Raw genomic sequence first — 114,026 nt, forward strand, 5'->3', positions numbered from 1 at the left:
CGATACGTTGGTGAAACGTGTTGATAAAACAGAATTTGCCTGGCGGCACTAGCGCGGTGGTCCCACCTGACCCCATGCCGAACTCAGAAGTGAAACGCCGTAGCGCCGATGGTAGTGTGGGGTCTCCCCATGTGAGAGTAGGGAACTGCCAGGCATCAAATTTAGCGTGCTGATATGGCTCAGTTGGTAGAGCGCACCCTTGGTAAGGGTGAGGTCCCCAGTTCGACTCTGGGTATCAGCACCACTTTTTAGGTTAAAGTTCGGCACGTTGTAAAGAATTTGCCTGGCGACAATAGCGCGGCGGTCCCACCTGACCCCATGCCGAACTCAGAAGTGAAACGTCGTAGCGCCGATGGTAGTGTGGGGTCTCCCCATGTGAGAGTAGGGAATCGCCAGGCATCAAATAAAGCAAAAGGCCCAGTCGAAAGACTGGGCCTTTTGCTTTTGTGTTATCTGTTGTTTGCCGATGAGCTTCTTTGCTGCCCAGGGAGAATCTAACTGGCATCGATATGAATGTTGCGCAGCAACGGTCCGGAGAGAGGGAAAGGACGTTCGCCATCATTGCTCACCATCAGAGTAAAGGCCCGCTCTTCGACCGGGCCTTTGGTGTTTGTTGGTTCTGAACCCTGAATCTGAAAAGTTTGCCGATAGCGATGGACGGCTCATTGCCAGCGGTCTCTGGCAACAACAACGGCTAAGAAAGCTGGCGAACTATCGTCAGGAAGAGCCTGAATGATCGCTTACTTTGGGGAATGGAGTGGAGCAGATACAGGGGATATACCTGTATCTGCGGTTGGGGAAGCGATCTAGCGGGTCAGAGCAACGATCCCTAACGTGAGGCCGGCTACCGCGGCCGCACCCCCGGCGATTGCGCCTGCGGTTTCCCAGTTGTCTTCTGTTGTGCCTTTCATACAGGTATTGGTATGGACTAAGCGGCCTTGCGAGTCATAAACCGGTACGCAGGAAGAGTTATGGGCACAGCCTGCCAGCAGAGAGGCCAGCAGCGCCACGATTAAATACTTTTTCATGATATTACCTCTGGATAATCCGCTGGGTTGTACTGAAAGCCAGTGCAGAACGGAATGGCTTATTTTATCACCGCGAATTGTCCGGGCCGGAGGCCGAAATCATCTCAATATATGAGCCGCGTAAATATCGTGAAGATAAGCCCGGGAATATGCAGAAAAGATGGAGAGAAAGATTGTGATTCAGCGATGCTGCGTGCGATGGCGGTTGCCAGACTGTGGCGCGTTTAGCTGGCTGCCAATATTGCATGCGAAAAAAAGCGCCCGCAAGGGGCGCCTTCAAGACATAGCCGAGTTATTCAGCGTGCCGGGTAAAGCGTCGTCTAACGACCACGAAGAACACCGGAACAAAGAAGATCGCCAGCAGCGTCGCGGTCAGCATCCCGCCCATCACGCCGGTGCCAACCGCATTCTGCGCCCCGCTGCCGGCACCATGGCTAATCACCAGCGGCATGACCCCGAGAATAAAGGCCAGAGAGGTCATCAGAATAGGCCGCAGGCGCATCCGCGATGCCTCCAGCGTGGCCTCAATGATCCCTTTCCCTTCTTTCTCCATCAGATCCTTGGCGAACTCGACGATCAGGATCGCATTCTTGGCCGACAAACCGATCGTGGTCAAGAGTCCGACCTGGAAGTAAACGTCATTATTCAGCCCACGCAGCGTGGCGGCTAACAGCGCGCCAATGACCCCCAGCGGAACCACTAACATGACTGAGAAGGGGATCGACCAGCTCTCATACAGCGCCGCCAGACACAGGAAGACGACGATCAGCGAGATGGCATAGAGCGCAGGCGCCTGGTTGCCGGAGAGCCGTTCCTGGTAAGACATCCCGGTCCAGTCATAACCGATGCCGCTCGGCAGTTTACTGGCCAGCGTTTCCATCAGCGCCATGGCTTCCCCGGTACTTTTGCCTGGCGAAGCTTCACCGAGGATCTCCATAGATGGCAACCCATTGTAGCGCTCCAGGCGCGGCGAGCCATATATCCAGCGTGAAGTGACAAAGGCGGAGAACGGCACCATTTCGCCGTTGGCGCTACGAACATACATGTTGTTAATGTCGCTCGGCAGCATACGGAAGTGGGCATCAGCCTGAACGTACACTTTTTTCACGCGGCCGCGGTCAATAAAGTCATTGACGTAGTATCCGCCCAGCGCGGCTGATATCGTTTCATTGATATCGGAGAGCGATACGCCCAGCGCCTGCGCTTTTTCCTGATCGACATCCAGTTTGAACTGAGGGGTATCTTCCAGCCCATTAGGGCGTACCCGAACCAGCTGATCCGGATGCTGTTTCACCATGCCAAGCAGTTGATTGCGCGCCTGGGTCAGAGCGGTATGACCGAGTCCGCCCTGGTCGATCAGTTCAAAGTCGAAGCCGGTGGCGGTACCCAGCTCAATAATGGCTGGCATGTTGAACGGGAAAACCATGGCGTCTTTGATCTGGCTAAAGGCTACGGTGGCCCGCTTGATGATGGACTCCACGTTGTTTTCATCACCGCTACGCGCTTCCCAGGGTTTCAGGCTGACAAACGCCATGCCGGAGTTTTGCCCCTGGCCGCTGAAGCTGAAGCCGTTAACGGTAAAGACGCTTTCAACATTGGCCTTCTCGTTATGCAGATAGTAGTCGGTTACGGTATCCAGCACCTTCTGCGTGCGCTCCTGGGTCGCGCCGGAAGGCAGCTGGATCATGGTCAGGAAGACGCCTTGATCCTCGTCGGGCAGAAAGGACGTGGGCAAACGCATGAACAACACGGCCATCCCCACGACTATCACCAGGTAGATCACCAGATAACGGCCTGTTCCACGCAGAATGCCGCTAACGCTGTTGGTATAGTGATTGACGCTCTGGTCAAAGCGGGCGTTAAACCAGCCGAAAAATCCTTTTTTCTCATGGTGTTCGGCTGAGGCTGGCTTCAACAACGTGGCGCAGAGCGCCGGCGTCAGTACCAGCGCAACCAGCACGGAGAGCGCCATGGCGGAGACGATGGTGATTGAAAACTGACGATAAATCGCGCCGGTTGAGCCGCCGAAAAAGGCCATCGGGACAAATACTGCGGAGAGCACCATGGCGATACCCACCAGCGCTCCCTGGATCTGCGACATAGATTTTTCCGTCGCTTCTTTTGGCGAGAGCTTCTCCTCAACCATCACACGTTCGACGTTTTCCACTACTACGATAGCGTCATCGACCAGCAGACCTATCGCCAACACCATGCCAAACATTGTCAGCGTGTTGATGGAGTAGCCAAACATCGACAATACCGCGAAGGTTCCCAACAGCACCACGGGTACGGCAATGGTTGGAATGAGCGTTGCGCGCATGTTCTGCAGGAACAGATACATGACAAGAAAGACGAGAATAATTGCTTCAAAAAGCGTTTTGACCACTTCGTGAATGGAGATTTTGACGAAAGGGGTCGTATCATACGGATAGACCACCTTCATCCCCTGAGGGAAGTAGGGCTGCAGCTCGGCCAGCTTCGCTTTAATCGCGGTGGCGGTATCCAGGGCGTTGGCGCCGGTCGCAAGCTTAATACCCAGACCAGAGGCAGGTTTACCGTTAATTCTGGCGACAACGTTATAGTTCTCTCCCCCCAGCTCAATGCGGGCGACGTCTTTCAGATGGACGACAGAGCCATCGGCGTTGACCCGCAGCGTGACCTTGCCAAACTCCTGCGGATCTTTGAGCCGCGTCTGAGCGATGATTGACGCGTTCAACTGCTGGCCTTTCAGCGCTGGCGTACCGCCGAGCTGACCCGCGGCGATCTGATCGTTCTGGACCTGCAGCGCATTGATGACGTCCACCGGCGTCAGGTTGTATTTATTCAGCAGGTTGCCATCCAGCCAGACGCGCATAGCGTACTGCGCGCCGAACAGCTGCACATCGCCCACGCCGTTGAGGCGGCTAATAGGATCTTTGACATTGGAGGCAACATAGTCAGAAATATCGTCCTGGGTGGTGGTCGGGTTATCAGAGATAAAGCCGGCGACCAACAGGAAGCTGCTACTGGATTTCTCGACGCTAATCCCTTGCTGCTGTACTTCCTGGGGCAGCAGCGGCGTGGCCAGCTGCAGTTTGTTTTGCACCTGTACCTGGGCAATATCGGGATCGGTACCCGATTTAAAGGTGAGCGTAATGGTTACCGAACCGGCAGAGTCGCTGGTCGACGACATATACATCAGATTGTCGATGCCGTTCATATTCTGCTCGATAACCTGAGTGACCGTATCCTGTACGGTCTGGGCATCTGCACCGGGGTAGGTGGCGGAGATCGCTACCGCAGGAGGGGCGATTGTCGGGTACTGAGCTATCGGCAGCTGCAGGATGGCCAGGCCGCCGGCAATCATCATAATGATGGCCAGCACCCAGGCGAAGACCGGTCGATGAATAAAAAACTTAGACATGGCAGGGTATCCTTATTGCACGGCCGGCGCCGCACGCTCCACTTCCGCTTTGACAGTGACGCCTGGACGGACTTTCTGTAAGCCGCTGACAATCACTTTATCGCCCGGCTTCAGCCCGCTGGTGATGAGCCATTTATCGCCAACGGCCTGAGTCGCGACCACTTCCCGGGTTTCAACCTGGTTTTTGTCATTCACCAACATCACGGAGGCATCGCCCCGTGGCGTGCGGGTCACCCCTTGCTGCGGTACCAGGATAGCCTGCGGATCGACGCCTTCGTCTATGCGAGCGCGGACGAACATCCCTGGCAGCAGGACATGCTGCGGGTTAGGGAAGATAGCGCGCAGAGTAATTGAGCCCGTACTTTCATCAACAGTGACGTCAGAAAACTGCAGTGAACCTTTGAGCGGATAGGCCTGGCCGTTCTCCATGACCAGCTCAACGCTTTTGGTATCACCGCCGCGCTGCAGGCTTTCCTGCTTAAGGCGCATGAAGTCATTACTGGACTCCGTCACGTCAACATAGATGGGATCGAGCTGCTGGACGGTAGCCAGGGCATCCGACTGGCCGTTGGTGACCAGCGCCCCTTCGGTGACGCTCGATTTACCGATGCGCCCGCTAATGGGGGAGGTTACTTTGGTGTAGGCCAGGTTGATACGGGCCGTTTCTACGGCAGCTTTGGTGGCGATGACATCGGCATCGGCCTGGCGGGCGGCGGCCACTGCCTGATCGTATTCCTGCTGGCTGATATATTTAGTACCCAGCAGTGGAACGTAGCGTTTCACCGTCAAATGGGCGATAGCGGCCGCGGCTTCGGCTTTGGCCTCATCGCCTTTGGCGCTGTTCCACGCCGCCTGGTAGGTCGCCGGATCGATCTGATAGAGCGACTGGCCTGCTTCGACATCACTTCCTTCAACAAAGTTACGCTTCAGGATGATACCGCTCACCTGGGGGCGGACTTCCGCTACGCGAAAAGCAGAGGTTCGGCCCGGCAGTTCGGTGGTGACTGATAGCGGCGCGCTGTTCACGACATGGACCGTCACCTGCGGCGCCTGCGCATGGGGTTGCTGGTTGTCAGAATTATCGCAACCGGTTAGCAATAAGGCCGAGATAATTAAACCGGATAAAAGTGTCACTCTGGCGTGAGTCGTCATGGCGGTTCCTTATAGATTACGTACCCAATCAGGCGGCGAATCTGTGAAAGAAAGAGGGAATCAAAAAGCAGTTTGCCATCCTACAAATAAACGCCGTTGGATGTAAGAGATACTTATTTTTAAGCAATCAGCAAGGCACGCAAAAACAAAAAAATGGTCACTGTAGTATTGCGATTTATCGCAATTGTAAAAGTTGATAAATAGACATTATTTCAGTGAATGTATTTTTCGGTGATATTCACTTGAATAATTAATTCTCTTTTCTCATCAGGATTAACTTGTCTGCATTTTTGCTAAATAATACTTCATGGCAAATGCTAGATTAATTCTAATTAAGAATATCCTATATTATCTGCTTATCGGGAAGTGGGGCCTTGTATGGCAAGAAAAACAAAAGAAGAGGCGCAGCGCACGCGGCAGCTCCTGATTGAGTCCGCAATCCAGCAGTTCGCCCTGCGCGGAGTAACCAACACCACCCTGACGGATATCGCCGATGCGGCGGGAGTGACTCGCGGCGCGGTGTACTGGCATTTTGCCAGTAAGACGGAGCTGTTTAATGAAATGTGGCAGCAGCAGCCGCCGCTTAGAGATTTGATTCAGCCCAGTCAGGCCATAGAGTACGAACATGAGCCGCTAAATGCTTTACGCGAGCGGTTTATTGCAGGCCTGCGCTATATTGCTGCGAATCCTCGACAGCGCGCTCTGATGCAAATTCTTTATCAGCGCTGTGAGTTTTCCAGTGATATGCTTTCGGAATACGAAATTCGCCAACGTATTGGTTTTAATTATTCACTCATTGGCGGCATCCTGCAGTGCTGCGTGCGTAACAATATATTGCCAGCCGAAACAAACATTGAGATGATATTAATTGTTTTACACAGTGCTTTTTCCGGGCTGATTAAAAACTGGCTGCTCGATCCGCAACGCTTCGATCTTTATCAGCAGGCGCCTGCGCTGGTGGATAATATAATGGCGGTGGTCTGTGCTGCGCGTTTATCGGGAGGGTCTGCGCTACGGCTGGTGAATCAGTAATGAGTTCTGTTGGTGCAGATAATAAAAAGGCGCTTCCCCATGCCGAAGAGCGCCTTTTATATCAAGCAAGCAACTGACTAGTATCAGTTCATGCCGTACTGTCATATTAGCTGTTTTCATGCTTTTAGATGATTTTAATATTCATATAATAATCAATGTGTTGTATAAATTCATGCCTGTATATTGTTCCAGTGTTTTTCTTTGTTTATGCTATTATGCAAGCAATTCTGTATAAACATTTGTATAAACACTTTGGGCTGGGTGGTCTATGGCTGGCGAACTTAACAAACTGAGCGACAGGAAGTTAAAGGGATTACATGGTATCCCGGCCAGTAAGATTGAGTTCTATGCTGATGGTGCCGGGCTGAGCGCCAAGGTAACTAAAGCTGGTGGTATTAGCTGGGTGTTTACTTACCGACTCGACGGGCAGAAGCTGCATCGTCTTACTCTGGGACGATACCCGGATATGAGCCTCAAAGAGGCCCGTTCTTCGCGTGATAAATGCCGCCAATGGCTGGCCTCAGGTAAAGATCCAAAGCACCAGTTGGCGCTGACCACTCAGGAAACGCTTAAACCGGTCACTGTTAAGGAAGCTATAGAATACTGGATACGCGAATATGCAGAAGAGAACCGCGCGAATGTTGAACGGCACAAAGCGGAGCTGCGAAAACACATTTATCCTTATATAGGGAAAATGGCGCTCGCTGACTGTGAAACACGATACTGGCTTGACTGCTTTGACAGGATGAAAAAGAAAACTCCAGTCGCCGCAGGTTATGTGTTCCAGATGTGCAAACAAGCCCTGAAATTCTGCCGGGTTCGTCGCTATGCTGTGAGTACCGCGCTTGAAGATTTAACAATTCCAGATGTCGGTAAAAAACAGGCAAAAAAAGACCGGGTATTAAACGATAAAGAGGCTGGCGATTTATGGGCTGCCATTTCCTCTGGCACTTGCTTCATGCCTTACTACACCAGGCTACTGACAATCTTAATGGTGTTTGGGTGCCGAACGCAGGAGGCCAGGCTATCAGAGTGGAGTGAATGGGATATGGATGCCTGGGTCTGGACAGTTCCCAAAGAGCACAGCAAGGGCGGCGAGAAGATTGTAAGACCTGTGCCGGATGCCATGCGCAAATTCATTGAAATACTGCATGATGAAACGAAACGATCCGGCCTTTTGCTTGGGTCGGTTAAAGGCAGTGAAGCGGTAAGTCAGTGGGGCCGCGGTGTTTATAAAAAGCTGGGGCATTCTGAACCATGGACACTGCACGATCTAAGACGAACTTTAGCAACGCATATGAATAATATGGGTATAGCACCACACGTTGTCGAACAGTTGTTGGGGCACTCAATGCCGGGAGTTATGGCGATTTATAACCGTAGTCTGTACTTGCCTGAGAAACTGGATGCGTTGAATAAATGGTATGACAGACTTGATATTTTATCAGGTGGATTCACTAACATTGTTTTGTTGAATAGGGCTGAATAATGACTAGTTTTCTAAAATTGGGTATTTTCGAGCGAGAAGCCAAAGCCCCGGAACTCAATATTAAACAACTTGCACTACTTATGTGTGGGGTAGATCCGACAGTTAAAACTGCTGATATCCCTGAGGCGAAAGTTGAAGCTTACAATATATACTATCGACAACTGAGTAGATGGTTATCAGCATCTAAATTATTTCGAGGTGGAAACTCAACAGCCTATCCCGCAGACTATATGTTTGCTCTGGCATATCCTCTTATTGATGAAGATATTACACCACAACCCATAAAGGACAGATGCCTTGCAGCGGTGGCTATAATTGCTAATCAAAACAAAGGAAAAGAGCATCTTTATGCTATGGGAGGGGATGAGCTTTTACAGGTCGGAATTGCATTGAAAAGCAGCAAACGCGGCTTGCATCGTAAAGAAGATGAAAAGGAATATAATGATAAATTAATGGGGATGCTGGTCAAGCTTATAGCACATAAGATAGGCCATTCGTTTGGCACCTCTAAAAAACCAAGCATCTCGGCTATTTTAAACGAACTATATAAATTAGCTGATGAGGAAGGTATATCTAAAACTGGATTATCCAAATCAGCAATATATGATAAAATTCGCAAGGCATTAAATTCGATTTATTATACGGAATGAATATTATTTTGCAGTGTTAGTGGGTGTTATTTATATTTCATGTGAAAATACTAATTAATTATATTTGTTGGAGCTTTTGGCGATTCTATGATCGCCAAGGAGATTCAATTGTTATATTTGATGTTTATTACAGTTACATTCAACAGCATTCAACAGCATTCAACAGCATTCAACGACACGTAACGACACGTAATGACACGTAACGGCACCCGACAGCACCTAACAATACCTAGCTCCATCCACGGTCTCTACTAGGTCATTACTTGCTAACTTTTTCCATCTTTGTTCATGGTTATTCATCACTGTTCATCAGCGTTCATCATTGTTCATCTTTGTTATGAACAATCCAAGGCGAATCAAATCGTTAAAGAACGGTGATCTTCGGCGAGTTATTGAAATTCATGATTTTTTCTCTCGCGACAGCCGTTGAAATTACTGTGGAAATTGTTTTCAACAGGGGAGCGTTATCTTGATGGAATTTCTATCTTTCAATGGAATTGCGTGTTCTTTTAAAGGATTCCAGAATCAATGGAAATGCTGGTCGTTTATCCACTAATCTCTTCGCATAACATTGAAACAGTGGAGGCAGCATGCAAAATATAACCTTTACCCCGCCAAATCCTGAACAACGCCGCACCCTTTTAGAAGAGTACGGCTTTAAGTTTGATCGCCGAATCCGTGAAGATGAATGCAGCGAGATCACCAGTCTTTCCCGTTCCAGCCGCTGGAAGATGGAACAGCAGGGGCGCTTCCCTCCGCGCTGTCACTTTGGCCGCAATAGCTGTGCTTGGCTTCTTTCGGATGTGCTCTGGTGGGTTCGTAATCCGCCAGCAGTAGAGAACGTCAATAACCCATACAGCCGTAAATCTGCTTAATTAACCACAGGTAATCTGAGATGAAAAAGATTAATGCCCTCCACGGGCAGGGATTCGCTCACCCTGTAGCCAGCCAGCACGATATTTCAGCGAACCGTAAACAGGTTATTGCCGGTGACTGGTCGCCCATTAATCGCGGTGAATTTACGCTTGCCGATCTGGGGTTGCGCCACAACGGTAACGGGCTGGTGTGGCTGCGTTCCGGCGTGTCCGTGCATGAGGCAGACCATGATGCAGGGATAAGCGGCAAGGACAAGACCAAAGGAAGGGTTAACGGCCTTCCTTTTGAATTTGTCGGCCAGTGGCAGGAATACCCGACTAAACGCAGCTTTGCCGTTTCAGTATCTACGGAACTACGGCGCCAGTATTACCCGGACGATGCCGCATTCAGTAAGGCAATGCGTGAGGCTGGTTATGTTCCGGTGCGCACTCGCAAACTGACCGGAAAGGATGCTCGTTTTTGGCTGTACCGTGTAACGGGCAATGATAAGGGGGTTGTCGCAGCAGAATCCGCGCCACACAAGGCTTGCGCGCCAGTTGTCCAGACCATATCTAAGCCTCATCCGTGGTTTAAGCGTGTGGCACTCGATGGTAAATGGCAGTACGTCTACGCAGATCACATCCGCTTTCTGACTAAAAAGCGTCATCGCGTCGATGGTGTTCGGGTTCAGGGGTATACCGCTGGCGGGCTGAAAGTGGAGGCTATTGTATGACAGGCAAAACAAAGGCGGCCATGCCGGGCCGCCTGAGTCTCAACGCTTTACTGAAACATCGCCAGATTACCAGGCTTGCCGCTGGTGGTCAAACCTTGAGCCAACGAAATCCGTACGCACAAATTAACCGCGTACGTTTAACGTACGGACATCGCAATCCATTGAAGGAACTTGATTATAACGAATCGTTAGAATCGGCTGGCAACAAACACGAACAGTATTCGGGTTCGCCTGAACATCAACACTGCTTAGGTTCAGAGGTTCCGACGAATAACGTAGAGAGCTGCGAAGATAACCAACCCTCTTTAAGAGGTGAGCCTCTGCACAACGCATTAAGAGTTGCGCAAAACAACCCCTCTTTAAGAGGGGCAGTTCACAGCATTACGGAGAGTAACCCTGTTCAGCTTTCAGGTTCCGATCTGGCTTTCTTGCGCTGCTCAGATTTGAGTTTGCGCCCGCAGGCATCCAGAACCCACGCAGAGAAATTAGCACCGGCGTTATCTGCTTTCTCTCGCTCTACGCTGGCGTCAATCTCTTCAATAAGTTCGTGCGGAAATCGTATCTTTTTCTGCGCTGATTTAGCGTTTACTGCCTTAGTAGCCATTTACCCTCCTGCGTATAGTGAGGGTACACCATATCAGAAAAATAGCTTGACGTGTACCCCCACCGAAAATATAGTGGGGGTGCACCTTGAGGTTGAAGATACTCAAGATACAGCGAAGCCCGGCAGTGTTACCAGCACTAACCGGGCCTCTGACCACAACGTAACTGAGGCTTACATCATGGCTTGTATACAGCATACCCAAACTCGCCCCAAATATCAGTATCGTTTTCTTGCGCTGAGCGCCATCGGGCGCAACGTCATTCACATCACCGCTACCACTGAGCGCGAAGCCCGTGAGCAATCACCGGATGGATGCGTGATGGTATTCGCTGGTCGTCTGCCAGTTCGGGAGGGGCACCATGCGTGAGCCAATCAGCTTAGACCAGGCAGAATACAAATCAGCGCTGGCCGCTTCACTCTTCGAAACCATCCTGGAAAAAGCCTCTGCTGAATGTTCAGAAACGCTGCTGAATCTGATTTCTATTGCGTGTGATTTTAATCAGGAAATTCACCGGGCATTAATCGCTGAGCTGGGTATGGGAGAAACGAAATGAGACAGGTTCCTTTTGAAGTCCTGATGCACGCTGAAAATGCCCTTTCTGAAAGCGAAGGAGCCTATGAGGTTCTCAGCATGTGGCTAGACAGTATTCCTGAAAGCGAGGAGTTCCACGGTGAAGCGTGCAAGGTAAGCGCAATCATGTCGCTGCTGCATAAATCTATCGGCGAGCTGGTGAAAGCGCGGGAGGCTTACAGTGAAAAACGCGCCTAATGTGAAAACCCTCCCGCGCGACAAAATGGAGGAGGCCATCATCTTTGCTGGAACGGGAGCATGGAAAGCCGCTCAGGATTACCAGAAAGGGAAGGGCGAGCATGGAGACGATGTTCCGCCTGTGGTTCTGGATCACACCCAACTGGCGGAATTACCACACCTGCGCATTGTTGATAAAGGCCGTCGATTTGCCCGTGTCTGTCAGGCCGGGCTTATCGAGCAAAACCAAATCAGCATGATTGCAAATAAGTTGTGTGAGGCTGGCGTTACCAATGCTGAGTTTATCAACGAACAAGGCGAGAAAGAGGACTGGACGCCATTGATGAAACGTCTGGAAGACGAGCCCCTTATGGTGACTACGAGGGGAAGTGCTACGCCAGCGCTTAACCAGATGGGAGCCAGCCAGCGCGGGGAAGTTCTGCTTGCTCATTACAATGGCAATCTGGCGATCCATGCTGATTCCGACACGGTTCATCATTACAACGGCGTGGTGTGGGTTCCGCTTTCGGATAAAGAGCTGCAGCGAGAAATGGCGCAGATTTTTATTGATTCCGAAGTCGCCTATTCGCAGAACGCGATTAAATCCGCTGTCGATACAATGAAGCTGGGCCTCCCGGTAATGGGTAACACAGCCCGTAACCTGATTGGTTTCAGCAACGGGGTTTTTGATACCCGGTTAGGCCAATTTCGACCGCATGATAAAAAGGACTGGCTTATCGTTGCGAGCGAATTGCCATTCAGCGAACCAGCAGAAGGTGAAACTCTGGCAACCCATGCGCCTAACTTCTGGAAATGGCTCCGCCGCTCTGTGGCGGATAATGACCGAAAAGCAGACCGCGTACTGTCTGCGCTGTTTATGGTGCTGGCGAACCGGTACGACTGGCAGCTGTTTCTTGAGGTAACGGGGCCGGGCGGAAGTGGTAAAAGTGTCATGGCTGAGATCTGCACGATGCTGGCGGGCAAGGCCAATACGGTATCGGCGAGCATGGCGGCGCTGGAGAACCCAAGGGAAAGGGCGCTGGTAGTTGGCTATTCGCTGATTATCATGCCGGATATGACCCGGTACGCTGGCGACGGCGCAGGGATTAAAGCTATCACTGGCGGGGATAAGGTGGCTATCGACCCAAAACACAAAGCGCCATATTCAACCCGTATCCCGGCGGTGGTGCTGGCCGTCAATAACAATGCTATGACGTTCAGTGACCGCAGCGGCGGTATTTCAAGGCGACGGGTGATTTTCAACTTCACCGAAGTAGTGCCGGAAAACGAACGCGATCCGATGCTGGCCGAGAAGATTGAAGGAGAGCTTGCGGTAATCATCCGGCATCTGCTTGTGCGCTTTTCCAGCCAGAACGAAGCCAAACAGCTTTTGCATGAGCAGCAGAAATCAGAAGAAGCGCTGGCCATCAAACGTGAAGGGGATTCACTGGTGGACTTTTGCGGATACCTGATGGCTTCGGTGGTTTGTGATGGAATGCTGATTGGTAATGCCGAGATCGTGCCATTCAGCCCGCGCCGTTATCTGTATCACGCTTATCTGGCTTACATGCGGGCCAATGGTCTTAGCAAGCCTGTATCGTTAATGCGGTTCGGTACGGATATGCCAGGCGCAATGGCTGAATATGGCAAGGAGTACCAGAAGCGCAAAACTAAAAATGGCATAAGATCGAACGTCACCCTGCATGATGATTCAGAAGACTGGATGCCAATGTGTACCGATACAACAAAAGAATAAAGGCGGGGAAAATTAAAAGTAATGGGATAAGTGTTCACCACTGTTCACCATGTATAAAAATCATTAAATAACAATATGTTAATGGGTGAACACTTTTTTATGAAGTGTTCACCAAGTATTCACCTGTTCACCCTGTTTTATCTTTTCCTCAGTTTGAGGTGAAGGGTTGGGTGAACACTAGTGAACACCTGAAAGAATAGTATTCACCCTGTAACTATATGAATTTAATTAATAAATTATCAAAGGTGAACAGGTGAACACTTAAACGTATATTTTTTAATTTTATTGAGCAACGCAGGATCACTTCCAGCCTGGAATACCTGGGATCAATCATGGAACACGCACCGTGGAATATTAAAAGCTAATATTTTTGTAAATTATTTGTATTCATGTTTACTCATTCTTACCCCCGTCTTTTGCGGGGGTTTTCTTTATATTTTTCATGTATATCTTGAAGAGTGGCACTCAGACGTGAGCCGCCACTGGCCGTTAAGTCAAGCTGTAGCGAGTACAGCCTGCGAGAGGCAGAAAAAGATTTAACGGCCTCCCCTCCAAGCGCTGGTTTCACGTCTCTACATTAATTGATACGGAAACCACTCCATGAAGAAACTACTCGAATTACGCCAGCAGAAAGCCGCACTCAAAACACAGATGCGTTCCATGCTGGACAAAGCCGACACCGAAAAGCGCAGCCTGAACGAAGAAGAGGGCAAAAAGTTCGACGAACTCCGCGCACAGGCTGATGCGCTTGAAGTTGAAATCAACCGCCTTGAAGCCGTCGCCGAAGATCAGCGCAATCTGCCTGGTACTTCCGTTGAAGGTGATCCAGTAAGCAACGACGAGCTGCGCCACTACATCATGACCGGTGATACCCGTTCTCTCTCCACGCTGGTGCAGGCTGACGGCGGTTATACCGTTATCCCTGAGCTGGACAAAGAGATTATGCGCCAGTTGCAGGATGATAGCGTGATGCGCTCCATCGCAACGGTGAAGACCACCAAAACCAACGAATACCAGAAGCTGGTATCTGTGGGCGGCACTACCGTTAATCGTGGTACCGAAGGTGAGGCACGTACCGAAACCAGTACGCCGAAGATGGAGCGCGTTGATATCAAACTCAACCCGATCTACGCCTACCCGAAAACCACTCAGGAGATTCTCGACTTCTCCGAGGTGGATATTTTGGGCTGGCTGTCTTCTGAAATTGCCGACACCTTCACCGCGACCGAAGAAAGCGACTTTGTGAACGGCGACGGTGATAAAAAATCCAAAGGCTTCCTGTCTTACCCTCGCGCGGCCACTGCCGACAAAACCCGTCCGTTCGGTACGCTGGAGAAGATGGAAGCGGCTGACGTTTCCTCTGATGGCCTGATCGACCTGCTGTATAAGCTGAAAGCCAAATACCGCAAAAACGCCGTATGGGTGATGAACTCCAACACCGCAGCCAAACTGCAAAAGCTGAAAAACGGCAACGGGGATTACATCTGGCGCGATCGTCTGGTTGCCGGTTCTCCCGATACCCTGCTGGGCCGTCCGGTTCAGTACCTTGAAACCATGCCTGATGCTGATGCCGGAGAAGCGTTCCTCGCGGTTGGCGACTTCAAGCGCGGTTACTTCATCGTGGATCACACTACTGGTGTGCGTACCCGCCCTGACAACATCACCGAGCCGGGCTTCTATAAGGTTCACACCGATAAATATCTGGGCGGCGGCGTGGTGGACTCCAACGCGATCAAGATTCTGGAGCTTGCTGGTTCCTGATTCGACGTGTGAGGGGCTTCGGCCCCTTTCTGCCCTCTGTGGAGTCCAATAATGAAAACAATAGATTTTGAAATCCGCACCTCTGAACTGACCGCTACTGATAAGAAGCTGGTGGGCTATGCCGTGCGCTGGAACAGTCTGTCAGAAATCATCTGGGATGAATTCAGGGAACAGTTCGCGCCGGGAGCGTTTAAAGACAGCCTGGCATCCGGTAGCGATGTGCGGGCGTTGTATGAGCATAACTATACCCAACTGCTGGGACGTACCAAATCTGGCACGCTGGTGCTGTCAGAAGATGATACCGGGCTGCGCTTTGAGCTGACGCCGCCGAATACTCAGCTTGGTAATGATGTGCTGGCGCTGGTGGAACGTGGCGATCTTTCAGGTATGAGCTTTGGTTTCCGTGCGCTGAAAGAGTCCTGGGATATTGCGCAATCCCCGTACCTGCGAACAGTGACCGCTGCCGAACTACGGGAAATCACCGTTACTTCCATGCCTGCTTACCCTGAATCCGGCGTGGAAATCGCGCACCGTTCGCTTTTCTCCCAACATCCTGAACTGCGCCGCGCTGGCGATAACCGTCGCCGCTGGGCTGAATTAGCGGGGCTCTGATATGTGGAATATCTGGCCGTTTGGCCGTAAGTCTGAACCCTCTGAGCAGCGCAGCATGACCATTGATGAATTTCTGGCGATGGCAGGGATTCCAAATACCGGATCAGGCGAGTATGTGTCTGCGGGTACTGCGGAATCTCTGCCGGCGGTAATGAACGCCGTATCAGTTATCAGTGAGGCGGTGGCAACAATGCCCTGCTACCTCTACCGCGTGCGCAACGATAACGGGCGTGAGGCGCGGGAATGGCTGAGCAATCACCCGGTGGATTTTCTGCTGAATGAGCAGCCGAATATTTGCCAGACGCCTTACCAGTTCAAGCGCACGATGATGCGCCACTGTCTGCTGAACGGTAACGCCTATGCGGTGATCCAGTGGGGCCGCGACGGCCAGCCACAATCCCTGCATCCGTATGCGCCGGGGGCGGTTGTTCCTGAGCGTATCGGCGAGCATAAGTACAAATACACCATCACTGAGCCGTTTACCGGGGCTGTACGTACCTATTTGCAGGAAGAGATTCTGCACCTGCGTTATTCCACCGATGACGGTTTTCTGGGGCGCTCGCCGATCACCATTTGCCGGGAGGCGCTGGGGTTAGGTCTGGCCCAACAGCGCCACGGTGCCAGCATTATGAAAGATGGCATGATGGCGGCGGGCGTCATTACGGCTAAAGAATGGCTGGATAGCGTTAAAGGGAAAAGTGCACTTGAGGCGCTGGAGCGCTACAAAGGTGCAAGGAATGCCGGGAAAACGCCGATCCTTGAAGGGGGGATGGACTACAAACAGCTTGGCATGAGCAATCAGGATGCCGAGTGGCTGGCCTCCCGCCGTTTCACCATTGAAGATATTGCCCGCATGTTCAACGTGTCGCCCATCTTCCTGCAGGAATACAGCAACAGCACCTACAGCAACTTCAGCGAGGCAAGCCGCGCTTTTCTCACCATGACTATGCGCCCGTGGCTGGCGAACTTCGAGCAGCAGATTAAATCCGCGCTGCTGGTGGCTTCTCCTGTGCCGGGTATTCGTTATCAGGTGGAATTTGATTCCGCTGACCTTCTCCGCGCTACTCCTACCGAACGCTACGCAACCTATGAGCGCGGCATCAAGAACGGGATCATGAATCCTAACGAGGCTCGCGAGCGTGAGGGCATGGCACCGCGTGAAGGCGGTGACGAGTTCAGCCAGGCATGGAAGCAGGAAGTCACTGTGAGCAAGGGCAATAAGGATGGTGACGAATGAAAGCCGGAAAGATGAAACGCCGCGTCACTATTCAGCAGTTCGTCAGTCACCAGGACCCGAACACGGGGTCAGTCACTAAAGAATGGCGCGATGTTGCCACCGTTTGGGGGGAGATAGACAGCGTAAGCGGGCGGGAGCTTGTAGCCGCCCAGGCTGAACAGTCAGAGATGACAGTCAGAATCTGGATTCGCTATCGCAAAGGCGTTACCACCAAAAACAGACTGACCTGCACAGAAAAAGGAATGCCTGTAACCATCTACGACATCAAAGCTGTTCTGCCTGATGCAGATCGTACCCGCCTTGAAATTATGTGCACCGGAGGGCTGACCAGTGGCTGAAACTATTGAACTTGCTGAAGCAAAACTTCACTGCCGTATTGATGGCGATGATGAAGATTTGCTCATTCAGGCTTACATCGATGCGGCTCTGGAGGTTTGCCAGAAACATATCGGCAAGCGGTTTGATAGTGGGCTGGAGCTTACCCCGGCTATCAAAATCGGTTGCCTGATGTACGTCTCTCAGTTGTACGAGTACCGCACGATGATTAGCGATGTGGAGGCGAAAGAGGTTCCTCTTGCTGTCTCAGCGCTGTGGTCTGTCTATCGTGACGTGGGGGTGTACTGATGCCGTGGCAACCCTTACGCCGTTGCACTGAGCCGGGATGCAACAAGCGCGTGAAGTCTGGTAAATGCGATGAGCATAAACGGGAGGTGTGGCGGGCACAGGATGCCAGACGCGGCCACCGTCGCGCCCGTGGTTACTCAGCAGCATGGGAGAAGTATCGCGCCCAGTATCTAAAACGCTATCCCCTGTGCGCTGAGTGCCAGAAGCAGGGCCTCTTCGTTCCTGCAAAGATTGTCGATCACATCATCCCTATCGACGGCGGTGATGATGTTCTGTTCTGGCCTGAGTGGAATCACCAGCCGTTATGCCAGACGCATCATAACCAGAAGACCACACAGCAAGACCCTATCACCAAAGCCAATCGCAAAGCGGGGATGTACCACGAGCAGGAAGAGCGGGCAGCACAGCGCAATAACTGGATGTATGAGGTTGATCATGAATGAGAAAGACGTGGTGAATCTGTATCAGTCGCTGGCCCGATGCCGTGATGGCTTCATGCAGACCCGCACCAGACGCGATGAGCGCCAGCCTGTGCAGCGCATGAGTGAGCGTGACCGGGAGTTGCGGGAATGCTTCCGCAACCGCTGACAGGCCGCACCGATGGGGTGGGGGAGGTTTTCAGGACGAACACGAGGGCGCCAGGCACCACCCGCCCCCTCAAATTTTTTCGCACGGTGATTTTTTTGAAAATAAAACGAAAAGGAAAACAGTAAGTTATGGCAAGACCACCCAAACCGCCCGCTTACCTTGATGAAATCGCGGCGCAGCAGTGGAAAGCAAAGGCGAAGCAACTGGCGGAACGCGGTGATCTGACGCCTGCCGACTGGAACAACCTTGAGCTTTATTGCGTCAACTACTCGATGTACCGCAAAGCCGTGAAGGACCTTGCCGCGCGGGGATTCAGCATTGTGAACAGCCAGGGTGGTGAGAGTCGCAACCCGGCCCTGAGCGCAAAGGCTGATGCCGAAAAAATTCTCATAAAAATGTCGTCTCTGCTGGGCTTTGATCCGGTAAGCCGTCGCCGCAACCCGCCTGAAACTGAAGAGGAAGACGAACTTGACCGCATGGAATGATTACGCCATCGCCATAAAATCGGGCGAAATTCCGGCCTGTAAGCGGGTAAAACAGGCCGTCGAAAGGTACTTTTCAGACCTGAATGACCCCCGTTACGTGTTCGATACAGCGACCGTAGAGCGGTTTATTGCGTTCTCCCGGCTTTGTCCTCACGTCAAAGGGCCGTTGCGCGGTCAGCCTATCATGCTGGAGCCGTGGCAGCAGTTCGCCTTTGCTAACCTGCTGGGCTTTAAGGTCAGTGCTACGGGGCGCAGGAAGTACAGCAGCGCCTTTATCGAGGTGCCGCGTAAGAATGCCAAATCCACCGTAGCTGCAATGCTGGCTAACTGGTTTCTGGTGATGGAGCAGGGCCAGCAAGACATTTACACGGCGGCGGTGAGCCGGGATCAGGCTCGTATCGTGTTCGACGATGCCCGTCAGATGTGCCTGCTGTCAAAACCGCTGAAAAAGCGCGTGAATATTCAGGCTCATAAAATGATTTTCCCGAAGAATAACAGCCTGTTAAAGCCGCTGGCGGCGAAAGCGGCCACCATCGAGGGGACGAATCCCAGCCTGGCTATTGTCGATGAGTACCACCTTCACCCGGATAACGGCGTTTACTCCGCACTTGAGCTGGGTATGGGGGCACGTCCTGAAGCGGTTTTATTCGCCATCACCACCGCCGGGAGTAACGTTGTTTCTGCCTGCAAGCAGCATTACGACTACTGCTGTCAGATTCTGGCCGGGGAAGAGAGCAACGATTCGCTGTTTGTTCTGATTTACGAACTGGACGACGAAAGCGAGGTTGATCAGCCTGAAATGTGGATCAAGGCTAACCCGAATCTGGATATCTCCGTTGATGCGGCAAAACTGGAGGCCACTATCCAGAAAGCACGGGGCATCCCGTCGCAATGGGTGGAGATGCTGACCAAACGTTTCAATATCTGGTGTCAGGGTTCCACACCGTGGATGGGCGCGGGGGCCTGGGACGCCTGCAAACTCGACTATGAAGAAAGCGAGCTGGCCGGAATGGAATGTTATGCAGGTCTGGACTTGTCCTCAACCAGCGATATCACCAGTGTAAATTACGCTTTTCCGTTCGACAGGGAGATTAGGTTACTGACAAGGCACTATCTGCCGGAAGCGACACTTAATAATGTTTCCAATAAAAACCGCGCCATTTACCGCCAGTGGGTGAAAGCAGGCTGGATTCGTACCACTCCCGGCGACTGCATCGATTATGACCGCATCCGCGACGATATTCTGCGCGATGCCGAAACATTCAATATCCGTCTGGTGGGCTTCGATACGTGGAACGCCACGCATCTGCGTACCCAACTACAGGGGGCGGGCCTTGAGGTAGAGCCGTTCCAGCAAACCTATCTTAAATTCAGCCCGGTAGCGAAATCGTTTGAAGTGTTCGTTAACCGCAAGGTGGTGCGCCATCGCGGCGATCCGGTACTGGCCTGGGCGATTGGTAACGTGGTGATGGAGTCCGACGCCAACGCCAATATCAAGCCCAACAAGAAGAAATCCTCCAACAAGATTGATCCGGCAGTGGCTGCGTTAATGGCGTTCGGCACATTCCAGGCTGAGCATGAGGATTTTGCATTTGATATGAGCGAAAGCCACAAAGATCGCCTCAGTCATTTTGACGGGGTGTAAGGAGAAAGATTATGGCAGGTAAATCATTAGGCACTCTCACCATTGACCTGATCGCCAGAACCGGCGGTTTTGTCCAGGGTATGGATAAAGCCGAACGTTCATCACAAAAATGGCGGGATAACGTTAAAAAAGATGCCGCAGCCGTGGGTTCAGCCCTTGCTGCTGTTGGCACAGCCGCAGCAGCGGCGGCTATCGGTGTTAGTGCCGCTGGTATTGCACTGGTAAAAAATACCTCAGAGCAGATCACTGAAACTGATCGCTGGGCTAAATCGCTAAAAATGTCTACTCAGGATTTGCTTTCATGGCAGTTTGCTGCTGAGAAAGCAGGGTTGACCGGGGATAATATTGCTGACATCTTCAAGGATATTAACGATAAAGTCGGCGATGCTGTCCTGAACAAGTCAGGTGAGGCTGCTCAGGCTCTGGATACTCTCGGGCTTTCAGCTGAGAAACTGGCCCAGCAATCCCCTGATAAGCAGTTACTGGCTATCAGCTCGGCATTGCAAAAAATCCCCTCTCAGGCCGGGAAAACTAATATCCTCGAAAGCCTGGGGAATGACCTGTCAAAAATGCTGCCGTTGTTCGACAACAATAACGAGAAGCTGAAGCAGTTTATCCAGCTGTCAAAAGATTTTGGTGTCGCTCCGCCCCAGGAGGATATTGATAACCTGGTTAAGGTTAATCAGTTTTTCCAGGATATTGAGAGCAGTGCACAGGGGTTAAAGATCGAGATTGCCAGTGGCCTGGCTAAAGTAGACCTCTCACCGATTCAGGATGGACTTGATGATATCCGGGATGTGTTTACCGATCCTGCTGTTCTGTCAGGTCTGGCAAAGCTGGTCGGAGGGATGGCGGAACTTGTTGGCTGGATGGGTAAGCTAAGTTCTGAATCTGCTAATTTTCTCAGCCATATATTTGAAGTGCCTGACAGGTTTAAGGCGGGTGGCTGGTACGAGTTTGAAAAAAATCAGAGATTAGGAGCAATAGCAGATACGCTTCAATCAGATTTAGGGGGAATAACTAAACCATCTTCAAACTCTGAGTTGCCAATAAATAATAACCTGCTCCCCGGGCAGAGCAATCAGAAACAAACTCAAAAGCCTGATGCTGAGGCAAAAAAACTTGAAAGTGCCTATAAAGCCGTAGAACAGTCATATTTAAAGCAAATTGCGCTGGTGGATCAGCTAACCGGGAAAACCAAAGACGCCACTGAAGTAGAAAAACTACATTTCGATTTAGTATCTGGTCGTCTGGTTGGGATAAATAAAGAACAGCAAATCAGGCTTGAGGGCTTGGCCTCAGAAGTTGATAAATATAACGCGTTGTCAAAATTTCGAGATTTGCAGGATGAGTTATTAACTCCAGAAGAAAAATTACTTAAAACGACGAGAGAACGTTTTGAAATATTAAAAGATATTCAGGGAATGAAGGGGATCAGCCCTGATGAATATAAAAAAGCAGCAGAAGCCATATCGAAAGATTCATTTACAGATATGCCTAAATTTAGTGGTCTTGATCCGATGTTTGGCGGTCAATCTGGAGAGTTAAGAAAAGTTGATGACGCACAGAAAGAACAGGAAAAATGGTATCAGAATCAGCTCGATTTGCTGGAACAGAACCGTCAGGCACGTTCTGACCTTAATGATGAGTGGGATGCCAGAGAGCTTGAACTGAAGAAAAAACACCAGGATGAAATGAATAAGCTCGATGAAGCCCGTAATCAGCTGATGTTGAGCAGTGTTGTCGATGGGCTTGGTTCTATGGTGGATTTGACCCGTACAGCTTTTGGTGAGCAATCAGGAGTATACAAAGCCGCGTTTGCAGTTCAGAAAGCCGCGGCTATTGCTCAGTCTGTTATCGCTATCCAGCAGGGGATCGCGATGGCGGCTGCAAACCCTTTCCCGTACAACCTTGCAGCGATGGCCAGCGTAGCCGCTTCTACAGCCGGTATTGTGTCGAACATTGCGGCCGTGGGTATGGCTCACGATGGTATTGATGCTGTTCCAGAAACCGGAACATGGCTTCTCCAGAAGGGCGAACGCGTAGTCACGGCGAATACCAGCGCGAAACTGGATGCGACCCTTAACCGTGTCGCCCAGCAATCCACTTCTGGTAATCAGATTTCCCAGGAATTTAATTTTAACGTTAATGGCGATCCTTCTGATGCTCAGATAGCCATGATGAAGAAAGCGGCCGCTGACGGTGCCAAGATGGGGTATCAAAAGGCGGTCAATTCAGTAATTACTGGTCAGGGTGATTTGCACAAGGCTCTGATGACGAAAACTAATTCAGGCAGAAAAATAGGGTGATGAAGATGACAGAACTTGAAAGTTTATTTTACGAGATGATGCCGGGTCATATTGCCCACGCGATGAAAATTGAAGGGGCAAAAATTCTGGCAGAAAGTACGCAGAAAGAGGCCGAACGTCAGTCAACGTTAACCGGCCTGTCTTCTGAGCTTATCATTCAAACTGCGATTCAGGCGATCTCTATGCAGATGAAAAACTGGCAAGTAGTCCACTGACAAGGTTATGGCCCTCAATCGGGGGCCACACTACCAACTGAGGTGCTGCATGTTAAAAAGAGAAGCTTTAGAGTCTGCCATTATCAGTGCAGCAAAATTGCAGGGGCATGATCTTAACGGGCGAGATCGTCTTATGGTGCGTAATCGCGTTGCCACTTGCTTGGCTGCGAAAGAACGCCACCGGCAAAGGATGGATGCCGAACCGTATCAATGGAGAAAGCCGGAAAGGCCAAGGTGATGAACCCAACCAATCAAAGCACTGGACTATGTTCTGGTGCTTTTTTATTTGTGCGAGCCAACGTGTATAAACATATGTATAAACACTAATAAAAAAGGCGCTTCCCCATGCCGAAGAGCGCCTTTTTAAACAAGCATTTAACTGATTGGTATCAGTTCATGCCGTATTTTTTCAGTTTTTTACGCAGCGTACCGCGGTTGATGCCCATCATCAGAGCAGCGCGGGTCTGGTTACCACGGGTGTATTGCATCACCATGTCCAACAGGGGCTGTTCAACTTCAGCCAGTACCAGCTCATACAGGTCATTCACATCCTGACCGTTCAGTTGAGCAAAATAGTTCTTCAGTGCCTGTTTAACCGAGTCACGCAGGGGCTTTTGAGTTACCTGATCCTGAGAGTTAACGGTAGAAACGGTCAGTACGTCAGAATTTACGCGTTGTTCGAACATAGTTCTGTCAGCTCTTTATTTCTATTACGCAAAATTTTCGAAGTATGCCTCCAACGCCTCCAGCTGTTCGCTGGCATCCTCAATGGCGTTGAATGTGCGCCGAAACTGGTCATCTGGAGCATGTTCCTGAAGATACCAGGAGACGTGTTTACGCGCGATTCGGTACCCTTTTGCCTGACCATAAAAGTCATGCAACTCCCGAACGTGCGCACAAAGCAAGCGCTTCACCTCTGCCAGCGGCAGCGGGGGCAGCAGCTCTCCAGTGTCCAGATAATGCTGGATTTCCCGAAAGATCCAGGGTCTTCCCTGAGCTGCACGGCCTATCATCAGGGCATCAGCCCCTGTATAGTCGAGCACAGCTCTGGCTTTAAGCGGGTCAGTAATGTCGCCATTCGCGATAATCGGAATGGAAACTTTCTGCTTAACTGCCCGAATACTGTCGTACTCAGCGTCTCCGTTAAACAAACAGGCGCGGGTGCGTCCGTGAATAGTCAGAGCCTGAATGCCACACTCTTCGGCCAGTTGGGCAATCTCTACGCAGTTACGGTGTTCCGGTTCCCAACCGGTGCGAATCTTGAGAGTCACAGGAACGTCCACCGCGTTAACGACCGCCGTCAGGATCGACTTCACCTGGTCGGGGTACTGCAAGAGGGCTGAACCTGCAAGCTTGCGATTCACCTTTTTCGCCGGGCATCCCATATTGATATCAATAATCTGGGCGCCGCTTTCCACGTTAATCCGCGCGGCGGCAGCCATCTCTTCCGGCACGCTACCGGCGATTTGCACGGTACGAATACCGGGCTCATCGATATGCACCATCCGTAAACGGGACTTGTCGCTCTCCCACACCTGTGGGTTAGAAGACATCATCTCGGAAACGGTTAAACCCGCTCCCATCTCGTAGCACAGCGTCCGGAATGGTCTGTCAGTAATGCCAGCCATGGGCGCTGCGATCAGGCGATTTCTGAGCTGGTGGTGTCCGATGCGCATGAGTTAAGAAATGACCATACTGTGACTGCAAGGCGGCGTATATTACGCATTTTTTGCACGAGATGAAAGGCCAAACTTTGAGCAATCCTCTGTTGCAGATCAATGAATCCGGGACTAGCGTAAAAGGGATGAATAAATACTTATATTAATCATTGATTTAATGGATGATGGATAATTTGTGTCCATTTATAAAATCATAAAACTTCTCGATTTTTCTTGGATAAACTGGCCGCATGGCGATATAAAACGCTGTTTTTGTAGCCAAAAAAGTCCTCTGTAGTGCGATCTGCCTCTCATTTCCTGGCATTATTTGGTGGCTACTGGAAACAAAAATGCGGCCCGTAGGCCGCATCGCGCTTAGTTTTTCCGGCCGGTAATCCGGCACCACTCTTCCTTCTCGACCACCGGGTCAAGGGCGAAGAGATCGGCATAGGCTTCACAGACGCTCTCCGCCTGGCTGGCAAGGATGCCGGAAAGCCCCAGCAAACCGCCTGAAACGGGCAGGACGCTGATTAATGGCGCCAGCTCACGCAGCGGGCCTGCCAGGATATTCGCGACCACCACGTCGGCTTTCATCGACTCCGGTTGGTCCTGAGGAAGATAAAGCTCCAGGCGTTCAGAAACGCCGTTACGCTGCGCGTTATCACGACTGGCCTGAATAGCCTGCGGGTCGATATCAATCCCGATTGCTTTTGCCGCCCCCAGCTTCAGTGCGGCAATCGCCAGGATGCCGGAGCCGCAGCCGAAATCAATCACCGTTTTTCCGTTGAGGTCGAGCCCATCCAGCCACTGCAGGCACAGGGATGTCGTCGGATGCGTACCGGTGCCAAAGGCCAGACCCGGATCGAGCATCACGTTGACGGCATTTTCATCCGGAACATCGCGCCAGCTTGGGCAGATCCATAGCCGCTCCCCGAAGCGCATGGGGTGGAAGTTATCCATCCATTCCCGTTCCCAGTCTTTATCTTCCAGCTGCTCGATCTTATGCGCGAACCCGGCGCCCAGCAGCGGATGCTGCTCCAGTTGGGCAACGACCGCTTTCATATCGGTTTCAGCATCGAACAGGCCGATTACGTCGGTATCCCCCCACAGGCGGGTTTCCCCGGGCAATGGCTCAAATACCGGCGTATCGTGCGTATCCTGGAAGGTGATCGAGACCGATCCGGCCTCCATCAGCGCATCGCTAAGATCTTCAGCGTTCGCGCCGGTGGTATTTAGTTTCAGTTGGATCCATGGCATAGCAAAACTCTTTATTTATCAGTAGTCAAAATGGGGGACTGTGGGGCGGGACGACCGAAACGGTTCCCCGCCACAAACGCCAGCAAACTCAGCAGCAGCGCGGGAACGATCGGGTGAAAGCCCAGAAACTGCACTTTCAGCGTGGCCAGTACGGCATACAGGACGCCGCCTACGATCATCGCGCTCAGCGCGCCAGCCGCGTTGGCGCGTTCCCAGTAAAGGCCCAGCACCAGCGGCCACAGGAAGACGGCTTCCAGGCCGCCGAAAGCCAGCAGGTTCAGCCAGATTATCATCTCCGGCGGCCGCCAGGCCGCGAGCAGCAACAAGACCCCCAGCAGGAGCGTGATGCCGGCGGACATGCGTTTAAGCCGCTTTTCGTTAGTCGCCTGATCCGGCCGCCAGTTCAGGTACAGATCTTTGATGATCGTAGCGGAACTTTGCAGAAGTTGGGCATTGATCGTCGACATAATCGCCGCCATCGGCGCGGCAAGGAAGATCCCGGCGGCAAAGGGCGGAAGCACTTTAACCATCAGCGTCGGGATCACCAGATCCGGCACGGTTAAATCGGGGATCACCGCCCGGCCTAATGCCCCAGCCAGATGCATGCCAAACATCAGGATCGCCACCACGATGGTGCCGATAATGATGCCGCGATGCACGGCTTTGCTGTCTTTGTAGGAGATACAGCGCACTGCGGTATGTGGCAGACCAATAACGCCGAAGCAGACCAGCACCCAAAACGAGGCCATAAAGGTTGGCGAGAGGATATCTTCCGCGCCCTGCGGGGACACCAGCTTGACGTCGATCGACTGCAGCGTCTCTACCGCATGGCCAACCCCCCCGGCGGCGTGGATCACGCCTACCAGCAGCACGATCGTGCCGATCAGCATTACCATGCCCTGCATCGTGTCGTTGAGCACGCTGGCGCGAAAGCCGCCATAGGCGGTATACAGCGCGATGCTGACCCCGAAGATCAGCAGGCCGGTATCGTAAGGAATACCGGCAGCCGTCTCCAGCAGGCGGGCGCCGCCGATAAACTGGACGGTCATGGCGCCGACAAAGGCCACCAGCAGACTCAGGCTGGCCAGCCAGACCAGCAGGCGGCTCTGATAGCGCGCAAACAGCATGTCATTGAGGGTGACAGCATTATAGCGACGCGCAAGGATGGCGAATTTTTTCCCCAGCACGCCCAGCGACAGCCAGATGGCGGGGAGCTGGATCATCGCCAGCAGCACCCAGCCCAGGCCGTATTTATAGGCGGCGCCGGGTCCGCCGATAAATGAGCTGGCGCTGATATAGGTGGCGGTTAGCGTCATGGCCAGCACGAAGCCGCCCATCGAGCGGCTGCCGAGAAAGTACTCATTAAGAAAGCTACCTGAGGCGCGTTTTCTCATGGCGTAGAGGGATAAACCGAACACCACCACCAGGTAGGCGATCAGGGGAATAATGACCTCAAACTGCATCATCGTCCTCCAGAGAAATATCGCGGAAAATCAGTTTGACCATCGCCCAGCACAGCAGAATGAACAGCAGCGGTACCAGCAGGCAGGCCATTTCAAACCAGTGTGGCAGGCCGGTAAAGCCAATAGCCACCCCCGGCAGATAGGCGGCGGCCAGCCAGGCGGCAAGGTAGAGAAGGGTCAGCCACAGCGCCCAGCGCGCTTCTTTGTGGGCCTGAACAAAGCGTTTGTCCATTTTTTGTCCCTTGAGGATGAAGAAAGCGGGGATTGTACCGCATGGTATAGATGAGGAGAGAGAAAAAGAAAAAAGGCCGGTTTACCCGGCCTTTTGCTGAGAGAGCAGAATTATTTTTCCTGCAAGCCGAGTTTTTTCTCCAGATAGTGGATATTGGTGCCACCATGCTGGAAATTCTCGTCGCTCATAATGCGCATCTGCAGATCGACGTTGGTTTTGATGCCATCGATGATCAGCTCCTGCAGCGCATTCTTCATGCGGGCAATCGCCACGTCACGGCTTTCGCCGTAGCAGATCAGTTTACCGATCATGGAGTCATAGTACGGCGGTACGGTGTAACCGGCGTAAATATGTGACTCCCAGCGCACGCCAAAGCCACCCGGCGCGTGGAAACGGGTGATTTTGCCCGGGCTCGGCAGGAAGGTGTTCGGGTCTTCGGCGTTGATACGGCATTCCACCGCATGGCCGCGAACTACCACTTCATCCTGCTTGATGGACAGCGGCTGGCCGGCTGCGATACGCAGCTGCTCTTTGATCAGGTCAACGCCGGTGATCATTTCAGTTACCGGATGCTCTACCTGGATACGGGTGTTCATTTCAATGAAGTAGAACTCGCCGTTTTCGAACAGGAACTCAAAGGTACCCGCCCCGCGGTAGCCGATATCCACACAGGCTTTCGCGCAACGCTCGCCGATGTAGCGACGCAGTTCCGGGGTGATGCCCGGCGCCGGCGCTTCTTCGACCACTTTCTGATGACGGCGCTGCATGGAGCAGTCGCGTTCAGCCAGATAGATCGCGTTACCCTGACCATCCGCCAGCACCTGAATTTCAATGTGGCGTGGGTTTTCCAGGTATTTCTCCATGTAGACCATGTCGTTGTTGAAAGCCGCTTTGGCTTCCGCTTTGGTCATGGAGATGGATTGCGCCAGTTCAGCGTCGCTACGTACAACGCGCATACCGCGACCGCCGCCGCCGCCGGAGGCTTTGATGATCACCGGATAGCCGATGCGTTTGGCATGGGCGCGGTTAGCGTCCATGTCGTCGCCCAGCGGGCCATCAGAACCTGGAACGGTCGGAACGCCAGCTTTCTTCATGGCGGTGATGGCGGACACTTTGTCGCCCATCAGGCGGATAGTGTCGGCTTTCGGGCCGATGAAGATGAAACCGGAACGCTCAACCTGCTCAGCAAAATTAGCGTTCTCAGAGAGGAAGCCATAACCCGGGTGAATCGCTACCGCGCCAGTGATCTCAGTGGCGCTGATAATGGCCGGAATGTTCAGATAGCTTTTTACGGACGGAGCCGGACCGATGCAGACCGTCTCATCCGCTAACAATACGTGTTTTAGATCGCGATCCGCAGTGGAGTGCACAGCGACAGTCTTGATGCCCAGTTCTTTACAGGCACGCAGGATGCGCAGTGCGATCTCGCCACGGTTAGCGATGACAATTTTATCCAGCATGTTCGCCTCGTTACTCGATAACTACCAGCGGCTCGTCGAATTCTACCGGTTGGCCGCTTTCGATCAGAATGGCTTTCACCACGCCGGCTTTGTCGGCTTCGATCTGGTTCATCATTTTCATCGCTTCGACGATGCACAGGGTCTCGCCCACGTTAACTTTCTGGCCAACTTCCACAAACGCTTTCGCGTCCGGGCTCGGCGTACGATAGAAAGTACCAACCATCGGGGAACGTACGATGTGACCACTGATTTCCGCTTTCGCCGGCGCTTCAGCCGCAGCAGCTGGTGCGGCAGTCGCGGCGGCAGGCGCCTGAGGCTGCATCATCGGCGCAGCATAAGCCTGCTGCATAACCGGATAGCTTGCGGCCGGTGCAGAGCGGCTGATGCGAACAGACTCTTCGCCTTCAGAAATTTCCAGTTCGGAGATACCTGATTCTTCAACCAGCTCGATCAGTTTTTTAATCTTACGAATATCCATGAGTGGGTTCCGTACTCTTTGTTTAGTGTGATTGTGACAGGCGTTTTACCGCCGTCTGTAAAGCGTATGAATAACCATCCGCCCCCAGCCCGCAAATGACGCCAGCGGCGACATCTGACAGATACGAGTGCTGGCGGAAGGGTTCGCGTGCATGCACATTGCTCAGGTGAATCTCGATAAACGGGATGTTCACGGCGAGCAAAGCGTCACGGATTGCTACGCTGGTATGCGTGAACGCGGCCGGATTAATCAGGATATAGTCCACGTTGTCTTTAGCCTGATGAATTCGGTCGATTAACGCATGCTCCGCGTTGGACTGCAGGTGATCCAGACTCACATTCAGCGCCGCCGCTTCAGATGTTAAACGGTTAACAATTTCAGCCAGCGTGAGAGGGCCATACTTCTCAGGCTCGCGGGTACCGAGCATGTTAATGTTTGGACCATTCAAAAGCAAAATGTGAAACTTCACTGCCATTGTGTGGCGATCTCCTGCCATTTTCGGGTAAAAAACAACATATACCTTCAATGCGCCCTTGTCACCTTTTCAGGGTCAGAAAACCCCGTCAGGAAAACCAAAGTCGCACATTATAACGATTTCGTAGCAATTGGCAGCTAAATACTGGTCTTATCAGGGAAGATTATCAACCGCTATCTGAAAAAGAGTCGCGGTTGATAAAGGATCTGCGGGAAACTGCACATTACCGGATTGCGCGCCACCACTGGCGGAACTTCTTGTAACGCCATGTCAATAGCCCCGCTGCCAGCAGGGCATATATAACGGGCTGCGGCGAGACGATCTTCACTGACCACAGGTAGTGTATCGGCGCGAGGATCGCCACCAGATAGACGAAGTTGTGTAAAAGTTGCCAGCGACGCCCCAGTTTTCGCTGCATCGCTTGCGTGGAGGTCACCGCCAGCGCCAGCAGAATCGCCCAGCTGATCATGCCCAATGTCAGATAGGGGCGGGTGATAATCTCCGAGCCCAGCAGCGCCAGATTGTTAATGCCCAGCTCCAGTAGGGTATAGCTGGTCAGGTGCAGCGTCGCCCAGGCAAAACACCATAAACCTAACAGCCGACGAACGCGAATCAATAATGGCTGCTTCGCATAGCGCGCCAGCGGAGAGACCAGCAGCGTCGCCAGCAGAAACTTAAGCGCCATTCTGCCGGTAAAGTGCTGGATATCCTTGGCTGGATCGGCGCTAAAGTAGCCCTGGTGCCCGGCCCAGAATAACCAGACCAGCGGCAAAAACCCCGCAAGGTGAAGTAAAACCTTCAGCCAGACGATCTGTTTGACGGTGAAACGCACTAGAAGTTCTCCCGCAGATTCATGCCGCGATACAGCGACGCCACTTCGTCGGCATAGCCATTAAACAGCAACGTCGGTTGACGCTTCACATCGAGCACGCCGCCGGCGCCGATAAACCGCTCGCTAGCCTGTGACCAGCGGGGGTGATCGACGTGCGGATTGACGTTGGCGAAGAAGCCGTATTCGTCCGGCGCCGCCAGGTTCCAGGTGGTTGGCGGCCGCTCGCGGGTCAGCTCGATACTAACAATGGATTTTATGCCTTTAAAACCGTACTTCCACGGCACGGTCAGGCGGACCGGCGCGCCGTTTTGCGGCGGCAGCGCTTTGCCATACACCCCGACGGTGAGTAGCGTCAGCGGGTGCATCGCTTCATCCAGCCGTAGCCCCTCCACGTAAGGGTAAGCGAGCCCCCCGCCGATAAACCGGTCTTTCTGGCCGGGCATTTGATCCGGAGCATAGAGGGTTTTGAAGGCCACATAGCGCGCGCTGCTGGTGGGCTCCACCAGCGCCAGCAGTTTATGCAGCGGGAAGCCGACCCAGGGGACCACCATCGACCAGGCTTCCACACAGCGCATACGATAAATGCGCTCTTCCAGCGGGAAGCGTTTGGTCAGATCGTCATGGTCAAGGGTCAGAGGTTTCGCCACTTCGCCACCGATGGTGAGCGTCCAGGGATCGGTGCGCAGGCTACCCGCGTTCGCCGCCGGATCGGCTTTATCGAGGCCGAATTCATAAAAATTATTGTAACCGGCGACCTTATCTTCCGGGGTAAGCGTCAGATTAGCCTGCCACTCGGCGGGTTTAGCAAACTCCAGGGCCTTGCCCGCTGGCGCTGGTGGGCGGTCGTGGCCTTTAAACCAGTCCAGCAGGTCGGCCTGCGCGGCGGCGGGAAGGGAAAGCGCGGTCGCGCTGATGCCCAGCATTTTCAGCATCTGGCGCCGCTTGAGCATAAAAACGGATTCGGCCGTGACGTCGGCTTCCGTCAGTTTTTTTCTTTTCATGGTGTCCTCCGTCATGCGTTTTCCTAAGCATGACGGAGACGGCGATGAATGGCGAATATGTCACGAAAAATTGCACATTAGGATGAGGAGCCGCCGCCGAAGCAGAGGCGCGGTCGTCCAGGAATCATCGGAAAGTGGCGCAAGACGTTTCCTTTGCCGCGCATGACCCGGCATCTTTAGCAGGGAAAAGGGGGCGGTAAGCTGGCCAGACGGTATAGCGGTAATAATTTGCGCCGCCGGCGCGGGTTTGTCATCCTGCGTCTAAAATTAAAGCGCTTCTGGCGCAGGCCGCAGGCGGGCGACGATTGGCAAATTTTTTCTGCAAACTATACTCGCTATCGGCATACTTTTACCGATAATACGCATTCCATTGCCAGACTCGCCATCTTTGATAGTATGCGTCGCGCTTTAAAAGGTTAATGCTTGCGGCAAGGTGCGCGCCGGCACGGGAGCCTGATGGTTCATCGGGTAGTCATTCACTCGCGGAGTTAACACAGGGATGCGATTAACGACGAAGTTCTCAGCCTTTATTACGCTGCTAACTAGCCTGACCATCTTTGTCACGCTGATTGGCGCTTCGCTGAGTTTTTATAACGGCATTGAGAACAAGGTCGAAAACCGCGTTCAGGCGGTGGCGACCATGCTGGATAACCGGCTCATCACCACCTCTTTCGATAAGCTTGAACCGCAGTTGGATGAGCTGATGACGCCGATCGAGATCGTGCATATCGATTTCATGCTCAACGGCAAACCGCTCTACAGCCATTCCCGACCCGATAGCTATCGCCCGCTCGGCAGCCATGAGCAATTCCGTGAGATCACGGTTCAGTCGCTTAAACATCCTGGTATTACGCTGCATCTGGTCTACGTTGACCCGATGGTGAACTATTTCCGTTCGCTGTCGATCACTGCCCCGCTGTCGATCTCCATTGGCTTCATGGTGGTAATTATTTTCTTCGCCGTCCGCTGGATCCGCCGCCAGCTGGCCGGCCAGGAGCTGCTGGAGCTGCGTTCCACGCGTATCCTGAGCGGCGAGCGCGGGCCGCAGGTGCGCGGGTCGGTCTATGAATGGCCGGCCAGCACCAGTAGCGCGCTGGATATGCTGCTGTCGGAGCTGCAGTTCGCCAGCGATCAGCGCAGCCGGATGGATACGCTTATTCGCTCCTACGCGGCGCAGGATTCGAAAACCGGACTGAATAACCGCCTGTTTTTTGACAATCAGCTGGCCACGCTGCTGGAAGACCAGGAGAAGGTGGGAGCCTACGGCATCGTGATGATGATCCGTCTGCCGGAGTTTGATCTGCTACGGGACAACTGGGGACGGGCGGCGGCCGAAGAACATTACTTTACGCTTATCAACCTGCTCTCTACCTTTATTATGCGTTACCCCGGCGCGCTGTTGGCGCGCTATCACCGTAGCGACTTCGCCGTGCTGCTGCCGCACCGTACGTTGAAAGAGGCGGATAGTATCGCCGGCCTGTTGCTGAAGGCGATGGATGCGCTGCCTCCAACGCGTATCCTCGATCGCGACGATATGATGCATATCGGCATCTGTTCTTTCCGCAGCGGGCAATCGGCGGCGCAGGTGATGGAACATGCGGAAGCGGCGACGCGCAACGCGGTGCTGCAGGGCAGCAACAGCTGGTCGGTCTATGATGACACCCTTCCGGAGAAAGGTCGTGGCAACGTTCGCTGGCGAACGCTGATCGAACAGATGCTGAGCCGCGGCGGGCCGCGGTTGTACCAAAAACCTGCTGTCACCCGCGACGGGCGGGTACATCATCGTGAACTGATGTCGCGGATGTACGACGGTAAAGAAGAGGTGATTGCAGCGGAATACATGCCGATGGTGCTGCAGTTTGGCCTGGCGGAGGAGTATGACCGCCTGCAGGTAACGCGCCTGCTGCCGTTTTTAGGCTTCTGGCCCGAGGAAAATCTGGCGCTCCAGCTGTCGGTGGAGTCGCTGATCCGTCCTCGTTTCCAGCGCTGGCTGCGCGATGCCTTGATGCAGTGTGAAAAATCGCAGCGTCAGCGGATTATTTTTGAACTTGCAGAGGCAGATGTTTGTCAATATATCGGCCGTCTGCAGCCGGTTATGCGATTGGTTAACGCTCTGGGCGTTCGGGTGGCAGTGGTTCAGGCGGGGTTAACCCTGGTTGGAACCAGCTGGATCAAGCAGCTGGATGCGGAGCTGATCAAACTGCATCCGGGTCTGGCGCGCAACATCGAAAAGCGCAGCGAGAACCAACTGCTGGTGCAAAGCCTGGTGGAAGCCTGTAAAGGCATGCCTATGCAAGTTTTTGCGACGGGCGTACGCAGCCGCAGCGAGTGGTTGGTACTGTCCCAATGCGGTGTCACGGGCGGGCAGGGGGAATTTTTTGCCGCCTCACAGCCACTTGACACAAATGTGAAAAAATATTCGCAAAGATACTCGGTTTGATCTGCCGTTTAGCGTGATTTCACGTAGAATAACGCGCGCCATCGTGAAGGGGGTGTGCTTGTCTACCTGCCGGATCATCGCAATGTAAATGCCAGTGACCCTCCTTTGACAGGTTACAAATTCAGGCGTGGAGCGCTGCTGAAGATTTCAGCAATGAACGGAGTCGGGAAAATTTGTAACAAAGGAAATGAACTGCACTAATTTTCACCGCAGCAGGTGATTTTTGCGCCTTGTCGCTGCTGCGTGTGGTTGGTAAAGTAAGCGGATTTTGTTTTCCGCCCCAGCTTTCAGGATTATCCCTTAGTATGTTAAAAAAATTTCGTGGCATGTTTTCCAATGACCTGTCCATTGACCTGGGTACCGCGAATACCCTTATTTACGTAAAAGGACAAGGCATCGTATTGAATGAGCCTTCCGTGGTGGCCATTCGTCAGGATCGTGCCGGATCGCCGAAAAGCGTCGCCGCCGTGGGTCATGAGGCGAAGCAGATGCTCGGCCGTACCCCGGGTAATATCGCGGCGATTCGCCCGATGAAGGACGGCGTTATCGCTGACTTCTTCGTGACGGAAAAGATGCTGCAGCACTTTATCAAACAAGTGCACAGCAACAGCTTTATGCGCCCGAGCCCGCGCGTGCTGGTGTGTGTACCGGTTGGCGCAACCCAGGTCGAACGTCGCGCTATTCGTGAATCCGCGCAGGGCGCAGGCGCCCGTGAAGTCTTCCTGATCGAAGAGCCGATGGCGGCAGCGATTGGCGCAGGCTTACCGGTTTCTGAAGCGACCGGCTCCATGGTGGTGGATATCGGTGGCGGTACCACTGAGGTGGCGGTTATCTCCCTGAACGGCGTGGTCTATTCCTCTTCTGTACGTATCGGCGGTGACCGCTTCGACGAAGCCGTTATCAATTACGTGCGTCGTAACTACGGCTCCCTGATCGGTGAAGCGACCGCTGAACGTATCAAGCATGAAATCGGTTCGGCTTACCCGGGCGATGAAGTGCGCGAAATTGAAGTGCGCGGTCGTAACCTGGCGGAAGGCGTGCCACGCGGCTTCACCCTGAACTCAAACGAAATTCTTGAAGCGCTGCAGGAGCCTCTGACCGGCATCGTGAGTGCGGTCATGGTTGCCCTTGAGCAGTGCCCGCCGGAACTGGCGTCTGATATCTCTGAACGCGGGATGGTTCTCACCGGCGGTGGTGCGCTGCTGCGCAACCTGGACCGTCTGTTAATGGAAGAAACCGGTATTCCAGTCGTGGTTGCTGAAGATCCGCTGACCTGCGTAGCGCGTGGCGGCGGCAAGGCGCTGGAGATGATCGACATGCACGGCGGCGACCTGTTTAGCGAAGAGTAGTCAGCCTGAAGGTCCGGGGCGGCATACGAGCTGCCCCTGGTCTTTACTGACACGAGAATACGCATAGCCTATGAAGCCAATTTTTAGCCGTGGCCCCTCGCTACAGATTCGCCTTATTCTGGCGGTGCTGGTGGCGCTTGGCGTGATTATCGCCGACAGCCGCCTGGGTACGTTCAGTCAAATCAGAACGTACATGGATACAGCCGTCAGCCCTTTCTACTTTGTCTCTAATGGTCCCCGGGAACTGCTCGACAGCGTATCGCAGACGCTAGCTACCCGCGACCAGCTCGAACTGGAAAACCGCGCGCTGCGCCAGGAGCTGTTGCTGAAAAACAGCGATCTGCTGATGCTGGGCCAGTACAAGCAGGAGAACGCGCGCCTGCGTGAACTGCTTGGCTCGCCGCTGCGCCAGGACGAGCAAAAAATGGTGACGCAGGTCATCTCAACGGTCAACGACCCTTACAGCGATCAGGTGGTTATTGACAAAGGCAGCGTGAACGGCGTCTATGAAGGCCAGCCGGTTATCAGCGATAAAGGCGTCGTGGGGCAGGTCGTGGCCGTGGCGAAAATGACCAGCCGGGTGCTGCTGATCTGCGATGCCACTCATGCGCTGCCGATCCAGGTTCTGCGTAACGACATTCGCGTCATTGCCGCCGGTAACGGCTGCACGGACGATCTCCAGCTTGAGCATCTGCCGGCGAATACCGATATTCGCGTCGGCGACGTGCTGGTGACCTCCGGTCTCGGCGGTCGTTTCCCTGAAGGGTATCCGGTCGGGGTAGTCTCCTCGGTGAAACTGGACACCCAGCGCGCCTATACCGTGATTCAGGCGCGTCCGACGGCCGGGCTGCAGCGCTTGCGCTATCTGTTGCTGCTGTGGGGCGCCGATCGTAATGGCGCTAACCCGATGACCCCGGAAGAGGTTCATCGGGTGGCTAACGAACGTCTGATGCAGATGATGCCGCAGGTACTGCCTGCGCCGGATGCGATGGGGCCGCAGATGCCGGCGCCCGCCACCGGGTTGACGCCGCCTCAGCCGTCGCAGCCTGCAGGGGGGCAATAGTGGCAAGTTACCGTAGCCAGGGACGCTGGGTTATCTGGCTCTCGTTTCTTATCGCGCTATTGCTGCAAATTATGCCCTGGCCGGCGGACATCAGCGTTTTCCGGCCCAACTGGGTATTATTGATCCTGCTGTACTGGATCCTCGCGTTGCCGCACCGGGTAAACGTGGGGACGGGTTTCGTGATGGGGGCTATTCTTGATCTCATCAGCGGTTCAACGCTCGGCGTTCGCGCGCTGTCTTTAAGCATCGTCGCCTATCTGGTCGCGCTGAAGTATCAGCTGTTCCGTAACCTGGCGCTGTGGCAACAGGCGCTGGTGGTAATGCTGTTATCCCTGGCCGTGGATATCATTGTTTTCTGGGCAGAGTTTTTAGTGATCAACGTCTCTTTCCGTCCGGAAGTATTCTGGAGTAGTGTAGTAAACGGCATCCTCTGGCCATGGCTCTTCCTGCTGATGCGTAAAGTGCGTCAGCAATTTGCAGTGCAATAAGGTTGATATGACAACTCTGTATCTCGCTTCTGGTTCCCCGCGTCGGCAGGAACTGCTGACTCAGCTTGGTCTCGCTTTCGAGCGTCTGGTTCCTGGTATTGAGGAGCAGCGCCAGCCGCAGGAGAGCGCCCAGCACTATGTCGTCCGCCTGGCGCGCGAAAAAGCGCAGGCCGGGGTGGCGATGGCCACCCGCGATTTGCCGGTGCTGGGAGCGGATACGATTGTCATTTTGAACGGCGAAGTGCTGGAAAAACCGCGCGACGCCGAACACGCTGCAGCGATGCTGCGTTTGCTTTCCGGCCACACCCATCAGGTCATGACCGCGGTGGCGCTGGCGGATAAGCAGCAAACGCTGGACTGTCTGGTGGTCACGGAAGTGACCTTCCGGCGGCTCAGCGAGCAGGATATCGCCGATTATGTGGCCAGCGGCGAGCCTTTAGATAAAGCAGGTGCATACGGTATTCAAGGGTTGGGTGGTTGCTTCGTCAGGAAGATTAATGGCAGCTATCACGCCGTAGTCGGCTTACCGCTGGTGGAAACGTATGAGTTGCTCAGTAACTTTAACTCACTGCGTAAAGGAAAGGGATAAAGATGACGGCTGAATTATTAGTTAACGTAACGCCATCCGAAACGCGCGTTGCGTATATTGATGGCGGTATTCTGCAGGAAATCCATATTGAGCGTGAAGCGCGACGCGGAATAGTAGGCAATATCTACAAAGGTCGTGTTAGCCGAGTGCTGCCGGGAATGCAGGCGGCTTTTGTAGATATTGGTCTGGATAAGGCGGCGTTCCTTCACGCCTCCGATATCATGCCGCATACCGAGTGCGTCGCCGGTGAGGAGCAAAAGCAGTTTACCGTGCGCGATATTTCGGAGCTGGTGCGCCAGGGCCAGGACCTGATGGTCCAGGTGGTTAAAGATCCGCTGGGTACCAAAGGCGCGCGTCTGACCACCGATATTACCCTGCCTTCCCGCTATCTGGTCTTTATGCCAGGCGCCTCCCACGTGGGGGTCTCTCAGCGGATTGAAAGCGAAGCCGAGCGCGAGCGCCTAAAAAAGGTCGTCGCAGAATATTGCGATGAGCAGGGCGGGTTTATCATTCGCACCGCTGCGGAAGGCGTTCACGAGCAGGAGATGGCCGCCGATGCCGCTTATCTTAAGCGCGTATGGACCAAGGTGATGGAGCGCAAAAAGCGCAACCAGACCCGCTATCAGCTGTATGGCGAGCTGGCTCTGGCCCAGCGCGTGCTGCGTGATTTTGCCGATGCGCAACTGGATCGCATTCGCGTCGACTCGCGCCTGACCTATGAGGCGTTGCTCGAATTCACCGCCGAATATATCCCGGAAATGACCAGCAAGCTGGAACACTACAGCGGCCGTCAGCCGATATTCGATCTCTTTGACGTTGAGAACGAAATTCAGCGCGCGCTGGAGCGTAAAGTCGAGCTCAAATCGGGGGGCTATCTGATCATCGACCAGACCGAGGCGATGACCACCATCGATATCAACACCGGGGCCTTTGTCGGGCACCGCAATCTTGACGATACGATCTTCAATACCAACATCGAAGCCACCCAGGCGATAGCCCGCCAGCTACGTTTGCGTAATCTCGGCGGCATTATTATCATTGATTTCATAGACATGAACAATGAAGATCACCGTCGACGGGTGTTGCACTCTTTAGAGCAGGCGCTGAGTAAAGATCGGGTGAAGACCAGCATTAACGGCTTCTCCCAGCTGGGCCTGGTGGAGATGACCCGTAAACGCACCCGTGAAAGCGTGGAGCATGTGCTGTGCAACGAGTGCCCAACCTGCCACGGACGTGGAACGGTAAAGTCGGTGGAAACGGTGTGCTATGAGATTATGCGTGAGATCGTCCGCGTACATCATGCTTATGATTCCGATCGCTTCCTGGTCTATGCTTCCCCTGCGGTGGCGGAAACCCTGAAAGGGGAAGAGTCGCATGCGCTGGCGGAAGTGGAAATCTTTGTCGGCAAACAGGTGAAGGTACAAATTGAGCCGCTCTATAATCAAGAGCAGTTCGATGTGGTTATGATGTAAGACACCGCGTCATTGTGCGGCTGACAAGGAGAGAGGCGTGAGGCGACTGCCCGGGATTTTATTGCTCACCGTGGCAACATTGATTGTTATCGTCGCGCTGCTGGTGAGTGGCTTGCGTCTCGTGTTGCCACAGCTCGACGCCTGGCGTCCGCAGCTGCTGGAGAAGATCTCCACCCTCACCGGTACGCCGGTGGACGCCTCGCAGATCACCGCCAGCTGGCAGACTTTTGGTCCGACGTTAGACGCCCGCGATATCCATGTCGGGCTGAAAGATGGCGGCACAATGGCGGTCAAGCGCGTAACCCTGGCGCTGGATGTCTGGCAGAGCCTGCTGCATATGCGCTGGCAGTTCCGCGACCTCACCTTCTGGCAGCTGCAGGTCCATACCAATACCCCTATTCAGACCAATGACGGTGGCGAAAGCCTGAAAACCGACCGCATCAGCGATCTCTTTTTACGTCAGTTCGATCACTTTACTCTGCGCGACAGCCATCTGAGCTTCCTGACCCTTTCCGGTCAGCGGGCGGAGCTGGCGGTTCCGCAGCTGACATGGCTTAACGACAGGAACCGTCATCGCGCCGAGGGGCAGCTCAGCCTCTCCAGCCTCACCGGCCAGCATGGCGTCATGCAGGTGCGGATGGATCTTCGCGATGAGGATGGCCTGCTGAATAAAGGCCGGGTCTGGCTGCAGGCGGATGATATCGACGTCAAACCGTGGCTGGGACGCTGGATGCAGGACAATATCGCCCTGAAAAGCGCCCGCTTCAGCCTCGAAGGCTGGATGACCATTGAAAAAGGCGATGTGGCCAGCGGCGACGTATGGCTGAAAAAAGGGGGCGCCAGCTGGCAGGGCGATAACGAAGTCCATCATTTGTCGGTGGATAACCTGACGGCGCATCTCTCCCATGATAAGCAAAGCTGGGCCTTTTATATTCCCGATACGCGGATCGCTATCGATGATAAACCCTGGCCAAGCGGAGCCCTGGCGATGGCGTGGATCCCGGCGCAGGACGTTGGTGGCGACGATCGTCAGCGTAGCGATGAGTTACGTATTCGCGCCAGCAATTTGGCCCTCAGCGGCCTGAGCGGGTTACAGCCGTTTGCTGATAAGCTGGCGCCTTCTCTGGGCGAACTCTGGCGTACCACGCAGCCTGGCGGCAAAATCAATTTGCTGGCTCTCGATATCCCCCTGCAGGCGACGGAGAAAACGCGTTTTCAGGCGCAGTGGAGCGATCTGGCGTGGAAGCAGTGGAAACTCCTGCCTGGGGCAGAGCACTTCTCCGGCAGTCTGAATGGCAGCGTTGAGCACGGGGAATTACGCGCCCATATGGCGAAGGCGCTGATGCCGTATGCCGGCGTCTTCCGCGCGCCGCTGGAGATAGCCGCTGGCGAAGCCACGCTCAGTTGGGTGAAAAACGACAAAGGGTTTATGCTTGATGGCCGCGATATAGACGTGCAGGCGACAGGCGTACGCGCCCGCGGCGGCTTCCGCTATCTGCAACCGCAGGGGGACGATCCCTGGCTGGGCATTCTGGCGGGCATCAGCACCAATGACGGTGGCCAGGCATGGCGTTATTTCCCGGAAAATCTGATGGGCAAAGCGCTGGTGGACTATCTCAGCGGCGCGATTAAAGCAGGGCAAGCCAGCGATGCGACGCTAGTGTATGGCGGCAATCCGCATCTATTCCCTTATCCGCATAATGAAGGCCAGTTCCAGGTTTATGTTCCGCTGAAGAACGCCACTTTTGCCTTCCAACCGGACTGGCCGGCGCTAACCGGGCTGAACATCGACCTCAATTTTATCAACAACGGCCTGTGGATGCGGGCGGATAAAGCGATGCTTGGCAACGTGACCGCCAGCAATCTCGATGCCGCGATCCCGGACTATGCGCAGGAAAAACTGCTGATTGATGCCGATATCAAAGGCCCGGGCAAAGAGGTTGGACCTTACTTTAATACTACGCCGCTGAAAGAGTCGCTCGGGGCGGCGCTGGATTCCCTGCAGCTGGATGGGGATGTGAGCGCTCGCTTACATCTGAATATCCCCCTCGACGGCGAGATGACCACCGCGAAAGGCGATGTGCGCCTGCAGAATAATAGCCTGTTTATCAAACCGTTAGATACTACGCTGCAGAACCTGAGCGGTAATTTCAGCTTTGTGAATGGCGATCTCAATAGTCAAACGTTGAGCGCGACCTGGTTTAATCAGCCGCTGAACCTCAATTTTTCCACCCGCGAAGGTGAAAAAGCGTTTCTGGTGGATGTCGGGATGAATGCCAACTGGCAGCCGTCGCGCACCGGGCTGCTGCCGAAAGCCGTGAGTGAGGCGTTGAGCGGTAGCGTCCCGTGGGATGGCAAGGTCGCCATCGAACTGCCGTACCATGGCAATGCCAGCTATAAGGTCGATATCAACGGCGATCTGAAGAATGTGAGCAGTCGCTTACCTTCGCCAGTCAGTAAGCCCGCCGGCGAACCCCTTCCGGTCAAAATTAACGTCGCCGGCGGCCTGAGCAGCTTCGACCTGACCGGCTCCATCGGGGCGAAGAATCATATTAACAGCCGCTGGTTGCTCAATCATAAGCTGACGCTGGATAGAGCGATCCTTACCACTGACAGCAAAGGGCACTCTCCGCTGCCCGATCAGCCCGGTATCGAGCTCAACCTGCCGCCGATGGATGGCGCGCAGTGGCTGGCGCTCTTCGAGAACGGCGCGGCAAATGAAGTGAGCAGCAGCGTGCTCTTTCCACCGCGCATTGTGCTGCGTACGCCGTCGCTGGCCCTCGCGGGTCAACAGTGGAACAACGTCAGTCTGATGTCCCAGCCGGTCGCCGGCGGCTCGCAGGTTGAGGCGCAGGGGCGTGAGATCAATGCCACATTGACGATGCGCGACAATGCTCCGTGGCTGGCAAATGTGCGTTATCTCTATTTCAATCCGGCCAGCGCCAGCGGCCAGAACGCAACAGAGAATGTTGCCCCCCAGACGGCGACGCGGCTGGATTTCCATGGCTGGCCCGATCTGCAGCTACGCTGCGCGGAATGCTGGCTGTGGGGACAAAAATATGGCCGCATCGATGGGGATGTGGCGATCAAAGGGGATACCTTAACGCTCTCCAACGGCCTGGTGGATACCGGGTTTGGCCGGCTGACGACCAACGGCGTGTGGGTGAACGCCCCTTCAGGGGTTCGAACCTCGCTGAAAGGCAGACTGCACGGCAATAAGACGGATGCATTTGCGGATTTCTTTGGCGTCTCCACGCCGGTGAAGGATTCGCCGTTTGATATCGACTACGATCTGCACTGGCGCGCGCCGCCCTGGTCACCCGATGTCGCGTCGCTCAATGGCATCATTAAAAGCCACCTGGGCAAGGGGCAGTTTACCGACCTGAGTACCGGGCACGCTGGCCAGCTGCTGCGTCTGCTGAGTGTGGATGCCCTGCTGCGTAAACTGCGTTTCGATTTCAGCGATACCTTCAGCGAAGGCTTTTACTTCGATTCGATTAACAGTACGGCATGGATTAAGGATGGCGTACTGCATACCGATGATACGCTGGTGGATGGCCTTGAAGCGGATATTGCTATGAAAGGGTCGGTCGATCTGGTGCGTCGCCAGCTGGATCTGCAGGCGGTGGTGGCGCCGGAGATCTCCGCGACCGTCGGCGTGGCGGCGGCCTTTGCCGTCAACCCCATCGTCGGCGCGGCGGTATTTGCCGCCAGCAAAGTGCTGGGTCCGCTGTGGAATAAAGTTTCGATTCTGCGCTACCGCATCACCGGCCCGATTGACCAGCCGCAGATCAATGAAGTGCTGCGCCAGGCGCGCAGCAATAAAAAGCAATGATTTGACGATTGCCGGGAATTGCCGCAATCTCAATAGATAGCCTTCTGTATTTCCGCCTGTCAGGCGGCAACAAACGAGTAGCATAACGATGAGTCTGAACCTGGTAAGTGAACAATTACTGTCGGCAAATGGCCTGAATCATCAGGACCTGTTTGCCATTCTTGGTCAACTGACCGAGCGCCGCCTCGATTACGGCGATCTCTATTTTCAGTCGAGCTATCACGAATCCTGGGTTCTGGAAGACAGCATCATTAAAGATGGGTCGTACAATATCGACCAGGGCGTAGGCGTGCGCGCCGTCAGCGGCGAAAAAACGGGCTTTGCCTACGCCGATCAGATCAGCAAACTGGCGCTGGAGCAGAGCGCCCAGGCGGCGCGGACCATTGTGCGCGACACCGGCAATGGCAAAGTGCAGACCCTCGGCGCCGTAGAGCATCGTGCCCTGTACACCAGCATCGACCCGCTGCAGAGTATGACCCGGGAAGAGAAGCTGGATATTCTGCGCCGGGTAGACAAAGTCGCCCGGGCGGCGGACCAGCGGGTGCAGGAGGTTTCAGCCAGCCTGAGCGGGGTGTATGAGCTGATCCTGGTCGCCGCCACCGATGGCACTCTGGCCGCCGACGTTCGTCCGCTGGTTCGTCTTTCCGTCAGCGTGCTGGTGGAAGAGGATGGCAAGCGTGAGCGCGGCAGCAGCGGCGGTGGCGGGCGTTTTGGTTATGACTATTTCCTCGCCTCCCAGGAGGGCGACGTGCGGGCTGATGCCTGGGCGAAAGAAGCGGTGCGCATGGCGCTGGTCAACCTCTCGGCGGTCGCCGCCCCTGCGGGGATGCTGCCGGTGGTGCTCGGCGCCGGCTGGCCTGGCGTCCTGCTGCATGAAGCGGTCGGCCATGGGCTGGAAGGCGATTTCAACCGGCGTGGCACCTCGGTCTTTAGTGGCCATATGGGGGAATTAGTCGCCTCTGAGCTGTGCACCGTAGTGGATGACGGCACCATCGCCGATCGCCGTGGCTCGGTGGCCATTGATGACGAAGGGACGCCGGGGCAATACAACGTGCTAATCGAAAACGGCATTCTGAAAGGCTATATGCAGGATAAACTCAACGCGCGCCTGATGGGCGTCGCACCGACCGGCAATGGCCGACGTGAGTCGTATGCCCATCTGCCGATGCCGCGTATGACCAACACCTATATGCTGGCGGGCCAGTCAACGCCACAGGAGATTATCGAATCGGTCGACTACGGTATCTTTGCGCCTAACTTCGGCGGCGGGCAGGTGGATATCACCTCCGGTAAATTCGTCTTCTCCACTTCCGAGGCCTATCTGATCGAAAAAGGGAAGGTCACGAAGGCGGTGAAAGGGGCCACGCTGATTGGCTCCGGCATTGAGACCATGCAGCAGATTTCGATGGTGGGCAACGACCTGCGTCTGGATAACGGCGTCGGCGTCTGTGGCAAAGAGGGCCAGAGCGTGCCGGTGGGCGTCGGCCAGCCGACCCTGAAGGTCGATAACCTTACCGTCGGCGGCACCGCCTGATCCTGACCTGGTTCCCGGCGCTGCCGGGAACCGCTTCACCGGGCGATCCCGCGCCCGTGCATGCCCTGATAGATCTTCGCCACGTCGACAAAATACTCCGTCAGATAGTTGATACAGACCTGCACTTTCAGCGGCAATTTATCCTTTTCCGTATACAGGGCGTAGACCGGTCGCGGATCGGACTGATAGCTGGGCAGCAGGATCTCAAGCTCACCGCGGTTGATCTCTTCGATCGCCCACATTAAGGGTACATAGGCGATACCCACCCCGGCGGTCAGCCAGCGCACCAGCGTCATAGGGTCGTTGGTCACGAAGCGCCCCTGCGGGGTCAGGCGGGTCGAGATCCCTTCCGGCGCGATAATGACAAACTCATTGTCCGGCCGCACGCTATATTCCAGCCAGGCATGTCCGGCAAGGTCGGCCGGTTTCTCTGGATTGCCAGCCTGCGCCAGATAGCTTTTAGCGGCGCATAATACCATCGGCATTGAGCCCAGGCGGCGGGAAAAAAGGCTGGAATCCTGCAGGGCGCCCACGCGGATCACCACGTCAAGGCCGTCGGCGATCAGGTCTGGCGCAGGTATGCCGGTGACCAGATTAACAGAGAGCCCGGGGTATTCTTTGAGCATTTTCGCCGTTATGCGCGCCAGAACATTCTGTGCCATAGTTGAAGAGCAGCCGATGCGCAGCGTCCCGATGGGGGTATTGTTAAATGCGTATAATTGCTCATGGACATCCTGCGCTTCAAACAGCATCCTACGGCAGCCCTGATAATAGATTTTACCTGCTTCAGTTAAGCCAAGGCTGCGGGTGCTGCGGTTGAGCAGCTTTACCTGCAGCTCATCTTCCAGTTTGGCGACGGTCTGACTGATCGAGGAAACGCTCATCTGAAGCTGGCGGGCCGCTGCGGTGAATGAACCTAATTCGACCACTTTGGCGAAAACGGACATGCGTTTTAATCGTTCCATTATTCACTCTGGCTTAAAAGTGATTTAGATCACACATTGTAGATAATGCGGCAATCGTTACGTTAATATATTGTTAGCTACATAATAAACGCATCTGCTCACTACCTGTACGCTTCTTATTCAAGGTCATCATGAGTCTGTTTCCTGTCATCGTGATTTTCGGCTTATCGTTTCCGCCGATCTTCTTCGAGTTGCTTTTGTCGCTGGCTATCTTTTGGCTGGTGCACCGACTGCTGGTTCCGACCGGCATTTACGATTTTGTCTGGCACCCAGCACTGTTTAATACGGCGCTCTATTGCTGCCTTTTTTATTTGATATCGCGCTTGTTCGTTTGAGGTTGATGTGAAAACACTAACAAGAAATATCCTCCGTACTGCCATTACCGTGATACTGGTCATTCTGGCCTTCGTGGCGATTTTCCGCGCCTGGGTTTATTACACCGCCTCGCCGTGGACGCGTGATGCGCGCTTTAGCGCCGACATTGTGGCGATTGCCCCCGACGTCTCCGGGCTGATTTCTCAGGTAAACGTCAAGGATAACCAACTGGTTAAGAAAGACCAGGTATTGTTCGTTATTGACCAACCTCGTTACCAAAAAGCGCTGGCGCAGGCGGAAGCTGATGTCGCCTATTATCAGACGTTAGCTCAGGAAAAACGCGTCGAAGCCGGTCGGCGTAATAAGCTTGGCGTACAGGCGATGTCGCGGGAAGAGATTGATCAGGCGAACAACGTACTGCAAACCGTTGAACATCAGCTGGCGAAAGCGGTGGCTAGTCGCGACCTGGCCAGGCTAGATCTGGAGCGGACGGTCATTCGCGCCCCTGCGGATGGCTGGGTGACTAACCTTAACGTCTACACTGGGGAATTTATCACCCGTGGCTCCACGGCGGTGGCGCTGGTGAAAGAGAATACGTTTTACGTCATGGCCTATCTGGAAGAGACCAAACTGGAGGGCGTCCGTCCAGGCTATCGTGCGGAGATTACCCCGCTGGGCAGCAGCAAAACCATTAAAGGGACGGTGGACAGTATCGCTGCGGGGGTGACCAACGCCAGCAGCAGCAGCGACTCGAAAGGGATGGCCTCGGTCGACTCCAACCTTGAGTGGGTGCGTCTGGCGCAGCGTGTGCCGGTGCGTATTCGCCTCGATCACCAGCAGGGGAATCTGTGGCCATCGGGCACCACGGCGACGGTAGTGATCACCGGTCAAGAAGATCGTGATACCAGCCAGGCCAACTTCTTCCAGAAACTGGCTATGCGCCTGCGCGAATTTGGTTAATTGCTATGGGGACATATACCATTGCTCCCCGGCATCTCCGCTTTGCCATTAAGCTTGCATGCGCGGTGGTGCTGGCGCTGTTTGTCGGTTTCCATTTTCAGCTCGAAACGCCGCGCTGGGCGGTACTGACGGCAGCGATCGTCGCCGCCGGGCCGGCCTTTGCTGCTGGCGGCGAACCGTACTCCGGCGCAATCCGCTATCGCGGTATGTTGCGTATTGCCGGGACCTTTATTGGCTGTATTGCGGCGCTGGTTATCATCATCCTGATGATCCGCGCGCCTCTGCTGATGATGCTGGTCTGCTGTCTGTGGGCCGGGTTTTGTACCTGGGTTTCGTCGCTGGTCAAGGTCGAAAACTCCTATGCCTGGGGGCTGGCCGGGTACACCGCGCTGATTATCATTATTACCATCCATACCAATCCGATGCTGGCGCCGCAGTTTGCTGTCGAACGCTGCAGCGAAATTGTCATCGGTATTGTCAGCGCCATCGTCGCCGATCTCCTGTTTTCGCCGCGTTCGATTAAAAAAGAGATCGACCTCGAGCTCGATAATCTGCTAATTGCACAGTATAAGCTGATGCAGTTATGCGTCGCGCACGGTGAAAAAGAGGAAGTGGATCAAGCTTGGGGAGCGCTGGTACGCCGCACTACGGCGCTGGAAGGTATGCGTAGTAACCTGATTATGGAATCCTCACGCTGGGCAAAGGCCAATCAGCGCCTGAAGGCGATCAACACCCTTTCGCTAACCCTTATCACCCAGGCTTGCGAAACCTATCTGATTCAGAACTCACGCCCGGAAATGGTCACGGACGACTATCGCGAGCTGTTCGCCGAGCCGGTTGAGACGGTGCAGGATGTTCACCAGCAGCTGAAGCGCATGCGCCGCTTCCTGACCTGGAAAGGCGAGCATAATACCCCGGTCACGATTTATAGCTGGGTGGGCGCCGCCACGCGTTATCTGCTGCTTAAGCGCGGCGTGGTGGGGAATACTAAAATCAGCCGTATCGAGGATGGCGTGTTGCGCGGCGAAACGGTGGTTAAAGTGGAGTCCGCCGAACGTCATCACGCGATGGTGAACTTCTGGCGCACCTCCGTCTCCTGTATTCTCGGAACGCTATTCTGGCTGTGGACGGGCTGGACCTCAGGCAGCGGCGCGATGGTAATGATCGCCGTGGTTACCGCGCTGGCGATGCGCCTGCCAAACCCGCGTATGGTGGCGATAGACTTCCTCTATGGCACCCTGGCGGCGTTACCGTTGGGCACCTTGTACTTCCTGGTGATCATGCCGGCGACGCAGCAGAGCATGCTGTTGCTTTGCATCAGCCTGGCGGCGATGGCGTTCTTTATCGGAATCGAAGTGCAAAAAAGGCGTCTCGGATCGCTGGGGGCGCTGGCGAGCACCATCAACATTCTGGTGCTGGATAACCCGATGCAGTTCCAGTTCAGCCAGTTCCTCGATAGCGCGCTGGGGCAGATCGTCGGCTGTTTCCTCGCTCTGATGGTTATTCTTATTGTCAGGGATAACTCCCGGGCCAGAACCGGTCGGGTGCTGCTGAACCAGTTTGTCTCCGCGGCGGTCTCTTCGCTGACCACCAACTCGGCGCGTCGCAAAGAGAATCATCTGCCCGCGCTCTATCAGCAGCTGTTTTTATTACTCAATAAATTCCCGGGTGACGTCGCCCGTTTCCGTCTGGCGTTGACGTTAATCATCGCCCATCAGCGCTTGCGCGATGCGCCCGTGCCGGTGAACGACGATCTCTCCGCCTTCCATCGTCAGCTGCGACGTACCGCGGACCATGTGATCTCCGCCGGCAGCGATGATAAGCGTCGGCGCTATTTTACCCAGCTGCTGGCGGAGCTTGATGTCTATCAGGAGAAGCTGCGGGTCTGGGAGGCCTCGCCGCAGGTTACCGAGCCGGTACGGCGACTGGTTGAGATGCTGCATAAGTACCAGCATGTGCTGACCAGCAGCTAACCCATAAACCGACGCCCAGGCGTCGGTTTTTTTATCGCTATACTTAACGGCGACAGAAAGAGAAGCGGGAGGGGCTGTCATGACCACCTATACGTTTGATTTTGACGAAATCGCCGAACAACAGGATTTCTACCGGGAGTTTTCCCGAACCTTCGAGCTGGCTCAGGATAAGGTCAACAACCTGGATTCGCTATGGGACGCAGTGACCGGTGGCCTGCTACCGCTGCCGCTGGATATTGAGTTCATCCATTTAAATGACAAGCAGCGCCGGCGCTTTGGCGCATTGATTTTATTGTTTGATGAAGCAGAGGAAGAGCTGGAGGGGGAGTTGCGTTTTAATGCCCGACAAGCATAAAAAAGCCCCCGGCAGGCGGGGGCAAGTCGTCGAAATAAGACGACGAGGGTTTATTTGTACAGCTCAGCGGTGGCGTGCCAGCTATCGCCGGTACGTGCTTCAATAATACGGTAGCTGCTGGCGCCTTCTTTCTCGGCTTTAGCCGCCAGTTCCTGACGCATGTCCATTGGCGCACTACCTACCTGGGATACGGAGATGGTGCCCATGGATTGCAGATTTTGGGCTTGCTCTGCGTTCACTTGCTGGACAGCCGCGCTGGCACCGAAAGAGAGAAGGGAAGCCAGGCCAAGGGATGCGATGATCATTGCGCGTTTCATAATCTTTACTCCAGTCTTTGTTTTGCCGCGGCGGGGCGATGTATGTCGCCGGGCCGCGGTAGAGAATTTTTGTCAGGTTAATCGTTGACGTCTAAAACTTATTTATACAGCTCAGCAGTGGCATGCCAGTGGTCGCCAGTGCGGGCTTCAATAATGCGGTAAGAAGAAGCCCCTTCTTCCTGCGCTTTTTTGTTCAGCATTTCATGCATATCCATCGGGGAAGATGCTACCGCGCCGACGGAAACCGTGCCGATGGCCTCGCGGCCCTGGGCCTGCTCGCTGTTGATAATATCAGCGGCGAAAGCGCCAAACGACACGACGGACAGGATGCTGATAGCAGCTACAGTGGTTTTGATTTTCATGATGTTCACCTCGTCGAATCTTTTTGTTGGGGGTCTTTGTTTCGTGACCCTCATCACAAAACCAAGTATACACTAATCACCAAAAATATTAATACCATGCTAATTGTTTTGTGCGTTAATAGTTACAATAGATTGCGCTTTTTATAACGGATAAGAATTAAAAATGACACGTTAGCGACAGCGATAAGATTTATTTCTAATAAATTCATAAAGGTATACGAATTTGATCTTTTGTGCGTTTTACGATTTTCGCGTTAGTAAAAGAACGTATAGACGGCGTAAATGACACTAAGTGTTAAATAGTTGTTGTGCCAGAAGGGGGGAGAGGCAAAAGAAAGGGGAGTCGCCCTCTGACGGTAGCCAGAGGGGAATTACTCAGAGTTCCTGCTCAAACAGAACCAGAATGGCGTCGTGCAGATCTTTCACCGTAAAACCGCGCGCAGGCGTGGTAAAGATGGTGTCATCCCCGGCGATACTGCCAAGAATGCCTTCCGCTTTGCCCAGCGAGTCGAGAAGACGGGCGATCAGCTGCGCGGCGCCGGGGCTGGTATGAATCACCACTACGGCATCGTTATAGTCGATATCCAGCACCAAATTCTTCAGCGGGCTGGAGGTGGTCGGTACCCCAAGCTCGGCAGGCAAGCAATAGACCATTTCCATTTTGGCGTTACGGGTACGCACCGCACCAAATTTGGTGAGCATGCGGGAAACCTTCGATTGGTTGATATTCTCGAAGCCCTCTTCCTGCAGCGCCTGGACGATCTCTCCCTGCGAGCTGAATTTCTCTTCTTTAAGCAGCGCTTTAAACGCTTTAACCAGTTCTTCTTGTTTTGCCGAACTTCGCATAAGTCACCCAGATTATGGTGGTAAAATCAACATCATTATGCATAACCATGAATTTTTATGCAAATAATCCGCGAAAGGATAGGTCAATAATGTTATGAAGGGGGCATATTTTAGCAAAAAAACCGTATAAGGAACATGTTCTCATCACAACGCTTAAAGCCATGTAAAAGTAAATGAAATGTTATTGAGTTGGTGTTGTTTTGCGCAACTGGCTGGGTGTATTGTAACCAATAGTCGATCCGGTACTTCGCTTTGCTGGATGGTCAGTCAGGAAGCATAAAGTGCGCCGCTGTTCTATTGCTACGCACAATAATGCATTCTTCAGCCATAATCATTGTAATTGTTCATCTTGTGAATTAAGGTCCAGGCGACGGAATAACGAAAGACTAAATTAACCATAATAAGGAGTTTAGGATGAAAGTTGCAGTCCTTGGCGCTGCCGGTGGTATCGGCCAGGCGCTTGCCCTACTACTTAAGACCCAACTGCCTTCAGGTTCAGAGCTCTCGTTGTACGACATCGCTCCGGTTACGCCGGGCGTGGCGGTAGATCTAAGTCATATCCCCACAGATGTAAAAATTAAAGGATTTTCCGGTGAAGACGCTACTCCGGCGCTGGAAGGCGCGGATGTAGTGCTGATCTCCGCGGGCGTGGCGCGTAAGCCCGGCATGGATCGTTCCGACCTGTTTAATGTGAATGCGGGTATCGTGAAGAACCTCGTGCAGCAGATTGCCAAAACCTGCCCGCAGGCCTGCATCGGCATTATCACCAACCCGGTGAATACCACCGTGGCTATCGCCGCCGAAGTACTGAAAAAAGCCGGCGTGTACGATAAAAACAAACTGTTCGGCGTTACCACGCTGGACATCATCCGTTCCAATACCTTTGTGGCGGAGCTGAAAGGTAAATCGGCAACCGAGGTGGAAGTCCCGGTCATTGGTGGTCACTCCGGGGTCACCATTCTGCCTTTACTGTCGCAGATCCCCGGCGTCAGCTTTAGCGATCAGGAAATTGCCGACCTGACTAAACGTATTCAGAACGCCGGTACCGAAGTCGTGGAAGCGAAAGCGGGCGGCGGGTCGGCGACCTTGTCGATGGGCCAGGCGGCTGCCCGTTTTGGTCTCTCTCTGGTTCGCGCCATGCAGGGGGAAAAAGGCGTGGTGGAGTGCGCCTACGTGGAAGGCGACGGCCACTATGCGCGTTTCTTCTCCCAGCCGCTGCTGCTGGGGAAAAACGGCGTGGAAGAGCGACAGTCTATCGGCAAACTCAGCGCCTTTGAACAGCAGGCGCTGGAGGGCATGCTGGACACCCTGAAGAAAGATATCGCGCTCGGCGAAGACTTCGTCAACAAGTAATCTCGCCCTAACAGAAGAGCCGGAACCGCTGTTCCGGCTTTTTATTGTCCAGCATTCATGGAAACCGGGTTTCTGGTCAGATTCCCGGCCGGTCCGGTATTTAGCGATTAACGTGGCTCCCCAAACAGGGAGCCGTTTAGTTGGTGGCCGGGTATTCCTGGACGGCGATATGGAGCGTGATTTTCTTATCATCACGCATGATGACCACCGGAATTTCCGATCCCGGGCGGATCTCGGCCACCTGATCCATCGTCTCCAGCGCCGAGACGGCGGGTTTGTCATTCACGGAGATGATTACGTCGTTGGCGCGGATCCCGGCTTGCGCCGCTGGACCGTCCGGGGCCACATCGTTAACGACGATCCCCTGAATCTGATCGATCCCTCCGCCCTGCGCGTGCAGCGGGGCGATCTCCCGGCCGCTAATGCCGATATAGCCGCGGATCACCCGGCCATCGCGGATCAGTTTATCCATAATTTTGGTCGCTAACTGGAACGGGATCGCAAAGCCAATGCCTTCCGGCGTTTCGCCGTCATTGCTCTTGTCAAAGGAGAGGGTGTTAATCCCCATCAGCTCGCCGAGGGAGTTCACCAGCGCCCCGCCGGAGTTACCGTGGTTGATCGAGGCATCAGTCTGCAGGAAGTTCTGGCGGCCGGTCGGATTGAGGCCAATGCGCCCTGTGGCGCTGATAATCCCCTGGGTGATGGTCTGCCCCAGGTTATAAGGGTTGCCAATCGCCAGCACCACGTCGCCGATGTGCGGCGTGCGTTTCGGATTGATCGGGATCACCGGCAGCCCGCCGGTAGCATTGATCTTGAGCACGGCGAGATCGGTGAGGGAATCGGATCCTACCAGCAGCGCTTCGAAGACGCGGCCGTCCTGCAGGGCGACGATAATCTGATCGGCATCGTTGATAACATGCTTGTTGGTCAGGATATAGCCGCGCTGATCCATAATCACCCCTGAGCCAAGCGTCAGCTGATTATGGCTGGTGCTGTTAAGGGCGCGGTTATAGACGTTCACCACGGCGGGCGCCGCGCGGCGCACCGCGGCGTTATAGCTCGCCGGGGAGTCGTCTGCCGTATCGTTCTGGGTAGTCGGCGCCAACTGCCACTGGCGCAGCGAGGGCATCAGGGCCAGCAGCAGACCCCCGACAAGCAAACCGATGAGTACTGAACGTAATAACTTTCCAGGCATGATGCAGATATCGTTAATGAATGGTCAGGCGCAGCATAGCATGAGTTGTCCGGACATCGCACATGGCGGCGATGCCCGGAGAGACAATCAGCGCAGCAGCAGATAGATGCTTTCGTTGCCGCGGATCACGTTCAGGGCGATGACCGGCGGTTTGCCTTCGAGCACTTTGCGCAGTTCGGCAATTGAGTGAATACGCTGCCGGTTAAGGCCAATGATAATGTCATCCTTATGCAGACCGACCTGGGCGGCGGCGCTGCCTTTATCCACATTATCGATCACCACTCCTTTGGTGCCATCTTTCATCTGGCCGTCGCTGAACGAGGCCCCCTGCAGCGCCGGGATAATCAGTTCCGCGCTGGCGGTTGAGGAGGTGCTCTTATCCAGGGTCACTTCGACATCGACCGGCTTTCCATCGCGCAGCAGGCCCAGTTTGACCTTGGTACCCGGCTCGGTGGTGGCGATCCGCGAACGCAGTTCGGCGAAACTGTTCAGCGGTTTGCCGTTCAGACTCACGATGACGTCCCCGGATTTAATCCCCGCTTTGGCGGAGCCGGAGTTTGGCAGGACTTCACTGACGAAGGCGCCGCGCTGAACGTTGAGATTCATCGCTTTGGCGATGTCGGCGCTCATTTCCATGCCTTTAATGCCCAACAGGCCGCGCTTGATTTCGCCAAACTGAATAAGCTGGTCGGCGAGGGTTTTCGCCATATTGCTTGGAATGGCAAAGCCGATGCCGATGCTGCCGCCGCCCGGCGCGAGGATCGCGGTGTTGATCCCGATAAGCTCGCCGTTGAGGTTCAGCAGCGCGCCGCCGGAATTGCCGCGGTTAATCGAGGCGTCGGTCTGAATGAAATTCTCCAGCCCTTCAAGGTTCAAGCCGCTGCGGCCAAGGGCAGAGATAATGCCGGAGGTGGCGGTCTGGCCAAGGCCGAACGGGTTGCCGACGGCGACGGCGAAGTCGCCGACGCGAAGTTTATCAGAGTCAGCAATGGCGATTTGCGTCAGGTGGTCTGGCTTAATCAGCTGCAGCAGAGCGATATCGCTCTGTTCATCGCTCCCGACCAGTTTGGCATCGAACTCACGGCCATCGTTCAGCTGGACGCTGATCTTCTGCGCCTGATTGATGACGTGGTTATTGGTCAGCACATAGCCTTTCGCCGCGTCGATGATAACGCCGGAGCCGAGCCCTTCAAACGGCTGCGCCTGCTCCTGCGGGGCGTTATCGCCAAAATATTTTTTCAGCTCTTCCGGCATATTGAGCGTCGGCGAGGCAGTGCCTTCCACCTGTACGCTAACCACCGCCGGCAGAACCTTTTCCAACATCGGCGCCAGGCTTGGTAACGCGCCCTGGCCGGGCACCTGAGTCGGTAAGGATGCCGCTGCCGGAGGCAGGACCGACAACGATAACCCAATGCTTAACGCTAACGCACTCAACAGCAAAGTCTGTTTCTTCATTAGATGCTGGCTCTCGTAACCTGAGGTGTATGGAAAAATGTCCTGAATAACCTGATGTTATTGAATTTTTGCACAGGTAACAACGTGGGGACTGGTTTAAATTGTAGCCGGGAAGTGGGGGAAGGAGCGGGCGCGACGGGCGCGCCCGGAGAATATTTTAATCGCAGCGAGGCTTAATCGCGTTTTGCGCCTCCGCGCAGTAAACCGGATGCGCCCTCGGAGTAGTCGCGCGGCATCTGGACCGGCGCCTGATCGTTGCTGGCTTCAGACTCTTCCAGACGGTTGCGGAACGGGTTGGCGTCTGCCATCGAGTCCGGCAGCAGGTTGTTAGAGCTTTTCGCCATATGCTGATATAGCTGACGATAGTCGTGCGCCATGTTATCCAGCAGTTCGGCGCTACGCGCAAAGTGGCTCACCAGCTCTTCACGGTACTCTTCAAGCTCGGCTTTATTCTTTTCCAGTTCGTACTGCAGCGCCTGCTGTTGGCGCAGTTTGCGGTTGCCGAAACGCATGGCGACGGCACCAATGATGATACCGACGACTAACCCAATTAGCGCGTATTCCCAGGTCATGAACATCTCCCGTTGTATTGTGGTTCCGTAGGGTGGCTCTTAGGCTCTCCGCCTGCGCCCGATAGTGCCACTATAACCGCTAATTCCACAGAAGTGGAATCCTGGCGTATCATCGCGTAGTGTAGAACGGCCTTTTTTTCGTCAATCGTGAGCTTCGGCATTACGGTTTTCAAGGAATAACAATTAGATCATGCAAAGCCTGTCTCCAACATCGCGTTACCTTTTAGCCCTGAAAGAGGGCAGCCATCAACCCGACGACGTCCAGCAAGAAGCGGTGAGCCGCCTTGATACCATTTACCAGGAACTGCAGACGCAGCCCGCGCCGGTCGCGTCAGGCGGCGGTTTGCGCGCGAAATTCGGCAAACTGCTGGGTAAGCGCGAGCCGGCTGCCGGGACGGCACCTGTCCGCGGCCTGTATATGTGGGGCGGCGTGGGGCGAGGCAAAACCTGGCTGATGGACCTGTTTTACCAGAGCCTGCCGGGCGAGCGTAAACAGCGCCTGCATTTCCATCGTTTCATGCTGCGCGTACACGAAGAGCTGACCACCCTGCAGGGACATAGCGACCCGCTGGAGATCGTCGCCGACCGCTTTAAAGCGGAAACCGACGTGCTCTGTTTCGACGAGTTTTTTGTCTCCGATATTACCGACGCCATGCTGTTGGGCGGGCTGATGAAAGCCCTGTTCGCCCGCGGCATCACCCTGGTGGCGACCTCCAATATTCCGCCGGATGAACTCTATCGCAATGGCCTGCAGCGGGCCCGTTTTCTGCCGGCGATCGACGCCATCAAGCAGCATTGCGATATTATGAACGTCGATGCCGGCATCGATTATCGACTGCGTACCCTGACGCAGGCGCACCTGTGGCTGTCGCCGCTGAATAACGACACCCGCGAACAGATGGATAAACTGTGGCTCGCGCTGGCGGGCGCGCCGCGCGCTGCCGGGCCGACGCTGGAGATTAACCATCGCGAGCTGCCTACCCTCGGCGTAGAAAACCAGACGCTGGCGGCGTCATTCGCCACGCTATGCGTGGATGCGCGCAGCCAGCATGACTATATCGCGCTCTCCCGACTGTTCCATACGGTGATGCTGTTCGACGTGCCGGTGATGACCGCGCAGCTGGAGAGCGAGGCCCGCCGCTTTATCGCTCTGGTGGATGAGTTTTACGAGCGCCATGTAAAGCTGGTGGTCAGCGCGGCAGTGCCGCTGTACGACATTTACCAGGGCGAGCGGCTGAAGTTTGAGTTCCAGCGCTGTCTCTCGCGTCTGCAGGAGATGCAGAGCGAAGAGTACCTCAAACGTCCGCATATGCCCTGACAGGGGACTTTTTCAGGCGGATTCAGGGCCGCAAGGCCGCCCCGGGCGCGGCCTGAAAAATCTCATAAAGGGGTCGATCTTTGACCCCGACTTCTCTATAATCTTGCGACCCCACGTTACGAGAAGGTTTTTTTCCCGAAACTTTCTATGCGCCGGCATAGGCTATTCGAAGGGGTAGGTTTGCTGGACAATGTCGTGTGAACCTCAACTGACTAAACGTTTGGGTGTTCACCAACGTGTAACTTATTATTTGGGTAAGCTTTTAATGAAAACTTTTACAGCTAAACCAGAAACCGTAAAACGCGACTGGTATGTTGTTGACGCGACCGGTAAAACTCTGGGCCGTCTGGCTACTGAACTGGCTCGTCGCCTGCGCGGTAAGCACAAAGCGGAATACACTCCGCACGTTGATACCGGTGATTACATCATCGTTCTGAACGCAGAAAAAGTTGCTGTTACCGGCAACAAGCGCGAAGACAAAATGTACTACCACCACACCGGCCACATCGGTGGTATCAAAGAAGCGACCTTTGAAGAGATGATTGCCCGCCGTCCTGAGCGTGTGATTGAAATCGCGGTTAAAGGCATGCTGCCAAAAGGCCCGCTGGGTCGTGCTATGTACCGTAAACTGAAAGTTTACGCGGGTAACGAGCACAACCACGCGGCACAGCAACCGCAAGTTCTTGACATCTAATCGGGATTATAGGCAATGGCTGAAAATCAATACTACGGCACTGGTCGCCGCAAAAGTTCCGCAGCTCGCGTTTTCATCAAACCGGGCAACGGTAAAATCGTTATCAACCAGCGTTCTCTGGAACAGTACTTCGGTCGTGAAACTGCCCGCATGGTAGTTCGTCAGCCGCTGGAACTGGTCGATATGGTTGAGAAACTGGATCTGTACATCACTGTTAAAGGTGGTGGTATCTCTGGTCAGGCTGGTGCGATCCGTCACGGTATCACCCGCGCTCTGATGGAGTACGACGAGTCCCTGCGTTCCGAACTGCGTAAAGCTGGCTTCGTTACTCGTGACGCTCGTCAGGTTGAACGTAAGAAAGTCGGTCTGCGTAAAGCACGTCGTCGTCCGCAGTTCTCCAAACGTTAATTGTTTTCTGCTCACGCAGAACAATTTGCGAAAAAACCCGCTTCGGCGGGTTTTTTTATGGATAAAACGGCTGTTATCCACAAGCATAGCGCCGGTTCTCGCCACTTTTTCAGCATTTCCAGAATCCCCTCACCACAACGTCTTCAAAATCTGGTAAACTATCATCCAATTTTCTGCCCAAATGCTGGTGATTGTTCATTTTTTGTTTTATTCGTGAACGAAGGTGACATCGCGCTAATGGGGTTTTTACATCTGGCTGGTCATGAGTGGCCGGCAGCAGTACAAAATTCTGAATATACCTGGAGGTTTTCATGGCTGTCGCTGCCAACAAACGTTCGGTAATGACGCTGTTTTCTGGTCCTACTGACATCTATAGCCATCAGGTCCGCATTGTGCTGGCCGAGAAGGGTGTCAGTTTTGAGATAGAGCACGTGGAGAAGGATAACCCGCCTCAGGATCTGATTGACCTCAACCCGAATCAAAGCGTACCGACGCTGGTGGATCGTGAGCTCACTCTGTGGGAATCCCGCATCATTATGGAGTATCTGGATGAGCGTTTCCCGCACCCGCCGTTAATGCCGGTTTATCCGGTGGCGCGTGGTGAAAGCCGCCTGTATATGCAACGTATCGAGAAGGACTGGTATTCGCTGATGAACACCATCCAGAGCGGTACCGCAGCGCAAGCTGATGCTGCGCGTAAGCAGCTGCGTGAAGAACTGCTGGCCATCGCGCCGGTCTTCACCCAGAAACCTTACTTCCTGAGCGATGAGTTCAGCCTGGTGGACTGCTACCTGGCGCCGCTGCTGTGGCGTCTGCCGGTTCTTGGTGTGGAGCTGGTTGGCGCTGGCGCGAAAGAGCTCAAAGGCTATATGACTCGCGTATTTGAGCGTGATTCCTTCCTCGCTTCTTTAACTGAAGCCGAGCGTGAAATGCGCCTCGGTCGGGGCTAAATAATGGATGTATCACAGCTGACGCCGCGTCGCCCGTATCTGTTACGGGCGTTTTATGACTGGCTGCTGGATAACCAGCTGACGCCGCACCTGGTGGTGGATGTGACGCTGCCGGGCGTGCTCGTGCCGATGGAGTACGCGCGCGATGGGCAAATCGTTCTCAATATTGCCCCGCGTGCGGTAGGCAATCTCGAGCTGGCGAACGACGAAGTGCGCTTCAACGCGCGCTTTGGCGGGGTACCACGCAACGTGTCTGTCCCGCTGGCTGCGGTACTCGCCATCTACGCCCGTGAGAACGGCGCTGGTACGATGTTCGAACCGGAAGCGGCCTATGACGAAGACGTCAGCAGCCTCAACGATGATGACGTCGCGCCGGAGAGTGAAAGCGAAACGGTGATGTCGGTGATCGATGGCGATAAGCCGGATAATCACGACGACGATCCTGACGACACGCCGCCGCCGCGCGGTGGTCGCCCGGCGCTGCGCGTGGTGAAGTAAATCCCTTCTCTGACAGGCCCTGCGGGGCCTGTTTTTTTGTCTGTCCGCTTTGTTAACTCTGCCACAAACGAGGCGTCCCATGGCTGGTATCGTCATCGCCACAGGTAGTTTTTAGGGAGCAGACATGTCTTTACTCGCACAACTGGACCAGCGTATCCGTCATCATGGCGGATTAATTGTCTCCTGCCAGCCGGTGCCGGGCAGTCCGCTGGATAATCCCGCTATCGTCGCGGCAATGGCGCTGGCGGCTGAGCAGGCGGGAGCGGTAGCGCTGCGCATCGAAGGCCTGGCCAACCTGCAGGCCGTTCGTCCGTTAGTGACGGTGCCCGTTATTGGGTTGATCAAACGCGATTTGCCCGATAGCCCGGTGCGTATTACGCCATGGCTGGAAGATATCGACGCGCTGGCGCAGGGCGGAGCGGATATTATTGCTATTGACGGCACCCAGCGTCAGCGTCCGGCGTCAGTGTCGGCGCTATTAGCAGAAATTCATCGGCTGGGGAAAGTGGCGATGGCCGATTGCTCATCTCTCGACGATGCTCTCGAGTGCTGGCAGTTGGGGGCTGAGATTGTCGGCACGACTCTCTCCGGCTATACCGCAGAAGAGACGCCGGATGAGCCGGATCTGGCGCTGGTGCAATGCCTGAGCGCGGCGGGCTGCAGAGTGATTGCCGAAGGGCGCTATAACACGCCTGCCCAGGCGGCGGAGGCGATGCGCTGCGGCGCGTGGGCGGTGACCGTCGGCTCGGCGATTACCCGCCTGGAGCATATCTGCGGCTGGTATAATACGGCGCTGAAAGCGGCGGTTTGCCCGGCGAATGAGCAATAAAAAAGCCCGATGACGTTAACCATCGGGCTTTTATGCGTGAGGTTCCGGACCTAATCAGACTTCAAGGTAGTTGAGGATCCCGTCCGCCGCTTTACGGCCTTCGGCAATCGCGGTGACCACCAGATCGGAACCGCGAACGATATCGCCACCGGCGAAGATTTTTGGGTTGCTGGTCTGGAAGGCGTTTTCGCTGCCTTCCGGGGCGATAATACGGCCCTGGGAGTCCAGTTCGACGCTGTGCTTCGCCAGCCACTCCATGCTGTGCGGACGGAAGCCAAACGCCATGACTACGGCGTCAGCCGGCACCACGTGCTCAGAGCCGGGGACGATCTCCGCGCGGCGGCGGCCCTTCGCATCCGGCTGGCCCATTTCGGTGCGCGCCATCTTCACGCCGCAAACCTTACCGTTGGCATTCACTTCCACGCCCAGCGGCTGGACGTTAAACTGGAACTCAACGCCTTCTTCGCGCGCGTTTTTCACTTCGCGTTTTGAGCCGGGCATGTTCTCTTCGTCACGGCGATAGGCGCAGATCACGTGCGCCGCATTCTGACGGACGGAGGTGCGTACGCAGTCCATCGCGGTGTCGCCACCGCCGAGCACCACCACGCGTTTGCCTTCCATGCTGACATAGGGCTCATCGGCGGTTTCACCAAAGCCCATGATCTGCTTAGTGTTAGCGATGAGGAACGGCAGCGCGTCGTAAACACCCGGGGCGTCTTCGTTGTCCAGTCCACCGCGCATCGACTGATAGGTCCCGACGCCGAGGAACACCGCATCGTACTCCTTCAGCAGGTCGTCGAGCTGCACGTCGCGGCCCACTTCGGTATTGAGTTTGAACTCAATGCCCATGCCGGTGAAGATCTCCCGGCGGCGGGTCATCACCTCTTTTTCCAGCTTGAACGCCGGGATACCGAAGGTCAGCAGGCCGCCGATTTCCGGATGGCGGTCAAATACCACCGCCTTGACGCCGTTACGGGTCAGCACGTCGGCGCAGGCGAGGCCCGCCGGGCCAGCGCCGATGATCGCGACGGTTTTACCGGTCGGCTTCACGTCGGAGAGATCCGGACGCCAGCCCATCTCGAATGCCTTATCGTTGATATAGCGTTCGATGTTGCCGATGGTCACCGCGCCGAACTCATCGTTCAGCGTACAGGAGCCTTCACACAGGCGGTCCTGCGGGCAGACGCGCCCGCAGACTTCCGGCAGAGTGTTGGTTTGATGCGACAGCTCGGCCGCTTCAAAAATACGCCCCTCGTTGGCCAGCTTCAGCCAGTTCGGGATGTAGTTATGCACCGGGCACTTCCATTCGCAGTACGGGTTGCCACAGGAGAGGCAGCGATCCGCCTGCGCCTTGGCCTGGCCTTCTGAAAACGGCTCGTAAATTTCCACAAACTCAATTTTACGGATCTTCAGCGGTTTCTTTGGCGGATCAACGCGCTGCAGGTCGATAAATTGATAAACGTTCTGACTCATCTTAACCCCTTACTGCGCCTGCACCCGCAGCTCAGCTGCGGAACGACTACGGTGACCCAACAGTGCTTTAACATCGCTGGACTTTGGTTTAACCAGCGCAAACTTCGCGGAGAAGGCCGGCCAGTTGGCGAGGATCTCTTCGCCGCGTTGCGAACCGGTAAGCTGTACGTGCTCGGTGATTAAACCGCGCAGGTGCTCTTCATGGATGGCCAGAGAATCAACGTCCAGCACTTCCACCAGCTCCGGGTTCACGCGTTTGCGGAAGTCGCCATCTTCATCCAGGACATAGGCAAAGCCGCCGGTCATCCCTGCGCCAAAGTTGACGCCGGTTTTTCCGAGCACGCAGACGATGCCGCCGGTCATATATTCGCAGCCGTTGTCGCCGATGCCTTCCACCACGGTGATAGCGCCGGAGTTACGCACGGCGAAACGCTCGCCCGCGCGGCCTGCGGCGTACAGACGACCACCGGTCGCGCCGTACAGGCAGGTGTTGCCGATAATGCTGGCTTCATGGCTGCGGAACGCAGAGCCCACCGGCGGACGAATGGCCAGCAGACCGCCCGCCATGCCTTTCCCGACGTAGTCGTTGGCGTCGCCAGTCAGATGCAGTTCCACGCCGCCGGCGTTCCACACGCCGAAGCTCTGGCCCGCGGTGCCGCTAAAGTGAGCGACGATCGGGTCGCCCGCCAGTCCCTGGTCGCCATGGGTCTGGGCGATATACCCGGACAGCGAGGCCCCCACGGAGCGGTCGGTGTTGCGGATATCAAACCAGAACGTCTTGCTCTGCTTTTCATCCACGTACGGTTTCGCCTGCTGCAGCAGCTGGGCGTTGAGCACGCCGTTATCGAACGGTGGGTTGTTCTCGGTGCAGTACAGCGCTTTGCCCGGATGCGGCTCTGCGGTCTCCAGCAGTTTACCCAGATCCAGTTTCTGCTGCTTGGCGGTGAACCCATCCAGCTCTTTGAGCAGATCGGTGCGGCCAATCAGATCCACCAGACGCTTGACGCCCAGCTGGGCCATCAGCTCGCGGGTCTCACGGGCGATAAATTCAAAGTAGTTGGTCACTTTGAACGGCAGACCGTGATAGTGATTCTTACGCAGTTTGTCATCCTGGGTCGCCACGCCGGTAGCGCAGTTGTTCAGGTGGCAAATACGCAGGTATTTACAGCCCAGCGCGACCATCGGGCCGGTACCGAAACCGAAGCTCTCCGCGCCGAGGATCGCCGCTTTGATGATATCGAGGCCGGTTTTCAGACCGCCATCCACCTGCAGACGGATCTTATGACGCAGACCGTTAGCGACCAGCGCCTGTTGGGTTTCCACCAGGCCGAGCTCCCACGGACAGCCGGCATATTTCACCGAAGAGAGCGGGCTCGCCCCGGTGCCGCCGTCGTAGCCGGCGATGGTGATCAGGTCGGCATAGGCTTTGGCCACGCCGGTGGCGATGGTGCCAACGCCCGGCTCAGAAACCAGTTTGACCGAAATCATCGCTTTCGGATTGACCTGCTTGAGGTCGAAAATCAGCTGCGCCAGATCCTCGATAGAGTAGATATCGTGGTGCGGCGGCGGGGAAATCAGCGTGACGCCCGGTACCGAATAGCGCAGTTTGGCGATGTACGGGGTGACTTTATCACCCGGCAGCTGGCCACCTTCACCCGGTTTCGCCCCCTGGGCGACTTTGATCTGGATGACGTCGGCATTGACCAGGTAGGCTGGCGTGACGCCGAAGCGGCCGGACGCGACCTGCTTGATGCGCGACACTTTATTAGTGCCGTAGCGCGCCGGGTCTTCACCGCCTTCACCGGAGTTGGAGAAGCCGCCGATGCTGTTCATCGCTTCCGCCAGCGACTCGTGCGCTTCCGGGCTCAGGGCGCCGATCGACATCGCCGCGGTATCGAAGCGTTTAAACAGCTCCTTCGCCGGCTCTACTTCGTCGATGCTGATAGCGTCTTCGCCTGGGTTGAGCGCCAGCAGGTCGCGCAGCGTGGCCGCTGGACGTTCGTTAACCAGTTTCGCGTATTGTTGATAATCGCTGTATTCGCCGCTCTGCACGGCCTGCTGCAGGGTGCGCACCACGTCCGGGTTGTAGGCATGATATTCGCCGCCGTGCACATATTTCAGCAAACCGCCCTGGGCCAGCGGCTTACGCGCCAGCCAGGCGCGTTTCGACAGATTCAGCAGATCCTGCTGGAAGTCGTCGAAGCTGGCGCCGCCGATGCGGCTGACCACGCCCTGGAAGCAGAGATCGGAGACATCGCGATGCAGACCGACCGCTTCGAACAGCTTCGAGCAGCGGTAGGAGGCGATGGTCGAGATCCCCATCTTGGACATGATCTTATACAGACCTTTGTTGATACCGTTGCGATAGTTCAGCATCACCGCACGGTACGGTTTATCGATGGCTTTGCTGTCGACCAGCTTCGCCAGCGTTTCGTAGGCGAGGTATGGATAGATAGCCGTCGCCCCAAAGCCGAGCAGCACGGCGAAGTGGTGCGGATCGCGGGCGCTGGCGGTTTCAACGATGATGTTGGCATCGCAGCGCAGGCTTTTATCGACCAGACGGGTCTGGATCGCGCCAACGGCCATCGGCGCCGGTACCGGCAGACGGTCTTTGGCGATGTTGCGGTCAGAGAGCACCAGCAGCACGGTGCCGTCGCGCACCATTTGCTCCGCTTTATCGCACAGCGCTTTCACCGTCTCGCTGAGGGAGGCCTCTGCCGGGTTGAACGTGATATCGAGGACGTCGGCGCGATAGTGCTCTTCTTCCATCGTCGTCAGCTGTTTAAAATCGGAGTACAGCAGGATCGGCGATTTGAAGCTCAGACGATGCGCCTGGCCTTCCGCTTCGCAGAAGACGTTCATTTCGCGACCGATGCTGGTAGCCAGCGACATGACGTGCGCTTCGCGCAGCGGGTCGATCGGCGGGTTAGTCACCTGGGCGAACTGCTGACGGAAGTAATCGTAGATAATGCGCGGCTGGCTGGAGAGCACGGCGAAAGGCGTGTCATCGCCCATCGAACCGACTGCTTCCTGGCCATTTTCGCCGAGCACGCGCAGGACGGAGTCCAGCTCTTCCGCGCTGTAGTTAAACTGTTTCTGGTAGCTGGCGAGCGTGTCGTCATCCAGCTGGCGGCTGCCAACCTCTTCGTCCGGCAGATCTTCGAACGGCACCAGGCGACGAACGTTTTTCTCCATCCACTCTTTATACGGATGGCGGCTCTTCAGATCGTCATCGGTTTCCGCTGAGTGCAGAATGCGTCCGGCACGGGTATCGATAACCATCAGCTCGCCCGGGCCCACGCGGCCTTTCTCGACCACTTCGTCAGGCTGGTAATCCCAGATGCCGACTTCGGAGGCGCAGGTGATGAGCTTATCTTTGGTAATGACGTAGCGCGCCGGGCGCAGACCGTTACGGTCGAGGTTACAGGCCGCGTAGCGGCCATCTGACATGACGATGCCCGCCGGGCCGTCCCACGGCTCCATATGCATGGAGTTAAAGTCGAAGAATGAACGCAGCTCCGGATCCATATCCGGGTTGTTCTGCCAGGCTGGCGGCACCAGCAGACGCATGGCGCGCACGATGTCCATCCCGCCGGCCAGCAGCAGCTCCAGCATGTTGTCCATAGAACTGGAGTCGGAGCCGGTTTCGTTAACGAACGGCGCGGCGTCGTGCAGGTCAGGGATCAGCGGGGTCTGGAACTTATAGGTACGGGCGCGGGCCCACTGGCGGTTGCCGGTAATGGTGTTAATTTCACCGTTGTGCGCCAGGTAGCGGAACGGCTGCGCCAACGGCCAGCGTGGTACGGTGTTGGTGGAGAAGCGCTGGTGGAACAGGCAGATAGCCGACTCCAGGCGCAGGTCCGCGAGGTCCAGGTAGAAGCGCGGCAAATCCGCCGGCATACACAGACCTTTATAGATGTTGACCAGATTGGACAAGCTACAAACGTAGAAATCTTTGTCTTCCTGCAGACGTTTTTCAATGCGACGACGCGCAATAAACAGACGGCGCTCCATATCGCGCGGGCGCCAGCCAGCCGGGGCGTTGACAAAGATTTGCTCAATACGGGGCAGCGAGGAGAGGGCGATTTCACCGAGCACGCCTTCGTTGGTCGGCACATCGCGCCAGCCGACAATCGACAGGGTCTCAAGCTGAAGTTCTTCTTCAACGATGCGGCGCGCCGCTTTAGCCAGCTCAGGATCTTTATTCAGGAACAGCATCCCAACGGCGTAGTTTTTGGCTAAACGCCAGCCGCGCTCTTCGGCAACGATGCGGAAGAAACGATCGGGTTTTTGCAGCAGCAGACCGCAACCGTCGCCGGTTTTACCATCGGCAAGGATTGCGCCACGGTGCTGCATGCGGGCCAGTGCGTGTATTGCGGTTCGCACTACCTTGTGGCTAGGTTCGCCTTCTATGTGGGCGATCAGGCCGAAACCACAGTTATCCCTCTCAAGGGATTTGTCGTACAACATATCAGTGAACCTCCCCAGGCTCTACGGACACCCTCCGATACCGATTGCGCACAGGCACAGAAAGAGCATGGCGACGGGGTTTACACCTCGCATTCGCCCTCTTTAAATCCTTTTCGCATCGGTACACAAGTTTGAGGACTTGCTGTTAAGAGGGAATCTCAATTACTGCATAAATATGATGAGCAGAGTGCTCATCCAGAAAGCTTCCAGCGGATTCCCAACTTATCGGGAATCCACACTTACGTCAAATGGCAATCTTATTAATACAAAAATGTGCTATACACAAGTTAACTAATTGTTATTAAAGAAAATAATGGCAATTTTTATGCTTTGAATACGCCTGCTGGTGGTGCGGCTAGTGTGATCTGTCTCACTGTGCACGCGGCTTTGCATTACCAATATGCGCTGAAATATATTTCATTATTAGCATATTTGACTGCAATATTTTTAACTACTGGACATTAATACCGTTTTTTACCAGAAAGCAGATTAGGGCAATGCGAAGATAAAATATAAGGAAAACTCATCACCTGGTGGTTGAATGAAATTGCAGTAATCTTGATTGTTTATGCAATAGGGTTGGTCGCCGCGCTGACGATTGATCCAGGTCATCGCCGTCGGTGACGAAAAGTGGCAGGCTTGGCCCCCTTTGTTGAGGGCGGTCTATCAGATTATGCAGTTACAGAAATTAGTCAATATGTTTGGTGGGGATCTTATGCGTCGCTATGGCGAAAAGGTCCATAAGCTAACGCTGCACGGCGGTTTTAGCTGCCCAAACCGCGACGGCACGCTGGGCCGCGGCGGTTGCACTTTCTGTAACGTGGCATCGTTTGCCGATGAGGCGCAGCAGCATCGCTCTATCGCCGAACAGCTCGCTCATCAGGCGCAGCTCGTCAACCGGGCGAAGCGCTATCTGGCCTATTTTCAGGCCTACACCAGCACCTTCGCTGAAGTGCAGGTGCTCCGTTCAATGTATCGTCAGGCCGTCAGTGCCGCAAATATCGTTGGCCTGTGCGTCGGCACCCGCCCGGACTGCGTTCCGCAGGCGGTCCTTGACCTGCTGAGTGAATACCATCAGCAAGGGTATGAGGTATGGCTGGAGCTGGGGCTGCAAACTGCTCATGATAAGACCCTGCATCGCATTAACCGTGGACACGATTTCGCCTGTTATCAGCGTACCGCGCGCCTGGCGCGAGAGCGGGGGCTGAAAGTCTGTGCGCATCTGATCGTCGGTCTGCCCGGAGAGAGCCAGGGGCATTGTCTGCAGACGCTGGAGCAGGTAGTGGCGACCGGCGTGGATGGGATCAAATTGCATCCACTGCATATTGTGAAAGGCAGCATTATGGCCAAAGCGTGGCAGGCCGGGCGTCTCGATGGCATTGAGCTGGAGGCGTATACCGTCACCGCTGGAGAGATGATCCGCCATACGCCGCCGGAGGTGATCTACCACCGTATTTCCGCCAGCGCCCGTCGGCCCACGCTGTTGGCGCCGCTGTGGTGTGAAAATCGCTGGACCGGCATGGTTGAACTGAATCGTTATCTGAATCAGCAGGGCGCTCAGGGCTCGGCGCTGGGCCGTAGCTGGGTTGCTCCCCAGGCTGAGTGAGAAGTACGAGCGTGATGTCCGGAACAATGCCGGACATCGCGCTCCTGCCATTTATGCCTGGCTGGCTTTCATCGTCACACGCGGAGTTTTGATCACGAACAGCACCAGCAGGGCGCCAAGCGCGGCGATAGTGCCGGCGAGAACGAAAGCGCTGTCAAATTTACCAGTAGACTGCACGATATAGCCGGTAACAATCGGCCCCACGATGCCGGAGACGCTGCCGATAAGATGGATAAAGCCGCTGGCGCCGCCGACGCGGGATTTATGCACCACGTCCTGGATAATCGCCCAGTAGATCGCCCCGGTTACATAGAGGAAAAAGATGGAGACCGACATCAGCAGAACGGCAGGCACGACGCTGCTGACGGTACCCGCCAGTCCCACGCAGATAGCGGCCATCAGCAGGCATACCACCAGCACAATTTTGCGCGACAGCAGCAGGCGCCCGGTGAGTTTAAAAATTTTATCGGAAATATAGCCCCCAAGCGCCAGACCGACAAAGCCGACTATCCATGGGATCATAGTGGTAAGGCTCATCTGTTTAATATCCAGATGGTGCTGTTGTACCAGATAGGACGGGAACCAGCTGAGAAAGAAAAACAGAATATAGTTGTAGCAGAAGAAGGCAAAGGCCGTTACCAGAATAATTGGCTGTTTCAAATAATAACCCAGCGAGTGAGCTGTTTGATTTTCTATTGTTTCCAGCGCGACTTCTTCTTCTTTCATTTTATTAATCAGCTTAAGTTCTTCCTGGCTGACTTTTTTGTGCTTTTCGGGCGAATTAGCGGCAATGAAAAACCACGCTATCATCCATACAATACCGATAGCGAAAATAATCATAAAAGCCGGGCGCCAGCCGAATGCCAGGGCCAGGTAACCGACGATGGGGCCGGCGACCGCGCCGCCCAGCGGAGAGCCTGCGCTGAGAAAGCCGACGGCGGTAGCCGCTTGCTTTTTAGGAAACCAGCCGTTGATCATCTTGTTCGCCGATGCGCAGATCGGGCCTTCCGCCATCCCGAAAAGCACCCGCAGCACCAGCATGGAATAAAAGCCGGTGGCTACCGCGGTTAAGCCGCAAAACAGCGACCACAGACCGACCGCCAGGCCCATTACCAGCGTTGCGCCAAACTTATCCACGGCCAAACCGCCAATAAAATTAAATACCGCGTAGCCGAAGAAAAAGCTGCCGAAAATAATGCCGAATTGTTCAGCGTTAAGTGCAAGGTCCTTTTCAATCATCGGGACCGTAATGGATAATGCCACCCGGTCAAGATAATTTATCATATATACTAAAAATAATAACAGGACGATAATCCAGCGGATATTTTTTCCCATGATAACACCATGCTCATTATATTATTTATATCAGGCGCGGCGGATACGCAGATATCCGTCGGCCGTTATTCTATACGATGCCGGTTTAACCCAGCTGCAGCAGCACTTTGCAGCAGGTCTTACGGTCGTTAGCAAAAATCTCCATGGCCTCTTTCACCTGCTCCAGCGGCATACAATGGGTGATTAACGCCTCCGGACGAATAAGGCCTTTCTCCATCCAGTCGATGACCAGCGGAAAACGCCCGCTGTTCAGCCGGGAGGAGAAAATAGAAATTTCTTTACTGGTGATGCTTTGCTGAGTGAGGGTCGAGGCCTCGCCGGAGAAACCGAGTATACCGATGCGGGCGGCGGGGGAGGCGAGGAGAATGGCTTCCTGCAGGATCGCCGGGTGGCAGGCGGCATCAATGACCAGCGTGGGGGCAAGCTGCCGCTGCGCCAGCTGTTCCGCGAGCGGCTGGTCAGTGTTATCGAGCGTCAGATCGGCGCCGTTTTCCCGGGCCATCTGCAGACGTTCGGCAATGCGATCCACGACGATCACCTGCTTAACGCCATATACCCCCTTTAGCGCCTGAATGATTGTCAGCCCCATCGGGCCAGCGCCGTAAACCAGGGCAATATCTTGCGCCGTGGGCTGCAGCTGGGCGGTAATATTTGCCGCGATGGTAAAAGGCTCAACCATCGTTGCCTGACGGTCGCTGATAGCCTCGGGGATGCGCCAGGCATTTTTCGCCGGCACGCAGGCATAGTCGCTAAATCCCCCGTCGCGGTGAACTCCTATGACCTGGAGCTGCGTACAGACATTCGGCCTTCCTACCGAGCAAGTATAACAATGGCCGCAGCTGACAACGGGGTCCACCGCGACACGCTCGCCGATGCGTGCCGGAGATACCTGCTCGCCGACGGCGTCGATGATGCCATAGAATTCATGGCCGATGACGCGGGGATATTTCGCGAATGGGTTGTGGCCGTGATAGATGTGTACATCGGAACCACAGATCCCGGCAAAAGCAATTTTCACCCGTACTTCATGGGCGCCCGGAACTGGAACCGGACGTGATTCAATGTTCAGTTGGCCTGGCTCTTTGACGACGACGCTTCTCATTTTGATTCCTTCCATTGTCTTTTTTCTGAACAAATTACGCTACTTTTATTACCATACAAGTATGCAAAAGATCATAATCAGGCCTGGATCACATTTGAGAAAGCTCGGCAGAAAAAGCCATGGCATGATTAATCTATTGAAATAAATTGAAAAAAATTATGAATGCGCCGACGCATTCACCGCTGGCGAGCCGGTCGGCAGGAATGTGATCGCTATCACGACAGCCAACGCTCAATCATCTATGATTACTGGTATGGTAGTAGGGTAAATTAAACTAAGTTGAGCAGGTGAAGACAATGCAGATGACAATGCGCTGGTTTGGACCAGAGGAAGACAAGATTTCATTAGAACATATTCGCCAGGTGCCTGGCGTTGAGGGGGTGGTCGGCGCGCTCTACGACGTCGCGGTGGGCGAAGTATGGCCGGTGGATAAAATTGAGCGTCTGGTCGGTCAGGCCCATGCCGCAGGCCTGAAAATGGAGGTGATAGAGAGCGTCAACATCCATGACGACATCAAAATCGGCCTACCTACCCGTGACCGCTATATTGCCAACTACCAGCAGACCATCCGCAACCTTGCCCGCTTTGGCGTTAAAGTCATCTGCTATAACTTCATGCCGGTTTTCGACTGGATGAAGACGGATATGAACTACGTCCTGCCGGATGGCTCGCTGACGATGGCGTTTGAGAAGAAAGATATCGATAAGCGGCTGGAGGACGTGGTGAAGGAGGTGCTTGAGAATTCAAACGGCTTCGCCTTGCCGGGCTGGGAGCCGGAACGGCTGGCGGAGGTGCAGACCCTGTTTGCCAAATATAGCGCGGTGGATGATCAGAAGCTGCGGGAGAACCTGGTTTATTTTCTGCAGGCGGTGATCCCGGTTTGCGAAGAGGTTGGGGTGAAAATGGCGATCCACCCGGACGACCCGCCGTACTCCATTTTTGGCCTGCCGCGGGTGGTCAAAAACCGCGACGATCTGGACTGGATCTGCCGGGCTGTCGATTCACCCGCCAACGGCATTACGCTCTGCACCGGCTCGATTGCCGAAGATCCTGATAATGACGTGTACGCCATCCTGGCCGAATTTACGCGGCGTAAGCGAATTCATTTTGCCCACGTCCGCAATATAAAGCTGATGCAGGATAAAGACTTTTACGAGTGCGCCCATCCGTCAGAGTACGGCTCCCTGGATATGTACAAAGTGATGCAAGCGCTGTATGACAACGGATTCGACGGCTATATTCGCCCGGATCATGGTCGCTTTATCTGGGGAGAGACCGGACGGCCGGGCTATGGCCTGTTCGACCGCGCCCTCGGCGTGACCTACCTGAAAGGACTCTGGGAGGCGTTAAGCAAGCGTTAATCCCTCTTCTGATCCCCCTCTTTTGCGGCTGGTTCGCCTCTGCGGCCGGCCGCCGTATCGACTCCTGCCCGCATTTTTTGCACAACTTACAGCGCATTGCTCAGAATTGAGTATTATTGTGCGGAGTTGTCGTGAAGGAATCCCCTATGAAGCAAATTCGTATGCTGGCGCAGTATTATGTCGACCTGATGATGAAGCTGGGTCTGGTCCGCTTTTCGATGCTGTTGGCTCTTGCGCTGGTGGTGCTGGCCATCGTGGTACAGATGGCGGTTACCATGGTGCTGCATGGCCAGGTTGAAAGTATCGACGTTATCCGCTCTATCTTCTTTGGCCTGCTGATCACGCCTTGGGCGGTCTACTTTCTCTCGGTGGTGGTGGAGCAGCTCGAAGAGTCCCGTCAGCGTCTTTCGCGGCTGGTGGACAAGCTGGAGGAGATGCGTGAGCGCGATCTAAAGCTGAACGTCCAACTGAAAGATAACATCGCGCAGTTGAATCAGGAGATTGGCGAACGTGAAAAAGCGGAAGCCGAGCGCGAGACCACCCTCGAGCAGTTGAAGATTGAGATGAAAGAGCGTGAAGAGACGCAGATCCAGCTCGAACAGCAATCCTCCTTTCTGCGCTCTTTCCTTGATGCTTCCCCGGACCTGGTCTTCTATCGCAATGAGGATAAGGAGTTTTCAGGCTGTAACCGGGCGATGGAGCTGCTGACCGGCAAAAGCGAGAAACAGCTGATCCACCTCAAACCGCAGGACGTCTATAGCGAAGAGGCGGCGGAAAAGGTACTGGAGACCGACGAGAAGGTGTTCCGCCATAATGTATCGCTGACCTATGAGCAGTGGCTGGACTATCCCGATGGCCGCAAAGCGTGCTTTGAAATCCGCAAGGTCCCCTACTACGATCGCGTCGGTAAGCGTCGCGGCCTGATGGGCTTCGGCCGCGATATCACCGAACGTAAACGCTATCAGGACGCTCTTGAGCGCGCCAGCCGGGATAAAACCACCTTTATTTCCACCATCAGTCATGAGCTGCGTACCCCGCTAAACGGGATCGTCGGGCTGAGCCGAATTTTGCTGGATACCGAACTGACCAGCGAGCAGGAAAAATACCTGAAAACTATCCATGTCTCGGCGGTGACGCTGGGGAATATCTTCAATGATATTATCGACATGGACAAAATGGAGCGCCGCAAGGTGCAGCTCGATAACCAGCCGGTGGACTTCACCAGCTTCCTTGCCGACCTTGAAAACCTATCCGGCTTGCAGGCACAGCAGAAGGGGCTGCGCTTTGTGCTGGAGCCGAGCCTGCCGCTGCCGCATAAGGTAATCACGGATGGGACCCGCCTGCGGCAGATCCTGTGGAATCTTATCAGTAACGCCGTGAAGTTTACCCCGCAGGGCGGAGGGGTGAACGTCCGCGTGCGCTATGACGAAGGCGATATCCTGCACTTCGAAGTGGAAGACTCCGGAATTGGTATTCCTGAAGCGGAACAGGACAAAATTTTCGCCATGTATTACCAGGTCAAAGACAGCCACGGCGGCAAACCGGCCACCGGAACCGGGATTGGTCTCGCCGTCTCGCGTCGCCTGGCGCGTAATATGGGCGGTGATATCAGCGTTACCAGCCAGCCGGGTAAAGGGGCGACCTTTACGCTTACTGTCCATGCGCCTGCCATTGCGGAAGAAGTGGAAGATACGCTGGCGGAAGACGACATGCCATTACCGGCGCTCAACGTGCTGCTGGTTGAGGACATTGAGCTCAACGTTATTGTGGCCCGTTCAGTGCTGGAAAAACTGGGTAACAGCGTTGATGTGGCGATGACCGGGAAAGCCGCGCTGGAGATGTTTGAGCCAGGCGAATATGACCTTGTGCTGTTGGATATTCAGTTACCGGACATGACCGGACTGGATATTTCCCGGGAACTGAAACAGCGCTTTGCCGCTGACGAGCTACCGCCGCTGGTCGCCCTCACCGCCAACGTGCTGAAGAATAAAAAAGAGTATCTCGACGCCGGGATGGACGATGTGTTGAGTAAGCCGCTATCGGTGCCAGCGCTAACGGCCATGATCAAGAAATTCTGGGATGCACCGGATGAGGAAGCGCAGGAAGCGCCGGCGGCCGATCTGCATAAAGCCGACGCGGTGCTGGATACCGATATGCTGGAGCAATATATCGAGCTGGTGGGACCGAAGCTTATCAACGATGGTCTCGCGGTGTTTGAGAAGATGATGCCGGGCTACATGTCCGTTCTGGAGTCTAATCTGACCGCCCGCGACCAAAAAGGGATTGTCGAAGAGGGGCATAAGATCAAAGGGGCGGCCGGTTCTATCGGACTGCGCCACATCCAGCAGCTGGGCCAGCAGATCCAGACTCCGGATCTGCCTGCCTGGTCTGATAATGTCGCTGAATGGGTTGAAGAGATGAAATCCGAGTGGCAAAACGATGTAGCGGTACTGAAGGCGTGGGTGGCGAAAGCCAGCAAAAAATGACCCCGGACAGACCGGGGTGCGCGAATACTGCGCCAACACCAGGGAACTGGTGGTTGAGCCAGTGTTGTTTGAGTGATGTTGTTACGTGGCGCAACCGAAGAAGTGGATTGCTCGCTCATTAAGATAGCAAAGCTTAACTAATTTGTTACATGAATCAGTAAAATATGTGAAGCATAGCGAGTTAATCGACATTTTTGACTGGTTTCAGCGAGTTGCATGGAGGAGCGAAAGCGATGAAAAAAATTGGTGTGGTACTGGGCGGCTGCGGCGTGTACGACGGCAGTGAAATCCATGAGGCGGTGATTACCCTGCTGGCGATCGCGCGCAACGGCGCGCAGGCAGTGTGCTTTGCGCCCGATAAACCGCAGCGCGATGTCATCAACCATCTGACCGGGGAGGCGATGCCAGAGCAGCGCAATGTGCTGGTGGAAGCAGCGCGTATCGCCCGCGGCGACATCCTGCCGCTGGCGCAGGCGCGTGCGGAGACGCTGGACGCGCTGATCGTCCCTGGCGGCTTCGGCGCGGCGAAAAATCTAAGCAGCTTCGCCGCCGAGGGCAGCGAATGCCAGGTGGATCCCGATCTGCGGGCCCTGGCGCTGGCGATGCATCAGGCCGGCAAGCCGCTGGGCTTTATGTGCATTGCCCCGGCGATGCTGCCGAAGATCTTTGCGTTTCCGCTGCGGATGACCATTGGGACCGATCTTGATACCGCCGATGTGGTGGAAGAGATGGGGGCAGAGCACGTGCCTTGCCCGGTCGACGACATCGTGGTGGATGAAGACAACAAAGTGGTCACCACTCCGGCGTATATGCTGGCGGAGGACATTGCGCAAGCCGCCACCGGAATTGAGAAGCTGGTGGCCCGCGTGCTGGCGCTGAGCGCATGAGGCTCCGCGTTGCGCCCTTTGCGCTGCTGAAACGTCTGGCATTGCGTCTGCTGCTGATCGCCGCCGTCCTCTGGGGCGGGGGGATCGCGCTGTTTAGCGTGCTGCCGGTGCCGTTTTCGGCGGTGATGCTTGAGCGGCAGGTGAGCGCCTGGCTGTCCGGTGATTTCCATCATCTGGCGCATTCCGACTGGGTTGCCATGGATAAGATCTCCCCATGGATGGGGCTGGCGGTGATTGCCGCCGAAGATCAGAAGTTCCCGGAACACTGGGGGTTCGACGTGTCGGCGATTGAGAAAGCGCTGGCGCACAATGAGCGGCATGATACCCGGATTCGCGGCGCGTCAACGCTGTCGCAGCAGACGGCGAAAAACCTGTTTTTATGGGATGGCCGCAGCTGGCTGCGTAAGGGGCTGGAAGCCGGGCTGACTGTCGGGATCGAAACCGTGTGGAGTAAAAAGCGGATCCTGACCGTCTACCTGAATATTGCCGAGTTCGGCGATGGGATATTTGGTGTGGAAGCGGCCGCCCAGCGCTATTTTCATAAACCCGCCAGTCAGCTGACGCCGGGGGAAGCGGCTCTGCTGGCCGCGGTGCTGCCGAACCCGATCCGCTATCGCGCCGATGCGCCGTCAGGCTATGTGCGCAGTCGTCAGGCCTGGATCTTACGCCAGATGCGACAGCTGGGCGGGGAAGGGTTCATGCGCGAGCATAAGCTCTATTAGCGGGTTACTCCGGCGCCGGGGCTGGTACAATCGCCAGTCGTCCGCCGCCGGGAAGCGTCACGTTTAGTCTTCGTCAAAGCCAGCGTTAAACAGGGCAATCACCGCGGCGAGGGCTTCAACTTCCTGCGGACCGCTGGCCTCCACCTCTATCTGTCGCCCTTTCGCCGAGTCCAGCATCAGCAGGGCAATCACGCTGTTGGCTTCCGCCTCTGTGCCTTCATCGTTGCGCAGCAGTACTTCGGCATCGAAATTCTGCATCAGTTCGAACAGCTTCATCGCCGGGCGGGCGTGCATGCCCAGCTTATTGGTGATTTCAACGGTCTGCTTTACGGTCATGATTTACGTTTTTCCAGCGTCCGATGACGAGACTGCACGTTCTTGCCGCGCGAGCGGAAGTAGTCAGCCAGTTGTTCAGCAATATAAACCGAACGATGTTTACCGCCGGTACAGCCAATGGCCACCGTCAGATAGCTGCGATTGTTGGTCTCCAGCATCGGTAACCATAGCTCAAGATAGCTTCGGGTCTGATAAATAAAGTTGTGCACTTCAGTGTGCCGATCGAGGAAGGCGGCCACTGGTTTATCCAGACCGGTCATTGGACGCAGTTTCGGATCCCAGTGCGGGTTGGGCAGAAAGCGCACGTCAAAGACGTAATCGGCATCGATCGGAATACCGTGCTTGAAGCCGAAGGATTCGAAGACCATCGTCAGTTCACGCTCGCGTTTACCCAGCAGTCGGGTACGCAGCATTTCCGCCAACTCATGCACCGACATTTCCGACGTATCGACGATCAGATCGGCGCGGGAGAGCAGGGGCTCCAGCAGATCGCTCTCTTCGTCGATGGCGCTTTCCAGCGACAGATTCTTGCTGGAGAGCGGGTGCAGGCGACGGGTGTCGCTGTACCGGCGGATCAGGGTATTGCGGTCGGCATCAAGGAACAGCAGCTGCGGAGAAAAACATTCCGGCAGATTCTGCATCGCCTGCTCGAAGATCTCCGGGGATTCCGGCATGTTACGCACGTCGATGCTGACGGCCGCGGAGATATTACGGTCAGCCAGCGACCGCGCCAGGTCGGGCAGCAGCACGACCGGCAGGTTATCCACGCAGTAAAAGCCCATATCTTCCAGCGCTCGCAGAGCGACGGATTTCCCCGAGCCCGAGCGGCCGCTGACGATCATCAGTACCATGTACCGTTTCTCCTCAGTACGATAAAGGATAAGGTGCGACTGCCGTTATGCGTCATCGCTGCTTCCTGCTTCGGTGATGATCTCATACAACTCTTCATCGCTCTGCGCCGCACGAAGGCGACGACAAATCGCTTTGTCCGCCAGCCGTTTTGCCACCAGGGAGAGCGTATGCAGGTGAGTTTTTGTCTGGTCGGCCGGCACCAGCAGCGCGAACAGCAGGTCGACAGGCTGATTGTCGATCGCGTCGAAGGCGATGGGGGTTTCCAGCTGGACAAAAACGCCGACAGCACGCAGCGTATCCTCTTCCAGTTTTCCGTGGGGAATGGCAATACCATTGCCGATCCCGGTACTGCCCATTTTTTCGCGGGTGAGGATCGCTTCGAACACCACCTGCGGCGGCAAACTTAACTGTTTGGCGGCCAGTTCGCTGATGATTTCCAGAGCACGCTTCTTGCTCTGGCAGTGCACCTGGCTACGGGTACATTCCTGGTTCAGGACGTTGCTCAGTTGTAGAGCCGAATCGTTGTTCATCATAATTTCACCTGAGCGCCCCCGCGCCCGTCGCCGATGATATCCAGCGGCGGGCGCAAGGGGGCCCGGACAATTAGTGTTGTTTTAGTTTATCTTTGTGCTTCGTTAACTGTCTTGCCAGCTTGTCGATAAGACCATCGACAGCCGCATACATATCCTGCCCTTCCGCACTGGCATGGATTTCGCCACCGTTGACATGCAGATTCGCGTCCGCAATTTGCGTCACTTTCTCTACTTTTAACACAATATAGACCTGATTGATCCGGTCGAAAAATTGCTCCAGCTTGCTGAACTTCGCCGTAACGAATTCGCGCATCGCAGGCGTAATTTCGACGTTGTGTCCTGTAATGTTGAGCTGCATAGTGTCTTCCTTATCGGTTATGTCAGACCAGTTGTTTACGCTGGTTTGACGGCGGGATGGATAAAGACTCTCTGTACTTCGCGACAGTGCGGCGCGCCACCATAATACCCTGCTCGGACAGCATGGAGGTGAGCTTACTGTCGCTCAACGGCTTCGCGGGGTTTTCCGCGGCGATGAGCTTCTTCACCAGCGCGCGAATAGCCGTCGACGAGGCTTCGCCTCCGCCTTCGGTATTCACATGGCTGGAGAAGAAATACTTCAGTTCAAAAATACCGCGCGGACTGTGCAGATATTTTTGCGTGGTGACACGGGAAATCGTCGATTCATGCATCTCGACGGCCTGGGCGATATCGGCCAGCACCATCGGCTTCATATACTCTTCACCCTGTTCGAAAAAAGCCTGCTGCTGCTCTACGATGCAGCGGCTGACGCGCAGCAGGGTATCGTTGCGGCTTTCCAGACTTTTAATCAGCCAGCGGGCTTCCTGCAGATTGCTGCGAATGTACTGGCCGTCGGCGTCATTGCGGGCGCTGTTGCCCATTGCCGCATACTGCTGATTTATTTTCAACCGTGGAATGCTGTCGGCGTTGAGCTCGACGGTCCAGCGGCCGCTCACCTTGCGCACCAGCACATCCGGGATGACATATTCCGGTTCGCTGGTCTGAATGGACTGGCCAGGGCGAGGATCCAGGGACTGGATCAGGTTGACCGCCTCTTTAAGCACCTCTTCTTTCAGGCGGGTGACTCGCATTAGAGTGCGGAAATCATGGTTGGCCAGCAGATCAAGATGGTCGCTGATAATCAGCCGCGCCTCTTCCAGCCACGGCGTCTCTTTCGCAAATTGCGACAGCTGGATCAGCAGGCAGTCGCGCAGATCTTTCGCTGCGACGCCAACCGGATCAAAACGCTGGATTCGCTTGAGGACCGCTTCCACCTCCTCCAGGCCGATCTCGTCATCGCCGATGCTGTCGACAATATCTTCAATCTGAATCGTGAGGTAGCCCGTATCGTCGACGGCGTCGACGATAGAGGTGGCAATAGCGCGGTCGGTGTCGGTGAAAGGCGTCAGCTCAACCTGCCACATCAGATAGTCCTGCAGCGTCTGGGTGGTCTCGCCTTGATAGACGGGAAGCTCGTCGTCCTGATAGTCGACGCCGTTACCCGACGGCGTGCCAGCGGTATAGATTTCATCCCAGCTGGCATCGAGAGGCAGTTCGTCGGGCATCTCTTTTTGCTCAAGCGCATCGACGGTATCGAGGGACTCGCGGTCCTCCACCTCTTTTGCCTCTACCTCGTCGTGAAGATCGGTTTGCTCAAGCAACGGGTTACTTTCCAGCGCTTGCTGGAGCTCTTGCTGGAGTTCTAACGTGGACAACTGCAGCAAACGAATCGCCTGCTGCAGCTGCGGCGTCATGGCAAGCTGTTGGCTAAGCCTTAATTGCAAACCTTGCTTCATGTTCAGGGTAAATATCTCCGGCTAAAACGTCTGTAACCTCTACCCTATCAGAGTCTGAAGTCTTCCCCAAGATACACGCGCTTAACCTGCTCATCTTCGAGGATCTGCTGCGGTGTACCATGAGCGATAAGGTGTCCCTGACTGACAATATACGCGCGTTCGCAGACCGCGAGGGTCTCACGGACGTTATGGTCGGTAATCAGAACGCCGAGACCGCTGTCGCGCAGGTGCTCAATGATGCGTTTAATATCGATAACGGAGATCGGATCCACGCCGGCAAAGGGTTCATCCAGAAGAATAAATTTCGGATTCGCCGCCAGCGCGCGGGCGATTTCGACGCGGCGGCGTTCACCACCGGAGAGCGCCTGACCGAGGCTGTCGCGCAGGTGCTCAATATGAAACTCTTCCATCAGCTCTTTAGCGCGATCTTCCCGTTGTTCGCTGGTTAGATCGTCACGGATCTGCAGGACCGCCATCAGGTTGTCATAGACGCTGAGGCGACGGAAAATCGACGCTTCCTGCGGCAGGTAGCCGATGCCCCGTCGCGCGCGCGCGTGCAGCGGCAGCAGGCTGATGTCTTCGTCATCGATGATGATATTGCCTGCGTCGCGGGGCACAATCCCGACCACCATGTAGAAGGTGGTCGTTTTACCGGCGCCGTTCGGGCCGAGCAAGCCGACAATCTCGCCCGAGTTAACGGTGAGACTGACATCTTCCACCACGCGGCGGCCTTTATACGCTTTAGCGAGATTCTTCGCAGTTAAGGTTGCCATAACGGATTAGTTACTCTTCTTTTGCTGGTTGCCGCTTTTGTCCTGCAGCTCGGACGGCACCAGAACGGTGGTGACGCGTCGACCTTTGTCGCTGAAGGCCTGCATTTTTTGCTCTTTCACCAGATAGGTGATCTTGTCGCCCTTGATGTTGCTGTCGAGCTGTTCCAGATAAGCGTTGCCCGTCAGCACGACGTAATCGTTCTGCAGCTCGTAGCGCATTTTCGACGCCCGGCCTTTTACCGGCTTGCCGTTATCCTGCATCTGATAGAAAGTAGCCGGGTTACCGAAACCTTCGATCACCTCTTTGCCTTTCTCGTTGCCCGGACGGGTGACCACCACTTTATCAGCGTTAATCTTGATCGTCCCCTGGGTCACGACCACGTTACCGGTGAAGGTGACGACATTGCCCTGCATGTCCAGCGACTGCTGATCGGATTCGATATGGATCGGCTGATCGGTATCGCCCGTCTTGGCGAGGGCCGGCAGGCTGGCGGCCAGTAACGCGCCGGCGAGCGCAATCTTAAGGCTGAGTTTGTTTGTTCTGAATTTCATAAGAGGTTCTCACCTTTTCAATCAGCTCGGCATTTTTGCTGCGAAGGTTTCCACGCATTTTCAGGCCGCTGGAATTAAATGTGGTGCCGTATAACGTCACCATGTCATCGGAGGTAACGTCCTGCGTTACCAGATTTATCTGGGCGTTATCCGTCGTAATTTTGCGCAGTTGAGAATCTGGCGCGAGCGCATTCACCTCAACGTGCCCGTAAAGATAGAGCATCCGGTCATTCGTCAGCTTCGCTTTGTCTGCTCTGACCGACCAGGTAGGCACCTTGTTAGTATCAAAGGTGGTCATCACCGGTTTGGTAAACCAGGAGACCTCCTGATCGGAAAAATATTCCACGTGCTCGGCAATCAGCCGATAGCTCAGGGCGCCTTCCGGACTGTATACCACGGTGTCGGTATGTTCGCTTTTATACGTAGGGTCGTTAGGATTGACCTCCGGCTGGGCCGTGTCGTCCGTATTCGCCAGATTCAGGCCGATAAGGATCAGCGCGAGCAGCGACAGTAAAATGATAACCCAACGTCTGGTTTTACTCATATTGATTGCCCTTTGGCCTCATCCAACTTGCCCTGCGCCAATAGTAACAAATCGCAGACTTCGCGTACCGCGCCGCGTCCGCCGTTAATTCGCGTGACATAATTCGCCCGCGGTAGCAGCAGCGGATGCGCATCGGCGACGGCGACGCTAAGGCCCACTTCGGCCATCACCGGCCAGTCAATAAGATCGTCGCCGATGTAGGCGACTTCTTCCGGCCGCACGTGCAGTTTGTCCGTCAGATCGCGGAACGCCAGCAGCTTGTCCGACTGCCCCTGGTACAAATGCGTAATGCCCAGCGTCTGACAGCGATCTTCTACCAGTTTAGCTTTTCGCCCGGTAATAATCGCCACTTCAATACCCGAGGTCAGCGCGCAGCGGATACCATAGCCATCGCGGACGTTAAACGCTTTCAGCTCCTCGCCGTGATTACCCATATAGATAAGCCCGTCGGATAATACACCGTCGACATCAAGGATCAGTAGACGGATCTTCGCCGCGCGATCGACAAACGCCTGGCTTACCGGCCCGTAGCAGGTCGCTAACTGAGCATCAGCATTATTCATTATTTTTTCCTTACTTACACTACGCCCGCGCGCAGCAGATCGTGCATATGTACCACACCCAGCAGATGGTCGCCATCGGCAACCAGCACGCAGGTGATATGACGGGATTGCATCAGGTTTAGCGCATCCACCGCCAGAGTGCCGGGGCGGATGCGGATACCTCCCCGGGTCATGACGTCGGCAATGCTGGCATCGCGCATATCAACGCCGGTATCGAAGACCCGGCGCAGGTCACCGTCGGTAAAAATACCGATGATGTTCATATCGTCATCGCAGATAGCGGTCATGCCTAAATTTTTACGCGTGATTTCCAGCAGCGCATCGCGCAGGGTCGCCTGCAGGCCGACGTGCGGGATTTCATCACCGGTATGCATAATATCATTGACCCGCAGCAACAGCTTACGGCCGAGTGCGCCGCCCGGATGCGACAGGGCGAAATCCTCAGCGGTAAAGCCGCGGGCTTCCAGCAGGGCGACGGCGAGGGCATCACCCATCACCAGCGCGGCGGTGGTGCTCGACGTGGGCGCCAGTCCTAACGGGCAGGCCTCCTTCGGCACTTTCACGCACAGATGGATATCCGCCGCGCGCGCCATGCTGCTCTCCGGCCGGCTGGTGATACAGATAAGCTTCACCTGCTGGCGCTTGAGGACCGGGATCAGCGCGAGGATTTCATTCGATTCGCCGGAGTTCGACAGCGCAATTACCACATCCTGTGGGGTGACCATACCTAAATCACCGTGCGCCGCTTCGCCGGGGTGGACAAAAAATGCCGAGGTGCCGGTACTGGCGAAGGTTGCCGCCATTTTGCGGCCGATGTGGCCGGATTTGCCCATCCCCATCACCACGACTTTCCCGCCGCAGCGGAAAATCGTTTCGCAGGCATGGGTAAAGTCTTCATTTATGTATTGATCGAGCTGGGCCAGACCTTCACGTTCAATTTCCAGCACCTGACGGCCTGCCTGTTGAAAGTCAAAATCCGTGGGCAAATCTATTTGCGACATGATGTTATCCCGAATCATTCAACGAAGAGCGGTGCTGTCCAAAACAGCATCGCCAACCAAACCACAAAGCCGCCGACCAGCAGCGCGCCAACCAGTCGTCCCGGCTGCTGCTGACGGCGCCAGCACAGCACTGCGAAGATCAGGCTGACCAGCAGCATCACGCCATAATCGCGAGTGAAGGCTTCGGTCGCAAAGCTCCCCGGCGCGATCAGCGCCGGTAAACCCAGCACCAGTGCGATATTAAGGATATTGGCGCCGATGATATTGCCGATGGCAATATCATCTTCCCCTTTCCGCGCCCCGGCGATGGCGGTGGCCAGCTCCGGCAGGCTGGTGCCTATCGCCACCACCGTCAGGCCGACGGTCAGTTCGCTGATGGCGAAATAGTTTGCCAGCACTGTACTGTTATCCACCACCATGCGGGTCGCCATCGGCATGACGATCATCGCTACCCCTAACCAGAGCAGGGCGACCGGCAGCGACCCTTCGCGTGGCAGCTCCGCCAGCTGTTCGCGGGTCAGGCTATCGCTTCCCTGGCGCTCCGCCAGGCGAGCGATTTTGATGGTGAACAGCAGCCACAGAAGCGCTAACGCCAGTAAAAATAGCCCGTCGAGACGGGTCAGTTGTCCATCGTAGAGCACCAGTCCCGCCAGCACGCTGACCAGCAACATTAGCGGTAATTCGCGGCGCAGAATATCAGAATGCACGGTAAATGGCCTGAGTAAGGCGGCGAGACCGAGGATCAATAAGATATTGGTGATATTAGATCCGAGCGCGGTGCCGACCGCCAGATCGGTCTGCCCGTGCAGCGAGGCCGTGGTGGCGACCATGATCTCAGGCAGGCTGGTGCCGATACTGACCACTGTCATGCCGATGATCAGGGGCGGGATCCCCAACATACGACACAGGATGGAGGCGGCATAGACCAGACGATCGGCGCTGTAGACAACCAGCAATAAACCAATAATTAACAGAGCCGTCGCTAAGAGCATCTAAAGTCCTTTCTTCAGGTATAATCGTCGCCTCGCTGGGTTATCCCTACGCAGCGTAACGAATTCTTAATTTTGACTTTATGTGTGCCAAAAGTAAAACAAATGCCAGCTTTCGCTAACCTGTGCAGGTAAGATTCTGTAAAAATGTTGTGATTGTGGCGCAAGAAAGGGCCATGCTTGCCCGTCAGGTGTTTAGTAAGGATGATTTTATGAGCCAAACTCAGGCGAATTTAGTTGAAGTGCGCGGTATCCGCTTTTCACGCGGCGATCGTGTGATCTTCGACGACATCTCGCTGTCGGTGCCGCGCGGTAAAATTACTGCGATCATGGGACCTTCGGGGATCGGCAAGACTACCCTGTTACGCCTGATCGGCGGCCAGATCCCGCCGGACAGGGGAGAGATCCTGTTTGATGGCGAGAACGTGCCGCAGATGACGCGTTCGCGTCTTTATACGGTGCGTAAGCGGATGAGCATGCTGTTCCAGTCCGGCGCGCTGTTCACCGATCTCAATGTCTTTGACAACGTTGCCTATCCGCTGCGCGAACATACGCATTTGCCGCCTGCGCTGCTGCATACGACGGTGATGATGAAGCTGGAAGCGGTGGGGCTACGCGGTGCGGCGAAGTTAATGCCTTCTGAGCTTTCCGGTGGGATGGCGCGCCGCGCCGCCCTGGCGAGAGCCATTGCCCTGGAGCCGGATCTGATTATGTTCGACGAACCGTTCGTCGGGCAGGATCCCATCACTATGGGCGTGCTGGTGAAGCTGATTTCTGAACTCAACAGCACGCTGGGTGTCACTTGCATCGTGGTTTCGCACGATGTGCCCGAGGTGCTTAGTATTGCGGACTACGCGTATATCGTGGCGGATAAAAAGATTGTCGCCCACGGTAGCGCCCAGTCGCTACGGGAGAATACCGATCCTCGGGTTCGTCAGTTCATTGATGGTATTGCCGACGGTCCGGTACCGTTCCGTTATCCCGCTGGCGACTATCACCATGATTTATTAGGCATAGGGAGTTGAGCGACTCATGCTGTTTAATGCGCTGGCCGCGCTAGGTCATCGCGGTATTAAAACCACCGCGACGTTTGGACGCGCCGGATTAATGCTTTTCAACGCCGTTGTCGGCAAACCAGAGTTTCGCAAGCACGCGCCGCTGCTGGTTCGTCAACTCTATAACGTCGGCGTCCTGTCGATGCTGATTATCATTGTATCGGGCTTGTTTATCGGTATGGTGCTCGGGCTGCAGGGGTATCTGGTGTTAACCACCTACAGTGCAGAGACCAGTCTTGGCATGCTGGTGGCGCTGTCGCTGCTGCGTGAGCTGGGGCCGGTGGTCGCCGCGCTGCTGTTTGCCGGCCGCGCCGGGTCGGCGCTGACCGCCGAGATTGGCCTGATGCGGGCCACGGAACAGCTCTCCAGTATGGAGATGATGGCGGTGGATCCGCTGCGTCGCGTCATTTCCCCACGCTTCTGGGCCGGTGTCATTTCGCTGCCGCTGCTGACGATTATCTTCGTCGCGGTAGGGATCTGGGGCGGTGCGCTGGTGGGTGTGAGCTGGAAAGGCATTGACGGTGGTTTTTTCTGGACCGCGATGCAAAATGCCGTCGACTGGCGAATGGATCTGGTGAACTGCCTGATTAAGAGTCTGGTGTTCGCTATTACGGTAACCTGGATTGCGTTATTTAATGGTTATGACGCTATCCCCACTTCCGCCGGGATTAGCCGGGCGACAACGCGTACCGTGGTGCATGCGTCGCTGGCGGTTCTGGGGCTGGATTTTGTGCTGACTGCGCTGATGTTTGGGAATTGAGTTCATGCAAACGAAAAAAACTGAAATCTGGGTAGGGGTGTTCTTACTGGTGGCGCTGCTGGCGGCGCTGTTTGTCTGCCTGAAGGCGGCGAACGTCACCTCGCTACGCACCGAGCCGACTTATCGCCTTTATGCGACTTTCGATAACATCGGCGGCCTGAAGGCGCGCTCGCCGGTGCGCATCGGCGGCGTGGTAGTGGGGCGGGTAGCGGACATTACGCTCGATCCGAAAACCTATCTGCCACGCGTGGAGCTCGATATCGATGAGCGCTACAACCATATCCCGGATACCAGTTCGTTGGCGATCCGCACCTCTGGCCTGCTGGGCGAGCAGTACCTGGCGCTGAACGTCGGTTTTGAAGACCCGGACCTCGGGACGACTATCCTTAAAGACGGCGGCACTATCCAGGACACCAAGTCCGCCATGGTGCTGGAAGATCTGATTGGTCAGTTCCTTTATAACAGTAAGGGCGGCGACAATCAGAATTCTGGCAATGATAAGGCCGAGGCAGAAGGTCATACTGACGCGACGCCGGCAGCCGGCACGACGCATTAATTTCAGGAGAAATACGATATGTTTAAACGCTTACTCATGGTCGCCATGCTGGTGATTGCCCCGCTGACCGCCGTCCAGGCCGCAGATCAGTCCAATCCGTATAAGCTGATGAATGAAGCGGCGCAGAAAACCTTCGATCGCCTGAAGAATGAACAGCCGAAGATTAAAGCTAATCCTAACTATCTGCGCGACATCGTCGACCAGGAGTTATTGCCGTATGTACAGGTGAAATATGCCGGCGCGCTGGTGCTGGGCCGCTATTACAAAGAAGCGACCCCTGCGCAGCGTGAGGCCTATTTTGCCGCCTTCCGTGAATACCTGAAGCAGGCCTACGGTCAGGCGCTGGCGATGTACCATGGGCAGACTTACCAGATTGCTCCGGAGCAGCCGCTGGGCAGCGCAACCATCGTTCCGATCCGCGTCACTATCATCGACCCGAACGGTCGTCCGCCGGTACGTCTTGACTTCCAGTGGCGTAAAAATACCCAGACCGGCAACTGGCAGGCCTACGATATGATCGCGGAAGGGGTGAGCATGATCACCACCAAACAGAATGAGTGGAGCGATCTGCTGCGCACCAAGGGCGTTGATGGCCTGACCGCGCAGCTGAAAGCGATCTCTGCGCAGCCGATCACCCTGGAACAGAAAAAATAATGAGCGGGCAGCTGAGCTGGACTCGCGAGGGCGAGACGCTGGCGCTGCACGGGGAGCTGGATCAGGATCTGCTGGTCCCGCTCTGGGAGGCGCGCGCCCAGGCGACGGCGGGAACGGCGATCATCGATCTCAGTCAGACCACGCGCGTGGACACCGCGGGCCTGGCGCTGTTAGTGCATTTTATGGCGCTGATTCGCCGTCAGGGCCGGGAAGCGCAGCTGGTCGGCAAGAGCGAAAACCTGCAAACGCTGATCGGTCTTTACAACCTGCCTGCCGATCTGATCTCATAATCTTTTCAGTGCCTTAGCACTGAAGCTATTCCGAAAGCCCTGGCAATCTTTTCGCCGGGGCTTTTTGCTTGTTTAAGACCGCGCCACTTTCCTCTAAGATGTTGGGCTGTTTTCACTATCAGATAAATTTGAGCCCATGGAAAATCATGAAATTCAGACCGTGCTGATGAACGCACTCCCCCTCCAGGAAGTCCACGTCTCTGGCGATGGCAGCCACTTTCAGGTTATTGCTGTGGGTGAGATGTTCGATGGCATGAGTCGGGTGAAAAAGCAGCAGAGCGTCTACGCGCCGCTGATGGAATATATTGCCGACAACCGCATCCATGCGCTGTCGATCAAGGCCTTTACTCCGCAGGAGTGGGCGCGAGACCGCAAACTCAATGGCTTCTAAGCTGTGGGGGATCCCCTGCAGCGTATGTGAATTTTTAATAGAGAACAGAATCAATGGATAAATTCCGTGTTCAGGGGCCGACTCGCCTTCAGGGTGAAGTCACCATCTCCGGGGCAAAAAACGCCGCCCTGCCAATCCTCTTTTCCGCGCTGCTTGCCGAAGAGCCGGTAGAGATCCAAAACGTACCTAAGCTGAAAGACATCGATACCACCATGAAGCTGCTGAGCCAGCTGGGCGCGAAGGTCGAGCGCAATGGTTCGGTATGGATTGACGCCGGCCCGGTCGATGTATTCTGTGCTCCGTACGATCTGGTGAAAACCATGCGCGCCTCTATCTGGGCGCTGGGCCCGTTGGTGGCGCGTTTCGGTCAGGGGCAAGTTTCTCTGCCTGGCGGCTGCGCTATCGGCGCGCGTCCGGTCGATCTGCATATTAGCGGTCTGGAGCAGCTGGGCGCCGAGATCAAACTGGAAGAAGGTTATGTCAAAGCCTCGGTCAGCGGTCGCCTGAAAGGCGCGCATATTGTGATGGATAAGGTGAGCGTCGGCGCCACCGTAACCATCATGAGCGCAGCGACGCTTGCGGAGGGAACGACGATTATTGAAAACGCCGCTCGCGAGCCGGAGATTGTCGATACCGCCAACTTCCTGAACGCGCTGGGCGCAAAAATCACAGGCCAGGGTAGCGATCGCATTACCATCGAAGGCGTGCAGCGCCTGGGCGGCGGCGTCTACCGTGTGCTGCCTGACCGTATTGAAACCGGGACTTTCCTGGTGGCCGCGGCGATTTCCGGCGGCAAGATCCTCTGCCGTAACGCGCAGCCGGATACCCTGGATGCCGTACTGGCGAAGCTGCGCGACGCCGGGGCTGACATCGAAACGGGCGAAGACTGGATCAGCCTCGATATGCACGGCAACCGTCCGAAAGCGGTCAACGTGCGTACCGCGCCGCACCCGGGCTTCCCGACCGATATGCAGGCCCAGTTCACGCTGCTTAACCTGGTAGCGGAAGGGACCGGCGTGATCACCGAAACGATCTTTGAAAACCGCTTCATGCACATTCCGGAGCTGATCCGTATGGGCGCGCACGCGGAGATCGAGAGCAATACCGCTATCTGTCACGGCGTGAAGCAGCTTTCTGGCGCGCAGGTGATGGCGACCGATTTGCGCGCGTCGGCGAGCCTGGTGCTGGCCGGCTGTATCGCTGAAGGGACCACCATCGTCGATCGCATCTATCATATCGATCGCGGCTATGAGCGTATCGAAGATAAACTGCAGGCGCTGGGCGCCAATATTCAACGCGTGAAGGGCGAGTAACCGCGTCCTGACAGCGCCCCGGGACGTTGTTCCGGGGCGCTGTCGAGCAATCACATCACTTGTCGATCTTCTTCTGACGCATCATCTGCGTTCTGTCGATAAACTCATGAGTCACCGGGTCGTGGTAGCGTGACGGCCAGATGACCCACGGCTGCGTTTCCAGCGCTGTGGCGATAATCAATTCGCCTTTCGGCCAGGGGCGGGTCAGGGCGTTCGCCAGCGTTGAAGAACTTAGTCCGTGCCGTCGCGACTCTGCCGCCAGCGATGTTCCCCGTTTACGTAATCCCGCAACAATATCTGCGGGATGCCAGTCGATGAACTTATCCATAAATTCTCCTGGTGTTAAAGGTCCAGATCGTCCCACATGGGCGATAGAGACACTATACCCGCGTACTATGTAGGGTTCTAACAAGTTCTGTTAAAGCGCCGGAATATTCAGAATCTATCAAGATATTCGGAAGTTTAGGGAGAGAAATGGCATTTTACTGGAACTTTCCCGCGCGTCGCGCGGGAAAGGAGGGGGGATTAATGATCGCGCTGGACTGCAATATGCGCCAGCCCAATCAAGGCTTCGCGCCAGGGCGTGTCCGGGAGGATCTGCAGCGCGGCAATGGCTTTGTCAGCTTCTTCTTCGGCACGCTTCTGCGTCCATTCCAGCGAACCGCAGGTCGCCATCGTTTCCAGCACAGCATCCAGTAGATGGCGGCCGTTGCCTTGCTCGATCGCACCGCGGATCATCGCTGATTGATCGGGTGTGCCATGGTGCATGGCGTGCAGCAGCGGTAGCGTGGGTTTACCTTCGTTCAGGTCGTCACCGACGTTTTTACCGAGCCGCTCGCCGTCAGAGCTATAATCGAGTAAATCGTCGATTAGCTGGAAAGCGGTGCCGAGATAGCGGCCATAATCCTGCAACGCGCGCTCTTCTTCCGCAGTGCAGTCGGCCAGCAGTCCCGCACACTGCGAGGCAGCTTCAAACAGGCGCGCCGTCTTACTGTAGATAACGCGCATGTAGTTCTCTTCGGTGATATCCGGGTCATTGACGTTCATCAGCTGCAGCACTTCGCCTTCGGCAATGACGTTCACCGCTTCCGACATGACCTCAAGGATCTTCAGCGAGCCCAGCTGGGTCATCATCTGAAAGGCGCGGGTATAGATAAAATCGCCGACCAGCACGCTGGCGGCATTGCCAAACGCCGCATTGGCCGTGGCTTTGCCGCGACGCATATCAGACTCATCGACGACGTCGTCATGCAGCAGGGTGGCGGTATGAATAAATTCAATCAGCGCGGCAATGGTGACATGCGCGCTCCCCTGATAGCCCACCGCGCGTGCGGCGAGCACAGCAATCATCGGGCGAATGCGTTTGCCGCCGCCGCTGACGATGTAATAGCCTAACTGATTGATAAGCTGAACATCGGAGTTGAGTTGCTCAAGAATCGTCGCATTGACACCCGCCATATCTTGCGCGGTTAACTCATTGATTTTTTCTAAATTCATCGCAAAAGCCGGGCCAAATGTCCTGTTACCATGAATCCAGGTGGGATCACAGAAGGATTAAGACAGAATTAAAAGAAGATATGATTGTACTGAAAAATTGCCGTAGATAAACGTTGTCGTGAAAGTTGTGTTTTTTTTCTGCATTGATCGCTAATCGCTCTTGTCAAAGGCTCGCGTTTTGCGTAATATTCGCGCCCTATTGTGAATATTTATAGCGCACTCTGAATCACATAAAGAGGTGCGCGGAAGCGGAGTTTTATATGTACGCGGTTTTCCAAAGTGGTGGTAAACAACACCGAGTAAGCGAAGGTCAGACCGTTCGCCTGGAAAAGCTGGACATCGCAACTGGCGAAGCTGTTGAATTCGCTGAAGTGCTGATGATCGCAAACGGTGAAGAAATCAAGATCGGCGTTCCTTTCGTTGAGGGCGGCGTAATCAAAGCTGAAGTTGTTGCTCACGGTCGTGGCGAGAAAGTTAAAATCGTTAAGTTTCGTCGTCGTAAACACTATCGTAAGCAGCAGGGCCATCGTCAGTGGTTCACTGATGTGAAAATCACTGGCATCAGCGCCTAAGACCTGAGGAGTAGATTTAAATGGCACATAAAAAGGCTGGCGGCTCGACTCGTAACGGTCGCGATTCAGAAGCTAAACGTCTGGGCGTAAAACGTTTCGGCGGTGAAGCAGTTCTGGCAGGTAGCATCATCGTTCGTCAACGTGGTACTAAATTCCACGCTGGTACCAACGTTGGTTGCGGCCGTGACCACACTCTGTTCGCTTTGACTGACGGTAAAGTCAAGTTCGAAGTTAAAGGCCCGAAAAACCGTAAATTCATCAGCATCGTTGCTGAATAAGTTTTTCGCGTCCCGGTAACGGATGAAAGCCCCGCAACACGTTGCGGGGCTTTTTACATTCGTCTACCGGAAAATTTTTGCAGGTAAACAGGCATGAAGCAGCAGGCTGGGATTGGCATTATTCTGGCGCTTACCACCGCAATGTGTTGGGGAGCGTTGCCGATTGCAATGAAACAGGTTCTCGAGGTGATGGCGCCGCCTACGGTGGTCTTTTATCGCTTTCTGATGGCCAGCATTGGGCTTGGCGCGATCCTCGCGATCAAAGGCAAATTGCCGCCGATGCGAATTTTTCGCAAGCCGCGCTGGCTGGTGTTATTAGCGATTGCCACCGGCGGTCTGTTCGGTAACTTCATCCTGTTTAGTTCTTCCCTGCAATACCTCAGCCCCACGGCTTCTCAGGTCATCGGCCAGCTATCGCCGGTGGGGATGATGGTGGCTAGCGTCGTAATTCTGAAAGAGCGCATGCGCGGCACCCAGGTGGTGGGCGCGTTGATGCTGCTCAGCGGGCTGGTGATGTTCTTCAATACCAGTCTGATTGAAATCTTTACCCGCCTGACGGACTACACGTGGGGGGTAATTTTCGGCGTTGCTGCCGCTACGGTGTGGGTAAGCTACGGCGTCGCGCAAAAGGTGTTATTGCGCCGTCTGGCATCACAGCAGATACTATTTTTACTGTACACTTTGTGTACGATTGCATTACTGCCGCTTGCTGAGCCCGGAGTGATTTCCCGGTTAAGCAGTTGGCAACTGGCATGCCTGATTTTTTGCGGGCTGAATACCCTGGTCGGCTACGGGGCGCTGGCGGAAGCCATGGCGCGCTGGCAGGCGGCGCAGGTCAGCGCGTTAATCACCTTGACGCCACTGTTTACGCTACTGTTTTCTGATTTATTATCAATGGCCTGGCCCGATGTTTTCGCCAGACCGATGTTAAACCTGATTGGTTATCTCGGTGCGTTTGTCGTGGTTGCGGGCGCGATGTATTCCGCCATCGGCCATCGTCTTTGGGGACGTTGGCGTAAGCGAGAGGCGGTAGTACCGCTGCCCCGCTCAGGCGAATGATTTACGGAGAGTAAAATGAAGTTTGTAGATGAAGCAACGATCCTGGTCGTAGCAGGTGACGGCGGCAATGGTTGCGTAAGCTTCCGCCGCGAAAAGTATATTCCGAAAGGCGGTCCGGATGGCGGCGATGGCGGCGATGGCGGCGATGTCTGGCTGGAAGCGGACGAGAACCTGAACACCCTGATCGACTACCGTTTTGAAAAATCGTTCCGCGCCGAACGTGGGCAGAATGGTCAAAGCCGCGACTGTACCGGTAAGCGCGGTAAAGACGTGACGGTAAAAGTGCCGGTCGGCACCCGGGTTATCGATCAGGGCACCGGCGAGACCATGGGCGATATGACCAAACACGGTCAGCGTCTGATGGTGGCGAAAGGCGGTTGGCACGGTTTGGGCAACACCCGTTTCAAATCGTCCGTTAACCGTACGCCGCGTCAGAAAACCATGGGTACCCCGGGTGATAAACGCGACCTGCAGCTGGAGCTGATGCTGTTGGCCGATGTCGGGATGCTGGGCATGCCGAACGCCGGCAAATCCACCTTCATCCGTGCGGTCTCCGCCGCCAAGCCGAAAGTGGCTGACTATCCGTTTACCACCCTGGTGCCAAGCCTGGGCGTGGTGCGTATGGACAATGAAAAGAGCTTCGTAGTTGCCGATATCCCGGGGCTGATTGAAGGCGCAGCGGAAGGGGCAGGCCTCGGTATCCGCTTCCTCAAGCACCTCGAGCGCTGCCGCGTACTGCTGCACCTCATCGATATCGATCCGATCGACGGCTCCGATCCGGTTGAGAATGCGCGCATTATCATCGGCGAGCTGGAGAAATACAGCGAGAAGCTAGCCTCCAAACCACGCTGGTTAGTTTTCAACAAGATTGACCTGATGGACAAGGCCGAAGCCGAAGCCAAAGCCAAAGCGATTGCCGAAGCGCTGGGTTGGGAAGAGAAATTCTACCTGATCTCCGCGGCCAGCCAGCAGGGCGTGAAAGAGCTATGCTGGGACGTGATGACCTTCATCATCGAAAACCCGATCGTGCAGGCGGAAGAAGAGCAGAAGCCGGAGAAAGTCGAGTTTATGTGGGACGACTATCACCGTCAGCAGCTTGAAGAGGCCGAAGCCGAAGCAGAAGATGACGAAGACTGGGATGACGACTGGGATGAGGACGACGAAGAAGGCGTCGAATTCATCTACAAACGCTAATCCTGACTTCTCTGGATCAAAAAGGGCCGCATCTGATGCGGCCCTTTTGTTTTAATTGTTCTGGTACAAATCTTTATACAAGCGGCTTTCAAAGCGGACCAGTGGGATGCGGCGATTGCGCTGATCAGCTGGCTCCACGGCGTAGCCGGAGAGATATTGCACGAAGGCCACCTTTTGTCCGCTGGCGGTAGTGATGAAGCCTGCGAGGTTATAAACCCCCTGGAGCGACCCGGTTTTCGCCGAAACTTTACCATCGACGCCCGCCTGATGAAGACCGGCGCGATACTGCAGCGATCCGTCATGGCCCGCCAGCGGCAGCATGGAGATGAAGTTGAGCTCGGTATCGTGCTGGGCGATATACTGCAGCACCTGCATCATGGTCGCCGGGGCGATCAGGTTGTGGCGCGACAGGCCAGAGCCGTCGGCGATGATAGTATTGCCGAGATCGACCCCAGCCTGTTGACGCAGGATCTGCCGTACGGCATCGGAGCCCGCCCGCCAGGTGCCAGGTACGCCGAACCGGGCGTGGCCGATGGTGCGAAAGACGGTGTCGGCAATCATGTTGTCTGACTTCTTCAGCATGATCCGCAGCAGATCGTGCAGCGGAGCCGACTGGCTGGTTGCCAACACGGTGCCGGGCTCATTGGCCAGCGTCTGGCGCAGCAGCGTGCCGCTGTAGGTGATCCCCGCCTGGGCTAGCTCGGCTTTGAGGATCGCTCCGGCGTAGCTGGCGCCATCCTGAATGGCGAAGGCCAGAGGCAGCGGCTCGCTACGCTGCGGCAGGCAGCCGGTGAGAGTATAGCGATTGAGATCGCCCGGCACCACGTCGAGCTCGCAATACTGCGCTTCCGATGAGCCACGCGCCAGCGTTCGCACCTGGCTGAACATGGTGACCGGATAATAGGATGCAACGCGAATGAAGGCGACATCGCCCGGTTTCTGCGCGCTATACAGCGAGACAGAGAAGCAGTTACGGTCGACAATCGCCGCCGCCGGCGGGGCGCTGAAGCACTGCGTCAGGTCGTTCCACGGCCAGCCGGGCGCTTTGTCATGGCTGGCGAAGACCGACGTATCGATGAGCACATTGCCTTCGATACGCTGCACGCCGGCTTTTTTCAGCGTCGCCACCATATTGCGAATATCCTGCCGTTTAAGCGTCGGATCGCCGCCGAAGCGCGCAATCAGGTCGCCTTTCAGCACGCCGCCGTCAAGGGAACCTTTGGTTTCCAGCGTGGTGGTAAAGCGAAAATCGGGCCCCAGTTGCAGCAGCGCCGCCAGCGCGGTGATGACCTTTTGCGTACTGGCCGGGAGCGCCATTTGCTGGCTGTGATAGTCGATTTCCGGCGTCGATGCGCCGACCTTTTGCGCCATAAAGGCAAGGTTCGCACCGGCGGGAAGCTGGTTGATGTACTCGTCAATATTCGCCGCCTGAGCGCTAAGCGCTATACCGGCGGTCAATCCGATGATAAATCTGGGAAATCGCATAATCTCGCGCTAACAACCTGAAGCCAGGCCGTCATACTACGGTGCAACGCCCAGTAAAGTAAACGATGACCCATAATGAACTTCGGGGTAAAATACCCATCAAATGAAAAATTGCTGCTGACCTGGGGAGTGTTTCCCGGGTCGGTTTCTTTTTGCTCGTGTCCTGCCCGTGGGCAGGACAGGTGGCGGAGCGGAGCTATCCGTTCCCTGAAGGAATGATAAAGAGGTATAACTAATGCAAGCGATTCCGATGACCTTACGTGGCGCTGAAAAACTGCGCGAAGAACTGGATTATCTGAAGTCTGTGCGTCGTCCTGAAATCATTGCCGCTATTGCTGAGGCCCGTGAACACGGCGATCTGAAAGAGAATGCCGAGTATCACGCCGCGCGTGAGCAGCAGGGTTTCTGCGAGGGGCGTATCAAGGATATCGAAGCGAAGCTGTCTAACGCGCAGGTTATCGATATCACCAAAATGCCGAACAACGGCCGGGTGATTTTTGGTTCTACCGTCAGCGTGCTGAACCTCGATACCGACGAGGAACAGACCTACCGCATCGTGGGCGATGACGAAGCTGATTTTAAGCAGAATCTGATCTCCGTGAACTCGCCGATCGCCCGCGGTCTGATCGGCAAAGAGCAGGATGACGTCGTGACTATCCGTACCCCGGGTGGGGAAGTGGAATACGAAATTACCAAGGTTGAATACCTGTAAGGCGTATTTCCCGCTACGATGTTTATAGATTGTAAAGAAAGGAAAAAGGCCGCATAGCGGCCTTTTATCAACGTCAGGAGCATGGCATTTTGCTCGCCTGGCCGCAGAAATCCCTCGTTTTACACAAAGTTGTGTCGAGATTCAGGATATTCTTAGCGTGGCAGCGAGATTTTACGCTCTGGCGTTGGGCGGTACAGAACCAGCGTTTTACCGATGACCTGTACGTTACAGGCGCCGGTTTCGCGTACGATGGCTTCCACGATCAAGGCTTTTGTTTCGCGATCTTCTGAGGCGATCTTCACCTTGATGAGTTCATGGTGCCCTAACGCTTGTTCGATCTCGGCCAGTACCCCTTCGGTCAAACCATTGTTGCCAAGCATAACTACCGGCTTGAGCGGATGTGCCAGACCTTTCAGGTGCTGTTTTTGTTTAGTACTCAGATTCATCGTATTTTTTTGCTTACGTTGGGATTGAAAACGGGTCATTCTACCGCCATCTCCCATATATCGCCAAACTACCGCGTCGATTTTTACGCAGTAAAGTACGATGAACCCGAACGGGAATGTTAAATGACAGGTAAAAAGCGTTCTGCCAGCTCAAGCCGCTGGCTTCAGGAACACTTTAGCGATAAATATGTTCAACAGGCACAGAAAAAGGGGTTACGTTCCCGTGCCTGGTTTAAACTTGATGAAATACAGCAAAGTGACAAAATTTTTAAGCCGGGGATGACGGTAGTCGACCTCGGTGCTGCTCCCGGTGGCTGGTCGCAGTATGCGGTCACGCAGATCGGCAACAGCGGCCGCATCATCGCTTGCGATCTTTTACCAATGGATCCAATCGTTGGTGTGGACTTCCTTCAGGGCGATTTTCGTGATGAATTAGTCCTGAAAGCGTTACTTGAGCGAGTGGGCGACAGTAAAGTCCAAGTTGTCATGTCCGATATGGCGCCGAATATGTGCGGAACACCGGCGGTGGATATTCCCCGGGCTATGTATCTGGTAGAACTGGCGCTTGAAATGTCTCGTGATGTATTAGCGCCAGGTGGTAGTTTTGTAGTGAAGGTGTTCCAGGGCGAAGGCTTCGATGAGTATCTTCGAGAAATTCGCTCCCTGTTTACGAAGGTCAAAGTTCGTAAGCCGGACTCTTCCCGCGCTCGTTCGCGTGAAGTGTATATTGTAGCGACCGGGCGTAAACCATAACCGGCAGATTTCAAACGAAAGTTTGAAAGAAACTGGATATAGAGTATCCTGACGCTGTTTTTAACACAGTTGTAATAAGAGGTTAATCCCTTGAGTGACATGGCGAAAAACCTAATACTCTGGCTGGTCATTGCCGTTGTGCTGATGTCAGTATTCCAGAGCTTTGGGCCCAGCGAGTCGAATGGCCGCAAGGTGGATTATTCTACCTTCCTGCAAGAGGTCAATCAGGACCAGGTTCGCGAAGCGCGTATCAACGGACGTGAGATCAACGTTACCAAGAAAGATAGTAACCGTTACACGACTTACATTCCGGTTAACGATCCGAAGCTGCTCGATAACCTGTTGACTAAAAACGTCAAAGTTGTTGGCGAACCACCAGAAGAGCCGAGCCTGCTGGCTTCCATCTTCATCTCCTGGTTCCCAATGCTGCTGCTGATCGGCGTCTGGATCTTCTTTATGCGGCAAATGCAGGGCGGCGGCGGGAAGGGCGCGATGTCCTTCGGCAAAAGCAAAGCCCGTATGTTGACGGAAGACCAGATCAAAACCACTTTTGCAGACGTTGCCGGGTGTGACGAAGCGAAAGAGGAAGTCGGCGAGCTGGTAGAATACCTGCGTGAGCCGAGCCGCTTCCAGAAACTGGGCGGTAAAATCCCGAAAGGCGTCCTGATGGTCGGCCCTCCGGGTACCGGTAAAACGCTGCTGGCGAAAGCGATCGCTGGTGAAGCGAAGGTACCGTTCTTTACCATTTCCGGTTCTGACTTCGTCGAAATGTTCGTCGGTGTGGGCGCTTCTCGTGTGCGTGACATGTTCGAACAGGCTAAGAAAGCCGCGCCTTGCATCATCTTCATCGATGAAATCGACGCCGTCGGCCGCCAGCGTGGCGCAGGCCTGGGCGGTGGTCACGATGAACGTGAGCAGACCCTGAACCAGATGCTGGTTGAGATGGACGGCTTCGAAGGTAACGAAGGTATCATCGTTATCGCGGCGACTAACCGTCCGGACGTTCTTGACCCCGCGCTGTTGCGTCCGGGCCGTTTTGACCGCCAGGTGGTGGTTGGCCTGCCGGATGTTCGCGGTCGTGAGCAGATCCTGAAAGTGCATATGCGTCGCGTTCCGCTGGCGCCGGATATCGATGCGGCAATCATTGCGCGCGGTACCCCGGGCTTCTCCGGTGCGGATCTGGCCAACCTGGTCAACGAAGCGGCGCTGTTTGCTGCCCGCGGTAACAAACGCGTTGTGTCGATGGTTGAGTTCGAGAAAGCGAAAGACAAAATCATGATGGGTGCGGAACGTCGCTCCATGGTGATGACGGAAGCGCAGAAAGAGTCTACTGCTTATCATGAAGCGGGCCACGCGATTATTGGTCGCCTGGTGCCGGAGCACGATCCGGTGCACAAAGTGACGATTATCCCGCGCGGTCGTGCGCTGGGTGTGACCTTCTTCCTGCCGGAAGGCGATGCAATCAGCGCCAGCCGTCAGAAACTGGAAAGCCAGATCTCCACCCTGTACGGCGGTCGTCTGGCGGAAGAGATTATCTACGGTCCGGAACATGTTTCTACCGGTGCGTCCAACGATATTAAAGTGGCGACGAACCTGGCGCGTAACATGGTGACCCAGTGGGGCTTCTCCGACAAACTCGGTCCGCTGCTGTATGCGGAAGAAGAGGGTGAAGTCTTCCTCGGCCGTAGCGTCGCGAAAGCGAAGCATATGTCCGATGAAACCGCGCGTATCATCGACCAGGAAGTGAAATCGCTGATTGAGCGTAACTACGGTCGTGCTCGCCAGCTGCTGAACGACAACATGGACATTCTGCACGCGATGAAAGATGCGCTCATGAAGTATGAGACCATCGATGCGCCGCAGATTGACGACCTGATGGCTCGTCGCGAAGTTCGTCCGCCAGCGGGTTGGGAAGAACCTGGTTCTTCTAACAACTCTGACAACAATGGCACGCCTCGTGCGCCGCGTCCGGTTGATGAACCGCGTACGCCGAACCCGGGCAACACCATGTCAGAGCAGCTGGGCGACAAGTAAGCTACCGCTGTTGATGCTTGTTTAACCTTAAAACCCCGGGCGTCCGCTCCGGGGTTTTTCTTTTTTAACCTCTTCAGTCTCAGGGATTTTGTGATGAAACTTGTAGCCCAGGGCTCAACCCTCGATCTCTCTCACCCCCACGTGATGGGTATTCTAAATGTGACGCCTGACTCCTTCTCCGATGGCGGCGCCCATAATTCGCTGATTGAGGCGGTGAAGCATGCCAATCTGATGATCAACGCCGGCGCGACCATCATTGATATCGGCGGTGAATCGACGCGGCCAGGGGCGGCTGAGGTTAGTGTGGAAGAGGAGCTTGCGCGGGTGATACCGGTGGTTGAAGCCATTGCCCAGCGCTTTGAGGTATGGATCTCAGTGGATACCTCCAAGGCGGAGGTTATTCGCCAATCGGCCAGGGTCGGGGCGCATATCATCAACGATATTCGTTCGCTGACCGAGCCCGGCGCGCTGCAGGCCGCCGCAGAAACTGGACTGCCGGTGTGTCTGATGCATATGCAGGGACAACCAAAAACCATGCAGGAGGCGCCGAAGTATGAGGACGTCTTCGCCGATGTTGAGCGTTTTTTTAATGAGCACATTGTGCGCTGCGAACAGGCGGGGATCGCAAAAGAAAAATTGCTGCTCGACCCGGGATTCGGTTTCGGTAAAAATCTCTCCCACAATTACCAACTGTTGGCCAGGCTTGGGGAGTTTCATCACTTTGGTCTGCCGCTGCTGGTCGGTATGTCACGTAAGTCGATGGTAGGTCAGTTGCTGAACGTCGGGCCGTCGGAGCGGCTGAACGGCAGCCTGGCGTGTGCCGTCATTGCAGCAATGCAGGGCGCGCAGATTATCCGCGTCCATGATGTCAAAGAAACGGTAGAAGCGCTGCGCGTGGTGGAAGCCACCCTCGCCGCTAAGGGAAAAAAACGTTATGAGTAACCGCAAGTATTTTGGCACCGATGGTATTCGTGGCCGCGTCGGCGATGCGCCGATCACTCCGGAGTTTGTGCTCAAGCTGGGCTGGGCGGCGGGCAAAGTGTTAGCGCGTCACGGTTCGCGTAAAATTATCATCGGCAAGGATACCCGTATTTCGGGCTATATGCTGGAATCGGCGCTGGAAGCTGGACTGGCGGCAGCGGGGCTCTCTGCGTCGTTCACCGGGCCTATGCCGACACCGGCCATCGCCTACCTGACGCGCGCCTTCCGCGCCGAGGCGGGGATTGTTATCTCTGCTTCACATAACCCTTTCTACGACAACGGCATTAAATTCTTCTCCATTGAGGGCACCAAGCTGCCGGATGATGTCGAAGAGGCGATTGAAGCCGAAATGGAGAAAGAGCTCACCTGCGTGGATTCGGCTGAGCTGGGCAAAGCCAGCCGTATCGTCGATGCGGCGGGGCGCTACATTGAATTTTGTAAGGGTACCTTTCCCAACGAACTGAGCCTGGGAACGCTGAAAGTGGTGGTGGATTGCGCGCACGGCGCGACCTATCACATCGCCCCTAATGTCTTCCGCGAGCTGGGAGCCCAGGTTATCGCGATGGGCTGCGAGCCAGACGGTCTCAACATCAACGAAGAGGTCGGCGCCACTGACGTGCGGGCGCTGCAGGCGCGCGTGCTGGCGGAAAAAGCCGATCTGGGTATTGCCTACGACGGCGATGGCGATCGGGTGATTATGGTTGACCACGAAGGCAATAAAGTCGATGGCGACCAGATCCTCTATATCATAGCCCGGGAAGGATTGCGTCAGGGGCAGCTGCGCGGCGGCGCCGTCGGCACGCTGATGAGTAATATGGGGCTGGAGCTGGCGCTCAAGCAGTTAGGCATCCCGTTTGCCCGCGCGAAGGTCGGTGACCGCTATGTACTGGAGATGCTCCAGGAAAAAGGCTGGCGCATCGGTGCGGAAAATTCCGGCCATGTGATCCTGCTGGATAAAACCACCACCGGCGATGGCATTGTCGCCAGCCTGCAGGTGGTCGCGGCGATGGTCCGCAACCACATGAGCCTGCATGACCTGTGCAGCGGCATGAAAATGTTCCCTCAGCTGCTGGTGAATGTCCGCTTTACCGAGGGCAGCGGTAACCCGCTGGAGAATGAGCACGTCAAAGCGGTGACCGCGGAAGTGGAGGCGGCGTTAGGAAAACGCGGCCGTGTCCTGCTGCGTAAATCGGGTACGGAGCCGCTGATCCGCGTGATGGTGGAAGGCGAGCATGAAGATCAGGTGCACGAGTTTGCGCACCGCATCGCTGAGGCGGTAAAAAGCGTTTAGCTTTGCCGGCTAAGTGGTTAAAAAGGCGGCGCTTGCCGCCTTTTTTATGATCGAAAATTGGCTTTTTGCTGTTTTTTTCTGCAGTTGATACAATGTGTCGAAATTGCCCTTGCGAAGGTCATTCGCTTTGGTTAGTATTCACACCCGCTTCAGTGGGAAACGTTAAAACGTCCCGCTTTATTGGTCGAAGCACTTGGTATGCGGCGAATCCGCAAGGAACAGGTTGATTATGTACGAAGCTCTTTTGGTTGTTTTCCTTATTGTAGCGATTGGCCTTGTAGGTCTGGTTATGCTGCAGCAAGGTAAAGGCGCTGATATGGGAGCCTCCTTCGGTGCAGGCGCTTCCGGCACACTGTTTGGGTCCAGCGGTTCTGGTAACTTTATGACCCGAATGACCGGCATCCTGGCTGCGCTGTTCTTCATCATCAGTCTGGCGCTGGGTAATATCAACAGCAACAAGACCAGTAAAGGAAGTGAGTGGGATAATCTGAGCGCGCCGAAAACGGAGCAAACTCAGCCAACTGCGCCGGCTCAGCCGACCAGCGATATCCCGCACTAAGTATTCTGTACCGAGGTGGTGGAATTGGTAGACACGCTACCTTGAGGTGGTAGTGCCCTAACGGGCTTGTGGGTTCGAGTCCCATCCTCGGTACCAATATTCCAGAAAAAAGACGCTGAAAAGCGTCTTTTTTTGTTTTTGTCCCCGCTGGCCATTTATTTATAAACATCTCTTCGCTGGTTGCCTCCTTTTACTGTCGTTAAAGTCGCCTCGTCAAATTAACAGAGGTGAAGTGACACAATGAACAAGATCGGGTTGCTTATCGTCGCCGGCGTGCTCGGTTTAGCTGGGTGCAGTTCAACATCGCCCTCCCAAACGGTGGAGACGATTAATGCGCTAACCGTACCGGTATCGCCCAGTGAGTCTGGGACTACAGCGAATCATGCCCAGGCGGTGAGGCGCTATTTCCAGGACAATACGGCACTGATTAGTCGCCTTAACCATTCGTTGAAAAGTCATTATCTGCAGGACGTGGAGCGCCGCGATGTGTTCGACAGACACAGCGAGGCGTATAAGGTGTATGGCGCCCTGACCCGCCTGGAGCAGATGGCGTCCATGAATGAGGTTTACCGCAAAGAGAATAATGTTGCGGGCCTACAAGAGATCAACCGCGTACTGAAAAGCGTGCCGCTGACCAGCTGAGAATGAAACAGGGACTGCCGACCGGCAATCCCTGTGAAGAGTTAAAAGCGGAAGTTAACCCCGGCGTAAGCGCCGTCGGCCAGCGTGTTATCGCGATTGCCATCTTTCCCTGCCATATCAATATAGCGATAGCCAGCTTCGATATTCAGAGACGGGAGCACGTTAAGGCGTACCCCGGCATTGGCCTCCACATAATCCTTAACGCCGCTGGACATTGAGTCCGGTGAGTAATAGCCCTCGCCGAAAAGCGTGAAATACTGACCAAGGGGGAGTTCAGCGCCACCACCGGCGGCGATGGCGTAACCTTCATCACCATCTTTTGGGTTCAGATAGACCGCCTTACCGCCCAGGGTCATCAGAAAAGGGCCAAGGTTAAAGTTATAACCCATTCCCAGTCCTACACTATCTCCATCGTTGTCGCTATGAGCCCACTGAGAACTGAACGTCATACCCGGTTCCCCGGCGCCAAAGCTGGCGGACAGATTGGTAAACTCGGCGCCAGCTTCTCCATGCAGGTTAACGGCTGCGCAGGCAGCGCTGCTGGCTCCCAAAGCGATCGTTACGGCAACCATTTTTGCAGCAATAGACTTCATTATTAAATTCCTTCAGATAAAAAAAAGCCCGATATGGGCGTTCGGGCATAATTAACGGGTTCGTGCATCTCATTGTTATGGTCGCAGCAGGCGAGGGGGCAACTCTCGCTACCGCCGCACACGTCTGGCCGATTTCCGCTGGCATATCCTGAGCCGGTGCAGACCCGGCGGTTAACGCCGTTTGTGGTCGTCTGCTGGCGAACTCAGGAATAGATTGTCTTCCGGGAAACCCAGGCGCTTAGCATAAAATTTTTGTTCTTTTAGCGGTAACGGTTATTGGTTTAAATTTAAACATCTTCCCCGCTGCAGCAAATAACAATAAATGATAGGAGGAGTGCGGGTCAGAATTTTTCAGGAAGTGAGACGATATTTTGTAAATAACCGCCGCGGGCAAAGGCAATATAACCGCCTTTCTTTAATGCTGACAATACATTGAGAATACTGCTACGCGACAGAAGGGTCCTGTCCTGAATATACTCAAGAATAGATACTCGCTGTCGGGTCTCTTCGCTTAATAGCATCATCTCCAGCAGATGGTTACGGATGACCGAATAGGTACGCTGCTGCAGGACCAGATCGTCACGATACACCATATACGAGGTATGATAAGCCAACAGGCTGGTCACCTCTTCCCATAGGTTATGCTGGCGAAAAAGCGCCGAAGCCAGGTCATGGTCGAACCGTAGCAGTTCGCATGATACCTCGGCTCGCAGGCTGTGGCTGCGGCTGGGCTGCAGCATTTCCGCCACGCCGAAAAGATGCGGCTCATAGACGGTCACCATCAGTAGCCTGTCGGAATTACGAATACTCGACAGCTCGCCTTTTTTAAAAATAAAGAGCTGGGTTTTGCCTTTATATTCCCATGTCAGTCTTTTTCTGGCGATCGCGTTAACGGGTGTCGCGTGTGGCTCAAGTACATCGATCAGTCGGTCAATGGTCTTTTGCGGCCTGATCGGCGGTTTAATATTCATTATGTGTATCACCAGATATGAATTAATCAATTGAGGCTATTATAGTCAACAGTTTTGCTGGTCTGGCGATAAGGAAAAAATGCGTCATGGCATTTTTTTTACGTTGGTGGGTCATTCAAAATAAAAAGCCGGCGGTGATCCGCCGGCGGAAAGCAACATTGTCAGGCGATTATTTGCCTTTGTTTTCCAGATTTTCAACCTGCGGTAAACCGGTTGCCGAGGAGGCGCTCAGCAGGCCAGACTGGGCATAGCCGAACAGCTTCTCGCGGGTATCGGTGATGTCCAGATTACGCATGGTCAGCTGGCCGATACGGTCTTCGGCAGTAAACATGGAATCGCCTTTTTCCATGGTCAGACGCTCCGCTTTATAGGTCAGGTTGTCTGATACCGTATTGAGGATCGAGTAGTCGTTACCGCGACGCAGTTCGAGGGTGACTTCGCCGGTGATCTGGCTGGCGACCCAGCGCTGCAGCGAATCACGCAGCATCAGCGCCTGGGAATCAAACCAGCGGCCCTGATACAGCAGGCGGCCCAACTGGCGACCGTGGGCGTGATATTGCTCAATCGTATCTTCGTTATGGATACCGGTCAGCAAACGCTCGTAGGCAATATGCAGCAGCGCCATCCCCGGAGCTTCATAAATGCCGCGGCTTTTCGCTTCGATAATCCGGTTTTCAATCTGGTCGCTCATGCCCAGGCCGTGACGACCGCCGATGCGGTTGGCTTCCAGCATCATCTCGACGTCATCGGCAAAGGTTTTACCATTCAGCGCCACCGGATGGCCCTGCTCAAAGCGTACGGTGACCTCTTCCGCAGGGATCTTCACGTTTTCGTCCCAGAACTTCACGCCCATAATCGGGTTGACGATCTTGACGCTGGAGTTCAGGAATTCGAGATCTTTCGCTTCATGGGTCGCGCCGAGCATATTGGAGTCGGTGGAGTAGGCTTTCTCGACCGACATCTTGTAATCAAAGCCGCAGGCGATCATAAATTCGGACATTTCGTGACGACCGCCGAGCTCATTGATAAAGTCGCTGTCCAGCCACGGTTTGTAAATCTGCAGTTCAGCGTTGGTCAGCAGGCCGTAACGATAGAAACGTTCGATATCGTTGCCTTTATAGGTGCTGCCATCGCCCCAAATGTTAACGCCGTCTTCTTTCATCGCCGCCACCAGCATGGTGCCGGTGACCGCGCGGCCTAGCGGCGTGGTGTTGAAGTAGGTCAACCCACCGGTGGTGTTATGGAAAGCGCCACACTGAATCGCGGCGATCCCTTCTGCGACCAGCTGTTTGCGGCAGTCGATCAGACGGGCGCCTTCAGCGCCGTACTCTTTCGCGCGGCGCGGGATAGCATCGTAGTCGTCTTCGTCCGGTTGACCCAGGTTAGCGGTATATGCATAAGGCACGGCGCCTTTTTTGCGCATCCATAACAGCGCGGCGCTGGTATCCAGTCCACCAGAGAAAGCGATACCAATACGTTGACCAACCGGGAGATGCTTGAGAATCGTCGTCATAAAATAAAACCCTGCTCGATAGACTGTGGTGAGTTCGACCCAACAACCTTAACTGCATTTTTATGCATTAATTGTGAGTATTTATTTAACCATCTTTTACTGGCGACAGGAAGTGCTTCATCATCTTTTTGCTAAAAAAGCCTGAAATACCAGCACAAACGGCAATCGGGGGCGCTAAAAAGCATGTTGACAAAATATACTAATCGCCGTTACAATTCATCTCGATTTTATGTCCCGTCTTCGGTACCAAATCCCAGCAGTATTTGCGTCTTTTGCTCAAAAAGAGTAAAATATGCCACGTTTCAGGCGCGGGGTGGAGCAGCCTGGTAGCTCGTCGGGCTCATAACCCGAAGGTCGTCGGTTCAAATCCGGCCCCCGCAACCACTTTCCCATTAAGTACTTTTTCAAATATACTGTGAGGACTAGGTGTCCTTCGTAGCCGAATTTGAAAGAATTCTTGCGGAAGGTGTTCCAGATCGCCATGGCGATCTCAGGGTTCAGTTATCTAAAGCCCCGATTTATCGGGGTTTTTTGTTATCTGACTTCAGAATAACTGGGCTATACGCCCTTTTTTTATGTCTTGGGGGTGGGTTTGTCCACATTAGAGCAAAAATTGACAGAGATGCTCACTGCGCCGGTTGAAGCGCTTGGCTTTGAGCTGGTCGGCATCGAATTTATTCGCGGTCGCACATCCACACTGCGCATCTATATTGATAGTGAAGATGGCATCAACGTTGATGATTGTGCTGATGTGAGCCACCAGGTAAGCGCCGTCATGGATGTCGAAGACCCGATCACTGTCGCTTACAACCTGGAAGTCTCTTCGCCTGGTCTTGACCGTCCGATGTTCACCGCCGAACACTATCAACGTTTCACCGGCGAAGAAGTTGCGCTGGTGCTGCGCATGGCGGTTCAGAACCGCCGCAAATGGCAGGGCATTATCAAAGCGGTAGACGGTGAGATGATCACGGTAACCGTCGAAGGCAAAGATGAAGTGTTCGCGCTGAGTAACATCCAGAAGGCGAACCTGGTTCCCCACTTTTAACAGTCTGGATTGAGGTGAAAGGCCCCGATGAACAAAGAAATTTTGGCTGTTGTTGAAGCCGTTTCCAACGAAAAAGCGCTGCCGCGTGAGAAAATTTTCGAAGCGCTGGAAAGCGCGCTGGCAACGGCCACCAAGAAAAAATACGAACAAGAGATCGACGTTCGCGTTGAAATCGACCGCAAGAGCGGCGATTTCGATACCTTCCGTCGTTGGCTGGTTGTAGAAGAAGTCACCCAGCCGACGCGCGAGATCACGCTGGAAGCAGCGCGTTTCGAAGATGAAAGCATGAACGTCGGCGACTATGTCGAAGATCAGATCGAATCTGTCACCTTCGACCGTATCACCACCCAGACCGCTAAGCAGGTTATCGTGCAGAAAGTCCGCGAAGCCGAGCGCGCGATGGTGGTCGATCAGTTCCGCGAGCACGAAGGTGAGATCATCACCGGCGTGGTGAAAAAAGTGAACCGCGACAATATCACACTGGATCTGGGTAACAACGCTGAAGCCGTGATCCTGCGTGAAGATATGCTGCCGCGTGAAAACTTCCGTCCGGGCGACCGCATTCGCGGCGTACTGTACGCTGTCCGTCCGGAAGCGCGTGGCGCCCAGCTATTCGTCACCCGTTCCAAACCTGAGATGCTGATCGAACTGTTCCGCATCGAAGTGCCGGAAATCGGTGAAGAAGTGCTGGAGATCAAAGCGGCGGCTCGCGATCCGGGCTCTCGTGCCAAAATCGCGGTGAAAACCAACGACAAGCGCATCGACCCGGTTGGCGCTTGCGTCGGTATGCGCGGTGCGCGTGTGCAGGCCGTGTCGACTGAGCTGGGTGGTGAACGCATCGATATCGTCCTGTGGGATGATAACCCGGCGCAGTTCGTGATTAACGCTATGGCGCCGGCAGACGTCGCGTCCATCGTGGTGGATGAAGATAAACACACCATGGATATCGCGGTAGAAGCGGGCAACCTGGCGCAGGCGATCGGCCGTAACGGTCAGAACGTCCGCCTGGCTTCACAGCTCAGCGGCTGGGAACTCAACGTCATGACCGTTGACGATCTGCAGGCTAAGCACCAGGCGGAAGCGCATGCCGCTATCGATACCTTCACCAAATATCTTGATATTGATGAAGATTTCGCGACAGTGCTGGTTGAAGAAGGCTTCTCCTCGCTGGAAGAGCTGGCCTATGTGCCGATGAAAGAACTGCTGGAAATCGACGGTCTGGATGAAGCCACCGTTGAAGCACTTCGTGAGCGTGCGAAAAACGCACTGACTACGCTGGCGCTGGCTCAGGAAGAAAGCCTGGGAGATAACAAACCTGCCGATGATCTGTTGAATCTCGAAGGTCTGGATCGTGCCCTGGCATTCAAACTGGCTGCCCGTGGTGTTTGTACGCTGGAAGATCTCGCCGAGCAGGGCGTTGATGACCTGGCTGATATCGAAGGGATGACCGACGAGAAAGCTGGCGAGCTCATCATGGCCGCTCGCAACATTTGTTGGTTCGGCGACGAAGCGTAATAAACTGTAGCAGGAAGGAACAGCATGACAGATGTGACTATTAAAGCGCTGGCCTCAGAGATTCAGACCTCTGTGGATCGCCTGATACAGCAATTTGCTGACGCAGGCATCCGCAAATCGGCTGATGATTCTGTGACCTCGCAAGAGAAACAAACTTTGTTGACGCACCTGAACCGTGAACACGGCTCGGCGCCAGACAAGCTGACGTTACAGCGTAAGACGCGCAGTACGTTGAATATTCCAGGTACCGGTGGAAAGAGTAAATCGGTACAAATCGAAGTCCGCAAGAAACGCACCTTTGTGAAACGCGATCCGCAAGAGGCTGAACGCCTGGCCGCGGAAGAGCAGGCGCAGCGTGAAGCGGAAGAGCAGGCCCGTCGTGAAGCTGAAGAAGCAGCGAAACGCGAGGCGCAATTAAAAGCTGAACGTGAGGCCGCAGAACAAGCTAAACGTGAAGTCGCTGATAAAGCGAAACGTGAAGCTGCGGAAAAAGACAAAGTGAGCAATCAACATACCGACGAAATGACCAAAACCGCCCAGGCTGAAAAGATCCGTCGCGAGAACGAAGCCGCGGAATTGAAGCGCAAATCGGAAGAAGAAGCACGCCGCAAACTTGAAGAAGAAGCGCGCCGTGTAGCGGAAGAAGCACGCCGTATGGCTGAAGAAAACGAAAAAAATTGGTCTGAAACCTCAGACAGCCCGGAAGATAGCAGCGACTATCACGTCACCACATCACAGCATGCTCGTCAGGCTGAAGATGATAACGATCGTGAAGTCGAAGGCGGTCGCGGCCGTAGCCGTAGCAGCAAAGCGGCTCGTCCGGCGAAGAAAGGCAACAAACACGCTGAATCGAAAGCTGATCGTGAAGAAGCCCGCGCGGCCGTGCGCGGCGGTAAAGGCGGTAAGCACCGTAAAGGTTCCGCTCTGCAGCAGGGCTTCCAGAAGCCAGCGCAGGCCGTTAACCGTGACGTCGTAATCGGCGAAACCATCACCGTTGGCGAACTGGCTAACAAGATGGCGGTGAAAGGTTCTCAGGTCATCAAAGCGATGATGAAGCTGGGCGCCATGGCGACCATCAACCAGGTCATCGACCAGGAAACCGCACAGCTGGTTGCCGAAGAGATGGGCCACAAAGTTATCCTGCGTCGTGAAAACGAACTGGAAGAAGCCGTAATGAGCGACCGTGACACCGGCGCGGCGGCTGAACCGCGCGCACCGGTCGTGACCATTATGGGTCACGTTGACCACGGTAAAACCTCGCTGCTGGACTACATTCGTTCTACCAAGGTTGCCTCCGGCGAAGCGGGTGGTATTACCCAGCACATCGGTGCTTACCACGTCGAAACCGACAACGGCATGATCACCTTCCTGGATACCCCGGGCCACGCCGCGTTTACCTCCATGCGTGCTCGTGGCGCGCAGGCGACGGATATCGTGGTTCTGGTGGTGGCGGCAGACGACGGCGTGATGCCGCAGACTATCGAAGCTATCCAGCACGCTAAAGCGGCGCAGGTACCGGTGGTAGTAGCGGTGAACAAGATCGATAAGCCAGAAGCCGATCCGGATCGCGTGAAGAACGAACTGTCCCAGTACGGCATCCTGCCGGAAGAGTGGGGCGGCGAGAGCCAGTTCGTCCACGTTTCCGCGAAAGCGGGTACCGGCATCGACGACCTGCTGGACGCGATCCTGCTGCAGGCTGAAGTTCTTGAGCTGAAAGCGGTCCGCAACGGTATGGCGAGCGGCGCGGTCATCGAATCCTTCCTTGATAAAGGTCGTGGTCCGGTAGCTACCGTTCTGGTTCGCGAAGGTACTCTGCACAAGGGCGACATTGTTCTGTGCGGCTTCGAATATGGCCGCGTGCGCGCGATGCGTGACGAACTGGGTCGCGAAGTGCTGGAAGCGGGTCCGTCCATTCCGGTGGAAATCCTCGGCCTGTCCGGTGTGCCGGCTGCCGGTGATGAAGTGACCGTAGTGCGTGACGAGAAAAAAGCGCGTGAAGTGGCGCTGTATCGTCAGGGCAAATTCCGTGAAGTTAAGCTGGCGCGTCAGCAGAAATCTAAACTGGAAAACATGTTCGCTAACATGACCGAAGGCGAAGTTCACGAAGTGAACATCGTACTGAAAGCGGACGTACAGGGTTCTGTCGAAGCGATTTCCGATTCCTTACTGAAACTGTCTACCGACGAAGTGAAAGTGAAGATCATCGGTTCCGGCGTAGGTGGTATCACCGAAACCGACGCTACCCTGGCAGCAGCATCCAACGCGATTCTGGTTGGCTTCAACGTTCGTGCCGATGCCTCTGCGCGTAAAGTTATCGAAGCGGAAAGCCTGGATCTGCGTTACTACTCCGTCATCTATAACCTGATCGACGAAGTGAAAGCGGCGATGAGCGGCATGCTGTCTCCGGAACTGAAACAGCAGATCATCGGTCTGGCTGAAGTGCGTGATGTCTTCAAATCGCCGAAATTCGGCGCCATCGCGGGCTGTATGGTTACCGAAGGGACGATCAAACGTCACAACCCAATCCGCGTTCTGCGTGACAACGTGGTTATCTATGAAGGCGAGCTGGAATCCCTGCGCCGCTTCAAAGATGACGTTAACGAAGTCCGTAACGGCATGGAATGTGGTATCGGTGTGAAGAACTACAACGACGTTCGCGTTGGCGATATGATCGAAGTGTTCGAAATCATCGAAATCCAGCGTAGCATCGATTAATCATTTGATGGCTAAGCAGCCGGGGAAGCGAAGCGCCACCCGGCAATCATTTTAAAAAGGGGCTTTTGGCCCCTTTTTTGTCTTTATTCTGGAGAACTTATTATGGCGAAAGAATTTGGTCGCCCGCAGCGTGTGGCCCAGGAGATGCAAAAAGAGATTGCCATCATCCTGCAGCGTGAAATTAAAGATCCGCGTCTGGGCATGATGACCACCGTTTCCGGTGTGGAAATGTCCCGTGACCTGGCCTATGCCAAGGTGTATGTCACCTTCCTTAACGACAAAGATGAAGCCGCGGTGAAAGCGGGCATCAAAGCGCTGCAGGAAGCTTCTGGCTTTATCCGCTCTCTGCTGGGGAAAGCGATGCGTCTGCGCATCGTACCGGAACTGACTTTCTTCTACGACAACTCACTGGTGGAAGGGATGCGTATGTCCAACCTGGTCACCAGCGTGGTGAAACACGACGATGAGCGTCGTGTGAACCCGGACGACAGCAAGGAGGACTGATGAGTCGTCCTCGTCGTCGCGGCCGCGACGTGCATGGCGTATTGTTGCTGGACAAGCCTCAGGGCGCCTCCAGTAACGATGTGCTGCAGAAAGTAAAACGTATTTATAACGCCAACCGCGCCGGGCATACCGGCGCGCTGGATCCGCTGGCGACCGGTATGCTGCCGATCTGCCTTGGCGAAGCGACCAAGTTTTCCCAGTATCTGCTGGACTCCGATAAGCGTTACCGCGTGATCGCCAAACTTGGCCAGCGCACGGATACCTCCGATGCCGACGGTCAGGTGGTGGAAGAGCGCCCGCTGACTTTTAGCGACGAACAGCTGGCGGCGGCGCTGGACAGCTTCCGCGGCGAGACGCAGCAGGTGCCGTCGATGTATTCGGCGCTGAAATATCAGGGCAAGAAGCTATACGAATATGCTCGCCAGGGTATTGAAGTTCCGCGGGAAGCCCGGCCGATAACCGTCTATGAGCTGCTGTTTATTCGCCGCGAAGGCGATGAGCTGGAGCTGGAGATCCACTGCTCGAAAGGCACCTACATCCGGACGATTATCGATGATTTAGGTGAGAAGCTCGGCTGCGGCGCGCACGTGATTTTCCTGCGTCGCCTGGCGGTAAGCAAATACCCGGTCGAGCGGATGGTGACCCTCGAGCAGCTGCAGGCGCTGGTCGATGAGGCGGCGGCGCAGGATATTCCTGCCGCTCAGTTGCTTGATCCGCTGCTGATGCCGATGGACAGCCCTGCCTCGGATTACCCGCTGGTTAATATTCCAGAAACCTCCGCAGTCTACTTTAAGAACGGCAACCCGGTACGTCAGTCAGGCGCGCCGCTTAACGGGCTGGTGCGGGTGATGGAGAGCGAGTCCGGCAAGTTTCTCGGCATGGGCGAAATTGACGATGAAGGCCGCGTGGCCCCGCGTCGTCTGGTGGTGGAATACCCGGCGTAAGCGCTTTTCTTGCGATAAAAGCCTGCTACGAGTAGAATATCGCCGCTTAACGTCCGCTAACGTGTTTTAACATTTTCGGGCGTTGCATCAGGGGTCGCTGAATTAGAGATCGGCACCCTTTCTTTCTTTTAATTTTTGGAGTTATAAAATGTCTCTAAGCGTTGAAGCTAAAGCAAAAATCGTTTCTGAGTTTGGTCGTGGCGAAAACGACAGCGGTTCTACCGAAGTTCAGGTTGCACTGCTGACCGCACAGATCAACCACCTGCAGGGCCACTTTGCAGAGCACAAAAAAGATCACCACAGCCGTCGTGGTCTGCTGCGCATGGTTTCTCAGCGTCGTAAACTGCTCGACTACCTGAAACGTAAAGATGTTGCCCGTTACTCTGCGCTGATTGAGCGTCTGGGTCTGCGTCGCTAATTCTGCGAGTTTCAGAAAAAGGGGCCTGACGGCCCCTTTTTTCGACCGGGCGGCAGCAATTCATTCAAAACTCATGTATTGTTGCTAGTAATGATCTTCATGCAGAGGTTCGCGCGGCTAATGAGAGGCTTCATCCGCAGGGGCGGGTAAAGGTTGTCATTAGTCGCGAGGATGCAGAAGATCGGGTCAATAGACGCTATGTCGTGGATATGGCGTGATTTATAGATAAAAAGGATAGAATTTTGCTTAATCCGATCGTTCGTAAATTCCAGTACGGCCAGCATACCGTGACCCTGGAAACCGGCATGATGGCGCGCCAGGCAACGGCCGCTGTGATGGTTAGCATGGATGACACTGCGGTATTCGTTACCGTTGTGGGTCAGAAAAAAGCGAAGCCAGGCCAGGACTTTTTCCCGCTGACCGTTAACTACCAGGAGCGTACCTACGCTGCCGGTAAAATCCCGGGTGGTTTCTTCCGTCGTGAAGGCCGTCCAAGCGAAGGCGAAACCCTGATCGCGCGTCTGATTGACCGCCCGGTTCGCCCGCTGTTCCCGGAAGGCTTCGTTAACGAAGTTCAGGTTATCGCCACCGTCGTTTCCGTTAACCCGCAGGTTAACCCAGACATCGTCGCGATGATCGGTGCTTCCGCTGCGCTGTCGCTGTCTGGTATTCCGTTCAATGGCCCAATCGGCGCTGCGCGCGTGGGTTACATCAACGACCAGTACGTACTGAACCCAACCCAGGAAGAACTGAAGTCCAGCAAACTGGACCTGGTGGTTGCCGGTACCGAAGCGGCCGTGCTGATGGTGGAATCCGAAGCGGAACTGCTGAGCGAAGACCAGATGCTGGGCGCGGTGGTCTTCGGCCACGAGCAGCAGCAGATTGTTATTCAGAACATCAACGACCTGGTGAAAGAAGCCGGTAAACCGCGTTGGGACTGGCAGCCGGAAGCGGTCAACGAAGCGCTGAACGCGCGCGTGGCTGCGCTGGCTGAATCCCGTCTGAGCGATGCTTACCGTATCACCGACAAACAAGAGCGTTACGCTCAGGTTGACGTGATCAAATCTGAAACCATCGCCACGCTGGTTGCTGAAGATGAAACCCTGGACGCTAACGAGCTGGGTGAAATCCTGCACGCCATCGAGAAAAACGTGGTTCGTAGCCGCGTACTGGCCGGCGAGCCGCGTATCGATGGCCGTGAAAAAGATATGATCCGTGGTCTGGACGTTCGTACCGGCGTTCTGCCGCGTACTCACGGTTCCGCGCTGTTCACCCGTGGCGAAACGCAGGCGCTGGTTACCGCGACTCTGGGTACCGCACGCGATGCGCAGAACATCGACGAACTGATGGGCGAGCGCACCGACTCCTTCCTGTTCCACTACAACTTCCCTCCGTACTCCGTAGGCGAAACTGGCATGGTGGGGTCTCCGAAGCGTCGTGAAATCGGTCACGGTCGTCTGGCGAAGCGCGGCGTACTGGCCGTGATGCCGACTATTGAAGAATTCCCGTACACCGTGCGCGTGGTATCGGAAATCACCGAATCTAACGGTTCCTCTTCCATGGCTTCCGTCTGCGGCGCCTCTCTGGCGCTGATGGACGCGGGCGTGCCGGTAAAAGCCGCTGTGGCGGGTATCGCAATGGGTCTGGTGAAAGAAGGCGACAACTTCGTCGTGCTGTCTGACATCCTCGGTGACGAAGACCACCTCGGCGATATGGACTTCAAAGTTGCGGGTTCCCGCGACGGTATCTCTGCGCTGCAGATGGATATCAAAATTGAAGGTATCACCAAAGAAATCATGCAGGTTGCATTGAACCAGGCTAAAGGTGCGCGTCTGCACATCCTGGGCGTGATGGAGCAGGCGATTAACGCGCCGTGCGGCGATATCTCTGAATTCGCACCGCGTATCCACACCATCAAGATCAACCCGGACAAGATCAAAGACGTTATCGGTAAAGGCGGTTCTGTTATC

At 55.0% G+C, this 114,026-nt stretch carries 115 protein-coding genes, 3 tRNA genes and 2 rRNA genes (1 of these 120 only partly in view); 77 read left to right on the plus strand and 43 right to left on the minus strand.

Translation table 11 applies throughout. The annotated features are described in order from the left end of the window. Positions 1-38 precede the first annotated feature (38 nt). The 3 genes from rrf (DR88_RS10980) to rrf (DR88_RS10970) all read left to right on the plus strand — a co-directional run bounded on the left by rrf (DR88_RS10980) (position 39) and on the right by rrf (DR88_RS10970) (position 398). Positions 39-154 (plus strand): 5S ribosomal RNA (gene rrf, locus DR88_RS10980). Between the two features lie 14 nt (positions 155-168). Further along, a tRNA-Thr gene (locus DR88_RS10975) sits at positions 169-244 on the plus strand. 38 nt (positions 245-282) lie between these two features. Beyond that, positions 283-398: ribosomal RNA gene (gene rrf, locus DR88_RS10970) — 5S ribosomal RNA — on the plus strand. Between the two features lie 408 nt (positions 399-806). Here rrf (DR88_RS10970) and DR88_RS10965 read toward each other — a convergent pair. The 3 genes from DR88_RS10965 to DR88_RS10955 all read right to left on the minus strand — a co-directional run bounded on the left by DR88_RS10965 (position 807) and on the right by DR88_RS10955 (position 5,583). Beyond that, a complete protein-coding gene (locus DR88_RS10965) occupies positions 807-1,028 on the minus strand; it encodes a putative periplasmic lipoprotein (RefSeq protein WP_025861169.1) in 222 nt (73 codons plus the stop codon). Positions 1,029-1,320: 292 nt separating this feature from the next. Beyond that, on the minus strand, positions 1,321-4,431 hold the full coding sequence (locus tag DR88_RS10960; protein ID WP_004150002.1) for an efflux RND transporter permease subunit: 3,111 nt from the start codon (positions 4,429-4,431) through the stop codon (positions 1,321-1,323). A 12-nt stretch (positions 4,432-4,443) separates the two neighbouring features. After that, complete coding sequence (locus tag DR88_RS10955; protein WP_004150001.1) at positions 4,444-5,583, minus strand: efflux RND transporter periplasmic adaptor subunit; 1,140 nt, start codon at positions 5,581-5,583, stop codon at positions 4,444-4,446. 378 nt (positions 5,584-5,961) lie between these two features. Here DR88_RS10955 and envR point away from each other — a divergent pair, with 378 nt between their 5' ends. From envR to DR88_RS31505, 5 genes are all read left to right on the plus strand, one after another. Then, positions 5,962-6,615, plus strand: coding sequence for an acrEF/envCD operon transcriptional regulator (envR, locus tag DR88_RS10950; RefSeq protein ID WP_023286909.1), 654 nt, complete (start codon positions 5,962-5,964; stop codon positions 6,613-6,615). Between the two features lie 268 nt (positions 6,616-6,883). Next, positions 6,884-8,104, plus strand: a complete 1,221-nt coding sequence (locus DR88_RS10945; protein ID WP_004149996.1) for a tyrosine-type recombinase/integrase — start codon at positions 6,884-6,886, stop codon at positions 8,102-8,104. Beyond that, positions 8,104-8,754: a hypothetical protein gene (locus tag DR88_RS10940; protein ID WP_004149995.1), complete on the plus strand. Its 651-nt coding sequence runs from the start codon at positions 8,104-8,106 to the stop codon at positions 8,752-8,754. The genes DR88_RS10945 and DR88_RS10940 overlap by 1 nt, the downstream gene beginning before the upstream one ends. A 590-nt stretch (positions 8,755-9,344) precedes the next feature. Then, positions 9,345-9,629: a helix-turn-helix transcriptional regulator gene (locus tag DR88_RS10935; RefSeq protein ID WP_019077824.1), complete on the plus strand. Its 285-nt coding sequence runs from the start codon at positions 9,345-9,347 to the stop codon at positions 9,627-9,629. Positions 9,630-9,649: 20 nt separating this feature from the next. Continuing rightward, positions 9,650-10,342, plus strand: a complete 693-nt coding sequence (locus tag DR88_RS31505) for a hypothetical protein (protein WP_021538183.1) — start codon at positions 9,650-9,652, stop codon at positions 10,340-10,342. A 400-nt stretch (positions 10,343-10,742) separates the two neighbouring features. On the opposite strand, the gene DR88_RS0126180 is transcribed toward DR88_RS31505, so the two are convergent. Then, entirely contained in the window at positions 10,743-10,946 is a 204-nt protein-coding gene (locus DR88_RS0126180; protein ID WP_025861177.1) for a YlcI/YnfO family protein, read from the minus strand. Between the two features lie 178 nt (positions 10,947-11,124). Here DR88_RS0126180 and DR88_RS0126185 point away from each other — a divergent pair, with 178 nt between their 5' ends. From DR88_RS0126185 to DR88_RS31510, 16 genes are all read left to right on the plus strand, one after another. Beyond that, positions 11,125-11,313 carry a host cell division inhibitor Icd-like protein gene (locus DR88_RS0126185; protein ID WP_025861179.1) on the plus strand — a complete coding sequence of 63 codons (189 nt, stop codon included), beginning with the start codon at positions 11,125-11,127 and terminating at the stop codon, positions 11,311-11,313. Further along, positions 11,306-11,500, plus strand: coding sequence for a hypothetical protein (locus DR88_RS10930; RefSeq protein WP_004149992.1), 195 nt, complete (start codon positions 11,306-11,308; stop codon positions 11,498-11,500). Before DR88_RS0126185 ends, DR88_RS10930 begins: the two co-directional genes overlap by 8 nt. Further along, a complete protein-coding gene (locus DR88_RS10925; RefSeq protein ID WP_025861181.1) occupies positions 11,497-11,715 on the plus strand; it encodes a hypothetical protein in 219 nt (72 codons plus the stop codon). The genes DR88_RS10930 and DR88_RS10925 overlap by 4 nt, the downstream gene beginning before the upstream one ends. After that, entirely contained in the window at positions 11,699-13,450 is a 1,752-nt protein-coding gene (locus tag DR88_RS10920; protein WP_004149991.1) for a DNA primase family protein, read from the plus strand. The genes DR88_RS10925 and DR88_RS10920 overlap by 17 nt, the downstream gene beginning before the upstream one ends. A 600-nt stretch (positions 13,451-14,050) precedes the next feature. Beyond that, entirely contained in the window at positions 14,051-15,211 is a 1,161-nt protein-coding gene (locus DR88_RS10915; protein WP_004149989.1) for a phage major capsid protein, read from the plus strand. A gap of 51 nt (positions 15,212-15,262) precedes the next feature. Beyond that, on the plus strand, positions 15,263-15,823 hold the full coding sequence (locus tag DR88_RS10910; protein ID WP_025861183.1) for an HK97 family phage prohead protease: 561 nt from the start codon (positions 15,263-15,265) through the stop codon (positions 15,821-15,823). Position 15,824: 1 nt separating this feature from the next. Next, positions 15,825-17,060: a phage portal protein gene (locus DR88_RS10905; protein WP_004149988.1), complete on the plus strand. Its 1,236-nt coding sequence runs from the start codon at positions 15,825-15,827 to the stop codon at positions 17,058-17,060. Next, positions 17,057-17,398, plus strand: coding sequence for a phage head closure protein (locus DR88_RS10900; RefSeq protein WP_025861185.1), 342 nt, complete (start codon positions 17,057-17,059; stop codon positions 17,396-17,398). The genes DR88_RS10905 and DR88_RS10900 overlap by 4 nt, the downstream gene beginning before the upstream one ends. Next, positions 17,391-17,684 (plus strand): head-tail connector protein, encoded by a 294-nt coding sequence (locus DR88_RS10895; RefSeq protein WP_025861186.1) that lies wholly within the window; start codon positions 17,391-17,393, stop codon positions 17,682-17,684. The genes DR88_RS10900 and DR88_RS10895 overlap by 8 nt, the downstream gene beginning before the upstream one ends. Further along, positions 17,684-18,127, plus strand: coding sequence for an HNH endonuclease signature motif containing protein (locus DR88_RS10890; protein ID WP_032435108.1), 444 nt, complete (start codon positions 17,684-17,686; stop codon positions 18,125-18,127). Before DR88_RS10895 ends, DR88_RS10890 begins: the two co-directional genes overlap by 1 nt. Then, the gene (locus DR88_RS30875) at positions 18,120-18,272 is read left to right on the plus strand and encodes a hypothetical protein (RefSeq protein WP_004150957.1); all 153 of its coding nucleotides are present in this window, start codon (positions 18,120-18,122) and stop codon (positions 18,270-18,272) included. Before DR88_RS10890 ends, DR88_RS30875 begins: the two co-directional genes overlap by 8 nt. Before the next feature lie 128 nt (positions 18,273-18,400). After that, positions 18,401-18,757, plus strand: a complete 357-nt coding sequence (locus DR88_RS10880) for a phage terminase small subunit P27 family (protein WP_025861187.1) — start codon at positions 18,401-18,403, stop codon at positions 18,755-18,757. Continuing rightward, positions 18,741-20,402, plus strand: a complete 1,662-nt coding sequence (locus DR88_RS10875) for a terminase large subunit (protein ID WP_004149986.1) — start codon at positions 18,741-18,743, stop codon at positions 20,400-20,402. The genes DR88_RS10880 and DR88_RS10875 overlap by 17 nt, the downstream gene beginning before the upstream one ends. Before the next feature lie 11 nt (positions 20,403-20,413). Then, positions 20,414-22,711 carry a hypothetical protein gene (locus tag DR88_RS10870; protein WP_004149985.1) on the plus strand — a complete coding sequence of 766 codons (2,298 nt, stop codon included), beginning with the start codon at positions 20,414-20,416 and terminating at the stop codon, positions 22,709-22,711. Positions 22,712-22,716: 5 nt separating this feature from the next. Then, a complete protein-coding gene (locus DR88_RS10865) occupies positions 22,717-22,926 on the plus strand; it encodes a hypothetical protein (protein ID WP_128972062.1) in 210 nt (69 codons plus the stop codon). Positions 22,927-22,975: 49 nt separating this feature from the next. After that, the gene (locus DR88_RS31510; RefSeq protein WP_032443939.1) at positions 22,976-23,164 is read left to right on the plus strand and encodes a hypothetical protein; all 189 of its coding nucleotides are present in this window, start codon (positions 22,976-22,978) and stop codon (positions 23,162-23,164) included. 151 nt (positions 23,165-23,315) lie between these two features. Here DR88_RS31510 and fis read toward each other — a convergent pair whose 3' ends face one another. The 10 genes from fis to msrP all read right to left on the minus strand — a co-directional run bounded on the left by fis (position 23,316) and on the right by msrP (position 31,782). Further along, positions 23,316-23,612 (minus strand): DNA-binding transcriptional regulator Fis, encoded by a 297-nt coding sequence (fis, locus tag DR88_RS10860; RefSeq protein WP_000462905.1) that lies wholly within the window; start codon positions 23,610-23,612, stop codon positions 23,316-23,318. A 24-nt stretch (positions 23,613-23,636) separates the two neighbouring features. Beyond that, entirely contained in the window at positions 23,637-24,602 is a 966-nt protein-coding gene (dusB, locus tag DR88_RS10855) for a tRNA dihydrouridine synthase DusB (RefSeq protein WP_004144972.1), read from the minus strand. Positions 24,603-24,959: 357 nt separating this feature from the next. Next, positions 24,960-25,841 carry a 50S ribosomal protein L11 methyltransferase gene (gene prmA / locus DR88_RS10850; protein ID WP_002918745.1) on the minus strand — a complete coding sequence of 294 codons (882 nt, stop codon included), beginning with the start codon at positions 25,839-25,841 and terminating at the stop codon, positions 24,960-24,962. A gap of 11 nt (positions 25,842-25,852) precedes the next feature. Beyond that, on the minus strand, positions 25,853-27,304 hold the full coding sequence (panF, locus tag DR88_RS10845) for a sodium/pantothenate symporter (RefSeq protein ID WP_004188394.1): 1,452 nt from the start codon (positions 27,302-27,304) through the stop codon (positions 25,853-25,855). Next, complete coding sequence (locus DR88_RS10840; protein ID WP_002918740.1) at positions 27,294-27,536, minus strand: YhdT family protein; 243 nt, start codon at positions 27,534-27,536, stop codon at positions 27,294-27,296. The genes panF and DR88_RS10840 overlap by 11 nt, the downstream gene beginning before the upstream one ends. 110 nt (positions 27,537-27,646) lie before the next feature. Continuing rightward, positions 27,647-28,996, minus strand: coding sequence for an acetyl-CoA carboxylase biotin carboxylase subunit (accC, locus tag DR88_RS10835; protein WP_004149979.1), 1,350 nt, complete (start codon positions 28,994-28,996; stop codon positions 27,647-27,649). Positions 28,997-29,006: 10 nt separating this feature from the next. Continuing rightward, positions 29,007-29,474, minus strand: a complete 468-nt coding sequence (gene accB, locus DR88_RS10830) for an acetyl-CoA carboxylase biotin carboxyl carrier protein (RefSeq protein WP_025861195.1) — start codon at positions 29,472-29,474, stop codon at positions 29,007-29,009. Positions 29,475-29,496: 22 nt separating this feature from the next. Beyond that, positions 29,497-29,949 carry a type II 3-dehydroquinate dehydratase gene (gene aroQ / locus DR88_RS10825; protein WP_004174104.1) on the minus strand — a complete coding sequence of 151 codons (453 nt, stop codon included), beginning with the start codon at positions 29,947-29,949 and terminating at the stop codon, positions 29,497-29,499. Positions 29,950-30,172: 223 nt separating this feature from the next. After that, entirely contained in the window at positions 30,173-30,781 is a 609-nt protein-coding gene (msrQ, locus tag DR88_RS10820) for a protein-methionine-sulfoxide reductase heme-binding subunit MsrQ (protein ID WP_004185869.1), read from the minus strand. Continuing rightward, positions 30,781-31,782 (minus strand): protein-methionine-sulfoxide reductase catalytic subunit MsrP, encoded by a 1,002-nt coding sequence (gene msrP, locus DR88_RS10815; RefSeq protein ID WP_002918688.1) that lies wholly within the window; start codon positions 31,780-31,782, stop codon positions 30,781-30,783. Before msrP ends, msrQ begins: the two co-directional genes overlap by 1 nt. A gap of 228 nt (positions 31,783-32,010) precedes the next feature. Between msrP and DR88_RS0126195 the strand changes: the two genes are divergently transcribed. The 9 genes from DR88_RS0126195 to tldD all read left to right on the plus strand — a co-directional run bounded on the left by DR88_RS0126195 (position 32,011) and on the right by tldD (position 44,552). Continuing rightward, positions 32,011-32,202, plus strand: a complete 192-nt coding sequence (locus tag DR88_RS0126195; protein ID WP_004144963.1) for a hypothetical protein — start codon at positions 32,011-32,013, stop codon at positions 32,200-32,202. A 79-nt stretch (positions 32,203-32,281) separates the two neighbouring features. Then, positions 32,282-34,222 (plus strand): RNase E specificity factor CsrD, encoded by a 1,941-nt coding sequence (gene csrD / locus DR88_RS10810; protein ID WP_002918686.1) that lies wholly within the window; start codon positions 32,282-32,284, stop codon positions 34,220-34,222. Positions 34,223-34,527: 305 nt separating this feature from the next. Next, positions 34,528-35,571, plus strand: coding sequence for a rod shape-determining protein MreB (gene mreB, locus DR88_RS10805; protein ID WP_002918653.1), 1,044 nt, complete (start codon positions 34,528-34,530; stop codon positions 35,569-35,571). A 70-nt stretch (positions 35,572-35,641) separates the two neighbouring features. After that, positions 35,642-36,634, plus strand: a complete 993-nt coding sequence (gene mreC, locus DR88_RS10800; RefSeq protein WP_004149974.1) for a rod shape-determining protein MreC — start codon at positions 35,642-35,644, stop codon at positions 36,632-36,634. Beyond that, on the plus strand, positions 36,634-37,122 hold the full coding sequence (gene mreD / locus DR88_RS10795; RefSeq protein WP_002918648.1) for a rod shape-determining protein MreD: 489 nt from the start codon (positions 36,634-36,636) through the stop codon (positions 37,120-37,122). The genes mreC and mreD overlap by 1 nt, the downstream gene beginning before the upstream one ends. A gap of 7 nt (positions 37,123-37,129) precedes the next feature. After that, the gene (locus DR88_RS10790) at positions 37,130-37,711 is read left to right on the plus strand and encodes a Maf family protein (RefSeq protein ID WP_002918646.1); all 582 of its coding nucleotides are present in this window, start codon (positions 37,130-37,132) and stop codon (positions 37,709-37,711) included. Between the two features lie 2 nt (positions 37,712-37,713). Further along, positions 37,714-39,183: a ribonuclease G gene (rng, locus tag DR88_RS10785; RefSeq protein ID WP_002918644.1), complete on the plus strand. Its 1,470-nt coding sequence runs from the start codon at positions 37,714-37,716 to the stop codon at positions 39,181-39,183. Between the two features lie 37 nt (positions 39,184-39,220). Then, positions 39,221-43,018: an AsmA2 domain-containing protein YhdP gene (gene yhdP, locus DR88_RS10780; protein WP_004149972.1), complete on the plus strand. Its 3,798-nt coding sequence runs from the start codon at positions 39,221-39,223 to the stop codon at positions 43,016-43,018. Between the two features lie 88 nt (positions 43,019-43,106). Continuing rightward, positions 43,107-44,552, plus strand: coding sequence for a metalloprotease TldD (gene tldD, locus DR88_RS10775; RefSeq protein ID WP_004144958.1), 1,446 nt, complete (start codon positions 43,107-43,109; stop codon positions 44,550-44,552). 35 nt (positions 44,553-44,587) lie between these two features. Here the strand turns inward: tldD and aaeR are convergent, their stop codons facing one another. Beyond that, positions 44,588-45,517 (minus strand): HTH-type transcriptional activator AaeR, encoded by a 930-nt coding sequence (aaeR, locus tag DR88_RS10770; RefSeq protein ID WP_002918641.1) that lies wholly within the window; start codon positions 45,515-45,517, stop codon positions 44,588-44,590. Between the two features lie 131 nt (positions 45,518-45,648). Here aaeR and aaeX point away from each other — a divergent pair, with 131 nt between their 5' ends. The 4 genes from aaeX (at position 45,649) to DR88_RS10750 (ending at position 49,120) form a co-directional block, all read left to right on the plus strand. After that, positions 45,649-45,852, plus strand: coding sequence for a p-hydroxybenzoic acid efflux pump operon protein AaeX (gene aaeX, locus DR88_RS10765; protein WP_002918640.1), 204 nt, complete (start codon positions 45,649-45,651; stop codon positions 45,850-45,852). Positions 45,853-45,859: 7 nt separating this feature from the next. Then, positions 45,860-46,792, plus strand: a complete 933-nt coding sequence (gene aaeA / locus DR88_RS10760; RefSeq protein ID WP_002918639.1) for a p-hydroxybenzoic acid efflux pump subunit AaeA — start codon at positions 45,860-45,862, stop codon at positions 46,790-46,792. Positions 46,793-46,797: 5 nt separating this feature from the next. Continuing rightward, complete coding sequence (gene aaeB, locus DR88_RS10755) at positions 46,798-48,765, plus strand: p-hydroxybenzoic acid efflux pump subunit AaeB (RefSeq protein ID WP_002918632.1); 1,968 nt, start codon at positions 46,798-46,800, stop codon at positions 48,763-48,765. Between the two features lie 79 nt (positions 48,766-48,844). After that, complete coding sequence (locus DR88_RS10750) at positions 48,845-49,120, plus strand: barstar family protein (protein WP_002918629.1); 276 nt, start codon at positions 48,845-48,847, stop codon at positions 49,118-49,120. Positions 49,121-49,170: 50 nt separating this feature from the next. On the opposite strand, the gene yhcN-B is transcribed toward DR88_RS10750, so the two are convergent. From yhcN-B to argR, 3 genes are all read right to left on the minus strand, one after another. Beyond that, entirely contained in the window at positions 49,171-49,437 is a 267-nt protein-coding gene (gene yhcN-B / locus DR88_RS10745) for a DUF1471 family stress response protein YhcN-B (protein WP_002918627.1), read from the minus strand. Between the two features lie 98 nt (positions 49,438-49,535). Then, a complete protein-coding gene (gene yhcN / locus DR88_RS10740; RefSeq protein WP_002918626.1) occupies positions 49,536-49,799 on the minus strand; it encodes a peroxide/acid stress response protein YhcN in 264 nt (87 codons plus the stop codon). A 375-nt stretch (positions 49,800-50,174) separates the two neighbouring features. Continuing rightward, positions 50,175-50,645 (minus strand): transcriptional regulator ArgR, encoded by a 471-nt coding sequence (gene argR, locus DR88_RS10735; RefSeq protein WP_002918625.1) that lies wholly within the window; start codon positions 50,643-50,645, stop codon positions 50,175-50,177. Between the two features lie 414 nt (positions 50,646-51,059). Between argR and mdh the strand changes: the two genes are divergently transcribed. Beyond that, positions 51,060-51,998 (plus strand): malate dehydrogenase, encoded by a 939-nt coding sequence (mdh, locus tag DR88_RS10730; protein ID WP_002918570.1) that lies wholly within the window; start codon positions 51,060-51,062, stop codon positions 51,996-51,998. Between the two features lie 136 nt (positions 51,999-52,134). On the opposite strand, the gene degS is transcribed toward mdh, so the two are convergent. The 3 genes from degS to zapG all read right to left on the minus strand — a co-directional run bounded on the left by degS (position 52,135) and on the right by zapG (position 55,220). Further along, entirely contained in the window at positions 52,135-53,193 is a 1,059-nt protein-coding gene (gene degS, locus DR88_RS10725) for an outer membrane-stress sensor serine endopeptidase DegS (RefSeq protein ID WP_002918568.1), read from the minus strand. Positions 53,194-53,280: 87 nt separating this feature from the next. Next, a complete protein-coding gene (degQ, locus tag DR88_RS10720; protein WP_004149967.1) occupies positions 53,281-54,648 on the minus strand; it encodes a serine endoprotease DegQ in 1,368 nt (455 codons plus the stop codon). A 173-nt stretch (positions 54,649-54,821) separates the two neighbouring features. Then, positions 54,822-55,220, minus strand: a complete 399-nt coding sequence (zapG, locus tag DR88_RS10715; RefSeq protein ID WP_002918565.1) for a Z-ring associated protein ZapG — start codon at positions 55,218-55,220, stop codon at positions 54,822-54,824. Positions 55,221-55,410: 190 nt separating this feature from the next. Here zapG and zapE point away from each other — a divergent pair, with 190 nt between their 5' ends. From zapE to DR88_RS10685, 7 genes are all read left to right on the plus strand, one after another. Next, on the plus strand, positions 55,411-56,538 hold the full coding sequence (gene zapE, locus DR88_RS10710; RefSeq protein WP_004144945.1) for a cell division protein ZapE: 1,128 nt from the start codon (positions 55,411-55,413) through the stop codon (positions 56,536-56,538). A 265-nt stretch (positions 56,539-56,803) separates the two neighbouring features. Further along, positions 56,804-57,232, plus strand: coding sequence for a 50S ribosomal protein L13 (gene rplM / locus DR88_RS10705; RefSeq protein WP_002918559.1), 429 nt, complete (start codon positions 56,804-56,806; stop codon positions 57,230-57,232). A 15-nt stretch (positions 57,233-57,247) separates the two neighbouring features. After that, complete coding sequence (gene rpsI / locus DR88_RS10700) at positions 57,248-57,640, plus strand: 30S ribosomal protein S9 (protein WP_000829818.1); 393 nt, start codon at positions 57,248-57,250, stop codon at positions 57,638-57,640. 57 nt (positions 57,641-57,697) lie between these two features. After that, complete coding sequence (locus DR88_RS30880) at positions 57,698-57,982, plus strand: hypothetical protein (protein WP_135801240.1); 285 nt, start codon at positions 57,698-57,700, stop codon at positions 57,980-57,982. Then, on the plus strand, positions 57,952-58,590 hold the full coding sequence (sspA, locus tag DR88_RS10695; RefSeq protein WP_002918467.1) for a stringent starvation protein SspA: 639 nt from the start codon (positions 57,952-57,954) through the stop codon (positions 58,588-58,590). The genes DR88_RS30880 and sspA overlap by 31 nt, the downstream gene beginning before the upstream one ends. 3 nt (positions 58,591-58,593) lie before the next feature. Beyond that, positions 58,594-59,088, plus strand: a complete 495-nt coding sequence (gene sspB / locus DR88_RS10690; protein WP_002918465.1) for a ClpXP protease specificity-enhancing factor — start codon at positions 58,594-58,596, stop codon at positions 59,086-59,088. 124 nt (positions 59,089-59,212) lie between these two features. Then, positions 59,213-59,917 (plus strand): N-acetylmannosamine-6-phosphate 2-epimerase, encoded by a 705-nt coding sequence (locus tag DR88_RS10685; RefSeq protein WP_004185859.1) that lies wholly within the window; start codon positions 59,213-59,215, stop codon positions 59,915-59,917. Between the two features lie 54 nt (positions 59,918-59,971). On the opposite strand, the gene DR88_RS10680 is transcribed toward DR88_RS10685, so the two are convergent. Together DR88_RS10680 and gltB are read right to left on the minus strand one after the other, a co-directional pair. Next, entirely contained in the window at positions 59,972-61,390 is a 1,419-nt protein-coding gene (locus DR88_RS10680) for a glutamate synthase small subunit (protein WP_002918461.1), read from the minus strand. 9 nt (positions 61,391-61,399) lie between these two features. Continuing rightward, positions 61,400-65,860 carry a glutamate synthase large subunit gene (gltB, locus tag DR88_RS10675; protein ID WP_004144939.1) on the minus strand — a complete coding sequence of 1,487 codons (4,461 nt, stop codon included), beginning with the start codon at positions 65,858-65,860 and terminating at the stop codon, positions 61,400-61,402. Positions 65,861-66,533: 673 nt separating this feature from the next. Here gltB and mnmL point away from each other — a divergent pair. Further along, on the plus strand, positions 66,534-67,466 hold the full coding sequence (mnmL, locus tag DR88_RS10670; protein ID WP_004149961.1) for a tRNA modification radical SAM protein MnmL/YtqA: 933 nt from the start codon (positions 66,534-66,536) through the stop codon (positions 67,464-67,466). A 51-nt stretch (positions 67,467-67,517) separates the two neighbouring features. On the opposite strand, the gene DR88_RS10665 is transcribed toward mnmL, so the two are convergent. Together DR88_RS10665 and DR88_RS10660 are read right to left on the minus strand one after the other, a co-directional pair. Beyond that, positions 67,518-68,801 (minus strand): MFS transporter, encoded by a 1,284-nt coding sequence (locus tag DR88_RS10665; RefSeq protein WP_002918453.1) that lies wholly within the window; start codon positions 68,799-68,801, stop codon positions 67,518-67,520. 85 nt (positions 68,802-68,886) lie between these two features. Beyond that, positions 68,887-69,903 carry a Zn-dependent oxidoreductase gene (locus tag DR88_RS10660; protein WP_004149959.1) on the minus strand — a complete coding sequence of 339 codons (1,017 nt, stop codon included), beginning with the start codon at positions 69,901-69,903 and terminating at the stop codon, positions 68,887-68,889. A gap of 296 nt (positions 69,904-70,199) precedes the next feature. On the opposite strand from DR88_RS10660, the gene uxuA reads away from it, so the two are divergent. The 4 genes from uxuA to mtgA all read left to right on the plus strand — a co-directional run bounded on the left by uxuA (position 70,200) and on the right by mtgA (position 75,359). Next, positions 70,200-71,264 carry a mannonate dehydratase gene (uxuA, locus tag DR88_RS10655; RefSeq protein ID WP_004174133.1) on the plus strand — a complete coding sequence of 355 codons (1,065 nt, stop codon included), beginning with the start codon at positions 70,200-70,202 and terminating at the stop codon, positions 71,262-71,264. Positions 71,265-71,410: 146 nt separating this feature from the next. After that, positions 71,411-73,750, plus strand: a complete 2,340-nt coding sequence (gene arcB, locus DR88_RS10650) for an aerobic respiration two-component sensor histidine kinase ArcB (protein WP_002918444.1) — start codon at positions 71,411-71,413, stop codon at positions 73,748-73,750. 233 nt (positions 73,751-73,983) lie between these two features. Continuing rightward, positions 73,984-74,637, plus strand: coding sequence for an isoprenoid biosynthesis glyoxalase ElbB (elbB, locus tag DR88_RS10645; RefSeq protein WP_002918442.1), 654 nt, complete (start codon positions 73,984-73,986; stop codon positions 74,635-74,637). Beyond that, positions 74,634-75,359, plus strand: a complete 726-nt coding sequence (mtgA, locus tag DR88_RS10640; protein ID WP_025861203.1) for a monofunctional biosynthetic peptidoglycan transglycosylase — start codon at positions 74,634-74,636, stop codon at positions 75,357-75,359. The genes elbB and mtgA overlap by 4 nt, the downstream gene beginning before the upstream one ends. A 63-nt stretch (positions 75,360-75,422) precedes the next feature. Here mtgA and npr read toward each other — a convergent pair whose 3' ends face one another. From npr to DR88_RS10585, 11 genes are all read right to left on the minus strand, one after another. Then, a complete protein-coding gene (gene npr / locus DR88_RS10635) occupies positions 75,423-75,695 on the minus strand; it encodes a PTS phosphocarrier protein NPr (protein WP_002918431.1) in 273 nt (90 codons plus the stop codon). Further along, complete coding sequence (rapZ, locus tag DR88_RS10630; protein ID WP_025861206.1) at positions 75,692-76,546, minus strand: RNase adapter RapZ; 855 nt, start codon at positions 76,544-76,546, stop codon at positions 75,692-75,694. The genes npr and rapZ overlap by 4 nt, the downstream gene beginning before the upstream one ends. Before the next feature lie 45 nt (positions 76,547-76,591). Continuing rightward, positions 76,592-77,080: a PTS IIA-like nitrogen regulatory protein PtsN gene (ptsN, locus tag DR88_RS10625; protein WP_004144926.1), complete on the minus strand. Its 489-nt coding sequence runs from the start codon at positions 77,078-77,080 to the stop codon at positions 76,592-76,594. 70 nt (positions 77,081-77,150) lie between these two features. Beyond that, positions 77,151-77,438, minus strand: coding sequence for a ribosome hibernation promoting factor (hpf, locus tag DR88_RS10620; protein ID WP_002918423.1), 288 nt, complete (start codon positions 77,436-77,438; stop codon positions 77,151-77,153). Between the two features lie 22 nt (positions 77,439-77,460). Continuing rightward, entirely contained in the window at positions 77,461-78,894 is a 1,434-nt protein-coding gene (gene rpoN / locus DR88_RS10615; protein WP_004149952.1) for an RNA polymerase factor sigma-54, read from the minus strand. Between the two features lie 47 nt (positions 78,895-78,941). Continuing rightward, the gene (gene lptB, locus DR88_RS10610) at positions 78,942-79,667 is read right to left on the minus strand and encodes an LPS export ABC transporter ATP-binding protein (protein WP_002918417.1); all 726 of its coding nucleotides are present in this window, start codon (positions 79,665-79,667) and stop codon (positions 78,942-78,944) included. A gap of 6 nt (positions 79,668-79,673) precedes the next feature. After that, on the minus strand, positions 79,674-80,219 hold the full coding sequence (gene lptA, locus DR88_RS10605) for a lipopolysaccharide ABC transporter substrate-binding protein LptA (protein ID WP_002918415.1): 546 nt from the start codon (positions 80,217-80,219) through the stop codon (positions 79,674-79,676). Further along, the gene (gene lptC, locus DR88_RS10600) at positions 80,188-80,763 is read right to left on the minus strand and encodes an LPS export ABC transporter periplasmic protein LptC (RefSeq protein WP_002918413.1); all 576 of its coding nucleotides are present in this window, start codon (positions 80,761-80,763) and stop codon (positions 80,188-80,190) included. Before lptC ends, lptA begins: the two co-directional genes overlap by 32 nt. Further along, positions 80,760-81,326: a 3-deoxy-manno-octulosonate-8-phosphatase KdsC gene (kdsC, locus tag DR88_RS10595; RefSeq protein WP_002918405.1), complete on the minus strand. Its 567-nt coding sequence runs from the start codon at positions 81,324-81,326 to the stop codon at positions 80,760-80,762. Before kdsC ends, lptC begins: the two co-directional genes overlap by 4 nt. A 14-nt stretch (positions 81,327-81,340) precedes the next feature. Further along, entirely contained in the window at positions 81,341-82,345 is a 1,005-nt protein-coding gene (gene kdsD, locus DR88_RS10590) for an arabinose-5-phosphate isomerase KdsD (protein WP_004144922.1), read from the minus strand. Then, positions 82,342-83,319 (minus strand): calcium/sodium antiporter, encoded by a 978-nt coding sequence (locus DR88_RS10585; RefSeq protein ID WP_004149949.1) that lies wholly within the window; start codon positions 83,317-83,319, stop codon positions 82,342-82,344. Before DR88_RS10585 ends, kdsD begins: the two co-directional genes overlap by 4 nt. Before the next feature lie 209 nt (positions 83,320-83,528). Here DR88_RS10585 and mlaF point away from each other — a divergent pair, with 209 nt between their 5' ends. From mlaF to murA, 7 genes are all read left to right on the plus strand, one after another. After that, positions 83,529-84,341, plus strand: a complete 813-nt coding sequence (gene mlaF, locus DR88_RS10580; protein ID WP_004150950.1) for a phospholipid ABC transporter ATP-binding protein MlaF — start codon at positions 83,529-83,531, stop codon at positions 84,339-84,341. A gap of 7 nt (positions 84,342-84,348) precedes the next feature. Then, complete coding sequence (gene mlaE / locus DR88_RS10575; protein WP_004150949.1) at positions 84,349-85,131, plus strand: lipid asymmetry maintenance ABC transporter permease subunit MlaE; 783 nt, start codon at positions 84,349-84,351, stop codon at positions 85,129-85,131. A 4-nt stretch (positions 85,132-85,135) separates the two neighbouring features. Then, positions 85,136-85,687, plus strand: a complete 552-nt coding sequence (gene mlaD / locus DR88_RS10570; protein WP_002918387.1) for an outer membrane lipid asymmetry maintenance protein MlaD — start codon at positions 85,136-85,138, stop codon at positions 85,685-85,687. 18 nt (positions 85,688-85,705) lie between these two features. After that, positions 85,706-86,341: a phospholipid-binding protein MlaC gene (mlaC, locus tag DR88_RS10565; protein WP_002918386.1), complete on the plus strand. Its 636-nt coding sequence runs from the start codon at positions 85,706-85,708 to the stop codon at positions 86,339-86,341. After that, positions 86,341-86,631, plus strand: coding sequence for a lipid asymmetry maintenance protein MlaB (gene mlaB / locus DR88_RS10560; RefSeq protein WP_004144912.1), 291 nt, complete (start codon positions 86,341-86,343; stop codon positions 86,629-86,631). Before mlaC ends, mlaB begins: the two co-directional genes overlap by 1 nt. 136 nt (positions 86,632-86,767) lie before the next feature. Continuing rightward, on the plus strand, positions 86,768-87,022 hold the full coding sequence (ibaG, locus tag DR88_RS10555) for a BolA family iron metabolism protein IbaG (RefSeq protein ID WP_004144910.1): 255 nt from the start codon (positions 86,768-86,770) through the stop codon (positions 87,020-87,022). Positions 87,023-87,075: 53 nt separating this feature from the next. Then, positions 87,076-88,335 carry a UDP-N-acetylglucosamine 1-carboxyvinyltransferase gene (gene murA / locus DR88_RS10550; protein ID WP_002918382.1) on the plus strand — a complete coding sequence of 420 codons (1,260 nt, stop codon included), beginning with the start codon at positions 87,076-87,078 and terminating at the stop codon, positions 88,333-88,335. A gap of 55 nt (positions 88,336-88,390) precedes the next feature. Here the strand turns inward: murA and sfsB are convergent, their stop codons facing one another. After that, complete coding sequence (gene sfsB, locus DR88_RS10545; RefSeq protein WP_002918381.1) at positions 88,391-88,663, minus strand: DNA-binding transcriptional regulator SfsB; 273 nt, start codon at positions 88,661-88,663, stop codon at positions 88,391-88,393. 197 nt (positions 88,664-88,860) lie between these two features. Further along, positions 88,861-89,832 (minus strand): octaprenyl diphosphate synthase, encoded by a 972-nt coding sequence (gene ispB, locus DR88_RS10540; protein WP_004144907.1) that lies wholly within the window; start codon positions 89,830-89,832, stop codon positions 88,861-88,863. A gap of 260 nt (positions 89,833-90,092) precedes the next feature. Here ispB and rplU point away from each other — a divergent pair, with 260 nt between their 5' ends. The 4 genes from rplU (at position 90,093) to cgtA (ending at position 92,935) form a co-directional block, all read left to right on the plus strand. Then, a complete protein-coding gene (rplU, locus tag DR88_RS10535; RefSeq protein ID WP_002918379.1) occupies positions 90,093-90,404 on the plus strand; it encodes a 50S ribosomal protein L21 in 312 nt (103 codons plus the stop codon). Positions 90,405-90,424: 20 nt separating this feature from the next. Next, complete coding sequence (gene rpmA, locus DR88_RS10530) at positions 90,425-90,682, plus strand: 50S ribosomal protein L27 (RefSeq protein ID WP_002434222.1); 258 nt, start codon at positions 90,425-90,427, stop codon at positions 90,680-90,682. Positions 90,683-90,775: 93 nt separating this feature from the next. Further along, complete coding sequence (locus tag DR88_RS10525; protein WP_004149938.1) at positions 90,776-91,741, plus strand: DMT family transporter; 966 nt, start codon at positions 90,776-90,778, stop codon at positions 91,739-91,741. 15 nt (positions 91,742-91,756) lie between these two features. Next, positions 91,757-92,935 (plus strand): Obg family GTPase CgtA, encoded by a 1,179-nt coding sequence (cgtA, locus tag DR88_RS10520; protein WP_002918377.1) that lies wholly within the window; start codon positions 91,757-91,759, stop codon positions 92,933-92,935. A gap of 51 nt (positions 92,936-92,986) precedes the next feature. Here cgtA and dacB read toward each other — a convergent pair whose 3' ends face one another. Beyond that, positions 92,987-94,420 (minus strand): serine-type D-Ala-D-Ala carboxypeptidase, encoded by a 1,434-nt coding sequence (gene dacB / locus DR88_RS10515; RefSeq protein WP_004149937.1) that lies wholly within the window; start codon positions 94,418-94,420, stop codon positions 92,987-92,989. 235 nt (positions 94,421-94,655) lie between these two features. On the opposite strand from dacB, the gene greA reads away from it, so the two are divergent. Further along, positions 94,656-95,132 (plus strand): transcription elongation factor GreA, encoded by a 477-nt coding sequence (greA, locus tag DR88_RS10510; RefSeq protein WP_002918375.1) that lies wholly within the window; start codon positions 94,656-94,658, stop codon positions 95,130-95,132. A gap of 152 nt (positions 95,133-95,284) precedes the next feature. On the opposite strand, the gene yhbY is transcribed toward greA, so the two are convergent. Further along, positions 95,285-95,578: a ribosome assembly RNA-binding protein YhbY gene (gene yhbY, locus DR88_RS10505; RefSeq protein WP_002918374.1), complete on the minus strand. Its 294-nt coding sequence runs from the start codon at positions 95,576-95,578 to the stop codon at positions 95,285-95,287. Positions 95,579-95,701: 123 nt separating this feature from the next. On the opposite strand from yhbY, the gene rlmE reads away from it, so the two are divergent. The 7 genes from rlmE to DR88_RS31875 all read left to right on the plus strand — a co-directional run bounded on the left by rlmE (position 95,702) and on the right by DR88_RS31875 (position 101,838). Continuing rightward, positions 95,702-96,331: a 23S rRNA (uridine(2552)-2'-O)-methyltransferase RlmE gene (gene rlmE, locus DR88_RS10500; RefSeq protein WP_002918373.1), complete on the plus strand. Its 630-nt coding sequence runs from the start codon at positions 95,702-95,704 to the stop codon at positions 96,329-96,331. 99 nt (positions 96,332-96,430) lie between these two features. Then, positions 96,431-98,365: an ATP-dependent zinc metalloprotease FtsH gene (gene ftsH, locus DR88_RS10495; RefSeq protein ID WP_002918372.1), complete on the plus strand. Its 1,935-nt coding sequence runs from the start codon at positions 96,431-96,433 to the stop codon at positions 98,363-98,365. Positions 98,366-98,458: 93 nt separating this feature from the next. Beyond that, positions 98,459-99,307: a dihydropteroate synthase gene (gene folP / locus DR88_RS10490; RefSeq protein WP_004149935.1), complete on the plus strand. Its 849-nt coding sequence runs from the start codon at positions 98,459-98,461 to the stop codon at positions 99,305-99,307. Further along, entirely contained in the window at positions 99,300-100,637 is a 1,338-nt protein-coding gene (gene glmM, locus DR88_RS10485; protein WP_002918370.1) for a phosphoglucosamine mutase, read from the plus strand. Before folP ends, glmM begins: the two co-directional genes overlap by 8 nt. A 229-nt stretch (positions 100,638-100,866) precedes the next feature. Further along, positions 100,867-101,196: a preprotein translocase subunit SecG gene (gene secG, locus DR88_RS10480; protein WP_002918369.1), complete on the plus strand. Its 330-nt coding sequence runs from the start codon at positions 100,867-100,869 to the stop codon at positions 101,194-101,196. A gap of 9 nt (positions 101,197-101,205) precedes the next feature. After that, a tRNA-Leu gene (locus DR88_RS10475) sits at positions 101,206-101,292 on the plus strand. A gap of 144 nt (positions 101,293-101,436) precedes the next feature. Further along, positions 101,437-101,838 (plus strand): KPN_03583 family lipoprotein, encoded by a 402-nt coding sequence (locus tag DR88_RS31875; protein WP_004174148.1) that lies wholly within the window; start codon positions 101,437-101,439, stop codon positions 101,836-101,838. Between the two features lie 41 nt (positions 101,839-101,879). Here DR88_RS31875 and DR88_RS10465 read toward each other — a convergent pair whose 3' ends face one another. From DR88_RS10465 to argG, 3 genes are all read right to left on the minus strand, one after another. Further along, entirely contained in the window at positions 101,880-102,431 is a 552-nt protein-coding gene (locus DR88_RS10465) for a YfaZ family outer membrane protein (RefSeq protein WP_020325268.1), read from the minus strand. 341 nt (positions 102,432-102,772) lie between these two features. Then, on the minus strand, positions 102,773-103,402 hold the full coding sequence (locus tag DR88_RS10460; protein WP_025861217.1) for a winged helix-turn-helix transcriptional regulator: 630 nt from the start codon (positions 103,400-103,402) through the stop codon (positions 102,773-102,775). A gap of 169 nt (positions 103,403-103,571) precedes the next feature. Then, positions 103,572-104,915 (minus strand): argininosuccinate synthase, encoded by a 1,344-nt coding sequence (gene argG / locus DR88_RS10455; RefSeq protein WP_004144895.1) that lies wholly within the window; start codon positions 104,913-104,915, stop codon positions 103,572-103,574. A 307-nt stretch (positions 104,916-105,222) separates the two neighbouring features. Here argG and DR88_RS10450 point away from each other — a divergent pair. From DR88_RS10450 to pnp, 8 genes are all read left to right on the plus strand, one after another. Continuing rightward, positions 105,223-105,299 (plus strand) — tRNA-Met (locus DR88_RS10450). 208 nt (positions 105,300-105,507) lie between these two features. Further along, positions 105,508-105,960 carry a ribosome maturation factor RimP gene (rimP, locus tag DR88_RS10445; RefSeq protein WP_002918364.1) on the plus strand — a complete coding sequence of 151 codons (453 nt, stop codon included), beginning with the start codon at positions 105,508-105,510 and terminating at the stop codon, positions 105,958-105,960. Positions 105,961-105,987: 27 nt separating this feature from the next. Next, the gene (gene nusA / locus DR88_RS10440) at positions 105,988-107,475 is read left to right on the plus strand and encodes a transcription termination factor NusA (RefSeq protein ID WP_002918252.1); all 1,488 of its coding nucleotides are present in this window, start codon (positions 105,988-105,990) and stop codon (positions 107,473-107,475) included. A 24-nt stretch (positions 107,476-107,499) separates the two neighbouring features. Next, positions 107,500-110,190: a translation initiation factor IF-2 gene (infB, locus tag DR88_RS10435; RefSeq protein ID WP_002918250.1), complete on the plus strand. Its 2,691-nt coding sequence runs from the start codon at positions 107,500-107,502 to the stop codon at positions 110,188-110,190. Between the two features lie 102 nt (positions 110,191-110,292). Continuing rightward, entirely contained in the window at positions 110,293-110,694 is a 402-nt protein-coding gene (gene rbfA / locus DR88_RS10430) for a 30S ribosome-binding factor RbfA (protein ID WP_002918248.1), read from the plus strand. After that, positions 110,694-111,638, plus strand: coding sequence for a tRNA pseudouridine(55) synthase TruB (truB, locus tag DR88_RS10425; RefSeq protein ID WP_004144892.1), 945 nt, complete (start codon positions 110,694-110,696; stop codon positions 111,636-111,638). The genes rbfA and truB overlap by 1 nt, the downstream gene beginning before the upstream one ends. 148 nt (positions 111,639-111,786) lie before the next feature. Beyond that, on the plus strand, positions 111,787-112,056 hold the full coding sequence (gene rpsO / locus DR88_RS10420) for a 30S ribosomal protein S15 (protein ID WP_002918244.1): 270 nt from the start codon (positions 111,787-111,789) through the stop codon (positions 112,054-112,056). Positions 112,057-112,298: 242 nt separating this feature from the next. Further along, on the plus strand, positions 112,299-114,026 hold the 5' portion of the coding sequence (pnp, locus tag DR88_RS10415) for a polyribonucleotide nucleotidyltransferase (RefSeq protein WP_032443940.1). It continues 408 nt past the right edge of the window; only the first 1,728 of its 2,136 coding nucleotides appear in the window; its start codon is at positions 112,299-112,301; the stop codon falls past the right edge of the window.

This window comes from Klebsiella pneumoniae (assembly GCF_000742135.1).
In the GTDB taxonomy this organism is placed as follows: Bacteria; Pseudomonadota; Gammaproteobacteria; order Enterobacterales; family Enterobacteriaceae; genus Klebsiella; species Klebsiella pneumoniae.

Bases quoted from the DNA above. Each gene is read 5' to 3' on its own strand.
- DR88_RS10930 (WP_004149992.1), top strand. From the start codon at position 11,306: ATGCGTGAGCCAATCAGCTTAGACCAGGCAGAATACAAATCAGCGCTG.
- DR88_RS10465 (WP_020325268.1), bottom strand. From the start codon at position 102,431: ATGAAGTCTATTGCTGCAAAAATGGTTGCCGTAACGATCGCTTTGGGA.
- lptB (WP_002918417.1), bottom strand. From the start codon at position 79,667: ATGGCAACCTTAACTGCGAAGAATCTCGCTAAAGCGTATAAAGGCCGC.
- DR88_RS10790 (WP_002918646.1), top strand. From the start codon at position 37,130: ATGACAACTCTGTATCTCGCTTCTGGTTCCCCGCGTCGGCAGGAACTG.
- panF (WP_004188394.1), bottom strand. From the start codon at position 27,304: ATGCAGTTTGAGGTCATTATTCCCCTGATCGCCTACCTGGTGGTGGTG.
- mlaF (WP_004150950.1), top strand. From the start codon at position 83,529: ATGAGCCAAACTCAGGCGAATTTAGTTGAAGTGCGCGGTATCCGCTTT.
- DR88_RS31875 (WP_004174148.1), top strand. From the start codon at position 101,437: ATGAACAAGATCGGGTTGCTTATCGTCGCCGGCGTGCTCGGTTTAGCT.
- DR88_RS10680 (WP_002918461.1), bottom strand. From the start codon at position 61,390: ATGAGTCAGAACGTTTATCAATTTATCGACCTGCAGCGCGTTGATCCG.
- rpoN (WP_004149952.1), bottom strand. From the start codon at position 78,894: ATGAAGCAAGGTTTGCAATTAAGGCTTAGCCAACAGCTTGCCATGACG.
- rlmE (WP_002918373.1), top strand. From the start codon at position 95,702: ATGACAGGTAAAAAGCGTTCTGCCAGCTCAAGCCGCTGGCTTCAGGAA.
- yhcN (WP_002918626.1), bottom strand. From the start codon at position 49,799: ATGAAAATCAAAACCACTGTAGCTGCTATCAGCATCCTGTCCGTCGTG.
- mlaE (WP_004150949.1), top strand. From the start codon at position 84,349: ATGCTGTTTAATGCGCTGGCCGCGCTAGGTCATCGCGGTATTAAAACC.
- zapE (WP_004144945.1), top strand. From the start codon at position 55,411: ATGCAAAGCCTGTCTCCAACATCGCGTTACCTTTTAGCCCTGAAAGAG.
- rplM (WP_002918559.1), top strand. From the start codon at position 56,804: ATGAAAACTTTTACAGCTAAACCAGAAACCGTAAAACGCGACTGGTAT.
- degS (WP_002918568.1), bottom strand. From the start codon at position 53,193: ATGCCTGGAAAGTTATTACGTTCAGTACTCATCGGTTTGCTTGTCGGG.
- rpsI (WP_000829818.1), top strand. From the start codon at position 57,248: ATGGCTGAAAATCAATACTACGGCACTGGTCGCCGCAAAAGTTCCGCA.
- mdh (WP_002918570.1), top strand. From the start codon at position 51,060: ATGAAAGTTGCAGTCCTTGGCGCTGCCGGTGGTATCGGCCAGGCGCTT.
- lptC (WP_002918413.1), bottom strand. From the start codon at position 80,763: ATGAGTAAAACCAGACGTTGGGTTATCATTTTACTGTCGCTGCTCGCG.
- msrP (WP_002918688.1), bottom strand. From the start codon at position 31,782: ATGAAAAGAAAAAAACTGACGGAAGCCGACGTCACGGCCGAATCCGTT.
- dusB (WP_004144972.1), bottom strand. From the start codon at position 24,602: ATGCGCATCGGACACCACCAGCTCAGAAATCGCCTGATCGCAGCGCCC.
- rpmA (WP_002434222.1), top strand. From the start codon at position 90,425: ATGGCACATAAAAAGGCTGGCGGCTCGACTCGTAACGGTCGCGATTCA.
- rbfA (WP_002918248.1), top strand. From the start codon at position 110,293: ATGGCGAAAGAATTTGGTCGCCCGCAGCGTGTGGCCCAGGAGATGCAA.
- rng (WP_002918644.1), top strand. From the start codon at position 37,714: ATGACGGCTGAATTATTAGTTAACGTAACGCCATCCGAAACGCGCGTT.
- cgtA (WP_002918377.1), top strand. From the start codon at position 91,757: ATGAAGTTTGTAGATGAAGCAACGATCCTGGTCGTAGCAGGTGACGGC.
- ptsN (WP_004144926.1), bottom strand. From the start codon at position 77,080: ATGATGAACAACGATTCGGCTCTACAACTGAGCAACGTCCTGAACCAG.
- DR88_RS10965 (WP_025861169.1), bottom strand. From the start codon at position 1,028: ATGAAAAAGTATTTAATCGTGGCGCTGCTGGCCTCTCTGCTGGCAGGC.
- mreB (WP_002918653.1), top strand. From the start codon at position 34,528: ATGTTAAAAAAATTTCGTGGCATGTTTTCCAATGACCTGTCCATTGAC.
- DR88_RS31505 (WP_021538183.1), top strand. From the start codon at position 9,650: ATGAAAAAGATTAATGCCCTCCACGGGCAGGGATTCGCTCACCCTGTA.
- aaeX (WP_002918640.1), top strand. From the start codon at position 45,649: ATGAGTCTGTTTCCTGTCATCGTGATTTTCGGCTTATCGTTTCCGCCG.
- kdsC (WP_002918405.1), bottom strand. From the start codon at position 81,326: ATGAATAATGCTGATGCTCAGTTAGCGACCTGCTACGGGCCGGTAAGC.
- DR88_RS10910 (WP_025861183.1), top strand. From the start codon at position 15,263: ATGAAAACAATAGATTTTGAAATCCGCACCTCTGAACTGACCGCTACT.
- aaeR (WP_002918641.1), bottom strand. From the start codon at position 45,517: ATGGAACGATTAAAACGCATGTCCGTTTTCGCCAAAGTGGTCGAATTA.
- aaeB (WP_002918632.1), top strand. From the start codon at position 46,798: ATGGGGACATATACCATTGCTCCCCGGCATCTCCGCTTTGCCATTAAG.
- DR88_RS10665 (WP_002918453.1), bottom strand. From the start codon at position 68,801: ATGGGAAAAAATATCCGCTGGATTATCGTCCTGTTATTATTTTTAGTA.
- DR88_RS10955 (WP_004150001.1), bottom strand. From the start codon at position 5,583: ATGACGACTCACGCCAGAGTGACACTTTTATCCGGTTTAATTATCTCG.
- nusA (WP_002918252.1), top strand. From the start codon at position 105,988: ATGAACAAAGAAATTTTGGCTGTTGTTGAAGCCGTTTCCAACGAAAAA.
- sspA (WP_002918467.1), top strand. From the start codon at position 57,952: ATGGCTGTCGCTGCCAACAAACGTTCGGTAATGACGCTGTTTTCTGGT.
- yhcN-B (WP_002918627.1), bottom strand. From the start codon at position 49,437: ATGAAACGCGCAATGATCATCGCATCCCTTGGCCTGGCTTCCCTTCTC.
- ispB (WP_004144907.1), bottom strand. From the start codon at position 89,832: ATGAATTTAGAAAAAATCAATGAGTTAACCGCGCAAGATATGGCGGGT.
- ibaG (WP_004144910.1), top strand. From the start codon at position 86,768: ATGGAAAATCATGAAATTCAGACCGTGCTGATGAACGCACTCCCCCTC.
- greA (WP_002918375.1), top strand. From the start codon at position 94,656: ATGCAAGCGATTCCGATGACCTTACGTGGCGCTGAAAAACTGCGCGAA.
- DR88_RS10905 (WP_004149988.1), top strand. From the start codon at position 15,825: ATGTGGAATATCTGGCCGTTTGGCCGTAAGTCTGAACCCTCTGAGCAG.
- aroQ (WP_004174104.1), bottom strand. From the start codon at position 29,949: ATGGCAGTGAAGTTTCACATTTTGCTTTTGAATGGTCCAAACATTAAC.
- mlaC (WP_002918386.1), top strand. From the start codon at position 85,706: ATGTTTAAACGCTTACTCATGGTCGCCATGCTGGTGATTGCCCCGCTG.
- elbB (WP_002918442.1), top strand. From the start codon at position 73,984: ATGAAAAAAATTGGTGTGGTACTGGGCGGCTGCGGCGTGTACGACGGC.
- murA (WP_002918382.1), top strand. From the start codon at position 87,076: ATGGATAAATTCCGTGTTCAGGGGCCGACTCGCCTTCAGGGTGAAGTC.
- mreC (WP_004149974.1), top strand. From the start codon at position 35,642: ATGAAGCCAATTTTTAGCCGTGGCCCCTCGCTACAGATTCGCCTTATT.
- arcB (WP_002918444.1), top strand. From the start codon at position 71,411: ATGAAGCAAATTCGTATGCTGGCGCAGTATTATGTCGACCTGATGATG.
- DR88_RS30875 (WP_004150957.1), top strand. From the start codon at position 18,120: ATGAATGAGAAAGACGTGGTGAATCTGTATCAGTCGCTGGCCCGATGC.
- DR88_RS10840 (WP_002918740.1), bottom strand. From the start codon at position 27,536: ATGGACAAACGCTTTGTTCAGGCCCACAAAGAAGCGCGCTGGGCGCTG.
- lptA (WP_002918415.1), bottom strand. From the start codon at position 80,219: ATGAAATTCAGAACAAACAAACTCAGCCTTAAGATTGCGCTCGCCGGC.
- csrD (WP_002918686.1), top strand. From the start codon at position 32,282: ATGCGATTAACGACGAAGTTCTCAGCCTTTATTACGCTGCTAACTAGC.
- folP (WP_004149935.1), top strand. From the start codon at position 98,459: ATGAAACTTGTAGCCCAGGGCTCAACCCTCGATCTCTCTCACCCCCAC.
- DR88_RS10900 (WP_025861185.1), top strand. From the start codon at position 17,057: ATGAAAGCCGGAAAGATGAAACGCCGCGTCACTATTCAGCAGTTCGTC.
- uxuA (WP_004174133.1), top strand. From the start codon at position 70,200: ATGCAGATGACAATGCGCTGGTTTGGACCAGAGGAAGACAAGATTTCA.
- DR88_RS10925 (WP_025861181.1), top strand. From the start codon at position 11,497: ATGAGACAGGTTCCTTTTGAAGTCCTGATGCACGCTGAAAATGCCCTT.
- ftsH (WP_002918372.1), top strand. From the start codon at position 96,431: ATGGCGAAAAACCTAATACTCTGGCTGGTCATTGCCGTTGTGCTGATG.
- DR88_RS10660 (WP_004149959.1), bottom strand. From the start codon at position 69,903: ATGAGAAGCGTCGTCGTCAAAGAGCCAGGCCAACTGAACATTGAATCA.
- DR88_RS0126180 (WP_025861177.1), bottom strand. From the start codon at position 10,946: ATGGCTACTAAGGCAGTAAACGCTAAATCAGCGCAGAAAAAGATACGA.
- DR88_RS10525 (WP_004149938.1), top strand. From the start codon at position 90,776: ATGAAGCAGCAGGCTGGGATTGGCATTATTCTGGCGCTTACCACCGCA.
- DR88_RS0126185 (WP_025861179.1), top strand. From the start codon at position 11,125: ATGGCTTGTATACAGCATACCCAAACTCGCCCCAAATATCAGTATCGT.
- mlaB (WP_004144912.1), top strand. From the start codon at position 86,341: ATGAGCGGGCAGCTGAGCTGGACTCGCGAGGGCGAGACGCTGGCGCTG.
- fis (WP_000462905.1), bottom strand. From the start codon at position 23,612: ATGTTCGAACAACGCGTAAATTCTGACGTACTGACCGTTTCTACCGTT.
- DR88_RS10960 (WP_004150002.1), bottom strand. From the start codon at position 4,431: ATGTCTAAGTTTTTTATTCATCGACCGGTCTTCGCCTGGGTGCTGGCC.
- sspB (WP_002918465.1), top strand. From the start codon at position 58,594: ATGGATGTATCACAGCTGACGCCGCGTCGCCCGTATCTGTTACGGGCG.
- yhbY (WP_002918374.1), bottom strand. From the start codon at position 95,578: ATGAATCTGAGTACTAAACAAAAACAGCACCTGAAAGGTCTGGCACAT.
- prmA (WP_002918745.1), bottom strand. From the start codon at position 25,841: ATGCCATGGATCCAACTGAAACTAAATACCACCGGCGCGAACGCTGAA.
- rplU (WP_002918379.1), top strand. From the start codon at position 90,093: ATGTACGCGGTTTTCCAAAGTGGTGGTAAACAACACCGAGTAAGCGAA.
- argR (WP_002918625.1), bottom strand. From the start codon at position 50,645: ATGCGAAGTTCGGCAAAACAAGAAGAACTGGTTAAAGCGTTTAAAGCG.
- DR88_RS10685 (WP_004185859.1), top strand. From the start codon at position 59,213: ATGTCTTTACTCGCACAACTGGACCAGCGTATCCGTCATCATGGCGGA.
- DR88_RS10460 (WP_025861217.1), bottom strand. From the start codon at position 103,402: ATGAATATTAAACCGCCGATCAGGCCGCAAAAGACCATTGACCGACTG.
- degQ (WP_004149967.1), bottom strand. From the start codon at position 54,648: ATGAAGAAACAGACTTTGCTGTTGAGTGCGTTAGCGTTAAGCATTGGG.
- DR88_RS10940 (WP_004149995.1), top strand. From the start codon at position 8,104: ATGACTAGTTTTCTAAAATTGGGTATTTTCGAGCGAGAAGCCAAAGCC.
- DR88_RS10750 (WP_002918629.1), top strand. From the start codon at position 48,845: ATGACCACCTATACGTTTGATTTTGACGAAATCGCCGAACAACAGGAT.
- zapG (WP_002918565.1), bottom strand. From the start codon at position 55,220: ATGACCTGGGAATACGCGCTAATTGGGTTAGTCGTCGGTATCATCATT.
- mlaD (WP_002918387.1), top strand. From the start codon at position 85,136: ATGCAAACGAAAAAAACTGAAATCTGGGTAGGGGTGTTCTTACTGGTG.
- accB (WP_025861195.1), bottom strand. From the start codon at position 29,474: ATGGATATTCGTAAGATTAAAAAACTGATCGAGCTGGTTGAAGAATCA.
- npr (WP_002918431.1), bottom strand. From the start codon at position 75,695: ATGACCGTAAAGCAGACCGTTGAAATCACCAATAAGCTGGGCATGCAC.
- accC (WP_004149979.1), bottom strand. From the start codon at position 28,996: ATGCTGGATAAAATTGTCATCGCTAACCGTGGCGAGATCGCACTGCGC.
- truB (WP_004144892.1), top strand. From the start codon at position 110,694: ATGAGTCGTCCTCGTCGTCGCGGCCGCGACGTGCATGGCGTATTGTTG.
- sfsB (WP_002918381.1), bottom strand. From the start codon at position 88,663: ATGGATAAGTTCATCGACTGGCATCCCGCAGATATTGTTGCGGGATTA.
- mnmL (WP_004149961.1), top strand. From the start codon at position 66,534: ATGCAGTTACAGAAATTAGTCAATATGTTTGGTGGGGATCTTATGCGT.
- hpf (WP_002918423.1), bottom strand. From the start codon at position 77,438: ATGCAGCTCAACATTACAGGACACAACGTCGAAATTACGCCTGCGATG.
- DR88_RS30880 (WP_135801240.1), top strand. From the start codon at position 57,698: ATGGATAAAACGGCTGTTATCCACAAGCATAGCGCCGGTTCTCGCCAC.
- dacB (WP_004149937.1), bottom strand. From the start codon at position 94,420: ATGCGATTTCCCAGATTTATCATCGGATTGACCGCCGGTATAGCGCTT.
- DR88_RS10915 (WP_004149989.1), top strand. From the start codon at position 14,051: ATGAAGAAACTACTCGAATTACGCCAGCAGAAAGCCGCACTCAAAACA.
- gltB (WP_004144939.1), bottom strand. From the start codon at position 65,860: ATGTTGTACGACAAATCCCTTGAGAGGGATAACTGTGGTTTCGGCCTG.
- secG (WP_002918369.1), top strand. From the start codon at position 100,867: ATGTACGAAGCTCTTTTGGTTGTTTTCCTTATTGTAGCGATTGGCCTT.
- infB (WP_002918250.1), top strand. From the start codon at position 107,500: ATGACAGATGTGACTATTAAAGCGCTGGCCTCAGAGATTCAGACCTCT.
- DR88_RS10945 (WP_004149996.1), top strand. From the start codon at position 6,884: ATGGCTGGCGAACTTAACAAACTGAGCGACAGGAAGTTAAAGGGATTA.
- DR88_RS10890 (WP_032435108.1), top strand. From the start codon at position 17,684: ATGCCGTGGCAACCCTTACGCCGTTGCACTGAGCCGGGATGCAACAAG.
- tldD (WP_004144958.1), top strand. From the start codon at position 43,107: ATGAGTCTGAACCTGGTAAGTGAACAATTACTGTCGGCAAATGGCCTG.
- glmM (WP_002918370.1), top strand. From the start codon at position 99,300: ATGAGTAACCGCAAGTATTTTGGCACCGATGGTATTCGTGGCCGCGTC.
- DR88_RS10880 (WP_025861187.1), top strand. From the start codon at position 18,401: ATGGCAAGACCACCCAAACCGCCCGCTTACCTTGATGAAATCGCGGCG.
- DR88_RS10870 (WP_004149985.1), top strand. From the start codon at position 20,414: ATGGCAGGTAAATCATTAGGCACTCTCACCATTGACCTGATCGCCAGA.
- envR (WP_023286909.1), top strand. From the start codon at position 5,962: ATGGCAAGAAAAACAAAAGAAGAGGCGCAGCGCACGCGGCAGCTCCTG.
- rpsO (WP_002918244.1), top strand. From the start codon at position 111,787: ATGTCTCTAAGCGTTGAAGCTAAAGCAAAAATCGTTTCTGAGTTTGGT.
- DR88_RS10585 (WP_004149949.1), bottom strand. From the start codon at position 83,319: ATGCTCTTAGCGACGGCTCTGTTAATTATTGGTTTATTGCTGGTTGTC.
- rapZ (WP_025861206.1), bottom strand. From the start codon at position 76,546: ATGGTACTGATGATCGTCAGCGGCCGCTCGGGCTCGGGGAAATCCGTC.
- DR88_RS31510 (WP_032443939.1), top strand. From the start codon at position 22,976: ATGTTAAAAAGAGAAGCTTTAGAGTCTGCCATTATCAGTGCAGCAAAA.
- mtgA (WP_025861203.1), top strand. From the start codon at position 74,634: ATGAGGCTCCGCGTTGCGCCCTTTGCGCTGCTGAAACGTCTGGCATTG.
- DR88_RS10865 (WP_128972062.1), top strand. From the start codon at position 22,717: ATGACAGAACTTGAAAGTTTATTTTACGAGATGATGCCGGGTCATATT.
- DR88_RS10935 (WP_019077824.1), top strand. From the start codon at position 9,345: ATGCAAAATATAACCTTTACCCCGCCAAATCCTGAACAACGCCGCACC.
- kdsD (WP_004144922.1), bottom strand. From the start codon at position 82,345: ATGATTCGGGATAACATCATGTCGCAAATAGATTTGCCCACGGATTTT.
- argG (WP_004144895.1), bottom strand. From the start codon at position 104,915: ATGACGACGATTCTCAAGCATCTCCCGGTTGGTCAACGTATTGGTATC.